General features: G+C 73.7%; 88 protein-coding genes, 2 tRNA genes, 3 pseudogenes and 1 riboswitch (2 of these 94 running past the window's edge). Of the genes and pseudogenes, 52 read left to right on the top strand and 41 right to left on the bottom strand.

Annotation, left to right across the window (positions count from 1 at the left end):
- Together ACZ7LB_RS13815 and moeZ are read left to right on the top strand one after the other, a co-directional pair.
- Positions 1-279, top strand: partial view of a spherulation-specific family 4 protein gene (locus tag ACZ7LB_RS13815; protein ID WP_471467915.1) — the 3' portion only. It extends 417 nt beyond the left edge of the window; 279 of the gene's 696 nt are visible here — the last part of the coding sequence; its start codon lies off the left edge, out of view; the stop codon is at positions 277-279.
- Positions 280-342: 63 nt separating this feature from the next.
- Entirely contained in the window at positions 343-1,521 is a 1,179-nt protein-coding gene (gene moeZ, locus ACZ7LB_RS13810; RefSeq protein WP_471467914.1) for an adenylyltransferase/sulfurtransferase MoeZ, read from the top strand.
- Positions 1,522-1,631: 110 nt separating this feature from the next.
- Here moeZ and ACZ7LB_RS13805 read toward each other — a convergent pair whose 3' ends face one another.
- From ACZ7LB_RS13805 to ACZ7LB_RS13795, 3 genes are all read right to left on the bottom strand, one after another.
- The gene (locus ACZ7LB_RS13805) at positions 1,632-3,164 is read right to left on the bottom strand and encodes an alpha/beta hydrolase (RefSeq protein WP_471467912.1); all 1,533 of its coding nucleotides are present in this window, start codon (positions 3,162-3,164) and stop codon (positions 1,632-1,634) included.
- 130 nt (positions 3,165-3,294) lie between these two features.
- On the bottom strand, positions 3,295-4,842 hold the full coding sequence (locus ACZ7LB_RS13800; protein ID WP_471467910.1) for an alpha/beta hydrolase: 1,548 nt from the start codon (positions 4,840-4,842) through the stop codon (positions 3,295-3,297).
- A gap of 279 nt (positions 4,843-5,121) precedes the next feature.
- Positions 5,122-7,938 (bottom strand): lysylphosphatidylglycerol synthase domain-containing protein, encoded by a 2,817-nt coding sequence (locus ACZ7LB_RS13795; RefSeq protein WP_471467908.1) that lies wholly within the window; start codon positions 7,936-7,938, stop codon positions 5,122-5,124.
- Between the two features lie 185 nt (positions 7,939-8,123).
- Here ACZ7LB_RS13795 and ACZ7LB_RS13790 point away from each other — a divergent pair, with 185 nt between their 5' ends.
- The 5 genes from ACZ7LB_RS13790 to nudC all read left to right on the top strand — a co-directional run bounded on the left by ACZ7LB_RS13790 (position 8,124) and on the right by nudC (position 19,155).
- Positions 8,124-8,537 carry an MGMT family protein gene (locus ACZ7LB_RS13790; protein ID WP_471467906.1) on the top strand — a complete coding sequence of 138 codons (414 nt, stop codon included), beginning with the start codon at positions 8,124-8,126 and terminating at the stop codon, positions 8,535-8,537.
- A gap of 429 nt (positions 8,538-8,966) precedes the next feature.
- On the top strand, positions 8,967-12,782 hold the full coding sequence (locus ACZ7LB_RS13785; RefSeq protein ID WP_471467905.1) for an ATP-dependent helicase: 3,816 nt from the start codon (positions 8,967-8,969) through the stop codon (positions 12,780-12,782).
- Between the two features lie 299 nt (positions 12,783-13,081).
- Positions 13,082-16,633 (top strand): UvrD-helicase domain-containing protein, encoded by a 3,552-nt coding sequence (locus tag ACZ7LB_RS13780; protein WP_471467904.1) that lies wholly within the window; start codon positions 13,082-13,084, stop codon positions 16,631-16,633.
- Between the two features lie 10 nt (positions 16,634-16,643).
- Positions 16,644-18,056 (top strand): dipeptidase, encoded by a 1,413-nt coding sequence (locus tag ACZ7LB_RS13775; RefSeq protein WP_471467902.1) that lies wholly within the window; start codon positions 16,644-16,646, stop codon positions 18,054-18,056.
- A gap of 154 nt (positions 18,057-18,210) precedes the next feature.
- Positions 18,211-19,155: an NAD(+) diphosphatase gene (gene nudC / locus ACZ7LB_RS13770; RefSeq protein WP_471467900.1), complete on the top strand. Its 945-nt coding sequence runs from the start codon at positions 18,211-18,213 to the stop codon at positions 19,153-19,155.
- A gap of 294 nt (positions 19,156-19,449) precedes the next feature.
- Here the strand turns inward: nudC and ACZ7LB_RS13765 are convergent, their stop codons facing one another.
- Complete coding sequence (locus tag ACZ7LB_RS13765) at positions 19,450-19,707, bottom strand: mycoredoxin (RefSeq protein WP_471467899.1); 258 nt, start codon at positions 19,705-19,707, stop codon at positions 19,450-19,452.
- Between the two features lie 186 nt (positions 19,708-19,893).
- Between ACZ7LB_RS13765 and ACZ7LB_RS13760 the strand changes: the two genes are divergently transcribed.
- From ACZ7LB_RS13760 to ACZ7LB_RS13745, 4 genes are all read left to right on the top strand, one after another.
- Positions 19,894-22,095, top strand: coding sequence for an ATP-dependent DNA helicase UvrD2 (locus ACZ7LB_RS13760; RefSeq protein WP_471467897.1), 2,202 nt, complete (start codon positions 19,894-19,896; stop codon positions 22,093-22,095).
- A gap of 166 nt (positions 22,096-22,261) precedes the next feature.
- Entirely contained in the window at positions 22,262-22,582 is a 321-nt protein-coding gene (locus ACZ7LB_RS13755) for a hypothetical protein (RefSeq protein ID WP_471467895.1), read from the top strand.
- Between the two features lie 174 nt (positions 22,583-22,756).
- Positions 22,757-23,134: a WhiB family transcriptional regulator gene (locus ACZ7LB_RS13750; RefSeq protein WP_161227262.1), complete on the top strand. Its 378-nt coding sequence runs from the start codon at positions 22,757-22,759 to the stop codon at positions 23,132-23,134.
- On the top strand, positions 23,131-23,454 hold the full coding sequence (locus ACZ7LB_RS13745; protein ID WP_161227263.1) for a hypothetical protein: 324 nt from the start codon (positions 23,131-23,133) through the stop codon (positions 23,452-23,454). Before ACZ7LB_RS13750 ends, ACZ7LB_RS13745 begins: the two co-directional genes overlap by 4 nt.
- A gap of 1,001 nt (positions 23,455-24,455) precedes the next feature.
- On the opposite strand, the pseudogene ACZ7LB_RS13740 reads toward ACZ7LB_RS13745, so the two are convergent.
- Both ACZ7LB_RS13740 and ACZ7LB_RS13735 read right to left on the bottom strand, forming a co-directional pair.
- Positions 24,456-25,805: pseudogene (locus tag ACZ7LB_RS13740) on the bottom strand (ABC1 kinase family protein); the annotation flags it as partial.
- A complete protein-coding gene (locus ACZ7LB_RS13735) occupies positions 25,798-27,012 on the bottom strand; it encodes a TOMM precursor leader peptide-binding protein (protein WP_471467892.1) in 1,215 nt (404 codons plus the stop codon). The gene ACZ7LB_RS13735 and the pseudogene ACZ7LB_RS13740, both read right to left, overlap by 8 nt.
- A 475-nt stretch (positions 27,013-27,487) precedes the next feature.
- Between ACZ7LB_RS13735 and ACZ7LB_RS13730 the strand changes: the two genes are divergently transcribed.
- From ACZ7LB_RS13730 to ACZ7LB_RS13715, 4 genes are all read left to right on the top strand, one after another.
- A complete protein-coding gene (locus ACZ7LB_RS13730) occupies positions 27,488-28,084 on the top strand; it encodes a M48 metallopeptidase family protein (RefSeq protein WP_471467890.1) in 597 nt (198 codons plus the stop codon).
- A 263-nt stretch (positions 28,085-28,347) separates the two neighbouring features.
- Positions 28,348-30,051 carry a TerD family protein gene (locus ACZ7LB_RS13725; RefSeq protein WP_471467888.1) on the top strand — a complete coding sequence of 568 codons (1,704 nt, stop codon included), beginning with the start codon at positions 28,348-28,350 and terminating at the stop codon, positions 30,049-30,051.
- Positions 30,052-30,064: 13 nt separating this feature from the next.
- Positions 30,065-30,745 carry an AIM24 family protein gene (locus ACZ7LB_RS13720; RefSeq protein ID WP_471467886.1) on the top strand — a complete coding sequence of 227 codons (681 nt, stop codon included), beginning with the start codon at positions 30,065-30,067 and terminating at the stop codon, positions 30,743-30,745.
- Positions 30,746-30,761: 16 nt separating this feature from the next.
- On the top strand, positions 30,762-31,517 hold the full coding sequence (locus ACZ7LB_RS13715) for an AIM24 family protein (RefSeq protein ID WP_471467885.1): 756 nt from the start codon (positions 30,762-30,764) through the stop codon (positions 31,515-31,517).
- Positions 31,518-31,589: 72 nt separating this feature from the next.
- Here ACZ7LB_RS13715 and ACZ7LB_RS13710 read toward each other — a convergent pair whose 3' ends face one another.
- Entirely contained in the window at positions 31,590-32,105 is a 516-nt protein-coding gene (locus tag ACZ7LB_RS13710) for an NUDIX hydrolase (protein WP_471467884.1), read from the bottom strand.
- Complete coding sequence (locus ACZ7LB_RS13705) at positions 32,102-33,610, bottom strand: zinc-dependent metalloprotease (RefSeq protein ID WP_471467882.1); 1,509 nt, start codon at positions 33,608-33,610, stop codon at positions 32,102-32,104. Before ACZ7LB_RS13705 ends, ACZ7LB_RS13710 begins: the two co-directional genes overlap by 4 nt.
- Positions 33,611-33,803: 193 nt before the next feature.
- Between ACZ7LB_RS13705 and ACZ7LB_RS13700 the strand changes: the two genes are divergently transcribed.
- The 4 genes from ACZ7LB_RS13700 to ACZ7LB_RS13685 all read left to right on the top strand — a co-directional run bounded on the left by ACZ7LB_RS13700 (position 33,804) and on the right by ACZ7LB_RS13685 (position 37,268).
- Positions 33,804-34,916 (top strand): SDR family oxidoreductase, encoded by a 1,113-nt coding sequence (locus tag ACZ7LB_RS13700; RefSeq protein ID WP_471467880.1) that lies wholly within the window; start codon positions 33,804-33,806, stop codon positions 34,914-34,916.
- 379 nt (positions 34,917-35,295) lie between these two features.
- Positions 35,296-35,757, top strand: a complete 462-nt coding sequence (locus ACZ7LB_RS13695; RefSeq protein ID WP_471467879.1) for a molybdenum cofactor biosynthesis protein MoaE — start codon at positions 35,296-35,298, stop codon at positions 35,755-35,757.
- A gap of 180 nt (positions 35,758-35,937) precedes the next feature.
- Positions 35,938-36,102, top strand: a complete 165-nt coding sequence (locus tag ACZ7LB_RS13690; RefSeq protein WP_471467877.1) for a hypothetical protein — start codon at positions 35,938-35,940, stop codon at positions 36,100-36,102.
- 71 nt (positions 36,103-36,173) lie between these two features.
- Positions 36,174-37,268, top strand: coding sequence for a YlbL family protein (locus ACZ7LB_RS13685; protein ID WP_471467875.1), 1,095 nt, complete (start codon positions 36,174-36,176; stop codon positions 37,266-37,268).
- 223 nt (positions 37,269-37,491) lie between these two features.
- Here the strand turns inward: ACZ7LB_RS13685 and ACZ7LB_RS13680 are convergent, their stop codons facing one another.
- Entirely contained in the window at positions 37,492-38,034 is a 543-nt protein-coding gene (locus ACZ7LB_RS13680; RefSeq protein WP_471467873.1) for a PPA1309 family protein, read from the bottom strand.
- A 164-nt stretch (positions 38,035-38,198) separates the two neighbouring features.
- On the opposite strand from ACZ7LB_RS13680, the gene ACZ7LB_RS13675 reads away from it, so the two are divergent.
- The 4 genes from ACZ7LB_RS13675 to ACZ7LB_RS13660 all read left to right on the top strand — a co-directional run bounded on the left by ACZ7LB_RS13675 (position 38,199) and on the right by ACZ7LB_RS13660 (position 43,725).
- Complete coding sequence (locus ACZ7LB_RS13675; protein ID WP_471468024.1) at positions 38,199-41,183, top strand: UPF0182 family membrane protein; 2,985 nt, start codon at positions 38,199-38,201, stop codon at positions 41,181-41,183.
- Positions 41,184-41,243: 60 nt separating this feature from the next.
- Positions 41,244-41,317 (top strand) — tRNA-Met (locus ACZ7LB_RS13670).
- A gap of 239 nt (positions 41,318-41,556) precedes the next feature.
- Positions 41,557-43,413: a tetratricopeptide repeat protein gene (locus tag ACZ7LB_RS13665; RefSeq protein ID WP_471467872.1), complete on the top strand. Its 1,857-nt coding sequence runs from the start codon at positions 41,557-41,559 to the stop codon at positions 43,411-43,413.
- Positions 43,414-43,648: 235 nt separating this feature from the next.
- Positions 43,649-43,725 (top strand) — tRNA-Met (locus ACZ7LB_RS13660).
- Positions 43,726-44,045: 320 nt separating this feature from the next.
- Here ACZ7LB_RS13660 and ACZ7LB_RS13655 read toward each other — a convergent pair.
- Positions 44,046-44,462 (bottom strand): Fur family transcriptional regulator, encoded by a 417-nt coding sequence (locus ACZ7LB_RS13655; protein WP_161227514.1) that lies wholly within the window; start codon positions 44,460-44,462, stop codon positions 44,046-44,048.
- A 145-nt stretch (positions 44,463-44,607) separates the two neighbouring features.
- Here ACZ7LB_RS13655 and ACZ7LB_RS13650 point away from each other — a divergent pair, with 145 nt between their 5' ends.
- Positions 44,608-46,059: a catalase gene (locus tag ACZ7LB_RS13650; protein ID WP_471467871.1), complete on the top strand. Its 1,452-nt coding sequence runs from the start codon at positions 44,608-44,610 to the stop codon at positions 46,057-46,059.
- Positions 46,060-46,242: 183 nt separating this feature from the next.
- Here the strand turns inward: ACZ7LB_RS13650 and hisN are convergent, their stop codons facing one another.
- Entirely contained in the window at positions 46,243-47,043 is an 801-nt protein-coding gene (gene hisN / locus ACZ7LB_RS13645) for a histidinol-phosphatase (RefSeq protein WP_471467869.1), read from the bottom strand.
- 273 nt (positions 47,044-47,316) lie between these two features.
- On the opposite strand from hisN, the gene ACZ7LB_RS13640 reads away from it, so the two are divergent.
- Positions 47,317-48,003 carry a TetR/AcrR family transcriptional regulator gene (locus ACZ7LB_RS13640; protein WP_471467868.1) on the top strand — a complete coding sequence of 229 codons (687 nt, stop codon included), beginning with the start codon at positions 47,317-47,319 and terminating at the stop codon, positions 48,001-48,003.
- 179 nt (positions 48,004-48,182) lie between these two features.
- On the opposite strand, the gene ACZ7LB_RS13635 is transcribed toward ACZ7LB_RS13640, so the two are convergent.
- The 4 genes from ACZ7LB_RS13635 to ACZ7LB_RS13620 all read right to left on the bottom strand — a co-directional run bounded on the left by ACZ7LB_RS13635 (position 48,183) and on the right by ACZ7LB_RS13620 (position 51,961).
- On the bottom strand, positions 48,183-48,506 hold the full coding sequence (locus ACZ7LB_RS13635; RefSeq protein ID WP_471468022.1) for a DMT family transporter: 324 nt from the start codon (positions 48,504-48,506) through the stop codon (positions 48,183-48,185).
- 108 nt (positions 48,507-48,614) lie between these two features.
- Positions 48,615-49,625, bottom strand: a complete 1,011-nt coding sequence (gene rsgA, locus ACZ7LB_RS13630; protein ID WP_471467866.1) for a ribosome small subunit-dependent GTPase A — start codon at positions 49,623-49,625, stop codon at positions 48,615-48,617.
- Positions 49,626-49,637: 12 nt separating this feature from the next.
- Positions 49,638-50,954 carry a 3-phosphoshikimate 1-carboxyvinyltransferase gene (gene aroA, locus ACZ7LB_RS13625; protein WP_471467864.1) on the bottom strand — a complete coding sequence of 439 codons (1,317 nt, stop codon included), beginning with the start codon at positions 50,952-50,954 and terminating at the stop codon, positions 49,638-49,640.
- A 284-nt stretch (positions 50,955-51,238) separates the two neighbouring features.
- The gene (locus tag ACZ7LB_RS13620; RefSeq protein ID WP_471468020.1) at positions 51,239-51,961 is read right to left on the bottom strand and encodes a M50 family metallopeptidase; all 723 of its coding nucleotides are present in this window, start codon (positions 51,959-51,961) and stop codon (positions 51,239-51,241) included.
- Between the two features lie 50 nt (positions 51,962-52,011).
- Here ACZ7LB_RS13620 and ACZ7LB_RS13615 point away from each other — a divergent pair, with 50 nt between their 5' ends.
- The 10 genes and pseudogenes from ACZ7LB_RS13615 to ACZ7LB_RS13570 all read left to right on the top strand — a co-directional run bounded on the left by ACZ7LB_RS13615 (position 52,012) and on the right by ACZ7LB_RS13570 (position 62,646).
- A complete protein-coding gene (locus tag ACZ7LB_RS13615; RefSeq protein ID WP_471467862.1) occupies positions 52,012-52,827 on the top strand; it encodes an SOS response-associated peptidase in 816 nt (271 codons plus the stop codon).
- Between the two features lie 91 nt (positions 52,828-52,918).
- Positions 52,919-53,563: an alpha/beta hydrolase family protein gene (locus tag ACZ7LB_RS13610; protein WP_471467860.1), complete on the top strand. Its 645-nt coding sequence runs from the start codon at positions 52,919-52,921 to the stop codon at positions 53,561-53,563.
- A gap of 244 nt (positions 53,564-53,807) precedes the next feature.
- Positions 53,808-54,491 carry an RNA polymerase sigma factor SigR gene (sigR, locus tag ACZ7LB_RS13605; protein WP_471468018.1) on the top strand — a complete coding sequence of 228 codons (684 nt, stop codon included), beginning with the start codon at positions 53,808-53,810 and terminating at the stop codon, positions 54,489-54,491.
- Positions 54,488-54,799 carry a mycothiol system anti-sigma-R factor gene (gene rsrA, locus ACZ7LB_RS13600; RefSeq protein WP_161227524.1) on the top strand — a complete coding sequence of 104 codons (312 nt, stop codon included), beginning with the start codon at positions 54,488-54,490 and terminating at the stop codon, positions 54,797-54,799. Before sigR ends, rsrA begins: the two co-directional genes overlap by 4 nt.
- Positions 54,800-55,068: 269 nt before the next feature.
- Positions 55,069-56,355 (top strand): annotated as a pseudogene (locus ACZ7LB_RS13595) (HD-GYP domain-containing protein); the annotation flags it as partial.
- A gap of 503 nt (positions 56,356-56,858) precedes the next feature.
- Positions 56,859-58,145, top strand: a complete 1,287-nt coding sequence (locus ACZ7LB_RS13590) for an HD-GYP domain-containing protein (RefSeq protein ID WP_471467858.1) — start codon at positions 56,859-56,861, stop codon at positions 58,143-58,145.
- 104 nt (positions 58,146-58,249) lie between these two features.
- A complete protein-coding gene (locus ACZ7LB_RS13585; RefSeq protein ID WP_471467857.1) occupies positions 58,250-59,230 on the top strand; it encodes a tetratricopeptide repeat protein in 981 nt (326 codons plus the stop codon).
- A 60-nt stretch (positions 59,231-59,290) separates the two neighbouring features.
- Positions 59,291-59,941 (top strand): peptide deformylase, encoded by a 651-nt coding sequence (gene def / locus ACZ7LB_RS13580; protein WP_471467855.1) that lies wholly within the window; start codon positions 59,291-59,293, stop codon positions 59,939-59,941.
- Positions 59,942-60,205: 264 nt separating this feature from the next.
- A complete protein-coding gene (cyc1, locus tag ACZ7LB_RS13575; protein WP_471467853.1) occupies positions 60,206-61,285 on the top strand; it encodes an epi-isozizaene synthase in 1,080 nt (359 codons plus the stop codon).
- Complete coding sequence (locus tag ACZ7LB_RS13570; protein ID WP_471467852.1) at positions 61,282-62,646, top strand: bifunctional albaflavenone monooxygenase/terpene synthase; 1,365 nt, start codon at positions 61,282-61,284, stop codon at positions 62,644-62,646. The genes cyc1 and ACZ7LB_RS13570 overlap by 4 nt, the downstream gene beginning before the upstream one ends.
- Positions 62,647-62,763: 117 nt before the next feature.
- On the opposite strand, the gene ACZ7LB_RS13565 is transcribed toward ACZ7LB_RS13570, so the two are convergent.
- The 5 genes from ACZ7LB_RS13565 to ACZ7LB_RS13545 form a co-directional block, all read right to left on the bottom strand.
- Complete coding sequence (locus ACZ7LB_RS13565) at positions 62,764-63,720, bottom strand: ribonucleotide-diphosphate reductase subunit beta (protein WP_471468016.1); 957 nt, start codon at positions 63,718-63,720, stop codon at positions 62,764-62,766.
- 113 nt (positions 63,721-63,833) lie between these two features.
- Positions 63,834-66,269, bottom strand: coding sequence for a ribonucleoside-diphosphate reductase subunit alpha (locus tag ACZ7LB_RS13560; RefSeq protein WP_471467850.1), 2,436 nt, complete (start codon positions 66,267-66,269; stop codon positions 63,834-63,836).
- 123 nt (positions 66,270-66,392) lie between these two features.
- A riboswitch (cobalamin riboswitch) is annotated at positions 66,393-66,552 on the bottom strand.
- A gap of 817 nt (positions 66,553-67,369) precedes the next feature.
- A complete protein-coding gene (gene mctP, locus ACZ7LB_RS13555) occupies positions 67,370-68,980 on the bottom strand; it encodes a monocarboxylate uptake permease MctP (RefSeq protein WP_471467848.1) in 1,611 nt (536 codons plus the stop codon).
- Positions 68,977-69,234 (bottom strand): DUF3311 domain-containing protein, encoded by a 258-nt coding sequence (locus tag ACZ7LB_RS13550; RefSeq protein ID WP_471467846.1) that lies wholly within the window; start codon positions 69,232-69,234, stop codon positions 68,977-68,979. The genes mctP and ACZ7LB_RS13550 overlap by 4 nt, the downstream gene beginning before the upstream one ends.
- Before the next feature lie 296 nt (positions 69,235-69,530).
- Positions 69,531-70,295, bottom strand: coding sequence for a GntR family transcriptional regulator (locus tag ACZ7LB_RS13545; protein ID WP_161227533.1), 765 nt, complete (start codon positions 70,293-70,295; stop codon positions 69,531-69,533).
- A 451-nt stretch (positions 70,296-70,746) separates the two neighbouring features.
- On the opposite strand from ACZ7LB_RS13545, the gene ACZ7LB_RS13540 reads away from it, so the two are divergent.
- The 4 genes from ACZ7LB_RS13540 (at position 70,747) to ACZ7LB_RS13525 (ending at position 75,429) form a co-directional block, all read left to right on the top strand.
- Positions 70,747-72,033 (top strand): extracellular solute-binding protein, encoded by a 1,287-nt coding sequence (locus tag ACZ7LB_RS13540; protein WP_471467844.1) that lies wholly within the window; start codon positions 70,747-70,749, stop codon positions 72,031-72,033.
- Between the two features lie 87 nt (positions 72,034-72,120).
- Positions 72,121-73,107: a carbohydrate ABC transporter permease gene (locus ACZ7LB_RS13535; RefSeq protein ID WP_471467843.1), complete on the top strand. Its 987-nt coding sequence runs from the start codon at positions 72,121-72,123 to the stop codon at positions 73,105-73,107.
- Positions 73,104-73,934 carry a carbohydrate ABC transporter permease gene (locus tag ACZ7LB_RS13530; RefSeq protein WP_471467841.1) on the top strand — a complete coding sequence of 277 codons (831 nt, stop codon included), beginning with the start codon at positions 73,104-73,106 and terminating at the stop codon, positions 73,932-73,934. Before ACZ7LB_RS13535 ends, ACZ7LB_RS13530 begins: the two co-directional genes overlap by 4 nt.
- Before the next feature lie 7 nt (positions 73,935-73,941).
- Entirely contained in the window at positions 73,942-75,429 is a 1,488-nt protein-coding gene (locus tag ACZ7LB_RS13525; RefSeq protein ID WP_471467839.1) for a glycoside hydrolase family 3 protein, read from the top strand.
- Between the two features lie 149 nt (positions 75,430-75,578).
- Here the strand turns inward: ACZ7LB_RS13525 and nagB are convergent, their stop codons facing one another.
- Both nagB and ACZ7LB_RS13515 read right to left on the bottom strand, forming a co-directional pair.
- Entirely contained in the window at positions 75,579-76,364 is a 786-nt protein-coding gene (gene nagB, locus ACZ7LB_RS13520) for a glucosamine-6-phosphate deaminase (protein ID WP_471467837.1), read from the bottom strand.
- Positions 76,365-76,493: 129 nt separating this feature from the next.
- Positions 76,494-77,243: an SDR family oxidoreductase gene (locus tag ACZ7LB_RS13515; protein WP_471467836.1), complete on the bottom strand. Its 750-nt coding sequence runs from the start codon at positions 77,241-77,243 to the stop codon at positions 76,494-76,496.
- Positions 77,244-77,337: 94 nt separating this feature from the next.
- Here ACZ7LB_RS13515 and ACZ7LB_RS13510 point away from each other — a divergent pair, with 94 nt between their 5' ends.
- Together ACZ7LB_RS13510 and ACZ7LB_RS13505 are read left to right on the top strand one after the other, a co-directional pair.
- Positions 77,338-77,994, top strand: a complete 657-nt coding sequence (locus tag ACZ7LB_RS13510) for a TetR/AcrR family transcriptional regulator (protein WP_471467834.1) — start codon at positions 77,338-77,340, stop codon at positions 77,992-77,994.
- An 863-nt stretch (positions 77,995-78,857) separates the two neighbouring features.
- On the top strand, positions 78,858-80,336 hold the full coding sequence (locus tag ACZ7LB_RS13505) for a sensor histidine kinase (protein ID WP_471468015.1): 1,479 nt from the start codon (positions 78,858-78,860) through the stop codon (positions 80,334-80,336).
- Positions 80,337-80,628: 292 nt separating this feature from the next.
- Here ACZ7LB_RS13505 and ACZ7LB_RS13500 read toward each other — a convergent pair whose 3' ends face one another.
- Both ACZ7LB_RS13500 and ACZ7LB_RS13495 read right to left on the bottom strand, forming a co-directional pair.
- Positions 80,629-80,886, bottom strand: coding sequence for a WhiB family transcriptional regulator (locus ACZ7LB_RS13500; protein ID WP_003973730.1), 258 nt, complete (start codon positions 80,884-80,886; stop codon positions 80,629-80,631).
- 320 nt (positions 80,887-81,206) lie between these two features.
- Complete coding sequence (locus tag ACZ7LB_RS13495; RefSeq protein ID WP_471467833.1) at positions 81,207-82,175, bottom strand: diacylglycerol/lipid kinase family protein; 969 nt, start codon at positions 82,173-82,175, stop codon at positions 81,207-81,209.
- 606 nt (positions 82,176-82,781) lie between these two features.
- Between ACZ7LB_RS13495 and ACZ7LB_RS13490 the strand changes: the two genes are divergently transcribed.
- On the top strand, positions 82,782-83,231 hold the full coding sequence (locus ACZ7LB_RS13490; protein ID WP_161227922.1) for a hypothetical protein: 450 nt from the start codon (positions 82,782-82,784) through the stop codon (positions 83,229-83,231).
- A 123-nt stretch (positions 83,232-83,354) separates the two neighbouring features.
- Here ACZ7LB_RS13490 and ACZ7LB_RS13485 read toward each other — a convergent pair whose 3' ends face one another.
- The 3 genes from ACZ7LB_RS13485 to ACZ7LB_RS13475 form a co-directional block, all read right to left on the bottom strand.
- Positions 83,355-84,482 (bottom strand): RNA polymerase sigma factor SigF, encoded by a 1,128-nt coding sequence (locus ACZ7LB_RS13485; protein WP_471467832.1) that lies wholly within the window; start codon positions 84,480-84,482, stop codon positions 83,355-83,357.
- Positions 84,479-84,892 carry an ATP-binding protein gene (locus tag ACZ7LB_RS13480; RefSeq protein WP_019326945.1) on the bottom strand — a complete coding sequence of 138 codons (414 nt, stop codon included), beginning with the start codon at positions 84,890-84,892 and terminating at the stop codon, positions 84,479-84,481. The genes ACZ7LB_RS13485 and ACZ7LB_RS13480 overlap by 4 nt, the downstream gene beginning before the upstream one ends.
- Before the next feature lie 257 nt (positions 84,893-85,149).
- Positions 85,150-85,410 (bottom strand): UBP-type zinc finger domain-containing protein, encoded by a 261-nt coding sequence (locus tag ACZ7LB_RS13475; protein ID WP_161227923.1) that lies wholly within the window; start codon positions 85,408-85,410, stop codon positions 85,150-85,152.
- Positions 85,411-85,471: 61 nt separating this feature from the next.
- On the opposite strand from ACZ7LB_RS13475, the gene ACZ7LB_RS13470 reads away from it, so the two are divergent.
- Positions 85,472-87,067 carry a Na+/H+ antiporter gene (locus ACZ7LB_RS13470; protein WP_471467829.1) on the top strand — a complete coding sequence of 532 codons (1,596 nt, stop codon included), beginning with the start codon at positions 85,472-85,474 and terminating at the stop codon, positions 87,065-87,067.
- Positions 87,068-87,231: 164 nt separating this feature from the next.
- On the opposite strand, the gene ACZ7LB_RS13465 is transcribed toward ACZ7LB_RS13470, so the two are convergent.
- The gene (locus ACZ7LB_RS13465) at positions 87,232-88,158 is read right to left on the bottom strand and encodes a 1-aminocyclopropane-1-carboxylate deaminase/D-cysteine desulfhydrase (protein WP_471467827.1); all 927 of its coding nucleotides are present in this window, start codon (positions 88,156-88,158) and stop codon (positions 87,232-87,234) included.
- Between the two features lie 37 nt (positions 88,159-88,195).
- Positions 88,196-88,786, bottom strand: coding sequence for an N-acetylmuramoyl-L-alanine amidase (locus ACZ7LB_RS13460; RefSeq protein ID WP_161227925.1), 591 nt, complete (start codon positions 88,784-88,786; stop codon positions 88,196-88,198).
- Between the two features lie 340 nt (positions 88,787-89,126).
- Between ACZ7LB_RS13460 and ACZ7LB_RS13455 the strand changes: the two genes are divergently transcribed.
- The 4 genes from ACZ7LB_RS13455 (at position 89,127) to ACZ7LB_RS13440 (ending at position 93,375) form a co-directional block, all read left to right on the top strand.
- Positions 89,127-90,533, top strand: a complete 1,407-nt coding sequence (locus ACZ7LB_RS13455; RefSeq protein ID WP_471467825.1) for a family 2B encapsulin nanocompartment shell protein — start codon at positions 89,127-89,129, stop codon at positions 90,531-90,533.
- A 93-nt stretch (positions 90,534-90,626) separates the two neighbouring features.
- Positions 90,627-91,805 carry a family 2 encapsulin nanocompartment cargo protein polyprenyl transferase gene (locus ACZ7LB_RS13450; RefSeq protein WP_471467824.1) on the top strand — a complete coding sequence of 393 codons (1,179 nt, stop codon included), beginning with the start codon at positions 90,627-90,629 and terminating at the stop codon, positions 91,803-91,805.
- A gap of 265 nt (positions 91,806-92,070) precedes the next feature.
- Positions 92,071-92,667, top strand: a complete 597-nt coding sequence (locus tag ACZ7LB_RS13445) for a GNAT family N-acetyltransferase (RefSeq protein ID WP_471467822.1) — start codon at positions 92,071-92,073, stop codon at positions 92,665-92,667.
- A 510-nt stretch (positions 92,668-93,177) separates the two neighbouring features.
- Positions 93,178-93,375, top strand: a complete 198-nt coding sequence (locus tag ACZ7LB_RS13440) for a hypothetical protein (protein WP_471467820.1) — start codon at positions 93,178-93,180, stop codon at positions 93,373-93,375.
- A gap of 561 nt (positions 93,376-93,936) precedes the next feature.
- Here the strand turns inward: ACZ7LB_RS13440 and sodN are convergent.
- The gene (sodN, locus tag ACZ7LB_RS13435) at positions 93,937-94,332 is read right to left on the bottom strand and encodes a superoxide dismutase, Ni (protein ID WP_471467818.1); all 396 of its coding nucleotides are present in this window, start codon (positions 94,330-94,332) and stop codon (positions 93,937-93,939) included.
- A 144-nt stretch (positions 94,333-94,476) separates the two neighbouring features.
- Between sodN and sodX the strand changes: the two genes are divergently transcribed.
- The gene (gene sodX / locus ACZ7LB_RS13430; protein ID WP_471467817.1) at positions 94,477-94,911 is read left to right on the top strand and encodes a nickel-type superoxide dismutase maturation protease; all 435 of its coding nucleotides are present in this window, start codon (positions 94,477-94,479) and stop codon (positions 94,909-94,911) included.
- Here sodX and ACZ7LB_RS13425 read toward each other — a convergent pair.
- Positions 94,815-95,444, bottom strand: a complete 630-nt coding sequence (locus ACZ7LB_RS13425; protein WP_471467815.1) for a CGNR zinc finger domain-containing protein — start codon at positions 95,442-95,444, stop codon at positions 94,815-94,817. The two genes, sodX and ACZ7LB_RS13425, sit on opposite strands and share 97 nt — an antisense overlap.
- A gap of 100 nt (positions 95,445-95,544) precedes the next feature.
- Here ACZ7LB_RS13425 and ACZ7LB_RS13420 point away from each other — a divergent pair, with 100 nt between their 5' ends.
- Positions 95,545-96,393 (top strand): class I SAM-dependent methyltransferase, encoded by an 849-nt coding sequence (locus ACZ7LB_RS13420; protein WP_471467813.1) that lies wholly within the window; start codon positions 95,545-95,547, stop codon positions 96,391-96,393.
- A gap of 150 nt (positions 96,394-96,543) precedes the next feature.
- On the opposite strand, the gene ACZ7LB_RS13415 is transcribed toward ACZ7LB_RS13420, so the two are convergent.
- The 3 genes from ACZ7LB_RS13415 to ACZ7LB_RS13405 are packed head-to-tail and all read right to left on the bottom strand — an operon-like array spanning position 96,544 to position 99,253.
- Positions 96,544-97,317 carry an amino acid ABC transporter ATP-binding protein gene (locus ACZ7LB_RS13415; protein WP_471467812.1) on the bottom strand — a complete coding sequence of 258 codons (774 nt, stop codon included), beginning with the start codon at positions 97,315-97,317 and terminating at the stop codon, positions 96,544-96,546.
- Positions 97,314-98,252 (bottom strand): amino acid ABC transporter permease, encoded by a 939-nt coding sequence (locus ACZ7LB_RS13410; RefSeq protein ID WP_471467810.1) that lies wholly within the window; start codon positions 98,250-98,252, stop codon positions 97,314-97,316. Before ACZ7LB_RS13410 ends, ACZ7LB_RS13415 begins: the two co-directional genes overlap by 4 nt.
- Before the next feature lie 35 nt (positions 98,253-98,287).
- Positions 98,288-99,253, bottom strand: a complete 966-nt coding sequence (locus ACZ7LB_RS13405) for an ABC transporter substrate-binding protein (protein WP_471467808.1) — start codon at positions 99,251-99,253, stop codon at positions 98,288-98,290.
- 616 nt (positions 99,254-99,869) lie between these two features.
- Between ACZ7LB_RS13405 and ACZ7LB_RS13400 the strand changes: the two genes are divergently transcribed.
- Positions 99,870-101,087 (top strand): NAD(P)-dependent malic enzyme, encoded by a 1,218-nt coding sequence (locus ACZ7LB_RS13400; protein WP_471467806.1) that lies wholly within the window; start codon positions 99,870-99,872, stop codon positions 101,085-101,087.
- A gap of 292 nt (positions 101,088-101,379) precedes the next feature.
- Positions 101,380-102,345, top strand: coding sequence for a zinc-binding dehydrogenase (locus ACZ7LB_RS13395; protein ID WP_471467805.1), 966 nt, complete (start codon positions 101,380-101,382; stop codon positions 102,343-102,345).
- Between the two features lie 943 nt (positions 102,346-103,288).
- On the opposite strand, the gene ACZ7LB_RS13390 is transcribed toward ACZ7LB_RS13395, so the two are convergent.
- From ACZ7LB_RS13390 to ACZ7LB_RS13360, 7 genes and pseudogenes are all read right to left on the bottom strand, one after another.
- Positions 103,289-104,323: a PadR family transcriptional regulator gene (locus tag ACZ7LB_RS13390; RefSeq protein WP_471467804.1), complete on the bottom strand. Its 1,035-nt coding sequence runs from the start codon at positions 104,321-104,323 to the stop codon at positions 103,289-103,291.
- 1 nt (position 104,324) lies between these two features.
- Positions 104,325-105,262: pseudogene (locus ACZ7LB_RS13385) on the bottom strand (DUF4097 family beta strand repeat-containing protein).
- Positions 105,263-105,692: 430 nt separating this feature from the next.
- Positions 105,693-105,875 carry a DUF6104 family protein gene (locus tag ACZ7LB_RS13380; protein ID WP_019075209.1) on the bottom strand — a complete coding sequence of 61 codons (183 nt, stop codon included), beginning with the start codon at positions 105,873-105,875 and terminating at the stop codon, positions 105,693-105,695.
- A gap of 531 nt (positions 105,876-106,406) precedes the next feature.
- Complete coding sequence (locus tag ACZ7LB_RS13375) at positions 106,407-110,201, bottom strand: multifunctional oxoglutarate decarboxylase/oxoglutarate dehydrogenase thiamine pyrophosphate-binding subunit/dihydrolipoyllysine-residue succinyltransferase subunit (protein WP_471467802.1); 3,795 nt, start codon at positions 110,199-110,201, stop codon at positions 106,407-106,409.
- Between the two features lie 283 nt (positions 110,202-110,484).
- On the bottom strand, positions 110,485-111,594 hold the full coding sequence (locus ACZ7LB_RS13370) for a sensor histidine kinase (protein WP_471467800.1): 1,110 nt from the start codon (positions 111,592-111,594) through the stop codon (positions 110,485-110,487).
- Positions 111,591-112,331 carry a response regulator transcription factor gene (locus tag ACZ7LB_RS13365; protein WP_471467799.1) on the bottom strand — a complete coding sequence of 247 codons (741 nt, stop codon included), beginning with the start codon at positions 112,329-112,331 and terminating at the stop codon, positions 111,591-111,593. The genes ACZ7LB_RS13370 and ACZ7LB_RS13365 overlap by 4 nt, the downstream gene beginning before the upstream one ends.
- 113 nt (positions 112,332-112,444) lie before the next feature.
- Positions 112,445-113,137, bottom strand: a complete 693-nt coding sequence (locus tag ACZ7LB_RS13360) for a spermidine synthase family protein (protein WP_471467797.1) — start codon at positions 113,135-113,137, stop codon at positions 112,445-112,447.
- A gap of 262 nt (positions 113,138-113,399) precedes the next feature.
- On the opposite strand from ACZ7LB_RS13360, the gene lon reads away from it, so the two are divergent.
- Positions 113,400-115,343 carry the 5' portion of an endopeptidase La gene (gene lon / locus ACZ7LB_RS13355; protein ID WP_471467795.1) on the top strand. It continues 480 nt past the right edge of the window, so 1,944 of the gene's 2,424 nt are visible here — the first part of the coding sequence; the start codon lies at positions 113,400-113,402; its stop codon lies off the right edge, out of view.

Raw genomic sequence — 115,343 nt, 5'->3', positions numbered from 1 at the left:
GTCACCTTCTCCGGCGCCTGGAGCGACCACCGCTGGTCCCGGGCGGCCGAGTGGACCGCCGCCCATCCGCCGGACCGCTTCTGCCACTTCGTGCACGGCGTACCGCGCGGTCATCTGGAGGAGGCGCTGCGCATAGCCCGCTGGCAGGGGGCCGCCACCGTCTACTTCACCGACCGCGCCGGCCGTGCCGACGGGGCCGCCCGCGGCACCCCCTGGGAGGCCCTGCCCGGGTACTGGGACGGAATTGTCTCGGAAGCCGGGACGGGTGTCTCGGAATGAAAAAGGCCGTGGCAGTGTTACGAGCGGAAGAACCGTAATCACTGACCGACAAACGGAGTCCCCGTGTCGCTGCCACCCCTGGTCGAGCCCGCCCCCGAGCTCACCGTAGACGAGGTCCGCCGGTACTCCCGCCACCTGATCATCCCCGATGTAGGGATGGACGGGCAGAAGCGGCTGAAGAACGCCAAGGTGCTCGCCGTGGGCGCGGGCGGCCTCGGCTCCCCGGCCCTGATGTACCTGGCGGCCGCCGGTGTCGGCACCCTCGGCATCGTGGAGTTCGACGAGGTCGACGAGTCGAACCTGCAACGCCAGGTCATCCACAGCCAGGCCGACATCGGCCGCTCCAAGGCCGAGTCCGCCCGGGACACCATCAAGGGCATCAACCCGTACGTCGACGTGATCCTTCACCAGGAACGGCTTGAAGCCGACAACGTGATGGACATCTTCAGCCAGTACGACCTCATCGTCGACGGCACGGACAACTTCGCGACGCGCTACCTGGTCAACGACGCCTGTGTGCTGCTGAACAAGCCGTACATCTGGGGGTCCATCTACCGCTTCGACGGTCAGGCCTCGGTCTTCTGGTCCGAGCACGGCCCGTGCTACCGCTGCCTCTACCCGGAGCCCCCGCCCCCCGGCATGGTCCCGTCCTGCGCCGAGGGCGGCGTCCTCGGCGTGCTGTGCGCCTCGGTCGGCTCCATCCAGACCAACGAGGCCATCAAGCTCCTCGCGGGCATCGGCGAGCCGCTGGTCGGCCGCCTGATGATCTACGACGCCCTGGAGATGCAGTACCGCCAGGTCAAGGTCCGCAAGGACCCCGACTGCGCGGTCTGCGGCGAGAACCCGACCGTCACCGAACTCATCGACTACGAGGCCTTCTGCGGCGTCGTGTCCGAGGAGGCCCAGGCGGCGGCGGCCGACTCCACGATCACTCCCAAGCAGCTCAAGGAGTGGATCGACGACGGCGAGAACATCGAGCTCATCGACGTCCGCGAGCCGAACGAGTTCGAGATCGTCTCCATCCCGGGCGCCCGCCTGATCCCGAAGAACGAGTTCCTCATGGGCTCCGCCCTCGGCAGCCTTCCGCAGGACAAGAAGATCGTCTTGAACTGCAAGACGGGTGTCCGCAGTGCGGAAGTCCTGGCGGTGCTCAAGTCGGCCGGATTCGCGGACGCCGTGCACCTCGGCGGCGGCGTGGTCGGCTGGGTCAACCAGATCGAGCCGGAGAAGCCCATCTACTGACCGGGCACCGGTCCTCCGGAGCACCGGGCCGCCCGCGGCCCGTGCCCCGGACGTGCTCCCCGTACGGCGGGGGCCTCGCGCACCACGGGTGCCCGGGGCCCCCGCCGTCGTCATGAGCAGACCCGGCCGTCCTCCGGCACCCTGCCCTCCAGCAGATAGGCGTCGACGGCCGAGTCCACGCAGTCGCTCCCGCTGCCGTAGGCGCCGTGGCCCTCGCCCTCCCAGGTGAGCAGCACGCCCACCCCCTTGCCCAGGCCGTCCGCCATCCTGCGGGCCCCCTCGTAGGGCGTCGCCGGGTCGCCGGTGTTGCCCACGACCAGGACCGGGGCGGCGCCCGGCGCGCTCACCTCCGGGGTGTCGCGCTGCCCCCGCACCGGCCACTCGCGGCACCACCCGGCCGTGTCCCAGGCCATGAACGCCCCGAACACGGGGGAGATCTCCTCGAACTCCGGCAGCAGCGCCCTCGCCTCCTCCACCGTCGGCCGCCGCCTGTCGTCCAGGCACGATATGACCCGCTGGGAGTGGCCCATCGTGCCGTACCGGCCCGACTCGTCCCGCTCGTTGTACATGTCGGCGAGCCGCAGCAGCTCCGAGCCGTCCCCCGCCTCCGCTGCGTCCAGCGCACTGGTCAGCACCGGCCAGCCGTCCTCGCTGTACAGCGGCAGCGAGATCCCGGTGATCGCCAGGGTCTGGGTCAGCTCGCGCCCGGACGAGGCGGGCAGCGGCTCGGCGTCGAGCCGCGCCAGCAGCTCGGCGATCCTCCCGGTCCCCTCGACGGGGTCCTCGCCGGTGGACTCCAGATAGCTGTCCAGCGCGCGCTGGAAGCCCCGGGCCTGGTTCTCGGCGTGGCCCACGAGGTCCGCCGTCGGGTCCACCACCGCGTCCAGGACCAGGCGGCCCACCCGCCGGGGGAACAGGTGGGCGTAGACACCGCCCAGCTCGGTGCCGTAGGAGAAGCCGAGGTACCGCGTCTCCCGGTCGCCGAGCACATGGCGCATCAGATCCATGTCACGGGCGGTGTCGGTGGTGGAGACGTGCGACATGAGCGGGCCGGCGGCCTTGGCGCAGCCCCTGCCGAAGTCGGCCGCGTCCTTGAGGAAGGCCGCTTCCTCGGCCGGGGTGTCGGGCGTCGAGTCCACCGCCCCGGCGGCGTCCAGCGCCTCGTCGTCGCGGCAGCGGATGCCGCTGCTGGCGGCCACCCCGCGCGGGTCCCAGCTGACCAGGTCGTACCGCCGGTGGAGGCGGGAGAGGACGTCCTCGTAGGACGGCAGCGTGGACACCCCGGAATCGCCGGGGCCGCCGAAGTTGAGGAACAGGGAACCGATCCGCTCGCCCCCGCGGGCCTTGCTGCGGATCATCGAGAGGCCGATCGTCCCCCCGTCCGGCTTCGACCAGTCCAGCGGCGCCCTGAGCGTGGCGCACTGCCACGCGCGGCCCGGCGCCGGACCGCCGGCGGTGGCCCCGCACCGCTTCCAGGTGAGCACCTGGGAGGCCAGGGAGCCGGGCACGCCGGGCGGTGCCGACACCGAGGGCGGCGCACTGCTCCGCTCCTCGCCGGCGCCCCCGCCGAGCAGGCCGCCGCAGCCCGTGGCCAGCAGTGCCGCGGCCGCGGCCAGGGCCGTCCACCGTACGAGACGCGTCATCGCGCATTTCCCCCTCACAGGCCCTCCGCGCCCTGCGGCGGACGGCGATCACGCCATGTTAGGCGGATCGCCCGAAGCCCGCCGGGGCCTGTGGACAACGTTCTGACCTGCCGCTTCCGCTGGTCCGGCGTCAGGCGCAGACGGTTCCGGAGGCGGGCGGCCGCCCGTCCAGCAGATAGGCGTGCACGGCCTTGCGCACACAGGCGTTCCCGCTGTCGTAGGCGCCGTGGCCCTCGCCGTCGAAGGTCAGCCGGACCCCGACGCCCCGTCCCAGCGCCTCCGCCATCCGCGCCGCGCCCTCGTACGGTGTGGCCGGGTCGCCGGTGTTGCCGATGACCAGGACCGGGGCGGCCCCGGCGGCGCCGACGTCGGGGTGGTCGGCGGCGCCCTCCACCGCCCAGTCGGTGCAGCCCACCAGGCCCCAGGCCAGGAACTCCCCGAACACCGGGGAGGCGGCGCGGAAGGCGGGCAGCTTCCGCTCCACGTACGCGGCGTCGTAGCGGGGCCTGTCGTCGGCGCAGTTGATGGCGGTGTTGGCCGCGGTGATGTTGCTGTACCCGCCGTTCTCCTCACGGCCGTTCAGGGCGTCGGAGAGCACCATCAGCACCCGGCCGTCACCCTCGTACGCCTGCTCCAGGCCCTCGGTGAGGAACTCCCAGAAGTCCTTCGAGTACAGCGCCTGGGCGATGCCCCCGGTGGCCGCGGTCTGCGTGAGGTCGCGCGGGGGGATGCCGGGGATCGGGGCGCGGTCGAGGTCCTTCAACAGCCGCGAGATGCGGTCCTCGACGTCCTTCGCGCTGTCCCCGACGGGACAGTCCTGCGCCCGGGACACGCAGTCCGCGGCGAAGTCGCCGAGCGCCCGCTGGAAGCCCCCGGCCTGTCCGAGGGAGGTCTGCTCGGGCGTCTCCGTCGGGTCGACCACCGCGTCGAGGACCGCCCGTCCGACCCGCTCCGGGAACAGGTGGGCGTAGACGCCGCCCAGTTCGGTGCCGTAGGAGATGCCGAAGTAGTGCAGCCGGTCGTCGCCGAGGACCTGCCGCATCAGATCCAGGTCGCGGGCGGCCTCGGTGGTGCGGACGTGGGGCAGCATCCGTTCGGAGCGCTTCTCGCAGGCGGCGTTGAACCGCCGGGTGCCGGCCAGGAGCGCCGCGCGTTCGGCGGCGTCGTCGGGGGTCGCGTCCTGCTGGAAGTGGGCGTCGAGCTGCTTGTCGTCGAGGCACTCCACCGGGACGCTGCGGCCGACGCCGCGCGGGTCGAAGCTGACCAGGTCGTAGCGGGTGCGCAGGGTCTCGTAGTCCTTGCCGAAGGCGGGCAGGGTGGAGACGCCCGAGCCGCCGGGGCCGCCGAAGTTGAAGACCAGGGAACCGATCCGCCGGTCCGCGCCGCCGCTGGAGCGGACCCGGATCAGCGCGAGCCCGATCGTCTCCCCGCCCGGGTCGTTCCAGTCCAGGGGCGTCCTCATGGTGGCGCACTGCCAGGCGCCGCCGTCCGGCAGCGGGGAGGGCGGGGCGCCGCCGCCCTCGGCCTCGGAGGGCGCCGGGCACCCCCGCCAGTCCAGCCGCTGGTCCGCCAGGCCGCCCCCCTGCCCCTCGGCGTCGCCGCACCCCGTCAGCAGGGCGGAGAGCAGCAGGGCGGTGCCGGTGAGGGCGGCGGCGCGCGGGGCGAGCGGAGAGGGCATGGGCCCATCGTGCTCGCGCGCGCGGGGGAGCGCCCGGGACGGGGGCCGTACGGGGGACCGGGCGGGGCGGGAGCGGGCCGGGGGAGCGCCCCGGAACGGCCGCGCCGCGCCGGGGAGGCGGGCGCGCGCCGTCGTACGGTTCCCGGCGCGCGGGACGGGCCGCGCGTACCGGGGCGCGCGGGACCGCTCAGGCACCGCCCGCCCGCGCGGGAGCGCTCCGGCACCCCTGGCGCGCGCGGGGCCTCCGTGAAGACCCCGGCGGCTCCGGCGGTCCGGTCGCTACAGCGCTTCCTTGCGGGACAGGTGGTTGAAGGCGAGCCATCCCGGCAGCACCGGCAGCCACAGCGTGAGCAGCCGGAACAGCAGCACCGCCGGGGCGGCGACCTCCTTGGGCAGGCCCACCGCGATCAGACCGACCGTCAGGGTGGCCTCCACCGCCCCCACGCCGCCCGGGGTGGGGGCGGCGGAGCCCAGCGCGTTCCCCGCGAGGAAGACGACGGCCACGCTGGCCAGGCTGATCGACGAGGTCTCGTCCCCGAAGGCGCGGATCGAGGCGTCCAGGCACATCACGAAGCAGCCGGTGAGCAGCAGCATGCCGCCGATGCCGGTGACCAGCTTCTGCGGCCGCTGGAGCACGTCGAGCATGCGCGGCACGACCCCGGCGAACAGCGACCGCACCCGAGTGACGACGAACTTCCGCAGGAACGGCACGGAGGTGACCACCAGGACCAGCACCGCCACCGTCAGCAGACCCGCGATGACCGTCCGGGAGGGGGACAGGGACGGCGTCTTCTCCGTGCCGGTCAGATACCCGAACGACATCAGCATCAGGATGTGGCAGCCCAGCCCGAACAGCTGCGAGGCGCCGACGCTGGCCACCGCGAGCCCCGGCCGCACCCCCGCGCGCTGGAGGAAGCGCGTGTTCAGGGCGACGCCGCCGACCGCCGGGGGCGCGACGATCTTCACGAACGATCCGGCGACCTGTGCCGCCACCGTCCTCGGGAACGGCACCCGCTCGGGCACGAACCCCAGCAGGGACATCGCCGCCGCCACGTAGCTGGCCGCCGAGAACAGCACGGCGGCGGCCACCCAGCCCCACTGCGCGTTCGCGATCAGCGGACCGAGCTCGATGTGGGTGAGCTGCGTCAGCAGGAAGTAGGCGCCGATCGCGCCGGCGATGAAGCTGATCAGCGTGCGCGGCCGGACCCGCTCCAGCCGGGCCGGCTCCACCGGAGCCTGCGGCCTGATGCGCAGCACCGCGTGCCGGATCAGGGTGAGCAGGTCCTCCTCGCGGGCCTCCTCCACGGCCTCGTCGACGGCCCGCTTCTCGGCCCGCTGCTCGGCGCGCACGGCCTTCTTGCCGGCCTTCTTGTCGTGCCGCTCGTGCTTGCGGTCGCGCCGGTCCGGGGCGGGGCCCTCCGGCGCGGGCTCCTCGACGGCGGGCGTCGCCCCCGCCTCCGCGGCCTCCGTGCGGGCCTGCTTGGCCAGCCGCGACGACTCCAGGACGGCCTCCCGCTCCCGCTCCGCCCGCTCGCGGGCCAGTCTGCGCAGGGTGGCCCGGGTGGAGCGGCTGAGCGCGATCGGCTGGAGCATCGGCAGGCAGTCCGCGACCGCGTCCGGGCCGAGCACCGCCACCGCCGACGCCACCGCCCGCTCGGCGCCCACCCGCAGCCCCAGGGTCACCAGGAGCTGGGAGATGTCCATGCGCAGCAGCAGATCGCCCGCCGCGATCTCGCCGATGCGCAGATCGGTGAGGATCACCGTGCCGGAACGATCCACCAGGATCGCGTCCCCCACCAGCCTGCGGTGCGCGATCCGCCGGGACTGGAGCGACCGCACCTGCTCCCAGGTGTCGCGCAGCAGCGCGTCGGTGATCTCGTCGTCCGCCAGCGAGTCCAGGGTGCGCCCGCCGGTGTGCTCGTAGACGAGCATCACGGCGTCCGGGCCCAGTTCCGAGGTCGCGATCAGCTTGGGCGCGTTGGCGCCGGCCGCGATGGCCGCGTAGGCGAGCAGCGCCTCCTGCTCCAGGGCCTGGCGCAGGGACGGGAAGCTGCGCCGGGTGGCGAAGCCGCGCAGGGTGAGGTTGCGCCAGGCGCGGTAGAAGAAGCCCTGTGCCTGCTGCTCCCGGTCCACCACGGTGACGTCCAGCGGTGGACCGTCCTCCAGGGTGACGAAGTACCGCCGCCCCCGGTCCCCGCTCTCGGCGCTGTCCGCCGGGGCCTCCTCGCGCGCGGCGGTCACCGGGTGGAAGCCGACCGTCCGCAGGCCCGCCATCAGGGTCCGGCCGGTGGGGCGGACGTTGGGGGAGCCGACCGCGTACAGGGTGCCGTAGGCCACGGTCCACCCGATGAGGACCGTCAGGATGATCGAGAACGGGGTGGTGTACCCGGTGACGAGCATCGAGAAGGCGTCCAGGAGCAGCACGATCCACAGCACCGCCCGCCAGCGGGGCCTGCGGGACATGCCGACCGCCGTCATGTAGGCGATGACCGGCGCCAGGTAGCCGTGCACGGGGTCGGTGAGCGCGTGCCCGCCCCCGGGAGAGGGCTGGGTGAGCGCCTCCTGGATGGACTCCGGGGCGCCGTTGGCCACCCACAGGTCGGTGGCGAGCGTCACGCCGTGCGCCAGGACGGCCGCGAGCACCCCGTCGGCGATCCGCAGGCCGTCCCGTTTGACCAGCCGCTCGATCGCGAAGGCGACCGGGACCAGCAGGATCGCGATGCTGGAGGCCAGCCCCGCGATCTTGATGAGCAGGTCGGGGGCCTGTCCGGTGCCCTTGTTGATGTCCTGTTCGAGACCGGAGGTGGTGCCGTGGGCGAAGGCGGCCACCGCGAGCAGCACGCCGACGGCGAGCACGCCCACCAGGAGCCGCATCAGGTCGGAGGGCCGGTGCACGCGCGCGGGGAGCAGCGGTTCGTCGCCCTCCACCTCGTCGATGTGCGCCACGTCGGCCGGGTCGGCGGCCCGCACCGATCCGCTCCCGCGCGGGCGCCCGCCGGTGCCGTCGCCGTCGCCGTCCGTCCCGGGGGCGCCGGGGCGCGCCGGGGCGTCAGAGGTGCCCTCGGCGTCCTCGGGGTGCACACCCTGCTGCTTCATCGCCTCTTCTTGCTCTCGTGTCCCAGGTCGGTCGTCAACCGCACGATGGTGGCATGCCGCGCCGCCACCGGGGGGCATCAGGGTGCCCGTGCGGGCGGCACAGTCTGCCGGAAGCGCCGCCCCCGGGCGAGCGCCCCGCCCCGGCCACCCGCGCGCGGGCCGCGCTGTCGGTGGGGTGCGGCAGGATGGGGCGGGTGAGCGAGCACAGCCTTCCGAGTGAGCGCGGTCTTCCGGAGGACGCCCGGCCGGAGTACGCCGACGCGCTGCCCGAGTACGCCGAGCGGGTCCTCGACGTGGCCGATCTGATTCCGCCGGGCCGCGTCATGACCTACGGCGACGTGGCCGAGTGGCTCGGGGAGGGCGGGCCCCGGCAGGTCGGGCGCGTGATGTCCCTCTACGGGGGCGGGGTCCCCTGGTGGCGGGTGGTCCGCGCGGACGGCTGCCTGCTCGCCGGCCACGAGCCGGAGGCCCTCGCCCACTACCGCGAGGAGGGCACGGCCCTGAGGGAGGCGGGCCGGTCCACCACGGGCCATGTGCCCCGGCTCGATCTGGGGCGGGCCCGGTGGGACGGCGGGGAGCGCGCGAGGGATCACACCTGACAGCTTCCGGCGGACCGCGCGCCGGAGGGCGGCGGATGGTCCGTACGGGGGAACCGGGACGGACCGGGCACGTCCCCGGGATGGCGTACGTTCGTGGGGCGGGGGACGTCCGTGGCCCGCGCGGACCGGACGGCCCCGCAGCCCGGGAGGCGGCCGGCCGGCCGCCGGTCCTCCCCCGGCCGGGTCGTCCCGTACGGCCGGGGCGGTCCACCCGGTCCGGGCGTGCCGCACGGCCCCGGCGTTCCGCGCTTCCGGGGCGCCGACGACGACCGGGGCGGCCGGGAGTCCGGGGGGAAGGAGGGGCAGGCCCGCCCTCCGGCCGTCCGGACGGCGTAGCGTCGGCCGGGCGCGTCCTCCTCGTCCCGGGGCCGCCGCCGTCACCGAGGGACGCAAGGCCCACCCGCACACCCACCAGGACCGGCGAACCACGTGAGCTCCTCTTCCTCCACCAGGCGCCTGCCGCCCCCCCAGGGGCGGCGGGGGGACCGTGGCGCTTACCGACTGGTCCGTACCCCACCCGCGCGGAGGCATCCCCCCCGCCTGGACGCCGCGCAGCGCGCCGTGGTTGACCACCGCACCGGGCCCCTGCTGGTCCTGGCCGGTCCCGGCACCGGCAAGACCACCACGCTCGTCGAGTCCGTGGCCGACCGGATCGCCCGGGGCGGCGACCCGGAACGCATCCTGGTGCTCACCTTCAGCCGCAAGGCGGCCGTCGAACTGCGCGACCGCATGGCGCTGCGCATGGGCGCCGCGCGCGCCCCCCGGGCCACCACCTTCCACTCCTTCGGCTACGCCCTGGTCCGCGCCCACCAGGACAGCGAGCTGTTCGTCGAACCGCTGCGCCTGCTGTCCGGCCCCGAGCAGGACGTCACGGTGCGCGAGCTGCTCGCCGGACAGGCCGACCTGGAGCGGCTCGGCCTCGCCCATGTGCGCTGGCCCGACGAACTGCGCGCCTGCCTGACCACCCGGGGCTTCGCCGACGAGGTCCGCGCCGTGCTCGCGCGCAGCCGGGAACTGGGGCTCGGACCGGACGCCCTGGAGGACTTCGCCCGGGGCATCGGGCGCCCCGACTGGCGCGCGGCGGCGGTCTTCCTCGCGGAGTACCTGGACGTGCTCGACCTCCAGGGCGTGCTCGACTACGCGGAACTGGTCCACCGGGCGGTGCTCCTCGCCCGCCGTCCGGAGGTCGCCGCGGAGCTGTCGGCGCGCTACGACGCCGTCTACGTCGACGAGTACCAGGACACCGACCCCGCCCAGGTGCGGCTGCTGCACGTCCTGGCCGGGGGCGGCCGCACCCTCGTCGCCCTCGGCGACCCCGACCAGTCGATCTACGCCTTCCGGGGCGCCGACGTGAACGGCATCCTCGGCTTCCCGCACGCCTTCCCGCGCGCGGACGGCCGCCCCGCGCCGGTCGAGGTGCTGCGCACCTCCCGCAGGTCCGGTGCCGCGCTGCTGGCCGCCACCCGGCTGCTCACCCGGCGGATGCCGCTCACCCGGCTCCCCGCCGACAAGGCGCGCGCCCACCGGGACCTCCTCCCCGACCGGGAGGGGGGCCGCGTCGAGGTGCACACCTACCCGACCTCCGGCACCGAGCTGGACAACATCGCGGACATCCTGCGCCGGGCCCACCTGGAGGACGGGGTCCCCTGGGGCGAGATGGCCGTCCTGGTGCGCGCCGGGTCCCGGGGCATCCCGGCGGTCCGCCGCGCCCTCACCTCGGCGGGCGTCCCCCTGGACATCGACGGCGACGACATCCCGCTGCGCCACGAACCGGCGGTGGCCCCCCTGCTGACCGCCCTGCGCGCGGTGGCCTCGGCGGAGGCGGCCGACGCCCCGGGGGCCCGGCCGCGCGCCCGCGCGGGGGGAGGCGGGCCCGGAGAGGCCGGGGGCACGGGCGCGGACGGCGCGCGCGCCGGCGGCGACGGCGTGACGGGCACGGACGGCGCGGGCGCGGACACCGCGGGGGACGCGGGCGGTGCTTCCGGGGACGGGACGGGGACCCGCGCCGCGACCGGCGACGCGGGGACAGCGGCCGACATGGCCACTGCCTCGGCCACTGCCACTGCCACTGCCACCGCCACGGACCCGGCCGCCGCCGGGGCGAGCGCGGACGCCGATGCGGACTCGGCGGCCGACGCCGCCGGAACGGCCGTCGGCGCGAGTGCGGCAGCGGACACGGACAGGGCCGTCACCCCCGGCGGAACGGCCGCCTCCGACATGACCGCCGCCACGGACACCGCCGACGCAGACCCAGCCACGGACACCGCCGACGCAGGCCCGGCCACGGACACGGCCGATGCAGGCCCGGGCACGGACACCGCCGACCCGGACACCGTCACCGCGCCAGGCACCCCACGGCCCTGCTGGCTCGACACCGAGACCGCGCTCACCCTGCTGACCTCCCCCCTCGCCGGTATGGACGCCGCCGACCTGCGCCGTCTCGGGCGCGCCCTGCGCGACGAGGAGCGGGCCGCGGGCAATCCGCTGCCCGCCCCCTCCGACGACCTGCTCGCCCGCGCCCTCGCCGAGCCGGAACGGCTCACCGTGCACGACCCGGCGTACGCGCGCGGCGCCCAGCGGCTCGGCGCGCTGCTGCGCCGGGCCCGCGAGCGCCTGGCCGCCGGCGGCAGCGCCGAGGAGGCCCTCTGGGACCTCTGGGAGGGCACCCCCTGGCCCGCCCGCCTCGAACGGTCCGCCCGGCGCGGCGGCCCCGCCGGGCGCAACGCCGACCGCGACCTCGACGCCGTGTGCGCCCTCTTCGCGACCGCCGCGCGCGCGGAGGAGCGCACCGGGGGCCGGGGCGCCCTCAACTTCCTGGAGGACGTCGACGCGGCGGACATCGCCGCCGACACCCTCACCCGGCGCGCCCTGCGCCCCGACGCCGTACGGCTGATGACCGCCCACCGCTCCAAGGGCCTGGAATGGCGGCTGGTGGTCGTGGCGGGCGTCCAGGAGGGCCTGTGGCCTGACCTGCGCCGCCGGGGCTCCCTCCTGGAGGCCGACCGCATCGGACGCGACGGCCTCGCCGAACCCCTCACCCCCGGCGCCCTGCTCGCCGAGGAGCGCCGCCTCTTCTACGTGGCCGCCACCCGCGCGCGCGAGCGCCTGGTCGTGACCGCGGTGAAGGCACCGGCCGACGACGGCGACCAGCCCTCCCGGTTCCTGACCGAACTCGGCGTGGAACCCTCCGACGTCACCGCCCGTCCCCGCCGCCCCCTCGCCGTCGCGGCGCTCGTCGCGGAGCTGCGCGCCACCACCGTCGACCCGCGCGTCTCGGACGTCCTGCGGGAGGCCGCCGCCCGGCGGCTGGCCCGGCTCGCCGCCCTCGCCGACGAGGACGGCCGCCCCCTGGTGCCGTCCGCCCACCCCCACCGCTGGTGGGGCATGTGGGACCCGACCGAGAGCACGGTGCCGCTGCGCGACCGGGACCAGCCCGTGACGCTCTCCGGCAGCGCCCTGGACCAGCTCGCCAACACCTGCGCGCTGCGCTGGTTCCTGGGCCGCGAGGTGAAGGCCGACGCCCCCGCGACCGCCGCCCAGGGCTTCGGCAACGTCGTGCACGTCCTCGCCGACGAGGTCGCCTCCGGGCGCACCGCCGCCGATCTCGACGTCCTCATGGAGCGCCTGGACTCGGTGTGGAACGCGCTCGCCTTCGACGCGCCGTGGAAGTCGGAGCAGGAGAGGGCCGACGCGCGCGCCGCCCTCGAACGCTTCCTCCAGTGGCACGTCATGGACCGCGCCGGGCGCACCCCCGTGGTCAGCGAGCACGACTTCGACGTGACCCTGGAGGCCGGTGAGCACCGGGTGCGCATCCGCGGCCAGATGGACCGGGTCGAGGCCGACGGCGACGGGCGCGCCTACGTCGTCGACTTCAAGACGGGCAGGCAGGCGCCCACCGCCGCCGAGGTGGCCCGCCACCCCCAGCTCGCCGTGTACCAGCTCGCCGTCCGTGAGGGCGCCGTCGACGGGGCCTTCGGCGGCGCGCGGCCCGCGCCCGGGGGCGCGGAACTCGTCCAGCTCCGCCAGGGCGCGGCCAGGCGGGACGGCGGCGAGACCCTGCCGAAGGTGCAGGCACAGGACTTCCTGGAGGGCCCGGAGGGGGAGTGGGTCGGCGACCTGCTGGCCGTGGCCGCGGGCAAGGTGCTCGACGAGCGGTTCACCCCCGCCACGGGCCAGCACTGCACGCACTGCGCCTTCCGGGCCTCGTGCAGCGCCCGGCCCGAGGGACGGCACATCGTGGAGTGAGCACGGCCCCGGAGGCGCCGCCGGGGCCCGGAGGGAGCCGCCCGGGGCCGGAGAGCGCCTGCCGGGTCCGTGACCCCGAGCCGGGCCCCTGGCCTCGGCCTCCGCCCCACGCCCCCGCACAGGGGTCCACCACCCCGCGTCCGGGTCCCCAGCCCCTCGCGTCCGCGTCCCCCCCTCGCGACGGGGCCCCGGCCTTCGAGCCCCCGCACCGCGGAAACCCGCCCCCGCCCACCCGGGCTTCGTCCCGTCCCGCGGGGAACGCGGCGCCCGTTGTCGGCGGGCGCCGTTAGCCTCTTGGGGTGCCCGCTCGCATCACCGACCCCGAGCAGCTCAAAGAGCTCCTCGGCATCCCGTTCACGCCGGAGCAGACGGCCTGCATCGTCGCGCCGCCCGCCCCGCAGGTCATCGTGGCCGGAGCCGGGTCGGGCAAGACCACGGTCATGGCGGCGCGCGTGGTCTGGCTGGTCGGCACCGGCCGGGTCGCCCCGGAGCAGGTGCTCGGCCTGACCTTCACCAACAAGGCCGCCGGAGAGCTGGCGGAGCGCGTCCGCAAGGCCCTGGTCAGGGCCGGGGTCACCGACCCGGACGCGATCGACCCGGACAACCCGCCCGGCGAGCCGGTGATCTCCACGTACCACTCCTTCGCGGGCCGCCTCCTGGCCGACCACGGTCTGCGCCTCGGCCTGGAGCCCAGCTCCCGCCTCCTCGCCGACGCCACCCGCTACCAGCTCGCCGCGCGCGTGCTGCGCGAGGCCCCCGGCCCGTACCCGTCCCTCACCCGCTCCTTCCCCGACCTGGTCGGGGACCTCCTCGCCCTCGACGCCGAGCTCTCCGAGCACCTGGTGACGCCCGAGGAACTGGGCCGCTGGGACGCCGGCCTGCTGGACGTCCTGGCGGGCGCCCGGCTCACCAACGCCGAGCTGCGCAAGGTCCCGGAGGCCGCCGCCGCCCGCCGGGAGCTCGCCGGGCTCGTCGGCCGCTACCGGGCCGCCAAGCGCGACCGCGACCTGCTCGACTTCGGCGACCAGATCGCCCTGTCGGCCCGGCTCGCCGGGCTGCCCGAGGTGGGCCGCGTCCTGCGCGACGAGTTCCGCGTGGTCCTCCTCGACGAGTACCAGGACACCTCCGTCGCCCAGCGCGTCCTCCTGGCGGGCCTGTTCGGCGGCGGCACCGGGCACCCCGTGACCGCCGTCGGGGACCCCTGCCAGGCCATCTACGGCTGGCGCGGCGCCTCCGTCGCCAACCTCGACGACTTCCCCGAGCACTTCCCGCACGCCGACGGCACCCCCGCCGCCCGCCAGGCGCTCAGCGAGAACCGCCGCAGCGGAGGCCGCCTGCTGGACCTCGCCAACGGCCTCGCCGCCCCCCTGCGCGCCATGCACGCGGGCGTGGAGGCGCTGCGCCCCGCCCCCGGCGCCGAGCGCGACGGCACCGTCCGCTGCGCCCTGCTCCCCACCCACGCCGAGGAGACCGCCTGGCTCGCGGACTCCGTCGCCCACCTCGTGCGCACCGGCACCGCCCCCGGCGAGATCGCCGTCCTGTGCCGCACGGCCGCCGACTTCGGGGAGATCCAGGGCGCGCTGGTCGCCCGGGACGTCCCCGTCGAGGTGGTGGGCCTCTCCGGGCTCCTGCACCTGCCCGAGGTGGCCGACCTGGTCGCCGTCTGCGAGGTCCTCCAGGACCCCGGCGCCAACGCCTCCCTGGTCCGCCTGCTCACCGGCCCGCGCTGGCGCATCGGCCCGCGCGACCTGGCCCTCCTGGGCCGCCGCGCGCGGCTCCTGGTGGGCCGGGCGGGCGCGGACGGCGGCGACGACCCCGACCGGCGGCTCGCGGCGGCCGTCGAGGGCGTCGACCCCGCCGAGGTGGTCTCGCTCGCGGACGCCCTCGACACCTTCCTGGAGAGCCCTCCCGGCGGCACCGGGGACGACGACCGGCTGCCCTTCTCGGCGGACGCCCGGGTCAGGTTCGCCCGCCTCGCCGCGGAACTGCGCGACCTGCGCCGCTCCCTGTCCGACCCGTTGATGGACGTCCTGCACCGGGTCCTGGCCGTCACCGGCCTGGAGGTCGAGCTGTCTGCCTCCCCGCACGCCCTGGCGGCCCGCCGCCGCGAGACCCTGTCGAACTTCCTGGACGTCGCCGCCTCCTTCGCGGCGGGCGACGGCGAGGCCACCCTGCTCGCCTTCCTCGGCTTCCTGCGCACTGCCGCCCAGTACGAGAAGGGCCTCGACAACGCGCTGCCCGGGGGCGAGAACACCGTCAAGGTGCTCACCGCGCACCGCTCCAAGGGGCTGGAGTGGGACGTCGTCGCCGTCCCCGGCCTGGTCACGGGCACCTTCCCCAGCGGCCAGGGGCGCGAGAAGTGGACCGCCCAGGGCCGGGTCCTGCCGCACGGGCTGCGCGGCGACGCCGACACGCTCCCGGACGTCGCCTCCTGGGACGCCAAGGGCCTCAAGGACTTCCACGGGGCCATGAAGGACCACCAGCACACCGAGGAACTCCGCCTCGGCTACGTCACCTTCACCCGGCCCCGCTCCCTGCTGCTCGGCTCCGGTCACTGGTGGGGGCCCAGCCAGAAGCGCCGGCGCGGCCCCTCGGACTTCCTCACCGCCCTCCACGACCACTGCGCCGCCGGACACGGCGAGATCGAGGTCTGGGCCGGCGAACCCGCCCCCGACGAGGAGAACCCGGCCCTGCGGGCGGGCGCCGCCGACCTGGCCTGGCCGCTGCCCCTGGACGGCGAGGCGCTGGCCCGCCGCCGCGCCGCCGCCGCGACGGTACTGGCCCACCTGGACTCCCTCCCGTCGGCGGGCGCCGCCCAGGACCCGCCCGCGCCCGCCGCCCCGCCTACCGCCCCGCCCGCCGGGGCCGCCCCCGGCCGGGCCCCCGCGCCGGACGACGAGCCCTTCGCCGACGAGGAGACCCTCCCCCCGGACGAGGACCCCCACGACACCGCCGACGGCCCGGCCGACACCGCCGACTGGGACTCCTGGACGGCGGACCGTCCCGCCGCCCCCGCGCGGCGGCCCGCCCCCACGGTCCCGCACCAGGCCCCGCCCCCCGGACCGGCCGGACCCGCGGGGACCCGGGAGACCGCCCGCCCCACCCCCGAGGAGGCCCGCGCCATCGCCTCCTGGGACCGCGACCTCGACGCCCTCACCGGCGAGCTGCTGCGCGCCCGCCGGGGCGTGACCGAGGTTCCCCTGCCGGCCGCGCTGACCGCCTCCCAGGTGCTGCGCCTGGCCGCCGACCCGGACGGCTTCGCGCAGGAGCTGGCCCGCCCCATGCCCCGCCCGCCCCAGCCCGCCGCCCGCCGCGGCACCCGCTTCCACGCCTGGATCGAGGCCCGTTTCGAAGCCCTGGCCCTGCCCATGCTGGAACCCGACGAGCTGCCCGGCGGCGACGCCGAGATCGCCGACGAGCGCGACCTGGAGTTCCTCAAGGACGCCTTCGAGCGCACCGCGTACGCGCGCCGCACCCCGTACCGGGTGGAGGCGCCGTTCCAGCTCTCCCTGGCCGGGCGCGTGGTGCGCGGACGCATCGACGCCGTCTACCGGCTGGAGGAGGGGGACACGGCCCGGTACGAGATCGTCGACTGGAAGACGCACCGCGTCCACGAGGCCGACCCCCTCCAGCTCGCCGTGTACCGCCTCGCCTGGGCGGAGCAGCGGAACGTGCCCCTGGAGTCCGTTACGGCCGCCTTCGTCTACGTACGCACCGGCGAGGTCGTGCGCCCCGAGGGGCTGCCGGACCGGGCCGGGCTGGAGCGGCTGCTGCTCACCGGGGACGCTGGTGACGCATCGCACGGCCCCGACGACGCCTCGCACGGCCGGGGGGTCCGCGCGGGCCGATAGGCTCGTGGGCATGAGCAAGCCCGTTGACAGTGCCGTCAGCGCCGTCCGTACGTACATCGACCGGCATCGCGCAGTCTTCCTGGACGACCTCGCCGCCTGGTTGCGCATCCCCTCCGTGTCGGCCCAGCCCGACCACGCCGAGGACGTACGCCGCAGCGCCGACTGGCTCGCCGCCAAGCTCCGCGAGACCGGCTTCCCGGTCGTCGAGGTCTGGCCCACCCCCGGCGCCCCTGCCGTCTTCGCCGAGTGGCCCGCACAGGACCCCGAGGCCCCGGTCGTCCTCGTCTACGGCCACCACGACGTGCAGCCCGCCGCCGTCGGGGACGGCTGGGACAGCGACCCCTTCGAGCCCGTCGTCCGCGGGAACCGCCTCTACGCGCGCGGGGCCGCCGACGACAAGGGCCAGGTGTTCATGCACACCCTCGGCGTCCGCGCGCACCTCGCCGCGACCGGCCGCACCGCTCCCGCGGTCACTCTCAAGCTCCTGATCGAGGGCGAGGAGGAATCCGGCTCCCCGCACTTCCGCGCCCTGGTGGAGGAGCGCGCCGGACGGCTCGCCGCCGACGCGGTGATCGTCTCCGACACGGGGATGTGGGCCGAGGACACCCCGACGGTGTGCACCGGCATGCGCGGCCTCGCGGAGTGCGAGGTCCGGCTGTACGGCCCCGACCAGGACATCCACTCCGGCTCCTTCGGCGGCGCGGTCCCCAATCCCGCCACCGCCCTCGCCCGTCTCGTCGCCGCCCTCCACGACGAGGACGCCCGGGTCGCCGTCCCCGGCTTCTACGACGGCGTCGTCGAGCTCACCGACGAGGAGCGCCGCCTCTTCGCCGAACTGCCCTTCGACGAGGACCGGTGGCTGCGCACCGCCAGGTCCCACGCCGCCCACGGCGAGGCCGGGCACACCACCCTGGAGCGCGTCTGGGCCCGCCCCACCGCCGAGGTCAACGGCATCGGCGGCGGCTACCAGGGCGCCGGCGGCAAGACCGTCATCCCCTCCTCCGCCATGGCCAAGCTCACCTTCCGGCTGGTCGCCGGCCAGGACCCGGCCCACATCGAGAAGGCGGTCCGCGCCTGGGCCGCCGACCGGGTGCCCGCCGGCATCCGCTGCGAGATCGTCTTCGGCTCCGCCACCCGCCCGTGCCTGACGCCGCTGGACCACCCGGCGCTGCGCTCCGTGACCCGCGCCATGGGCCGGGCCTTCGAGCAGCCGGTGCGCTTCACCCGCGAGGGCGGCTCCGGACCGGCCGCCGACCTCCAGGAGGTCCTGGACGTCCCGGTGCTCTTCCTCGGCATCTCCGTGCCCTCCGACGGCTGGCACGCCCCCAACGAGAAGGTCGAACTCGATCTGCTGGCCAAGGGCGTCGAAACCTCGGCGTACCTGTGGGAGGACCTGGCGGAGCACTGGCGGAACGCCCCCTGACCACCCGCGCGGTTCCGGGGGCCGGCGTCGCGCGGGGCACACTGGAGGGGTTGTCCCGCACCGCCGAGCCCTCCCGGACCCGGTCCCGCCCGACCGCACGACCCGCCGAACCGCCGCCTCACACCACCGTTGCCCGGGGGAGTTGGAAGCACCCGTGACCACCTGGACCGATCCCACCGCCGACCGTCCCATCTCGCTCACCGTCCCGAGCGGAATCGACCGCGCCGCCCACCACCGGCTCGACGAGGCATGGCTCGCGGCGGCCTGGAGCCACCCCACCACGCGCTGCTTCGTGGTCTCCGGCGGGCAGGTCCTCATCGACGACGCCCCCGACGGGCGCACCGAACTCGTCATGACCCCCTCCTTCGAGGCCCCGCTCACCGAGGCCCACCGGTACTTCCTGGGCACCGACGGCGACGGGGTCAGCTACTTCGCCCTCCAGAAGGACTCCCTGCCCGGCCGCATGGACCAGTCCGCGCGCCCGGCGGGGCTGCGCGAGGCGGGGCTGCTCCTGCCGCCCCGCGACGCGGGTCTGATGGCCCACGCGGTCGCCCTGGAGAACTGGCAGCGGCTGCACCGGTTCTGCTCGCGCTGCGGGGAGCGCACCGTCATCGCCGCGTCCGGTCACGTCCGCCGCTGCCCCGCCTGCGGCGCCGAGCACTACCCGCGCACCGACCCCGCCGTGATCATGGCCGTCACCGACGCCGAGGACCGCATCCTGCTCGGCCGTCAGGTCCACTGGCCCGAGGGGCGCTTCTCCACGCTCGCCGGGTTCGTGGAGCCCGGGGAGTCCGTCGAGCAGTCGGTGCGCCGAGAGGTCCACGAGGAGGCGGGCGTCGCCGTCGGCGAGGTGGAGTACGTGGCCAGCCAGCCCTGGCCCTTCCCGTCCAGCCTGATGCTGGGCTTCATGGCCCGCGCCACCTCCACCGACATCCAGGTCGACGGCGACGAGATCCACGAGGCCCGCTGGTTCTCCCGGGAGGAACTGGGCGCCGCCTTCGCCTCCGGCGAGGTGCTCCCGCCCTACGGCATCTCGATCGCGGCCCGGCTCATCGAGCGGTGGTACGGCCGGCCGCTGCCCACCCGCGGGATGGTCTGAGTCCGGTCCGGGGCACCGAGCGGACGCCTCCCGTCCCTGGGGAGGGGCGCGGCCGGGCGGGACCGGCCCCGGCCGCCGGGCACACGGGTGAGGGGCGGCCCCTCCCCGTGGAAAGGGCCGCCCCTCACGCCTTGCCCGCACCGGAACGCTCCGCGGCCGATCGCTGTGCCGTCGCGTGCCGGGCCCTCGTGAGGCCTGCGCTGCCTGACGGCCGGGGAGGGCGCCTACCGGTCGGCGGCCGCGCCCGGACACGAGAGCGCCCCCGCCGTAGCGGGGGCGCTCTGTGGGGGCGGCTCAGCCGGCCAGGGCCTGCTTCACCTGGGCAAGGCTCGGGTTCGTCATGACGACGTTCTCCCCACCGCCGGGGGGAACCACCAGGACCGTCGGAACCGTCTGGTTCCCGCCGTTCGCCTTCTCCACGAACGCGGCGGACTCGGGGTCCTGCTCGATGTTGACCTCGGTGTACGCGATGCCTTCGCGGTCCATCTGGCTCTTCAGCCGACGGCAGTAGCCGCACCACGTGGTGCTGTACATCGTCACAGTACCCGGCATGTCTCTCGCGCTCCTTCGGCTTCTGGCGCCTCGGTGATGAGGCCGCAGGAGGAGAACGTCCGGGAACCCGCGGGCATTCCCACCGGGCCGCGCCCTCCATCGGAACCATCATGGTCATACGACGATCGGTGCCCGCCTGTGGACAGCCCGCCGCATCCGTCCCCCGCGACCTGGCAGCATGGCCGTGTGACAGCAGCAACGCACTCCACCCTCTTCCCGCGGGTACCGGAATCGGCCGACGCGGTGCTCGACGGGCTCGACCCCGAGCAGCGCGAGGTGGCGACCTCCCTGCGCGGCCCGGTGTGCGTGCTGGCCGGAGCCGGTACCGGCAAGACCCGGGCGATCACCCACCGGATCGCCTACGGGGTCCGCGCCGGGGTCCTCCAGCCGTCCAGCGTCCTCGCCGTCACCTTCACCAACCGGGCCGCCGGGGAGATGCGCGGCCGGCTCCGCCAGCTCGGCGCCGTGGGCGTCCAGGCCCGCACCTTCCACTCGGCGGCGCTGCGCCAGCTCCAGTACTTCTGGCCGAAAGCGGTCGGCGGCGCGATGCCCCGGCTCGCCGACCGCAAGATCCAGCTCGTCGCGGACGCCGCCGCCGCCTGCCGCATCCGCCTCGACCGGGGCGAGCTGCGGGACGCCGCCGCCGAGATCGAATGGTCCAAGGTCACCCAGACCGTCCCCGCCGACTACGCCTCCGCCGCCGCCGGGGCGGGCCGCGACACCCCCCGCGACCCGGCGGAGATCGCCCAGCTCTACGCCGCCTACGAGGACCTCAAGCGCGGGCGCGGCGTCATCGACTTCGAGGACGTCCTGCTGCTGACCGTCGCCGTCCTCCAGGACCGGGAGGACGTGGCCGAGCAGGTCCGCGCCCAGTACCAGCACTTCGTGGTCGACGAGTACCAGGACGTCAGCCCGCTCCAGCAGCGCCTGCTGGAGCTGTGGCTCGGCGACCGCGAGGACCTCTGCGTGGTCGGCGACGCCAGCCAGACGATCTACTCGTTCACCGGAGCGACCCCGGACCATCTGCTCGACTTCCGCGTCCGCCACCCCGGCGCCACCGTCGTCAAGCTGATCCGCGACTACCGCTCCACCCCCCAGGTCGTCCACCTCGCCAACGGACTGCTCGCCCAGGCCCGGGGCCGGGCCGCCGACCACCGGCTGGAACTGGTCTCCCAGCGCGCCGCCGGCCCCGAGCCCGCCTACGCCGAGTATCCCGACGAGCCGGCCGAGGCCGAGGGCGCCGCCCGTCGCATCCGCGAACTCGTCGACTCCGGCGTCCCGGCCGCCCAGATTGCCGTCCTGTTCCGCACCAACTCCCAGTCCGAGACCTACGAACAGGCCCTCGCCGACGTCGGTGTCCCCTACCAGCTGCGCGGTGCCGAGCGCTTCTTCGACCGCCCCGAGGTGCGCCGGGCCGGCACCGCCCTGCGGGCCGCCGCCCGCTTCGGCGGCAACGACTCCCTCCTCGACGACGCCGTCGACCTGCCCTCCCAGGTGCGCGCCGTGCTCTCCGGCGAGGGCTGGACCCCGCTGCCCCCAGCCGGGTCGGGCGCCGTCCGGGAGAGCTGGGAGTCGCTGGCCGCCCTGGTCCACCTCGCCGAGGACTTCGCCGCCGCCCGTCCCGGCGCGACCCTCGCCGACCTGGTCGCGGAGCTGGACGAACGGGCGGGCGCCCAGCACGCCCCGACGGTCCAGGGCGTCACCCTCGCCTCCCTGCACTCGGCCAAGGGCCTGGAATGGGACGTCGTCTTCCTGGTGGGCGTCGCCGAGGGGATGATGCCCATCACCTACGCAAAGACCGACGAGCAGATCGAGGAGGAGCGCCGCCTCCTCTACGTCGGCGTCACCCGCGCCCGGGAGCACCTCCATGTCTCCTGGGCGCTCTCCCGCTCGCCCGGCAGCCGTCCCAACCGCCGCCCCAGCCGCTTCCTGCACGGGCTGCGCCCCGGCTCCGCCACCGCGGCGGCCCGCCCGGCCGCGGGCGGCGCCGGAGGGGTGGAGCGCGGCCGGTGGAGCGGCGCCGCGACCGCGGAGGCGCCCCGGCGGGTGCCGCGCACCCCGGCCCGCTGCCGGGTCTGCGGACGCAGCCTCACCGACGCCGGTGAGATGAAGCTGATGCGCTGCGAGGACTGCCCCTCCGACATGGACGAGGGGGTCTACGAGCGGCTGCGCGAGTGGCGCGCCGTCCAGGCGGAGCGCAGCGGACAGCCCGCGTTCTGTGTGTTCACCGACAAGACACTGATGGCGATCGCCGAGTCCGTCCCCGAGGACGACCGTGAACTCGTGCGCATCCCCGGCGTCGGCGCGCGCAAGCTCACCCGTTACGGAACGGATGTGCTGGCCATCTGCGCAGGCCAGGACATTGCCGGGGGACAGGGGAACGACTGATGGGAACTCGTCGGAAAAATAGTTTGCGCATGCGCGGGGAATCCCCATAGGTTCTTGGTCACGGGAGCAGTGGCCTTCCCCGAGGCCCTGAATCCGTGTTGTACTTACACATATCCATGGACCGGTTCACCCCGGTCCCTCGAGACGCCGAGAGGAGGCGAGTCAAGTGATCAGCATCATCAAGAGCTCCAACGCCAAAATGACCGACCGCTCGACCGTCTCCCTGTGCATGCTCGGCGCTTCGTACCAGGGCACCGGTGTGTCCGGCATTCGTGTCGCGCACCTGGCGTCCTCCTCCTTCGCTCCTGCGGGCCTTCCCGTCCGTGAGCGCGATGAGCGACCGACCGGGGCACTGGAAGCGGCAGTAGTGGCACAGGCCAAGGCCTATGCCTTTACGGCTACCGGTGCCGGATTCCGGAAGCAGACGACGCAGCACCACCTGATGTGGGCCTTCCGTGGGCCAGAACCCTGGAGTGATCCAGCCTGATCGATGATCAGGCCGGCGCCTCAGGGCCGCGGAACCCCATCCGGGAACCGCGGCCCTTCTGTTTTTCCCGAACAGGAACGACAGCACGCAGGCGCCTCGGGACGAGCACAGAGCACCCGGTACCAACGCCGCAACCGGCCAACCGGCCGGACGACCAGACGAGGAAGACCAACCGTGCAACTCGAAGCGCACGCCCCGTCCGTACCGCCATCCGGCACGATCCCCCAGCCCGTCCCCACGGAGGACCCCGCCTTGACCCCGCCCGTCTCGCCCACCCCGCTCACCGCGCTCGACGACGCCATCGAGAACCTCGGCGTCCCCGTCCCCTGCCGTTCCTACGACCCGGAGGTCTTCTTCGCGGAGTCGCCGGCGGACGTGGAGTACGCCAAGTCCCTGTGCCGCACCTGTCCGCTGGTCGAGGCCTGCCTCGCCGGTGCCAAGGAGCGGCGCGAGCCCTGGGGCGTCTGGGGCGGAGAGCTGTTCGTGCAGGGTGTCGTCGTCGCCCGGAAGCGGCCCCGCGGCCGTCCCCGCAAGAACCCGGTCACGGCATGAACACCGCAGGAACCATCAACCGTCCCCTCACGCACGACCCCCAGAAGCAGGCCCCGATGAAGCCGTCCCCCCACGAGAACACGGGCGTCGAGCCCGAAGACCGCACCACGAAGGGCGCGAAGGACTCGCGTCAGAACAGGACCCGAGAAATGCAACTCATCCCAGAAGCCCTGGCGCGTGCGCATATGCACGACCGCCTGCGCGAGGCTGAGCGGGAGCGCCGCGCGGTGCGCCTGGCCACCGCTCGCCGCATGCAGCGCCGGGCGGAGCGCGCCTCGATGCGCGCCCGCCGCGCGCTCGCCATGGCGGTCATGCAGTAGGCGGACCAGCAGCGCGAACCACCGATGAGGTGGCCTCCCGGCCCGGGAGGCGTGGCTCCGGTCGCGGGGGCCGGTCCGTTCCGACGGACCGGCCCCCGCGCCGCGTTCCGGCCGTCCGTCGGCGCGAGCCGGGGTGCCCGGTACGGGAGCCGGCTGCCCGGGGCGGGCCGGGATGACCGGTCCGGTCCGGTCCGTCGGCTCCCGCCTCGCGTTCGGCGCGCGGGGGGAGGGAGCAGCGCCGCGCGCCGCCTCGCGTCGGGCACCCTCGCGTCGGGCGCAGCCTCGCGCCGCGCACTGCCCGCGCCGCGCACTGCCCGCGCCGCGCACTGCCCGCGCCGCGCACTGCCCGCGCCGCGCACTGCCCGCGCCGCGCACTGCCTTGTGTCGGGCACTGCCCGCGCTGCGCGCCGCCCCGTTCTGCCTCGCCCAGGACGGGGGACGCCATCCTGCCCGCACCGCACCGCGTACCGCTCCGGTGCACCCTGACGTCTGACGTCTGACGCCTGGTGCCGCTCCGCCCGGCACCTGTCCACGGCCGCCGCCATGTTCCCGCCCTGGCGCCCGCCCGGATGCCCTCCTGGTCGTAGGCCCTGATACCCGCCCGGACGTAAGTGGGTGTCCGCTCCGGGACGGGCTCAGCGTTCGGCCGCCGCCACCTCGCCGCCCTGCTCCGGGGCGTCCGTCGCGGGCGCCGGGATGCTCGGGACGGCGTGCACGGAGTCCGGAGCGTCCGGGGCGTCCGGAGTGCCCGTGGCACCCGTGGTGTCGGGCGCGGGGACGGCGATCGGGGCGGGGGCCGCCGGTTCCGCGGTGGGGGCGTCGGCCTCGACCACGAGGACCCGGCTCACCCCGGCCGTCGGCCGCGGCTGCGCCTCCCGCTCCGCACCGTGTGCCGTCTCGCGCTCCAGCCCGTCCCGCGCCCCGTCCGCCAGGGCTTCCCCCGCCGGGTCCCCCGCCTCTTCGAGCCGCTCCTCCGCCTCGCCGGCCAGGCTCTCCGCCCCGTCGTCCGGGGCGGAGTCGTCCGGGGCGAAGCCGACGAGCCACTCCTCCAGCTCGTCGCGCAGCCGCACCGTGGCCCCGAGCTGGCAGAGCACACCTATCGTGCTCAGCGTCACCCGGTGGATCAGGAGGTAGGCGGGCGGCAGATTGAGCTGCTTGGCCAGTTGGTACGCGGGGGAGCGGGGGTCGGCGATCCGGGCCGCCTGGCCGCGCATCCAGCTCCGGGTGAAGGTGAACTCGTCGACCCGGGCCGGTTCGATGATCGGCAGCAGGTAGTCGAGGACGGCGTCGGGGTCCAGCTCTATCGACTCCTTGACGAAGCCCTCCGCGCAGAGCATCTCGTAGACGGCCTCCGCCTCACCGTCCAGCGTCATGCGCAGAGCCGCCCCGATGGGCTCGGGCAGCCCGCCCGGCAGCCGGTCGACCGTGCCGAAGTCGAGGACACCGAGCCGCCAGTCGTCCTCGCCCTCCGGGCCGCCCGGCAGCAGCCGGAAGTTGCCCGGGTGGGGGTCGGCGTGGAGCAGGCCGGTGCGGGCCGGACCGGAGAACAGGAAGTGCGCCAGCAACTGGCCCGCCCGGTCCCGCTGCTCCTCGGTGCCCTCCGCGATGACCTCCGAGAGCGGGACGCCGTCGATCCACTCGGTGACCAGCACCTGCTCGCACTGGCGGACCACGCCGGGCACCACGATGTCCGGGTCGTCGGCGAACTCCTCGGCGTGCGCGCGCTGGGCCGCGGCCTCCAGGCCGTAGTCCAGTTCCTCCGCCACCCGGTCCTTCATCTCCGTGATCAGCGGCTTGATGTCCATACCGGGGATCAGCGGGCCGAGCAGGCGGGCGAAGCGGCTGAGCTGGTTCAGATCGGACAGCAGGGCGTCGCCCGCCCCCGGGTACTGGACCTTGACGGCCACTTCGCGGCCGTCGTGCCAGACGGCCCGGTGGACCTGGCCGATGGAGGCAGCCGCGGCGGGCCGGTCCTCGAACTCCAGGAACAGCTCGCGCCAGTCCTCCCCGAGCCGTCGGCCGAGCACCTCGTGCACGGTGCGCGTCGGCATCGGCGGCGCGGCCTCCTGGAGCTTGGTCAGAGCCGCCCGGTAGGGGCCCGCGACCTCCTCGGGAAGGGCCGACTCGAAGACGGACAGGGCCTGGCCGAACTTCATCGCGCCGCCCTTGAGCTCGCCGAGCACCTTGAACAACTGCTCGGCGGTCCGCTGCTGCAACTGCTGCCCGACCAGTTCCGCGGACTCGCCCACGATCCGCTTGCCGAGACCCCAGGTGGCCCGGCCGGCGAAGCCGAGCGGGAGCGCGGCGAGCTTGGCGGTCCGGGTGACCGCCTTCCGGGGAAGATCAGACATGCGCCCTCCAAGTCCCAGCGGGCCGTGCCGCCGCCGCCTCACGGCAGGATGGTCCCGACGGCCGCTTCTCCGCCATTGTCGCGCGCCGGTCCCCGTCCGCGGAGATGTGTTCGCGCTGACCTTCACGGGCCGCGCCGCAGGGGCAGTCCGGATGGGGCCGCACCGGCCGCTCGTGCCAGCGCAGGCCGGGCAGGGAGACCGTCCAGCGCGCACCGGCGGCGGAGGGGGTCCGTCCGTCGAGGAAGGACAGGGCGTGTCCGGCGGCCAGCCCGGCGATTGCCGTGGCCAGGGTGAGATCGCAGGCCGGCACCCGGTGCCGGCCGGGGAGCCGCCACTGGGCGACCAGCCGGGGCCAGACCGGGTCCCGGTCGGCGCGGTCCCGGGCCAGGCAGCCCGCGCAACCCGTCTCCCCGGGCAGGACCAGGGGGCCGACCACCCCGGTGCCCTCCACGACCCCGGCGTACAGGTGCGGGGTGCCCGACGCCATCAGGGGCTCGGCGGCGTCCGGGTCCGGGGCGTGCACGGCGACGTCGTCGCGCGGGGCGAGGACCACCAGGGAGAGGCCAGGCCCGTCGTCCCCGGGCGGGGGCGCCGGGCCCCGGCGGGGCGGACGGCCGGGAGCCGCCCGCCGGACGATCCGGCGGGCGGTCTCGTCACGCCTGCCGCCGACGGACTCGGCGGGCAGGCCGCCCGGGGCGACGTCCCCCGGCTCGACGCAGCCGCCGTCCAGCACCTCGACCCCGCCGACACCGGCCCCGGCCAGCACGGAGGCCAGCACCGCGCCGACCCGCCCGGCACCGCGCACCCGCACCCGCAGGGTCCCCCGGGCGGCCAGGCGCTCCATCGCCTCCCCCGGTCCGGAGGTCGTCAGGGACAGGGTGGCCAGATCGGGACGGAGCCGGTCGAGGACCTCCCGCTTCTCCCGCAGCGCGTCGGCGGCCGGTCCGCCGCCCCGGGTGTCGTCGACGAGTCCGGCGTGGGCGAGCCGCCGCAGGAGCCGGTCGACGTGCCCGTCCGGCAGGCCCATGCGGTGGGCCTCCTCGCGCAGCAGGGCCGGGCCGCGGGTGCCGTTGAGCAGGTCCAGGAAGGTGCCCGTCGCCAGGTCCACCGGACCGAGCGTCAGCGCGTGCGCCGGTGTCATCCCGAACTGCACGGTGTTGAGATCGCGCCAGCCGCGCCTGAGCGCGGGCTTCACCACGGCATGCATGACAGGTCCCCTCGTTCCTCTCTCCTCCGACGCGACGGCCCCGACGGCCCCAGCGGTCCGGCCGCCCCGGTGACCCCGGCATCCCCGGTGGCCCAGTGCCCGGCGGCCCCGGCGGCGCCGACGGTTCCGGGGCGGCTGACCACCCCGGCGCACCGGCGGTGCCACGACCGGTCCGGCCCGGTCGGCCGCCCCGGGCCCCGCGCCAACGGTGCCTCCGTCGTCCTCCCGCCCGGTCCGCGGCCCGCACCGCGCCGACCCGCTTCACCCCCTCGGCGCGCCCCGGTCGGATGGCCGGGGCGCACCTCCGACGGCCACGGCCAGCATGCCCGGCCGCCGCGCAGCACGTCGAAAGTTGTCCACAGGCTGGGGGTAATGGTCGTACGAAATGACCACTGTCGGTGTGCGGGCCGTGACGGAGCGCCGTAGCACTGTCCGGAACCGGGACTTCCTCTTGTCCTCCGGGTAACGTCGAAGCGTGTCCGCCGACCCACTGCACCGTGCCGGAGCCCCCCGGCGAGCGCCGTCGAGCCCGCCGCCGGGCGGTACCGGGGCGAGCGCCATCGAGGTCCGCAGGAGCACCCGGCGCCGCCGGACGGTCTCCGCGTACCGCGAGGGCGACCGCACCGTCGTGCTCATCCCCGCCCGGATGTCCGAGGCCGAGGAGCGCCGCTGGGTGGGCGTGATGCTCGACAAGCTGGCCGCCCAGGAGAGCAGGCGGGTCCTGGGCGACGACGAGCTGGCCGCGCGGGCGGGGCGGCTGTCGGCCCAGTACTTCGAGGGCCGGGCCCGGCCCTCCTCGGTCCGCTGGGTCACCAACCAGAACACGCGCTGGGGCTCCTGCACCCCCTCCGAGGGCAGCATCCGGCTGTCGCACCGGCTCCAGGGCATGCCCGAGTACGTCGTCGACTACGTCCTCCTGCACGAGCTGGCGCACCTCCTCGTCCCCGGGCACGGGCCCCGCTTCTGGCGGCTGCTGGAGGCGTATCCGCGCACCGAGCGGGCCCGCGGCTATCTGGAGGGCGTCGTCGCCGCGGACCGGCTGCCGCACGTGCCCGGCGCCCGCGACGAGTAGCCCGCCCTCACAGGGCCGCCCCGGTGAACCCGCCCTCCCGGAGCCCGCCCTCTCCGGCGCCGGACCCGCGAGCCGGAGCCCGGGGCGGGGTCCGGTGCGGGGTCCGCGGCTCCTGCCGGGGCGGGGGAGGACACGGGCCGCACGCGCTCGGCGACGGTCCGGCGCCGGTTTGTACCGGGTCGGTACCGACATCGTCCGCCGTCCGGATCAGCCGTTAGCCTGGCGCGACGCACTCGCACTCGGATGGGGGACGGTCGTAACGCATGGCCAGGGAATTCCAGCGCGGCCACAAGGCCAGGATCAGTGACCTGACGGCGGGCACGGATCTGTACGTAGGCGTGCAGATCTCCGGCCCCGGTCTGAGCCTCGACATCAGTTGCTTCGGCCTCGACGCCGACGAGCGGCTCTCCGACGACCGGTACTTCATCTTCTACAACCAGCCGAAGTCCCCCGAGGAGTCCATCCAGCTCCTGGGCGCACAGGCGGGCGACACCGAGTCCTTCCGGATCACGCTGGACCGGGTGCCGCAGAGCATCCGGAAGCTCTCCTTCACCGCGACGATCGACGGCGCCGGGCAGATGTCGCAGATCGGGCCGGGATACCTGCGGATCGTCGCGGGCGGCGAGGAGGTCGCCCGCTACCCGTTCGGCGGCGCCGAGTTCTCCACCGAGCGGGCCGTCATGCTGGGCGACTTCTACATGAAGGACGTCTGGCGGTTCGCGGCGGTCGGCCAGGGCTTCGACGGGGGCCTGGAGGCGCTGCTCAGGAACTTCGGCGGCGAGGTCGCCGAGGAGGAGCCCGCGCAGCCGGAGCCCCAGCAGCCGCCGTCCGCCGCCGTCCCCGGCTTCGCGCCGCCCGCGCAGTCCGCCGCGCCGCCGCCGGCCTTCGTGGCCCCGGCTCCCGCGCCCGCCCCGGCCCCGGTTCCCGCCCCGGCACCCCCGCCCGCCCCGGCGCCGGCCCCCGTGCCCCAGGGCTACACCCCCGCCCCCGTACCGCCCCGGGCACCCCGCTCCGACGTGCACGCCGCGCCGACGATCATCGCGCCCCTGCACACCCCGCCCGGCGGTTCCCCGGTGCCGCCCCCGGCCCCGCCGCCCGGCTACGGGCAGCCCCCCGCACCCCCCGGCTACGGCCAGGTGCCCGGCCAGGCCGCCCCGCCGCCCCCGGGTTACGGCCACCCCCAGGCACCTCCGGCACCGCACGCCCCGGGCCCGCCCCCCGGCTACGGGCAGCCCCCCGCGCCCCCGCCCTACGGCCAGGCCCCCTACGGCGCCCCCCAGGGCATGCCGCCGGGCGCCCCCCAGGCCCCCGGTGTGACCGCCGCGCTCCAGCAGTACCGGGAGACGGGCACCGGCCAGCGCTGGAGCCTCCAGAACAACAAGCTCGTCCGCGTCGACCTCGGCGCCGAGAGCCGGCCCGTGCTGGCCCGGCAGGGCAGCATGGTGCTCTACCAGGGCAAGGTCGACTTCAGCTACAAGGGGGCCGGGTTCGCCGGCCGCGTCGTCGGCAACGCCACCGGCCAGGAGATGCAGCTCATGCGCTGCACCGGCAAGGGCCAGGTGTTCCTCGCCGAGAACTCCGCGCTGCTGCACCCCATCGAGCTCCAGGGCGACGCGGTGTGCGTCTCCGCCGAGAACGTCCTCGCCTTCGACGAGAGCCTCCAGTACGAGGTCCGCCGGATCGAGGGCCACGGCATCCCCGGCGGAGCCCTGTTCACCATGCAGTTCCAGGGCACCGGCACCATCGTCGTCATGACCCGCGGCGTGCCCGTGGTGCTGCCGGTCACGCCCACCACGTTCGCCGACTGCAACGCCGTCGTCGCCTGGTCGGCCGCCGCCCAGGTGATCGTCTCCAGCCAGGTGCGGATGCGCCGCAACGCCTACGCGGGCGACACCGGCGAGAGCGTGAACCTCCAGTTCCGGGCCGCGCCCGGCAACTTCGTCGTCGTCCAGCCGTACGAGATCTGAGGGAGAGCCCGGAATGACCCAGCCGCTCGCGGGCTACGCTCCCGCACCCGTCACCGCCCGCATGGAGAACCACGGCAACCACATGGCGAAGATCGCCATGCAGACCGGGAACGACCTGTTCGCCCGGGTGGGCTCCATGGTCGCCTACGAGGGCTTCGTCCAGTACGAGCCCAACCCGTCCGCCGTCCGCCAGATCGCCCGGGACTGGATGACCGGCGAGGGCGCGCCCCTGATGAAGTGCACCGGCGACGGACTGCTCTACCTCGCCGACTACGGCGCGAACGTCGTCGTGATCAACCTCAACGGTGACGGGATCTCCGTCAACGCCACCAACCTGCTCGCCTTCGACGCCCACCTGTCGTGGGGCGTGGAGCGGGTCAAGGGGCTGGCGAAGTTCGCCGGGCAGGGCCTGTGGAACACCAGGATCTCCGGGCAGGGCTGGGTCGCCCTGACCTCCCGGGGCAAGCCGATCGTCGTCGAGTGCGGCGGCGGCGAGGACGAGACGTACGTGGACCCGGACGCGCTCGTCGCCTGGTCCCCGAACCTCAAGGTGAAGGGCAAGCGCAGCTTCAAGGCGCAGTCCCTGATCGGCCGGGGCAGCGGCGAGGCCTTCCAGATGGCCTTCTCCGGCCACGGCATCGTCGTCGTCCAGCCCAGCGAGGACAGCACCGACCGCCTCCGCGTCCGGGGCTGAGGGGAGTCAGAACACCATGCAGAGTCCGCTTTTCGCCCACAACGACCAGCAGAGCCGGGAGCGCTGGAGCCTCCAGAACAAGAACATGCTCCGCGTGCTCCTGGAGGGCCACGACGACATCCTCGCCCGCAAGGGCACCATGGTCGCTTACCAGGGGCTCGTCGAGTTCGACGCCGAGTTCCAGGGCGACGGCCAGGCGCGCGCCCGCGCCCACACCGGCGAGGGCCTGGACCTGATGCGCTGCCACGGGCAGGGCACGGTCTACCTGGCCAACCTCGCCCAGTACGTCCATGTGATGGAGGTCGAGCCGGAGGGCCTGACCGTCGACAGCGCCTATGTGCTGGCCATGGACTCCTCCCTGCACTACGAGGTCATCGCCGTCGACAGCCAGTACGGCATTTCCGGGTCGGGCAAGTACCAGCTCAACATCACCGGCCACGGCAGCGTCGCCCTGATGACCTCCGGCGCGCCGCTGCTGATGCGGGTGACGCCCGACAAGTACGTCAACTGCGACGCCGACGCGATCGTCGCCTGGTCCACCGGTCTGCGCGTGCAGATGCAGGCGCAGACCCACTCCTCGGGGGTGTGGCGCCGCCGGGGCAGCACGGGTGAGGGCTGGGAGCTGAGCTTCATGGGCAACGGCTTCGCCCTCGTCCAGCCCAGTGAGCTGCTGCCGCCGCAGAACGCCCGGATCGGGTCCGGGCCGGCCGCCCAGTTCGGGATGGGCCAGCAGGGTGCCCGGGGGCAGAACCCGGGCAACGCCTGGAGCTGACCCGCAGGGTGCCGGAGGGCCGGAGGAGACCGATGTAAGGGGCGACCGCCTTAACAGTCGCCCCTTACCGGCTCACAGTCGTGCCCGCGTCGCCTCCAGCAGGCGCACCACCGACGCGTCGGCCACCGCCGCGACCTCGTCGTACGGGAACCAGCGCAGGTCGAGCGACTCCTCGCTGATCGCCTCCAGGGCCCCGGCGGGCGCCAGCGCCGCGTACTGGACGTCCAGGTGCCAGGCGCACGGGGTGTGATGGCGGTCCAGCCGCGCCGGACCGCCGGGCAGCAGCGTCAGCCCGGCGATGCCCGACTCCTCCGCGGCCTCGCGCAGGGCGGCGCGCTCCAGGGTGTCGTCCGACGGCTCGCAGTGCCCGCCCATCTGGAGCCAGCGGCGCAGCTTCCGGTGCAGGGTCAGCAGCACCCGGCCGCGCGAGGGGTCGACGACCAGGGCGCTGGCCGTGAGGTGGCCGTCACCGCAGGACTTCCACATGCCGTCGGGATGCGCCGCCAGGTGGTCCAGATAGAGCGTGCGCAGCTCCTTCTGGCCCGGGTACCCCTCAAGGACCAGGGTCGCGTCCTCGCGCAGGCTCACTCGGCGTCCTCGCCCCTTCCACCGGACGCGCCGCCGTTCCCGCCCTTCCCGTCGCCCTTGTCCCCGCCGTCCGCCGGGCCGCCCTTCGCGGGACCTTCCGGGCCGGTCCCGTCCCGCTCCTCCCTGTCCGGGCCGGTCTGCCCGGCGGCCTCGCCGAGGATCCGGTCCAGCTCGGAGAAGTCGAGCTGCTCGCGGTGGACGAAGCCGTCAGGGTCGTCCAGGTCGCCGGCCGTCGGCAGCATGTCGGGGTGGGCCCAGAGGCCGTCGCGGCCGTCGACGCCGCGCGCGTCGGTCAGCGACGCCCACAGCCGGGACGCGTCGCGCAGCCTGCGCGGGCGCAGCTCCAGACCGATCAGCGTGGCGAAGGTCTGCTCGGCGGGACCGCCCGAGGCGCGCCGCCGGCGCAGCGTCTCGCGCAGCGCGTCGGCCGAGCCCAGCCGCGGCTTGGCGGCGGCGTGGACCACCGCGTCCACCCAGCCCTCGACCAGCGCGAGCGCCGTCTCCAGCCGGGCCAGCGCCGCCTTCTGCGCAGGCGTGTCCTCCGGCTGGAACATGCCCTGCTGGAGCGCCTCCTGCAACTGCTCGGGGTTCTGCGGGTCGAACTGGCCGACCACGTCCTCCAGCTTGTCGGTGTCGACCTTGATGCCGCGCGCGTAGCCGTCGACGGCACCGAACAGGTGCGAGCGTAGCCACGGCACATGGGCGAAGAGGCGCTGGTGGGCGGCCTCGCGCAGGGCCAGGTACAGCCGCACCTCCTCCTGGGGCACGCCCAGGTCCTTGCCGAAGCGCTCGATGTTCACCGGCAGCAGCGCGGCCCGCCCGGACGGACCGAGCGGCAGCCCCACGTCGGACGAGCCGACGACCTCGCCCGCGAGCACGCCCACGGCCTGGCCGATCTGGGTGCCGAACATGGCGCCGCCCATGGAGCGCATCATGCCGATCAGCGGGCCGGCCATGGCCTGCATCTCCTCGGGCAGCACATCGCCCATGGCGGCGCCGACCCGCTCCGCGACCGGGTCCACCAGCTCCTTCCAGGCGGGCAGTGTCTCCTCGACCCACTCCGCGCGGCTCCAGGCCACGGCCGAGCCGGCTCCGGAGGGCAGGGCGGTGGCGTCGTCCAGCCACAGGTCGGCCAGGCGGACGGCCTCCTCGACGGCCCGGCGCTCGGCGGGTCCGACACTGGTGTCCTTGGTGCCGTCCGGCGCGCCCTGGGCGACCGTCTGGCGGGCGATCTGCTTGGCCATGTCCCAGTTCACCGGGCCGCCCTCGTAGGAGAGCATCTGGCCGAGCTGCTGGAACGCGGCGCCCAGGTCGGTGGGGTTCATGGAGCCGAACATGGCGGCGAACGGGTTGTCCGCGCCGGGGCCGCCGGCCCCGGGCTGCCCGAAGCCGAACGGGTTGGCCGGTCCCTGACCACCGCCGCCCTGCTGGTCCTTCTTCTTGCCCTCGTCGCCGTCGTCCGGCTCCTCCGGCGGAAGGCCGAATCCGAATGGGGTGTCACTCACGGGGTTCCTCGGCTGGTAGGGCCGCCGGTCTTGGGCCGGCGGCACGGCTGCCCGACATCACCACCCAGCGTAGACACCCGGAGCGGTTCGGGCCTCGGTGCTTCGCCGACTGACGGCCTGCGGCAGGATGGATGCCACCTGGTACGTACGCGTCGCTCGCGCCCGTACTGAAGACAACCGCTGGAGACGCCCGGTGAGTTCCCCAGATCCGCAGGTTCGCGCAGCGCGAAACCGGTCAACCAGTTCCGCCGCGCGCGGACCCGTCGTGGCGGTCACCGGTGCCGCTTCGGGCGTCGGCGCGCTGCTCACCGCGCGGCTCGCGGCGTCCGACGAGGTCGGGCGGGTCGTGGCCATCGACGAACGGCGCGGCGACTGCGCGGACGCCCGGTGGCACGTCCTGGACGTGCGGGACCCGGCCATCGCCGAGAAGCTGCGCGGCGCGGACGTGGTGGTGCACCTGGCGCTCGACCTCGACCTGGAGACCGACGCGTCCGCCCGGACGGCCTACAACGTCCGGGGGACCCAGACGGTCCTGACGGCCGCCGCCGCGGCCGGGGTGCACCGCGTGGTGCTCTGCACCTCCTCGATGGTCTACGGCGCCCTGCCGGACAACGATCTGCCCCTGTCGGAGGACGCCGAGCTGCGCGCCACGGCCGAGGCGACCGGCGTCGGCGACCTCCTGGAGATCGAGCGCCTGGGCCGCCGGGCCCCGCGCGCCCACCCGGGCCTCCAGGTGACCGTCGTGCGCCCCGCGGTGCTGGTCGGCGGCATGGACACCGCCCTGACCCGGTACTTCGAGTCGCCGCGCCTCCTGGTGGTGGCCGGATCGCGGCCCGCCTGGCAGTTCTGCCACGTCGAGGACCTCTGCAGCGCCCTGGAGTACGCCGTCCTGGAGAAGGCCGACGGGGAGCTGGCCGTCGGCTGCGACGGCTGGCTGGAGCAGGAGGAGGTCGAGGAGCTGAGCGGGATCCGCCGCATGGAGCTGCCGTCGGCCGTGGCGCTGGGCGCGGCGGCCCGGCTGCACCGCATCGGCCTGACGCCCTCCCCGGCCGGTGACCTGGCGTACACGATGTACCCCTGGGTGGTGAGCGGCAGCCGGCTGCACGACGCCGGGTGGCGGCCGAAGTACACCAACGAGGAGGTGCTGGCCGAGCTGCTGGAGGAGGTCGCCGGGCGGCACACGGTCGCCGGGCGGCGGCTGGGGCGCAAGGACGCGACGGCGGCCGGCGCCGCGGGCGCCACGGTGGCGCTGCTGGGCGCGGCGGCGGTGGTCCGCAGGGCGCGCAAGGCCCGGCGGCGGCTCTAGGTTCCGGCGGGGCCCGGCGAACCGCCTTTGGGGGCACAGGACACCGCCCGGGGCCCGGGAGAGCGCCGGACCGGTCCTCCCGCGCACGCGGGCGGCCGGGCCCGTCATCCACGCATCGGGGTCCGTCCCCGGGCCCTCCCGCGCGCACGCGGGCGGCCGCCGCGGCACCGGCGGCGCGGGCCCGGCCGGGAAGCCCCCTCCCGCGCGCGGGACACGACGCGACCGGGACCCGGGACGGCCCGCCTCCCGCGCGGCCCGCCTCCCGCGCGGTGCGCGTGACCCCATCGCCCCCCGGGCCGGGAGGGCCGCCGGGCGCCCCTCCCGCGCGTGCGTGATCGCGCCGTTCTCCGCCGCCGGTGCCGTGCGGCACGATGGGGGCATGGCATCCATGAACGACCACCCCGGTGAGCGGGCCGCGGCGGACCCCGTGAAGCTGATCGGCATCCGGGAGACACCGCTCTCGGTGGACGAGGTCTTCCGTGCCGTCGGGGACGACGCCGCCGGGGGGACGGTCCTCTTCGTAGGGACCGTGCGCGACCACGACGGGGGCAGCTCCGTCGACCGGCTCGGCTACTCGTGCCACCCCTCCGCCGAGGCCGAGCTGCGGAGGGTCGCGGAGAAGGTCGCGGCCAACCACCCCGTGCGCGCGCTGGCCGCCGTCCACCGGGTGGGCGACCTGGAGATCGGGGACCTGGCGGTCGTCGTCGCCGTGTCGTGCCCGCACCGGGCGGAGGCGTTCGCGGCCTGCCGCGGTCTGATCGACGACCTCAAGCACGAGGTGCCGATCTGGAAGCACCAGACCTTCTCCGACGGCACCGAGGAGTGGGTCGGGGCCTGCTGACCCCGGGCGGCACCCGCCGCACCGCGGCCCCGGGAGCCGCGCCCCGCCACGCCTCCCGTCACCCTTCGGGTACCGGCCGCCCGGGTTGCGTAACCGGGCCCCCGGCGTGAGCGTTGTCACTGCGGATGGTTAATCTGCTGATCAGTCAGTCGCGGACGCTCGTGGGGTTGGGAGGTCGGCATGGGTGCACTCGCCTGGTTGCTGATTCCGCTGGTGGCCGCGGTCGGCGCGGGGGTGTGGAGCAGTTGGGCCAACCGGACCCGCCGGGCGCGCAGCGACGGACCCGAGCTGGACGGCTACGCCCGCTTCCGCGAGGCCATGGAGCGGCCCCGCACGGAGGCCTGAGCGGGGCCCGCCCGGGAGGCGGGGCGCCGACCTGACAGGGCGCCGACAGCCGCGTCCCGTACTGTCGTTCCATGCCACGCCGCACCGCGACGATGCTCGCCTCCACGCTGATGCTGATCGCGCTCCTGTGCGCCGGGGTCTTCATCCCCGTCCCGTACGCGCGGATGTCGCCGGGGCCGACGGTGAACACCCTCGGGGACCACGACGGTGAGCCGGTGCTCCAGATCTCCGGGCACGAGACCTACGACACGAGCGGTCACCTGAACATGACCACCGTCCGGGTCACCAGCGCCGACTACAGGATGAACCTCGTCGAGGCGGTCTACGGCTGGCTGGCGCACGACGACCGGGTGGTGCCGCACGACAGCATCTACCCGGACGGCAAGACCGAGGAGCAGGCGACCCAGGAGAACGCCGAGGAGTTCACGCAGTCCCAGGAGAGCGCCAAGGTCGCCGCGCTGAAGAAGCTGGGGATCCCGGTGAAGACCTGGGTGGTCGTCTCCACGGTGGTCAAGGGAGCCCCGGCCGAGGGCCGGCTGCACGCGGGCGACGTGATCCGCGCGGTGGACGGCAAGCCGGTCACCAAGCCCGGCGACGTGGTGAAACTGGTCACCGCGCACCGTCCCGGCGAGAAGGTCGCCTTCACCGTCGTGCCCGCCAAGGAGCAGGCCGCCGCCGAGAAGGAGAAGCGGGCCCCCGCGGTGACGGACGAGGTCACGCTCACCACGGCGGCCTCGGACGACGGCGGCGCGAAGCGCGCCGTCGTCGGCATCTCCGCCGGGACGGACCACACCTTCCCGTTCGACATCGACATCAAGCTCGCGGACGTCGGCGGCCCCAGCGCCGGCCTGATGTTCGCGCTCGGCATCTACGACAAGCTCACCCCGGGCAGCCTCACCGGGGGCGCGTTCGTCGCCGGGACCGGGACCATCGACGACGCGGGCGTCGTCGGGCCGATCGGCGGGATCGGGATGAAGACCATCGGCGCCCGCGACAAGGGCGCCAGGTACTTCCTGACGCCCGCGGACAACTGCGCGGCGGCCGCCAAGGACATCCCGTCCGGGCTCACCCTGGTGAAGGTGGGCACCATCGACGACGCCCTCGGCGCGCTTGAGGACATCCGCGCGGGGAAGACCGGCGCCCTGCCGAAGTGCACGGCCGGATAGCGGCCCCGCCACCGCCGGACCCCGCCCCGCGCCGTCGTCGGACGGCTCCCGGCCGACGTCCGGCCGCGGCCGTGCGGGACGGGGGCGTCCGGACGCGGCCGTGGCGGCCCCGGCCGGACGCCCCCGGGAACCGGGCACGCGCGGCCGGGGCCCGGCCGGAGCCAGGGCCTCTCGTCCGGATCAGGCCGGGCTCGCGGGGCCGGCCTGATCCGAACGGAAGACCCTAGTCCGCGAAGGTCGCCGAGAGCGCCCGGGCCAGCCCCGGCACCAGGTCCGAGCCCGTGAGGACCTCCGTCGCGGTGTCCTTCTCCCGCAGTCGCAGGGCGGACTCGCGGGCCCCGTCGCGCAGCACCGCGACCGTCATCCGCACCTCCTGCCGGTCCGGGTGCTCCGCCACCCAGCGGGCCAGCCGCCCCTCGTCCAGCCCGTCCGGCACCTGGGCCTCGGCCGACGGCGGCAGCATCAGGCGCTCCACGGCCAGCGCGCAGCCGGCCACCGAGTCGGGCCAGGCGATGGTGCCCAGGAACTCGTCGAGCGGCTGGTCCGTTGGAATCTCGTCCTGTTCGATCGGGGTGAGGCCGGAGCTCTCCGGTTCGGCGGCCAGGCCGAGCCGGTCCGCGAGCGAGGGCTGGTCGGCCCGCAGCCGTGCGGTGTCGACGAGGGCGAAGAGGCGTGCGGGCTGGTCCCAGCCCAGACCGGAGACGTACTCGTCGATCTCGAGGACGGCCCGGGTGAGGGGGTTCGCTGCCATGGGGGTGTTGGACATGGTCACAATCCTGCCTCGTTCCCCACCCGGATCGGGAACCGAGTAAGCGATGAGTAAGTTGCATAGGTGTGCGCCCGCGACGACGGGGGCGCACGGGGGGCCCGCGAACCCGAGGGCCTGACGTATCAACAGCGAACTTCGAGGTGCGCACCTTGGCTTTCCAGATGCCGGACCGCGGCGGAGGCCCCACGGGGCCGCGGATCAGAGTGGGCCGTCCGTCCCGGCGTGTCCGGACCCTGCTGATGACACTCGGTGTCCTCGCCGTGCTCGGCATGGCGTTCACCATGTTCGCGGGCTTCTGGACGGACTGGTTGTGGTATCGGTCGGTCCACTACTCGTCGGTCTTCACGACGACCCTGTTGACCAAGATCGGGCTGTTCCTCGTCTTCGGCCTCCTGATGGCGGTCGCCGTCGGGCTCAACATCTGGCTGGCGCACCGGCTGCGCCCGCCGCTGAGCGCGATGTCGATGGAGCAGCAGAACCTGGACCGCTACCGGATGGGCATCGCCCCGTTCAAGAAGTGGCTGCTCCTCGGTGTCACCGCCCTCGTCGGCCTCATCGCGGGCGCCTCGGCGGCCGGCCAGTGGCGCACCTGGCTGATGTGGGTCAACGGCGTCCCCTTCGGGCAGAAGGACCCCCAGTTCAAGCTGGATGTCTCCTTCTACGCCTTCGACCTGCCCTGGTACCGGTTCCTGCTGGGCTTCGGCTTCGCGACGGTGATCATCTCCCTGATCGCGGCGGCGCTCACCCACTACCTGTACGGCGGTCTGCGGATCACCAGCCCGGGCGCGCGCGCCACGGCCGCGGCCACCGGGCACCTGTCGGTGCTCATCGGCGTCTTCGTCGCCCTCAAGGCCGTCGCCTACTGGCTCGACCGGTACGGGCTGGCGGTGAAGTCCAGTGACTTCAAGGCCACCGACAACTGGACGGGTCTCAGGTACGTCGACGCCAACGCGTACCTGCCGGCCAAGACGATCCTGTTCTGCATCGCGGTCATCTGCGCCCTGCTGTTCTTCGCCACCCTGTGGCGGCGCACCTGGCAGCTCCCCGTCATCGGCCTCGGCCTGATGGTGCTCTCCGCGATCCTCATCGGCGGCCTCTACCCGGCCCTGGTCCAGAAGTTCCAGGTCCAGCCGAACGAGCAGGCCAAGGAGGCGCCGTACGTCGAGAAGAACCTCAAGGCGACGCGCGACGCGTACGGCATCGCGGGCACCCAGGTCTCGGAGTACCCGGGCCGGAGCCAGACCGACGACAAGACCGAGCTCCGGGACGACGTGGACGCCACCGCGTCCATCCGGATCATGGACCCGAACATCATCTCGCCGACGTTCCAGCAGCTCCAGCAGATGCGGAACTACTACGCGTTCCCGACCAACCTGGACGTCGACCGCTACAGCAAGGACGGCAAGGACCAGGACACGGTCATCGGCCTGCGCGAGCTGAACCTGGCGGGCATCCCGAAGAAGAACTGGATCAACAACCACTTCCGCTACACGCACGGTTTCGGCGTGGTCGCGGCCAAGGGGACCCAGGTCGACTCCGAGGGGCGCCCGGTCTTCACCGAGTCCGACCTGCCCTCCGAGGGCGACCTCGGCAAGTACGAGCAGCGGATCTACTACGGCGAGAAGACCACCACGTACTCGATCGTCGGCGGTCCCCAGAAGGAGATCGACTACTCCGACGACTCCGGGGAGAAGACCTTCTCCTACAAGGGCGACGGCGGCGTCGACCTGTCCAGCCCGCTCAACCGGGCCGCGTACGCGCTGGCGTTCAGCGAGCCGCAGATCCTCTACTCGGGCGCCATCGGCGAGGGTTCGAAGATCCTCTACAACCGCACGCCGAAGGACCGCGTCGAGGCGGTCGCGCCCTGGCTGACCATCGACGGCGACGCCTACCCCGCGGTGGTGGACGGCCGCATCCAGTGGATCGTGGACGCCTACACCACGACCAACGGCTACCCGTACGCCTCCCGCACGACGCTCGGTGACACCACCGCCGACTCGCTGACCGCGAGCAACGACTCGCGCACGGTGGTGGCGCAGCAGAACCGGGTGAACTACATCCGCAACTCGGTGAAGGCCACCGTCGACGCCTACTCGGGCGACGTGAAGCTCTACCAGTGGGACACCCAGGACCCCGTCCTGAAGACCTGGATGAAGGCGTTCCCGGGGACGGTGAAGGCCAAGAGCGAGATCTCGACCGCGCTCATGGACCACCTGCGCTACCCCCAGGACCTCTTCAAGGTCCAGCGCGAACTGCTCACCCGCTACCACGTGAAGGACGCCACCACGTTCCTCAGCGGCAGCGAGGTCTGGCAGGTGCCGGACGACCCGACCAACAAGTCGGGCAACGCGGTGCCGCCGTACTACCTGAGCATGAAGATGCCGGACCAGCAGAAGCAGGCCTTCTCGCTGACGACGACGTTCAACCCCATCGGGCGCGACAACCTCAGCGCCTTCATGGCGGTCGACGCCGAGGCCGGCACGGAGGGCTACGGGAAGATCAGAATCCTGAAGCTGCCCACCAGCACGACCGTCGACGGACCCAAGCAGGTGCAGAGCCAGTTCAACTCCGAACAGGACATCGCCGAGTCGATCCGGCTGCTCAGGGGCGGTGACTCGGAGGTCGAGTACGGGAACCTGCTGACGGTGCCGCTGGACGGCGGGCTGATGTACGTCGAGCCGGTCTATGTGCGCGGTGGCGGGCTGAAGTACCCGCTGCTGCGGAAGGTCCTGGTGAGCTACGGGGGCAACACTGCCTTCGAGGACACCCTGGACGCGGCCCTGAACAAGGTCTTCGGGGCCGAGGGTTCGCCCACCAGGCCGCCCTCCGACCCGGACAAGGGCAAGACACCGCCGCCGACCACCAACCCGACCGTCCGGGACGCGCTGGACGACGCGAGGGACGCCTTCGACGCCGGCCAGAAGGCCCTGGAGCAGAAGGACCTCGGCAAGTACGCCGAGGCCCAGGAGGAGTTGGCCAAGGCCCTCCAGCGGGCGGAGGACGCCCAGGCGAAGGCCGACCGGGACGCCGGTGCGAAGGCCGGTCAGAAGGCGCAGGACGGCAAGGGCAAGCCGGACGGCGGGGGCGCGAGCGGCGACAAGGCCGACGCGAAGCCCACGCCCGGTGAGAGCGCCGCGAGCGGCTGACCACCCGTCCGAGCCGGTCGGACGGCCACCCCGCGCCGTGGTACGGTGAACACACAACGGCGCGGGGTGGAGCAGCTCGGTAGCTCGCTGGGCTCATAACCCAGAGGTCGCAGGTTCAAATCCTGTCCCCGCTACTACGGTGCGGACGCCATGCGCGAACCGCCGACGAAGGCCCGGATTCCCCAGGAATCCGGGCCTTCGTGCTGTGCGGACGCGAAACGCGGGACCCCGACGGCCGCGCCGCCGACGGGAGTTGGGACGACCTGTGTTTGACTTGTCTCCCTGTGGGCATGTCGACAAAACGCTGTAGTGACCTCCCCGGCTGCGGTATACCGGGTGTGATCAGGCCGCGGGTGGTGCGACGATGGACGTTATGGGGGACATGGCAAATCTGTTCGGGACAGGGCGTTTTGCGCAGTCGTCCGGCCAGCAGGAGCCCGGGGACGAGGCTCAGGAGGCGGCGGACGAGGCTGCCGAGGAGCTGCGCCGCCGCATCGCCGCCGAGGCCGGCGACGCCGAGGCGATGAGCGTGCTCGGCGCCATGCTGCTGCGCCGCGGCGATCTCGACGGAGCCGAACCCCACCTCCGCGCCGCCACCGCCGCGGGCGACCGCGCCGCCGCCAACAACCTGGGCGTCCTGCTGCACCAGCGCGGCTACGCCGACGAGGCCGCCGGCTGGTGGCGGATCGCCGCCGTCGCCGGTTCCGCCCCCGCCGCCCACGCGCTGGGCCGGCACTTCCGCGAGCGGGGCGACGAGCCGGCCGCCGAGTACTGGCTGCGCCAGGCCGCCGAACAGGGCCACGTCCTCGGCGCCTACGCCCTCGCGGACCTGCTGGAGCACCGCGCCGACGGCGAGGGCGCCGAGCGCTGGCTGCGCGCCGCCGCCGAACGCGGCCACCGCGAGGCCGCCTACCGGCTCGCCCGGCGGCTGGACCGCCGCACGGGCGACCCGGACGACGACGGCCCCGGCGCCCCGGCGCCCGCGCGGCCCGTCCGCCGGGCGGGCACCCGGGCGGACGGGCGCCCCGGCGAGGCCGAGCAGTGGTACCGGCAGGCCGCCGCCCGCGGCCACCGGCGGGCCGCCCTGCACCTGGGCACCCTTCTGGAGCAGCGCGGCGAGCTGAAGGAGGCCGGGCGCTGGTACCTGACGTCGGCCAAGGACGGCGAGGCCCGCGCCGCCTGCGCGCTGGGCTTCCTGCTGCGCGACGCCGGGGACCGGGAGAGCGCCGCGGTGTGGTGGCTGCGCGCCGCCCAGGACGGCGACGGCAACGCGGCCAACGCCCTCGGCGCGCTGCACGCCGAGCGGGGCGAGACCCAGACCGCCGAGCGCTGGTACCGGGCCGCGATGGACGCCGGGGACGACAACGGGGCGTACAACCTCGGGCTGCTCTGCGCCGAGCAGGGCCGCACCGGCCAGGCCGAGCAGTGGTACCGGCGCGCCGCCTACGCCGGGCACCGCGAGGCCGCCAACGCGCTGGCCATCCTGCTGCTGACCTCCGGCGACGAGTCGGGGGCCGAGCCGTGGTTCTCCCGCGCCGCCGAGGCCGGCAGCGTGGACGCGGCCTTCAACCTCGGCATCCTGTACGCCGGGCGGCGCGAGGAGCGGGCCGCCCTGCGCTGGTACGAGCGGGCGGCGGGCGCCGGGCACACCGAGGCGGCGCTCCAGGTCGGCATGGCGCGGCTGCGGGACGGCGACGAGCGGGACGCGGAGCGGTTCCTGCGGTGCGCGGCGGGCGGCGGCAGCCCGGAGGCGGCGTACCGGCTGGCGGCGGTGCTGGACGCGCGCCGTCCGCCCGCGCCCGCGCACGAGCTGGGCGAGCCGGTGTGCCGGAAGACGGAGTGCGAGGAGTGGTACGAGCGGGCGGCCTCCCAGGGGCACCGACGCGCCCAGGTGCGGGTCGGAATGCTCGCCGCCGCCCGGGGCGAGGTCGTGGAGGCGGCGCGCTGGTACCGGGAGGCGGCCGAGGCGGGCTCCCGCAACGGGGCCTTCAACCTGGGGCTGCTGCTGGCCCGGGAGGGCAGCGAGCCCGAGGCGGTCGTGTGGTGGCGCCGCGCGGCCGACGCCGGGCACGGGCGGGCGGCCCTGCGGCTGGCGCTGCTCTGCGCGCGCCGCGGCGACCTGGACGAGGGGCAGCGCTGGGCCGACCGGGCGGTGTCGCTGGGCCCCGCCGAGGTGGGGGAGCGCGCGGCGCGGCTGCGGGACGCCCTCCGCCAGGAGCTGTCCGCGTAGGCGGACGCCGGGGCGGTCCGGGTGCGGGGGTGCCGGGACGCCGTCGGGGTGCCGGGGGTGCCGTGGCGTCGGGGGTGCCCGGAGCGGCGTCGCGCCGGTGTCGCGGGAGGGGCCCTCCGGAGCCGCGAGAGGGTGCGTGGCCGGGTGTCCGGTGGGCGGCGGCGGGGCGGCCGGGAGGCGGCGCCGGAGTGATTTGCCTCCGCCCGCGCCCTTGACGTAGTGTTCAGTTCATCGCCGCGGGGTGGAGCAGCTCGGTAGCTCGCTGGGCTCATAACCCAGAGGTCGCAGGTTCAAATCCTGTCCCCGCTACCAGATGACCGAGGGCCGGAATCCGAAAGGGTTCCGGCCCTCGGTGCTTTCCGGTTTCCCAGGGCTTCCCGTCGGCCCGCGGTGTTCTCCGTCGTTCCCGGGTGCCGTCGCTGTGCCGCCCGTCGTCCTTCGTGTCCCGCGGCGTCCTTCGTACGCCGTAATGTCCTTCGTGCGCCGTAGCGTCGGCACGCGTGCGCCGCAGAGTAAGGGTCCGTGATCCGCGCCGGGCCGTCACCCGGCCCCTGGGGGCGGGTGCGTGCTCGGGCACGACGGAGCCCCGGCACCCCAGTGCCGGGGCTCCGTCGGGTAGGGGGCGCGGCGGGTCAGGCCGCCGCGCAGTTCGGGCAGGTGCCGCGGTAGGTCACCTCGACGCCCGAGACCGTGAAGCCGAAGCGCTCCGAGTCGGGGAGGTCCGCCAGCGGATTGCCCGTCGGGTGCACGTCGCGGATCGCCCCGCAGCCGGCGCAGACCAGATGGTGGTGCGGCCGGTGCGCGTTCGGGTCGTACCGCTTCGCGCGCTTGTCCGTCGCGACCTCCAGCACCTCGCCGAGCGAGACCAGCTCGCCCAGCGTGTTGTACACGGTGGCGCGGGAGATCTCGGGCAGCTTCGCCACCGCTCTGGAGTGCACCTCGTCGGCCGTCAGATGGACGTGCTCGCCGTCGAGGACCTCGGCCACGACACGCCGTTGCGCGGTCATGCGCCAGCCGCGTCCGCGCAGCCGTTCCAGAAGGTCACTCATGCGGACCAGCCTAACAGCAAGGGGACCAGGTCCCGAACAGGTGTGAACTTGGAGCGCCACTTGACTTAGACAATGTCCATTGTAGGATCGGACTCGGCTTTGGCCAAGGGACAGGATGTACGGGAATTTCCGCAGGAGGCGCGCAGTGACCCAGGGACCGCTCACCACCGAGGCCGGTGCTCCGGTGGCGGACAACCAGAACAGCGAGACCGCGGGTGCGGGCGGGCCGGTCCTCGTCCAGGACCAGCTCCTCCTTGAGAAGCTCGCCCACTTCAACCGGGAGCGCATCCCGGAGCGGGTCGTGCACGCCCGGGGCGCCGGCGCCTACGGCACCTTCACCGTCACCGCCGATGTCACCGCGTACACCGGGGCCGCGTTCCTCTCCGAGGTCGGCAAGGAGACGGAGACCTTCCTCCGCTTCTCCACCGTGGCCGGCAACCTGGGTGCCGCCGACGCCGTCCGCGACCCCCGGGGCTTCGCGCTGAAGTTCTACACCGAGCAGGGCAACTACGACCTCGTCGGCAACAACACCCCGGTGTTCTTCATCAAGGACGCCATCAAGTTCCCCGACTTCATCCACACCCAGAAGCGCGACCCGTACACCGGCTCGACCGAGGCGGACAACGTCTGGGACTTCTGGGGTCTGTCCCCGGAGTCGACGCACCAGGTGACCTGGCTGTTCGGCGACCGCGGCATCCCGGCGTCGTACCGGCACATGGACGGCTTCGGCTCGCACACCTACCAGTGGAGCAACGCGGCGGGCGAGACCTTCTGGGTCAAGTACCACTTCAAGACGGACCAGGGCATCAAGTGCCTCACACAGGCCGAGGCCGACCGGCTCGCCGGCCAGGACCCCGACTCCCACCAGCGCGACCTGCGCGAGTCCATCGAGCGGGGCGACTTCCCGAGCTGGACCGTGGGCGTGCAGATCATGCCCGCCGCGGACGCGGCGACGTACCGCTTCAACCCGTTCGACCTCACCAAGGTCTGGCCGCACGCGGACTACCCGGTCGTCGAGTTCGGCAGGCTCGAACTCAACCGCAACCCGGAGAACGTCTTCGCGGAGGTCGAGCAGTCGATCTTCTCCCCGGCGCACTTCGTGCCCGGCATCGGTCCCTCGCCGGACAAGATGCTCCAGGGCCGTCTGTTCGCCTACGGCGACGCGCACCGCTACCGGGTCGGGATCAACGCCGACCACCTCCCGGTCAACCGCCCGCACGCCACCGAGGCGCGCACCCACTCCCGTGACGGCTTCCTCTACGACGGCCGCCACAAGGGCGCGAAGAACTACGAGCCGAACAGCTTCGGCGGCCCGGTCCAGACGGACCGGCCGCTCTGGCGGCCGGTCGCGGTCTCCGGGGTCACCGGCGACCACGTGGCCCCGTCGCACGCCGAGGACGACGACTTCGTCCAGGCGGGCGACCTCTACCGGCTGATGACGGACGAGGAGAAGGAGCGCCTGGTCGGCAACCTGGCCGGGGCCCTCTCGCAGGTCTCGCGCGAGGACATCGTCGAGCGCGCGGTCGGCAACTTCCGTCGGGCCGACGCCGACTTCGGCAAGCGGCTGGAGGTCGCGGTCCAGGCCCTCCGCGGCTGACTCCCAGCACTGACACTGGGCCGCTTGCCGTAGCGACGGGCCGGACTCCTGGGGACGGGGGTCCGGCCCGTTTCGTTCCCGTCCCGCCGTCCCGCCGTCCCGCCGTCACCCGGTCAAGGGTCGCGGGTCGCGCGTCCCGCCGTCGTGGCCGGGCCCGGTGGACGGCCGGGCGGTGGCCCCGTTTCAGTACCGCTGGTTCAGATAGCCGAGCAGCTCGTCGTGGAGCAGGCCGTTGGAGGCCGCCGCGTTGCCGCTGTGCGGGCCGGGGCGCCCGTCGAGGCCGGTGAAGGAGCCGCCCGCCTCGGTGACGATGATCGCGTTGGCGGCCATGTCCCAGAGCGACAGCTCGGGTTCGGCGCAGAGGTCGACCGAGCCCTCGGCGACCATCATGTACGGCCAGAAGTCGCCGTACGCCCGGGTGCGCCACACCTCGCGGGTCAGGTCCAGGAAGCCGTCCAGCCTGCCCTGCTCCTCCCAGCCGGTCAGGGACGAGTAGGCGAAGGACGCGTCGGAGAGCGACGGGACCCGGGAGACGTGGATGCGGGAGGCCGAGGTGAGGCTGCGGCCGGTGAAGGCGCCGTGGTCCAGTGCGGCCCACCAGCGGCGGCCCAGGGCGGGCGCGGAGACCAGGCCGACGACGGGCCGGTAGCCGCCCTCCGCGGCCTCCATCAGGGAGATCAGGGTGGCCCACACGGGGACGCCGCGCACGTAGTTCTTGGTGCCGTCGATGGGGTCGATCACCCAGCGGCGGGGACCGGTGCCGACGACGCCGTACTCCTCGCCGAGCACGGCGTCGCGGGGGCGGGCGCGGGCGAGATGGCCGCGGATGAGCTCCTCGGCGGCCTTGTCCGCCTCGCTCACCGGGGTCATGTCCGGCTTGGTCTCGACCTTGAGGTCGAGGGCCTTGAAGCGGTCCATCGTCGCGGCGTCGGCGGCGTCCGCGAGGACGTGGGCGAGGCGGAGGTCGTCGAGGTAGTCGGCCATGCGGCCACGGTATCCGCCGTGGTGGGGGCAGGGCCAACAGGACCGGGCGGCGGCGGGGTTCGGGCGGCGCCGTCGCGTCCGCCCCGGCGTGTCGGACACCCCCGCGTCCGGCGCGCCCGGGGTGGATGGCGCGAAACGGCCGTCCGTCCGCTCCCGGCTTGGGAGCGGGGGGAGTTGGGGCGGTTATGAGCCGTTCCGTGGCCGGACCGGGACGGGTTGACACGGGGCATTTGTCCCTCGAATGTGGACGGAAGGTGTCGGGTTCAGGGAGGCATGGTGACCGCAGCCCGGGAGGGCCTGCTCGATGCCGCGCGCGCGGCGCTGGCGCGCCGGCCGTGGTCCGCGGTGCGGATGGTCGACGTGGCGGCGGCGGCCGGGGTGTCCCGGCAGACGCTCTACAACGAGTTCGGGGACAAGGACGGGCTGGCCCGCGCCCTCGTGCGCAGGGAGGCCGACGGCTATCTCGCCGGGGTGGAACGGGCGCTGGCCGGACCCGGCGGCCCGGGGGACCGGCTCACCGCGGCCGCCGAGTGGACGGCCGCCGCCGCCCGCGGCAACGCCCTGGTGCGGGCCCTGCTCACCGGCTGCTGGGAGGAGGGGCTGCCCGCCCCGGCCCGCGCGCCGGGGGCCGGTCGGGCGTCCGCGCCCCGGCCCGCCCCGGCCGCCGCACCGGACCCCGCCCCGGCCGCCGCACCCGGCCCCGGTCCGGCGCCGTCCCCCTCCACCGCGCCGGACCGGCGCCGGGGCGGCGGGCCGCTGCCCTCGCCCGGCGATCTCGTGGTCCTGGTCCGCGACCGTGCCGTCGCCGCGCTCCAGGCGCCCGGCACGCCCCGCGCGGAGGCCGCCGCGCTGGCCCGCTCCTGCGAACTCGCCGTGCGCCTCGCCCTGTCCTGCGTCGCGGCGCCGCCCGTGGAGGGGGACGTGACGGAACTGGTCCGCCCCGTGCTGCCGCCGTTCTGACGGGACGGCGCGGAGGAGCGGGGGAACCGTCAGGCGGGCGCGAGGGGCGCGAGGGGCGCGCGCGGCGGGTGGCGGACGGCGGGTGAAACGGGCGCCACGGGAGACGGGGCGCGGGGGCCGCGCGGCTTCGGAGCGGGGCGGTTTCGGGCGCGGCCGTCAGGCCCGGCGGGGCGGGGGCGTCACTGCGCCGAGCCGGACAGCTGCAGCCCGACGACCCCGACGATGACCAGGCTGATCGACACGATCTTCAGCGTCGAGACGAGGTCGCCGAGGAAGACCATGCCGTAGATGGCGGTGCCCGCCGCGCCGATGCCCGTCCACACCGCGTACGCCGGGCCCACGTCCAGCTTCTTCAGGGACAGCGTCAACAGACCGAAGCTGCCCAGCGCGAAGGCGCAGAACGCGACGGTCGGCCAGAGCCGGGTGAAGCCGTGCGACAGCTTCAGGCAGACCGCGAATCCCGTTTCGAGCACCCCTGCCACGATGACCAGCAGCCACGCCATGTGTCGTCCTCCCGTGGTGTCACGCACCGTGACCGCTTTGCGCAGGCTTGGTTCAGGCTTGGTGCGATTATGCACTTACCGATCCCCGGGGGCGGCAAACACGCGAGTTCAGTCGCCCTCGGTCCGCTCCCGCGTCGCCAGCAGCCGTCGCAGGGAGTAGAGGCGGGCCGGATCGGCGTGCCCCTCGGCCACCCACGCGTCCAGCGCGCAGTCCGGCTCGTCGTGGCTGCACGCGCGCGGACAGCCCTCCGTGCCCGGTTCGAGGTCGGGGAAGGCGTGGATCACCCGGGACGGATCGATGTGGGCGAGCCCGAACGACCGTACGCCCGGGGTGTCGACGACCCAGCCGTCCGCCTTCGCGAGCGGCAGGGCCAGCGCCGAGGTCGTGGTGTGCCGGCCGCGGCCGGTGACCGCGTTGACGTGCCCGGTGACGCGGCGCCGCTCCTCGGGGACCAGCGCGTTGACGAGGGTGGTCTTGCCGACGCCGGAGTGGCCGACGAACGCGGTGACCCGGCCGCCCAGGTGCTCCCGCACCCGGTCGGCCGCGTCGCCGCTCTCCAGCTCCTCGCGGTGGGTGACGACGTAGGGGATGTCCAGCGCGCCGTACAGGCCGAGGAGTTCGTCCGGCGGCGCGAGGTCCGACTTGGTCAGCACCAGCAGCGGCGTCAGTCCGCCGTCGTACGCCGCGACCAGGCAGCGGTCGATCAGCCGCGGGCGCGGCTCCGGGTCCGCCAGGGCGGTGACGATGGCGAGCTGGTCGGCGTTGGCGACGACGACCCGCTCGTACGGGTCGTCGTCGTCCGCCGTGCGCCGCAGCACCGAGTCGCGCTCCTCGATGCGGACGATCCGCGCGAGGGTGTCCTTGCGGCCGGACAGGTCGCCGACCAGCGCGACCCGGTCGCCGACCACCGCCGCCTTGCGGCCCAGTTCGCGGGCCTTCATCGCCATGACCACCCGGTCCTCGACGAGGCAGGTCAGCCGTCCCCGGTCGACGGTGAGCACCATGCCCCCGGCCGCGTCCTCGTGCTTGGGCCGGATGTGGGTGCGTGGCCGGTTGCCCCGGCGGTTGGGGCGGCTGCGGATGTCGTCCTCGTCGGTGTGCTTGCCGTAGCGGCGCATGGCGAACCGTCCCTACGCCCCGAGCATCCCCGTCCAGAGATCGGGGAAGTCGGGCATGGTCTTGCCGGTCGTCTCCACGTTCTCGATCTCCACGCCCTCGACCGCGAGGCCGAGCACCGCGCCGGCGGTGGCCATCCGGTGGTCCTCGTAGGTGTGGAACACCCCGCCGCTCAGCGGGCGCGGACGGATGTGCAGGCCGTCGGCGGTCTCGGTGACGTCGCCGCCCAGTCCGTTGATCTCCTTGGTGAGCGCGGCCAGCCGGTCCGTCTCGTGCAGGCGCAGGTGCGCCACCCCGCGCAGCGTCGACGGGGAGTCCGCGAGGGCGGCCACGGCGGCGATGCCCGGAGTGAGTTCGCCGACCTCGCCGAGGTCGACGTCGATGCCGTGCACGGCACCCGAGCCGGTGAAGACCAGTCCGTAGTCGGTCAGTTCGCAGGAACCGCCCATCTCGGTGAAGATCTGGCGCAGCCGGTCACCCGGCTGGGTGGTGTGGGCGGGCCAGTCGGGAACGACGACCCGGCCGCCGGTCACCAGCGCCGCCGCCAGGAACGGCTGGGCGTTGGACAGGTCCGGCTCGATCACGAGGTCCCGGCCGAGCAGCGCGCCCGGGGTGACCCGCCAGACGTCGGGCTCGCCGCCGGACTCCGGGGTGTCGACCTGGGCGCCGACCGAGCGGAGCATGTCGACGGTCATCCGGATGTGCGGCATCGACGGCAGCGCGGTCCCGGTGTGCCGGACCTCGACGCCCTGGTTGAAGCGCGGGGCGGAGAGCAGCAGGGCGCTGACGAACTGGGAGGAGGAGGAGGCGTCGATCTCCACCGGGCCGCCCGCCAGGGCCCCGGCGCCGTGCACGGTCAGCGGCAGCGCGCCGCGCCCGTCGTCGTCGATGCGGGCGCCGAGCACACGCAGCGCGTCGATCACCCCGTGCAGCGGACGCTCGTACGAGCGGGGGTCACCGTCGAAGCGGACGTCGCCGTCGACGAGGGCGGCGACGGGCGGCACGAAGCGCATCACCGTGCCCGCGTTGCCGACGTCGACGGTGGCGGGGCCGCGCAGCGCGTTCGGGATGACCCGCCAGAACTCACCGGTGCCGTCCGGGCCGATCCCCTCCTCGATCTCCACGCCCAGCGCGCGCAGGGCGCCCGCCATCAGCAGGGTGTCGCGGGAGCGCAGCGGGCGGCGGAGCCAGCCGGGTTCGGAGGCCAGGGCGGCCAGGACGAGGGCGCGGTTGGTGACCGACTTCGAACCCGGCACATGGACGGTCGCGTCAACAGCTGCGCTCGCGTGCGGTGCGGGCCAGAGGGCGGTGGGCGCGGAGTTCAGGGTCATGGCTGCCACTTTAGTGGCTGAAGGCGATCGGAAATCCTGAGCAGATGCACCGGAACCCGACCGAATGCGCACCGCCGCCGCCCGGGGAGGTCCGGGAACGGAGCGGGATCGCCCGGTTCGCGCCCCCGCGGGGCCCCGCGACGACCCCCGACGGCCCGGTGCGGCGCCCCGCCGCCCCCTGCGCGCCCCTCCGTTCGCCGCCCGCCGCAACCCCCGGCCCCGATCCGCCCGGTCGGGTGGCCCGGGTCCGGCCGGGGGAGGGGGAGCCGCCATCGCCCGGCCCCTCACACCCCCAGCAGCCAGCGCCCCCCGCCGACCAGCGAGGACAGCGACACCACGTGGAAGAGGAAGAGCCAGACGCCCGCCGGCGCGTGGGTCAGCCGGGCGAGCTGGTCCGCGTCCGAGTCACCGGCGCCGCCGCGCGCCCGCTTGGACTGGAGCTCGAAGGCCGGGCGCACCCCGCCGAGCAGCAGGAACCACACCACCGCGTACGCGAACGCCGCCTGCACCTGCGGCCCGGTCAGCCAGGACACCAGCAGGAAGGTGCCGCCGGACAGCACCACCGTCAGGACCCCGTAGGCGTTGCGGACCATCACCAGCAGGGCGGCCAGCAGCGCCGTCGCCAGCCACAGCAGCAGCGTGATGCGCCCGCCGGCCAGCAGCGCCGCGCCGCCCAGCCCCAGCAGCGGCGGCGCGGGGTAGCCCGCGAGCGCGGTCAGGACCATGCCCGGCCCGTGCGGCCTGCCCCGGCTCACCGTGAGTCCGCTGGTGTCCGAGTGCAGGGTGATCCCCGTCAGGGTGCGGCCGGTCAGCAGCGCCACCAGTCCGTGCCCGCCCTCGTGGGCGATGGTGATCGCGTTGCGCGCCAGGCGCCAGGGCGCGGGCGGCACGACCGCGGCGAGCGCGGCGGCCAGTGTCGCGACCACCACCCAGAGGGCGGGCGCGGGCTGGGTGCCGGATACCTCGTCCCACAGGGAGGGGAGCGAGGCCGATGCGAGGTGGTGCATGTTCTGCGGAGGCTCCTCGTCGGTGCGCGGGGTCTGGCAGTGTGGCACGTATGTGCGGACGGTACGCGGCCAGTCGTCGCCCCGAGGATCTCGCGGGGACCTTCGGGATCGAGAAGTGGGAGCCCGGGGAGGCCCTGGAGCCCGACTACAACGTCGCCCCCACCAAGGAGGTGTACGCGGTCCTGGACCGCCCCCTCAAGGACAGCGGCGATCCCCGGCCGGTGCGCCAGCTCCGCAGGCTGCGGTGGGGCCTGGTCCCCTCCTGGTCCCGGTCGCCCGAGGGCGCCGCCCGGATGATCAACGCGCGGGCGGAGACCGTCCACGAGAAGCCGTCCTTCCGCCGTGCCCTCACCGCCCGGCGCTGCATCCTGCCCGCCGACGGCTACTACGAGTGGGTCACCGGCGGGCAGGAGCGCGAGCTGGAGGTCGAGGGGCGCCGCAAGCGGCCCCGCAAGCAGCCCTACTTCGTCACCCCGGCCGACGGATCGGTGTTCGCCATGGCCGGGCTGTACGAGTTCTGGCGGGACCGCACGCTCCCCGACGACCACCCGGGGGCCTGGTGGGTGACCTGCTCGGTGATCACGACCGAGGCGGAGACCACCCCGCTCGCCTCCGCCCCGGAGGGCGGGCCGCGCGCCCTGGCCGACATCCACCCCCGGATGCCGCTGATGCTGACGCCCGACCACTGGGACGCCTGGCTCGACCCGGCCCGCACCGACCCGCACGACCTCGCCCCGCTGCTCGCGCCGCCGCCCGCCGGACTGCTGCGCGCCTTCCCCGTCCCCACCGCGGTCAGCAACGTCCGCAACAACGGGCCGGAGCTGCTGAAGGAGCTGGAGGCCCCCGAAGAGGGCACACTCTTCTGACGTGACGACCGACACCCCGGACCCCCGGGCATCCGCCCCCGGCGCCCCCGGACCCGGCGCGCCGGGCTCACCGGCCCCCGCCGCTCCCGCCGTGACCACCGAGACCGTCGGCACCGACGCCGGGCCCGCCCGCGTCACCTGGCACCCGGCGGCGCGCCCCCGCCTCGTCCTCGCCCTGGGCCACGGCGCCGGGGGCGGCATCGAGGCCCGGGACCTGCGCGCGCTGGCCGCGGAGCTGCCGGGGCACGGCGTCAGCGTCGCCCTGGTCGAACAGCCCTGGCGGGTGGCGGGGAAGAGGCTCGCGCCCGCGCCCCGGACCCTGGACACCGGCTGGCACGGCGTCTGGCCCGCGCTGGCCGCGCCCGGACTGCCGGTCGTCTCCGGCGGGCGCAGCGCCGGGGCCCGCGTCGCCTGCCGCACCGCCGCCGGTCTCGGGGCCGCGGCCGTGCTCGCGCTCGCCTTCCCCCTGCACCCGCCGGGCCGGCCCGAGCGGTCCCGCGCGGACGAGCTGCTCGGCACCGGTGTGCCCACCCTGGTGGTCCAGGGCGGCAACGACCCGTTCGGGAGGCCGGAGGAGTTCCCCGGCGGAGCGCACCGTCTGGTCGGCGTGGACCACGCCGACCACGGCTTCGCCGTCCCGAAGCGCGCCCCCGTCACCCAGGAGGAGACCCTGGCGGCGATCACCGGGGCCGTCGTCCGGTGGACCGCGTCACTCGCCCGGCGCTCCCGGGAATGAGGAGCGGACGGCCGCTGTTGTGGCGGACGTACGCTGCTGAATCCTCAGCGCCGCCGCCGTAGGAGAGGAAGTCCGCCCCATGGGTTCGACCTTCTGCCCAGCCCGCAGCCCACGCCAGGACCTGGACTGGACCGTGCTGCACGCGGCGAAGAACGCCCCTGTTCGGGCGGCGGGCGGACAGGATCGTCGTCTATCCTCCGATTCGAGTGGGACCGCTCTCGGTCCCGCGACATCACTGGAGGAGGTGGGTCCGGTCACCGGTACCGACGCAGGCACCGATCATGGCCAGCCCGAGCGGCCCGAGGGCCGGGACGGGGACGCGGAGACGACCGCCGAGCGCAGCGCGCGCTTCGAGCGGGACGCCCTCGAGTTCCTCGACCAGATGTACTCGGCGGCGCTGCGCATGACGCGCAACCCCGCCGACGCCGAGGACCTGGTGCAGGAGACGTACGCCAAGGCGTACGCGTCCTTCCACCAGTTCCGCGAGGGCACCAATCTCAAGGCGTGGCTGTACCGGATTCTCACCAACACGTTCATCAACTCGTACCGCAAGAAGCAGCGCGAACCCCAGCGCAGCGCGGCCGAGGAGATCGAGGACTGGCAGCTCGCGCGGGCCGAGTCGCACATGTCGACGGGGCTGCGCTCCGCGGAGTCGCAGGCGCTCGACCACCTGCCCGACTCGGACGTGAAGGAGGCGCTCCAGGCGATCCCCGAGGAGTTCCGCATCGCCGTCTATCTGGCCGATGTCGAGGGCTTCGCGTACAAGGAGATCGCGGACATCATGGGGACACCCATCGGCACGGTGATGTCCCGGCTGCACCGTGGACGCCGTCAGCTCCGCGGCATGCTGGAGGACTACGCGCGTGACCGCGGGCTGGTCCCCGCCGGCGCCGGAAAGTCGAACGAAGCGAAAGGCTCGGGGTCATGAGCTGTGGAGAGCCGCACGAGACGGACTGCGGCGAGATCCTCGATCATCTCTATGAGTTCCTCGACCACGAGATGCCGGACTCGGACTGCGTGAAGTTCGAGCACCACTTCGAGGAATGCTCGCCCTGTCTGGAGAAGTACGGGCTGGAGCAGGCCGTGAAGAAACTGGTCAAGCGCTGCTGCGGCCAGGACGACGTGCCGGGCGACCTGCGGGCCAAGGTGATGGGCCGCATCGAGCTGATCCGCTCCGGCGGAACGGTGCCCGACCACGACGTCACGGCCGCGCCGCCGGCTCCCCAGGAGTCCTGAGCCCCGCCGGGCGCCCGCTCGCGGCGGAGCCCCCCGCGCACCGCCGGGCCTCCGCCCGTCGTGGAGCGCCCGCGCAGCGGCGAGGCCCGGGCCCGTCCCGCGCCGCCCCGGGCGCCGCCCCCCTTCCGGGACCGGGCCCGTGAGACCCCCTCGCGTCACGGCGACACGCGCCCTCACTCATCCGTGCTAATCCGCCGCTTATCTGCCCGCGCCTCCCTCCCGCCGCCCTAGGCTCCGGAAGCCTGACAGGCATGTCCGGGGAGGTGCTCATGGACGCGGTACCCGCGCGGGCACGTGTGTACGTCGCCGGTGCGGTCGGGGCCGCCCTGTACTGCCTGCGCCCCCTGCCCGGGCAGGCCACCCCCTGGTGGGCGGTGCTGCTGCTCGCCGTGCTGTACGCCGGGGGCGAGCAGTTCGCCCGCAGCCGCAACGTCGGCACCTGCTACCCCGTCCTGCTCACCGGCGCCTTCCTGCTGCCGCCGCCCGCCGCCGCCGTGGTGGCGCTCTCCGGGTCGCTGCTGTCGCCCGTGTCCCGGCCGCCGGCCACCCTGCGGCGGCTGTGGCGGTCGGCGCAGCTCACCCTCGCGGTGTGGGCCGCTTCCCGGACGCACTGGGGGCTCGGCGGCCGGGAGGCCGTGGTGGCCCCCGACTTCCCCTTCGTGCTGGTGCCGGCGGGCGCCGGGGCGCTGGTCTTCTGCCTGGTCCTGACGGTGCTGGACGGCGGCATCCTGGTGCTGGCCGACCGGGTGCCGGCGGCGCGGGCCTGGCGGGGCCTGTTCTCCCGCTCGCTCGCCCCGATCGTGGTGCACGGGCTCGCCGGGCTGATGATGGCCGTCCTCTGGCGCAGCCCCTACGGTCCGGTCGCCGCGCTGCTGGTGCTGCCGCCGATGTGGCTGGCCTGGTGGGCCTTCGCCCAGTACCACCGGGAGCGGGCCGCGCACCGGGCGACCATCCGGGCCCTGGTCCAGGCCGTCGACATCAAGGACGGCTACACCCGCGGGCACAGCGAGCGGGTCGGCCGGGCCTCCATGATGATCGCCCGTGAGCTGGGCATGGACGACGAGCGCGTCGAACTGCTCCGCTTCGCCGGGATCCTGCACGACGTGGGCAAGCTCGGCGTACCCACCCGGCTGCTGCGCAAGGACGGCCCGCTCACCCCCGAGGAGCGGCGGGTGATCGAGCTGCACCCCGAGTACGGGCACGAGATGGTGCGCGGCATCCGCTTCCTCGGCGAGGCCCGCGCGGCCGTCCTCCACCACCACGAGCGGCTGGACGGCAGCGGCTACCCGTACGGGCTGGTGGGCACCCAGATCCCCGAGTCGGCCCGGGTGGTGGCCGTCGCCGACGCCTTCGACGCGATGACCTCCACCCGCTCCTACAGCAGGGCCCGGCCCGTCGCGGTCGCCGTGCGCGAACTCCAGCGGTGCGCCGGGGCGCAGTTCGACCCCCGGATGGTCGGGGCGCTGGTCGACGCCCTCACCGCGCACGGCTGGCAGCCCGCGGTCACGGCCGACGAGGGCGCGGCCCCGGTCCCCGGCCCCGCCGGTCGGCGCGGCCCCGGCCCCGCCCCGGATCCCTGTCCCACCCCGGAGCCCCGGCCTTGTCCCGGCCCGGACCCCCGCTCCGGTTCGGACCCCCGCCCCGCCACGGACCCCGGCCGCGATCCCGCCCCGCGCGCGGACGCCGATCGTGCTGCGCGCTCCGCGCCGGCACCGCGCTCCGCGCCGGCACCGCGCTCCGCGCCGGCACCGCGCCCCGCGCCGGCCCCGCACCCCGCGCCGGCCCCGCACCCCGGGGCCGCCGGGTCCGCCCCGTGCCCCGGGTCCGCCCCGCACCCCGCGCTCCCGCCCGCCGCCCCGGCCGACCGTCCCCCGTGCCCCGCCGCCCCCGGCCACGCCCCGTACCCCGCCGGTGGGGCCGCCCCGCGGCTCGCTCCCGGAAGCGCCCCGGCCGCCCCCGGCCGCCCGCCCGGCGCGCGGGAGGGGCCGCGGGGCGGTGAGCGGGAGGGCGCGCGGGACGGCGCCGCCCGCGGCGGGGTCGGCGAAGGGGTGCCGTAGCCATGGCCCGCCACGCGGTGGCGGCGCCGGACGCGCTGCCCCTGATGTACGCCGCCGCCGGTGCGCTCGCCGCCGGATGCCTCGTCGCGGTGCTCCGGTCGGGCCCCGAGCAGCGGACGGTGGCCCTCGCCTTCGGCGCCCTCGTCGCCCTCGGCGAGCTGACCCGGCGGCCCACCCCCGGGGTGCGCGAGGCCGCCCCGCTGGGCGCCGCCGGGGCCCTCGCCTACGCCCTGCTCGGGGACGTCGCCGGGCGGCCCGCCCAGCACGGCGCGGCCCAGGCCGTCACCGTGGTCCTCGCCGCCTCCCTGCTCGGCAGCGTCCCCCGGATCGCCCTGGGCCGGGGCCCGCGGCCCGACCAGCTCGCCCGGCGCGTGCTCACCGTCGGCCTCGCCGCCGTCTGCTTCCGGCCCCTGGCCGAGCGGGGCCTCCTGGAGGACGCGGGCGGTCCCGCCCACGCCGTGGCGCTGGTCGCGCTGCTCGCCCTGACCGCGCTCTGCGACGCGGTGCTCGCCGCCCTCGCCCGGCGGGCACGCACCGGCTGGCCCCTCGCGCCGCTGCTGCGCCAGGAGCTGCGCGCCATGTCCGGGGTGGCCGCCGCGGTCTGCGCCACCGGCGCCGCGATGGCCCTCGCGGTGGCCGTCGCCGGGCTGTGGGCGCTGCCCGTCCTCTCCGTGCCGCTGCTGCTGGCCCAGCTCGCCCACCGGCGCTACGCCGCCGTCCGCGCCACCTACCGGCAGACCATCGCCTCCCTGGCCCGGGCCACCGAGATCGCCGGCTGCACCCCCGCCGGGCACGCCCGCCGGGTCGCCGAGCTGAGCGTCGCCGTCGGCCGGGACCTCGGCCTGTCCGGACCCGGACTGACGGTGCTGGAGTACGCCGCCCTGATGCACGACATCGGCCAGCTCAGCCTCGTCGACCCGGTCCCCGGGGGCGCCACCGCCGGGCTGCCCGCCGCCGAGCAGCGCCGGATCGCCCTGCTCGGCGGGGCCGTGGTCCGCCAGACCGGGGTCGACCCGGCCGTCGCCGTGGTCGTGGAGCGCCAGGCCGATCCCTGGCCGGAGCAGCCGGCCGCCGCCCGGATCGTGCGGACCGTCAACGCCTACGACGAGCGGGCCCGGCGCTCCGGCCGTCCCCGGGACCCGGCCGCGCTGGAAGGGCTGCGTCCGGCCGCCGGGGGCGACTACGCTCCCGACGTCGTGGAGGCCCTGGCGCGGGTGCTCTCCCGGAGCGCCCCGGCGGAGCGGCGCGGGGTGGCGGAAAGGCGCCTTATCCCGCCCGCAGCGGGGTAACCCATGGGTAATGAGCGCCGGTCCAGCCGCACGTGGTTGGATGCGAAGGAGAGGGTGTCCGGGGGCACAGCCAGCCCACTGAACGGAACTGGCAGGCGGGAATCGTGAGGATCTTCGGCAAGGGACGGCACCGGCCCTCCGCCTCCTGGCGGCAGGCCACCGACCGGGCGTTCACGCTGATCGGCGACGGCCGCTACGAGGACGCGGGAGCCCTGCTGACGCGCGCCGCCGACCTGGAGCCCTGGCTGTCGGAGTCCTGGTTCAACCTCGCCCTGCTGCACAAGTTCCGGCACGACTGGGAGCAGGCCCGGGCGGCCGGGCTGCGCGCGGTGGCCCTGCTCGACCGCGACACCGGCGCCCCCGACTGGTGGAACGTGGGCATCGCCGCGACCGCCCTCCAGGACTGGCCGCTGGCCCGGCGCGCCTGGCAGGCGTACGGGCTGCGCACGCCCGGCAGCGCCACCGACGCGGGCGAGCCGCTCGGCATGGAGCTGGGCAGCGCCGCCGTGCGGCTGTCCCCGGAGGGGGAGGCCGAGGTGGTGTGGGGGCGGCGGCTTGACCCCGCCCGCATCGAGGTGCTGTCCATCCCCCTGCCGTCCTCCGGCCGCCGCTGGGGCGAGGTCGTCCTGCACGACGGGGTGCCGCACGGCGAGCGGACCACCGGCGCCGGGCACGCCTACCCCGTCTTCGACGAGATCGAGCTGTGGGCGCCCTCGCCCGTGCCCACCTGGGTGGTGCTGCTGGAGGCGGCCACCGAGGCCGACCGGGACGCCCTGGAGCGGCTCGCCGCCGACGCCGGGTTCGCCGCCGAGGACTGGTCGTCCTCCGTCCGGCTGCTGTGCCGGACGTGCTCGGAGTCCCGGATGCCGTCCGACGAGGGGGACGGCGAGCACCTCGACCCGCACGACCACAGCGAGCCCGGGCACCCCGGCCCCCTCGGCCACCGCACCGACGGACAGCAGTGGGTGCCGGAGCGCGAGTGCGGGGTGGCCGCCCCGGCCGCCCTGGTGCGGGGCCTGCTGGACGGGTGGGTCGCGGACAGCCCGGACTCACGGGACTGGCGAGACCTGGAAGAGGTCTGCTGAGCCCTCCCCGTAGGCTTTGACGAGCATCATTCGTTCCAGGAAGGCAGGCATACGTCGGTCATGGCCCAGCAGGACACCGAACAGCAGCACCCGGGCGTGCTCCCCGTCGACCCGGACGGGTATGTCATCGACACGGAGGACTGCGACGAGCGCGAGGCCGAGTGGCGTGGCCGCGGCACCTCCCGGCCCATCACGGTCGTCGGGAACCCGGTGCTGCACAAGGAGTGCCGGGACGTCACCGACTTCGGCGACGAGTTGCGGACCCTCGTCGCCGACATGTTCGCCAGCCAGCACACGGCCGAGGGCGTGGGCCTGGCCGCGAACCAGATCGGCGTCGACGCGAAGGTCTTCGTCTACGACTGCCCCGACGACGAGGGCGTCCGCCACGTCGGCGTGATCTGCAACCCCCGGCTGGTCGACCTGGCCGCCGACCGGCGCAGCCTGGACGACAGCAACGAGGGCTGCCTGTCCGTGCCGACCGCCTACGCCTCCCTCGCCCGCCCCGACTACGCCGAGGTGACCGGGCAGGACGAGCGGGGCAACCCGGTCAGGGTGCGCGGCACCGGCTACTTCGCCCGCTGCCTCCAGCACGAGACGGACCACCTGTACGGGTACCTGTACATCGACCGGCTCTCCAAGCGCGAACGCAAGGACGCCCTGCGGCAGATGGCCGAGAACGAGCCCCGCTACCCCGTGGTCCCCAACGACTGACCCGGCCCCGCCGGCCCCGGCTCCCGTCCGGGGGCGGCCCCGGCCCCTGTGCGCGCGGCGCCCGCCCGGAAGCTCCGGCGGGCGCCGTTCCGCTGCCGGAACGCGCCACACCAGGAGGATTCCGGCACCGGGGAGCAGCGAACACGGCAAATCCATTCCCAGAGGGGCCGGTTGTGGTGCTGAATGGAAGTGCGGGGATACGCGCGGGCGTACGCCCCGCTCAGTGCGAGGAGCGCGCCACCTGCTGCTGAGAGGGGTTTGTACGTGCATGTTTTCTCACACGGCACCGCAACGACGACGATCGAGGTACCGCCTTCACTCCGCCTTCCTCTGATAGAGACCGAATTTCCCCGGCAACTGCACCCTTATTGGCCCAGACTCCAGGAGAACACCCGTGCCTGGCTGGAGGAAAAGCGGCTGATGCCGCCGGGTCTGGTCCATGAATATGCCGACGGCCTGTGCTACACGGACCTCATGGCGGGCTACTACCTGGGCGCCCCCGACGCGGTGATGCAGGCGATTGCCGACTTCAGTGCGTGGTTCTTCGTCTGGGACGACCGGCACGACCGCGACGTCGTCCACGGGCGGGCCGGGGACTGGCGGCGGCTGCGCGACGCCCTGCACGCCGCGCTCGACGCGCCCGCCGGGCACCTGCGGCACGAGGACGCGCTGGTCGCCGGGTTCGCGGACGGCGTGCTGCGGCTGCACGCCTTTCTCCCGGCGAGCTGGAACGCCCGCTTCGCCCGCCACTTCCACGCGGTCATCGGCGCGTACGACCGGGAATTCCACAACCGCACCCGCGGCGTGGTGCCCACCGTCGAGGAATACCTCCAACTGCGCCGGCTCACTTTCGCGCACTGGATCTGGACCGATCTGCTGGAGCCGAGCGCCGGACGGGAACTCCCGGAACCGGTGCGCAAACACCCCGCCTACCGCCGCGCCGCCCTCCTCAGCCAGGAGTTCGCCGCCTGGTACAACGACCTCTGCTCGCTCCCCAAGGAACTGGCGGGCGACGAGGTCCACAATCTCGGGATCAGTCTCGTCACCCATCACGGACTGACCCTGGAAGAGGCCGTCGGAGAAGTCGGGCGCCGCGTCGAGGAATGCGTCACCGAATTCCTCCGCGCGGAACGGGACGCGGTGCTCCTCGCCGACGCCCTCGCCGACGGCACCGCGCGCGGAAGGGAATTGAGCGCCGCCGTGCGGGCCTGCGTCGGCAATATGCGGAACTGGTTCAGTTCCGTCTACTGGTTCCACCACGAGTCGGGCCGCTACCGGGTGGACACCTGGGACGACCGCTCCACGCCCCCGTACGTCGACAACGAAGCGGCAGGTGAGAAATGACCGTGGATTCGGTCAGCCCCAGGACCGACCCCGGGCCGCGGGTGCCCCCCGTCGCCGGCGGCCGTGTGCCGCTCCTCGGCCACGGCTGGCGGCTCGCCCGCGACCCGCTGGCCTTCATGGCCCAGCTCCGCGACCACGGCGACGTCGTCCGGCTCCGGCTCGGCCCCAAGACCGTCTACGCGGTGACCACCCCGGCCCTCACCGGCGCCCTCGCCCTGAGCCCCGACTACCACATCGCCGGACCGCTGTGGGAGTCGCTGGAGGGCCTGGTCGGCAAGGAGGGCGTGGCCACCTCCAACGGCGCCCTCCACCGCCGCCAGCGGCGCACCATCCAGCCCGCCTTCCGGCTCGACGCCATCCCCGCCTACGGGCCGATCATGGAGGAGGAGGCGCACGCGCTCACCGAGCGCTGGCGGCCCGGCACCACAGTCGACGCCACCTCCGAGTCCTTCCGGGTGGCCGTCCGGGTCGCCGCCCGCTGCCTGCTGCGCGGCCAGTACATGGACGAGCGGGCCGAGCGGCTGTGCGGGGCGCTCGCCACCGTCTTCCGGGGCATGTACCGGCGCATGGTGGTGCCGCTCGGGCCGCTCTACCGGCTGCCGCTGCCCTCCAACCGGGCCTTCAACAGCGCGCTGGCCGACCTCCACCGGGTGGTCGACGAGATCATCGCGGAGCGCCGCGCCTCCGGGCACCGGCCGGACGACCTGCTGACCGCCCTGCTGGAGGCCGAGGACGAGAACGGCGACCCCATCGGGGAGCAGGAGATCCACGACCAGGTCGTCGCGATCCTCACCCCCGGCAGCGAGACCATCGCCTCCACGGTCATGTGGTTGCTCCAGGCACTCTCCGCGCACCCGGAGCACGCCGACCGGATCCGCGAGGAGGTCCTCGGCGTCACCGGCGGACGCCCGGTGGCCTTCGACGACGTGCGCAGCCTGCCGCACACCGGCAACGTCATCGTGGAGGCCATGCGCCTGCGCCCGGCCGTCTGGGTGCTGACCCGGCGCGCGGTGGCCGACACCGAACTCGGCGGCTACCGGATCCCGGCCGGGACGGACATCATCTACAGCCCGTACGCCATCCAGCGCGATCCCCGCTCGTACGCCCGCCATCTGGAGTTCGACCCGGACCGCTGGCTCCCGGAGCGGGTGACGGAGCTGCCGAAGTACGCCATGCGGCCCTTCAGCGTGGGCAACCGCAAGTGCCCGAGCGACCACTTCTCCATGGCGCAGCTCACGCTGATCACGGCGGCACTGGCCACCCGGTACCGCTTCGAGCAGGTGGCCGGCTCCCGGGACGCGGTCCATGTGGGCATCACGCTGCGCCCCCACAAGCTGCTGGTCAGACCCGTGGAGCGGTGACGCGGGCCGGGAGGGGCCGGGAGGGGCCGGGAGGGAGGTGCCGGGAGGGGGCCGAGGGGAGGAGGGGCCGGGGCGGCCCGGTCCCTCCCCCCCCCTCGGCCCGGAACGGCCCGGACCTCAGAAGTCCTCGTCCAGGTCGACGGTGCCCTCCACCGCCACCTGGTACGCCGAGGCGCGCCGCTCGAAGAAGTTGGTCAGCTCCTGGACCCCCTGCAACTCCATGAAGGAGAAGGGGTTCTCCGACCCGTACACCGGGGCGAAGCCCAGCCGGGTGAGGCGCTGGTCGGCCACGCACTCCAGGTACTGGCGCATGGAGTCGGTGTTCATGCCGGGCAGACCCTCGCCGCACAGGTCGCGCGCGAACTGCAGCTCGGCCTCCACGGCCTCCCGCAGCATGTCGGTCACCTGCTCCTGGAGCCGGTCGTCGAACAGGTCCGGCTCCTCCTTGCGCACGGTGTCCACCACGTCGAACGCGAACGACATGTGCATCGTCTCGTCCCGGAACACCCAGTTGGTGCCGGTCGCCAGCCCGTGCAGCAGACCGCGGCTGCGGAACCAGTAGACGTAGGCGAAGGCGCCGTAGAAGAACAGGCCCTCGATGCAGGCCGCGAAGCAGATCAGGTTCAGCAGGAAGCGGCGGCGGTCGGCCCGCGACTCCAGCCGGTCGACGGTCTCCACGGAGTCCATCCACCGGAAGCAGAACTCGGCCTTCTCACGGATGGAGGGGATGTTCTCCACGGCCGCGAAGGCCGCCGCCCGGTCCTCCGGGTCGGGGAGGTAGGTGTCCAGCAGGGTCAGGTAGAACTGGACGTGGACGGCCTCCTCGAACAGCTGCCGGCTCAGGTACAGCCGCGCCTCGGGGGAGTTGATGTGCTTGTAGAGGGTCAGCACCAGGTTGTTGGCCACGATCGAGTCGCCCGTCGCGAAGAAGGCGATCAGACGGCCGATGAGGTGCTGCTCCTCGGGGGTCAGCCGGGCCAGGTCGGCGACGTCGGAGTGGAGGTCGACCTCCTCGACGTGCCAGGTGTTCTTGATGGCGTCCCGGTAGCGCTCGTAGAAGTCCGGGTAGCGCATGGGGCGCAGGGTCAGTTCGAAGCCCGGGTCGAGCAGGTTCTTGGTCGTGGCGGGAGCGGCGCGCCGCTCCCCGGAGCCGTCGGCGGAGGCGGTCTCGGTGTGCTGGGTGGTCATTACTGGCAGGCCTCGCAGGACTCGGGGTTTTCCAGGGAGCAGGCCACCGCGTCCGGGTCGGCGCTCTGCTGGGCGGGTACGGCGGCACGCGCCCCGGCGGCGCGGGCGATCCGCGTCGCGGGACGGGAGCGCAGGTAGTAGGTGGTCTTCAGGCCCCGCTTCCAGGCGTACGCGTACATCGAGGAGAGCTTTCCGATGGTCGGCGTCTCCAGGAACAGGTTGAGCGACTGGGCCTGGTCCAGGTACGGGGTGCGGGCGGCGGCCATGTCGATCAGGCCGCGCTGCGGGATCTCCCAGGCGGTGCGGTAGAGGTCGCGCACCTCCTCGGGGATCCAGGCGAAGTCCCGCACCGAGCCGTTGGCCTCGCGCAGCGCCTCGCGGGTGCGGGCGTCCCAGACGCCGAGCCGCTTGAGGTCCTCCACCAGATAGGAGTTGACCTGGAGGAACTCGCCGGACAGGGTCTCGCGCTTGAACAGGTTGGACACCTGCGGCTCGATGCACTCGTAGACGCCCGCGATGGAGGCGATGGTGGCCGTCGGCGCGATGGCCAGGAGCAGCGCGTTGCGCAGACCGGTGGTGGCGAGGCGCTCGCGCAGGGCCGCCCAGCGCTCCGGCCACTCCGGGCGCACGCCGTAGTGGTCGGGGTGCAGCACGCCCCGGGCGGTGCGGGTGCTCTCCCAGGCCGGCAGCGGGCCCGAGCGTTCGGCGAGGTCCGCGGAGGTCTCGTAGGCGGCGAGCATGATCCGCTCGGCGATCCGGGTGGACAGGGCCTTCGCGGCGGGGGAGTCGAAGGGCAGGCGCAGCCGGAAGAAGACGTCCTGGAGGCCCATCACACCGAGGCCGACCGGGCGCCAGCGGGCATTGGAGCGGCCCGCCTGCTCGGTCGGGTAGAAGTTGATGTCGACGACCCGGTCCAGGAAGGTCACCGCCGTGCGCACGGTGGCGTCCAGCCGTTCCCAGTCCATGTCCCCGGCCGCCGTGTCGACGAATGCCCCGAGGTTGACGGAGCCCAGGTTGCAGACGGCCGTCTCCCCGTCGTCGGTGACCTCGATGATCTCCGTGCAGAGGTTGGAGGAGTGGACGACGTGGCCCGGCTCGGCGGTCTGGTTGGCGGTGCGGTTGGCGGCGTCCTTGAAGGTCATCCAGCCGTTGCCGGTCTGCGCCAGGGTGCGCATCATCCGCCCGTACAGCTCCCGCGCGGGCAGCGTCCTGCGGGCCAGCCCGGCCGCCTCGGCCGCGCGGTAGGCGGTGTCGAACTCCTCGCCCCACAGATCGGTGAGCCCGGGCACGTCGGCGGGGGAGAACAACGACCAGTCGCCGTCCGCGTCCACCCGGCGCATGAACTCGTCGGGGATCCAGTGCGCGAGGTTCAGGTTGTGGGTGCGGCGGGCGTCCTCGCCGGTGTTGTCCCGCAGCTCCAGGAACTCCTCGATGTCCGCGTGCCAGGTCTCCAGGTAGACCGCCGCGGCCCCCTTGCGCCGGCCGCCCTGGTTCACGGCGGCGACCGAGGCGTCCAGGGTCTTCAGGAACGGGACGATGCCGTTGGAGTGCCCGTTGGTGCCGCGGATCAGCGAACCCCGGGAGCGGATGCGGGAGTAGGCGATGCCGATGCCGCCGGCGTGCTTGGACAGGCGGGCGACCTGGTGGAGCCGGTCGTAGAGGGAGTCCAGCTCGTCCCTGGGGGAGTCGAGGAGGTAGCAGGACGACATCTGGGCGTGCCGGGTGCCCGAGTTGAACAGGGTGGGGGAGGAGGGCAGGTAGTCGAGGCGGCTCATCAGCCCGTAGAGCGCGTCCACCTCGTCCAGGACCCGGGTGCCGGTCGCCGCGTCCGGCGCCGTGTCGTCCGCGAGGCCGGCGGCGACGCGCAGCAGGAAGTGCTGGGGCGTCTCGACGACCTTGCGGGTGACCGGGTGGCGCAGCAGGTAGCGGCTGTGCAGGGTGCGCAGGCCGAAGTAGCCGAAGCGGTCGTCGGCGTCCGGGTCGATCAGCGCGTCCAGGTGCTCCGCGTGCCGACGGACGAACGCGGCGGTCCGGTCGCCGATCAGGCCCTCGCGGTGCCCGGTGGCGACGGACTCGGTGAACCGGGTGACGCCCTGGGAGGCGGCCTCGGCGCGGATGCCGATGGTCAGCAGCCGGGCGGCCAGCCGGGAGTAGACGGGGTCCTCCGAGATCAGCCCCGCCGCGGTCTCGGTGGCCAGCTCGCGCAGCTCGGCCTCGTCGGCGTGGGCGGACCGGCCGCGCAGCGCGGCGGCGGCGACCCGGCCGGGGTCGGCGTCGGGGAGGTCGGCGGTCAGCCCGGTCAGGGTGCGCAGCAGCGCGGTACCGGGACCGTCGGTTCCCGCGGACGCGGGGGCGGCCGCCACCGGGGCGGTCGTCACCGTGGCTGGAGCCGTCACCCGGATCGCTGAGGCCGGATCGGCTGGCGCGGTGGTCACGTGGAGCACTCCCTCGCTCGGCACGGGGCCATGCGGGGGGCAGGGGCAGCTCACGAGCGCACGGGGCGGTCGAGTCCACCGACCCACTCCGCGAGGCCCGGACGTCATGGCACCCGGCCGGGACGGCAGGGCGCACTGCCGGCAGGTCCTCGGACTGACAAGCGTGCGGAAACGCGCGAGTACACCGTTGCGGGACAGTTCCGGATTCGCACCGGATTCCCCTGCGACGACAGCGAGCATGAGCATACATCTTGTGCCGGGGAGCGGAAGCACCCCCAGATGTAGTGTCGTGCTCGGCGGGAGAGGCGGGCCGGGACGGGCCCTCGGGGGCCTCGCGGGGCATCTCGCGGGGCGCCGTGACGGCCCGGCGGGGGCCTCGTGGCGGCCCCGCGACGGCGGGGCCGGAGCCCGCTCGGCGGTCCGGCGCGGTGCTTCGGCGGAGGTGCGGTGCCGCTCAGGAGGGCCGGGTTCCCCCGGTGCCGTGACCCTGCCGCGCAAGGGGCGGAGTCCCCCCGCACGGTACCGCGCCCGCCGGGGCGCGGGACGGTGACCCCGGACACGGGGGCCGGGTCCGGGGCGGGGCCGGAGGGTCGGCGGGGTGGTGCCGGGACCCCGAGGGCGCCGGAGCGCGGTGGCGAGGGGTGACGGGGGCAGGGGGCCCGGCGGTGCCGCGGGTGACTCGGTGCCGTGGTGGCGCCCGTGATGTCGGACACGTTCGCCGGCCCCGTGACCCCGGACACATCCGCCGAGCCCCTGCGGACGCGTCCGCCGCGCCGGACGGTGAGGTGCCTCCTCGGTGTGCGGCGCCGGTCGCGGAGGACGCGGTGCGCGACGGCTTCCGCGGCCGTGCGTCCGACGCCGTCCACGCCCGACGCATCCGGTACGGGCGCCCCCTCCCGCCCCGCCGTGTCCGAAGGGCGCGGCGACGGACCGCCGGCTCGCTCCGACGCCCCGTCAATGCCGTTGCGCCGCGACACCGCGACACCGCTGGGCGCCGCGGCCCGCGGCCCACAGGTGCGGGGGGTGCCGGGTGCGGGGGTGCGGGGGTGCGGGACGGGGCGCGAGCGATGGCCCGCGCCCCGTCCCTCGCCCCGTCCCTCTCAGCGCGCGCTGTCCGCCGTGGCCGGCGGCGTCTCCACCGCGACGCCCGGGTCGCCCGCGTCCGCCGTGTAGTCGCCCGGCCGGGTCTCGTCGACGCCGTCGGGTGCCTTCACGGCCCGCAGGACGACGGTGAGGACCACCGTCACCGCGACGTTGAGCACGAAGGCCGTGAGACCGAGGTAGCCGATCTCCCCGATGCCCGGGATCTCCTTGGCCGAGCCGCCGAAGTGCTTCTGGGTCGGCGAGGCCACCCCGTACGCGGCGACCGTGCCGTAGGCCATGCCGACCGCCCAGCCGCCGAGCAGCGCCCAGCGGTGGAACCAGCGGGTGAACAGGCCGCCCACCAGCGCCGGGAAGGTCTGCAGGATCCAGATGCCGCCGAGGAGCTGGAAGTTGATCGCGACGGTCTTGTCCATGCCGAGGACGAAGACCAGCGCGCCCACCTTGACCAGCAGCGACACCAGCTTGGAGACGCGGGTCTCCTCCCGGGGCGTGGCGTCCGGCCTGATGAAGTCCTTGTAGATGTTGCGGGTGAACAGGTTCGCCGCCGCGATGGACATGATCGCCGCCGGGACCAGCGCGCCGATGCCGATGGCGGCGAAGGCCACGCCCGCGAACCAGTCGGGGAACATCGTCTCGAAGAGCTGGGGGATGGCGAGCTGCCCGTTCTTCACCTTGATCCCGGCCGCGACGGCCATGAAGCCGAGCAGCCCCAGCAGGCCCAGCATCAGCGAGTAGAGCGGCAGGATCGTGGTGTTGCGCCGGATCACCTCGCGGCTGCGGGAGGAGAGCGTCGCGGTGATCGAGTGCGGGTACATGAACAGCGCGAGCGCCGAGCCCAGCGCCAGCGTGGCGTACGTCCACTGGCTCGTGCCGCCCGGCACCAGCCCGCCCGAGCCCGCCGCGGTGAACTTGTCGTTCGCGGCGGAGAAGATCTCGTCGAACCCGCCGAGCCTGATCGGGATGTAGATGATCGCCACCGCGATGACGAGGTAGATCAGCGTGTCCTTGACGAAGGCGATCAGCGCGGGCGCGCGCAGCCCCGACGAGTAGGTGTAGGCCGCCAGCACGCCGAAGGCGAGCAGCAGCGGCAGGTCCTTGACGAACCAGTGGGTGTTCTCGCCGCCGCCGACGCCCATCACGTCCAGGACGGCCTGGATGCCGACGAGCTGGAGCGCGATGTACGGCATGGTGGCGAGGATGCCGGTGACGGCGACCGCCAGCGACAGCCCCTTCGAGCCGAACCGGCCGCGCACGAAGTCGGAGGTGGTGACGTAGCCGTGCCGGTGGGAGACGGACCACAGCCGCGGCAGGAAGGTGAAGATCAGCGGGTACACCAGGATCGTGTACGGCACCGCGAAGAAGCCGGAGGCGCCCGCCGCGTAGATCGCCGCCGGGACGGCGACGAAGGTGTAGGCGGTGTACAGGTCGCCGCCCAGCAGGAACCAGGTGACCCAGGTGCCGAACGAACGGCCGCCCAGGCCCCATTCGTCGAGGCTGTGCTCGTTGTCGGCCCGGCGCCAGCGGGCGGCCAGGAAGCCGAGGACGGTGACGAGCGCGAAGAAGAGGATGAAGACGGCGAGCGCGACGCCGTTGACCCCGTCGTTCACCGGGCACCGCCTTCCCGGCGGGCGCGCTGGTCACGCTGCCAGAGCCGGTACGCGGTCATCGTGAGGGCGGTGGAGACGAGCACCCAGGCCATCTGGTACCAGTAGAAGAACGGGATGCCCCATAACGCGGGGTCCGTCCGGGCGTAGGAGCCGACCCACAGCATGGCGACGAACGGTGCGAGGAGGCAGAGGCCGATGACGACGCGGACGGGCGTCACCACCGGGCCTCCGGCGGGTCTTGCGGGTGCTGGCATGCGGCGGTTCCGTTCCCTCGGTGAACACCTCGGTGCAGTGCGCACGAAAATGTAGGGGACGGCGTCCGGGCAGCGGAAGACCCCGGCCGGGGATCTCCGTCCGGCCGGGTGACTGTTCCGCTGTTCCGCGTTCTTTGTTCGCTGTTGTGCCCGCCGTGCCGGGCGGACGGATCGTCAACTCCCGTACACGGCACGTGCGTTCGACGTACCGTGCGTGGAGCGCGCCGTGCCCGCCGGGTCCGGCGCGGGTGCTCCCGCGCGCCTGCCGGCGGGTTCCGCTTCCGGCAGGGCGGGGCTCAGTCCTGGGGGCGCTTGAGGCGGGCCACGAACTTGTACCGGTCGCCGCGGTAGACCGAGCGCACCCACTCCACGGGCTGCTCGGTGCGGTCCAGCGAGTGCCGGGACAGCATCAGCATCGGCAGGCCGACGTCGGTGCCGAGCAGTCCGGCCTCGCGCGGGGTGGCCAGCGAGGTCTCGATGGTCTCCTCGGCCTCCGCGAGATGGACGTCGTACACCTCGGCGAGCGCGGTGTAGAGGGAGGTGTACTTCACCAGGGAGCGGCGCAGCGCGGGGAAGCGCTTCGCCGACAGATGGGTGGTCTCGATGGCCATGGGCTCGCCGTTGGCCATGCGCAGCCGCTCGATGCGCAGCACCCGCCCGCCCGCGGTGATGTCCAGCAGCCCCGCCAGCCGGTCGTCGGCGGTGATGTAGCCGATGTCCAGGAGTTGCGAGGTGGGCTCGAGGCCCTGGGCCCGCATGTCCTCGGTGTACGAGGTGAGCTGGAGCGCCTGGGAGACCTTGGGCTTGGCGACGAAGGTGCCCTTGCCCTGGATGCGCTCCAGCCGGCCCTCGACCACGAGTTCCTGGAGGGCCTGGCGGACGGTGGTGCGGGAGGTGTCGAACTCGGCCGCCAGGGTGCGCTCGGGCGGCACCGGCGTGCCCGGCGTCTGGGTCCGGGTCATGTCGAGGAGGTGCTTCTTCAGGCGGTAGTACTTGGGCACGCGCGCGGTACGGACTGTCGCCCCACCCTCGTTCTCCGCACTGCTGACGTCGGTGCTCATGCTCTGCCTTCCCGGCTCCGGGTGCCGAAGCGGCCGACATCCCCTATCGGCCACGGCTCACATCGTGGCACGGCTCCGCGCCGACACTTCTGGCACGCTCCGTGATCCCTTCTGTATACCTGCGGGACCCCCGTTGGTCTAGTCCACACCGCCGGGGATGCCGCTGGTACGTCGCTGTGGGACCGTACTGGCACGTCGCTCGGGGGTCAGTGGTACACCCGGCCCCGGTCGGTCCGATCTGCCGCTTGCGGAATGAAAGGTCCCTGCATATCTCGGTCGCATCACGGACGCCCGGTGCATGGTTGAAGACCCTTGACAGCCCTATTGGTCTGGGCCAAGCTCCCCCTACTGGTCTACACCATTGGTCCAGGTCCCGGCCCCGTGAGCGGTACGCGTGTCGAGCCACCGCAGGGAGGCAGGGGGGTTTTGTGGCATCCCTGAGGAGGGTGGCGTGAAGCGCAAGCTGATAGCCGCGATCGGTATCGCGGGCATGATGGTTTCGGTCGCGGCGTGCGGGGGCGGCAGCGACAAGGATGATGATGGCGGCAAGAAGGCCGGAGCGGAAGGCTACGCCGGCCAGACGCTCACCGTCTGGGTGATGGACGGTTCCTCCCCCGACGACTGGCAGGCCGACCTCGGCAAGGAGTTCGAGGCCAAGACCAAGGCCAAGGTCAAGTTCGAGGTCCAGCAGTGGAACGGCATCCAGCAGAAGCTGACCACGGCCCTCTCCGAGGAGAACCCGCCCGACGTCTTCGAGATCGGTAACACCCAGACCCCCGCGTACGCCAAGACCGGCGGCCTCGCGGACCTGGGCGACCTGAAGACCGAGATCGGTGGCGACTGGACCGCGTCCCTGAACGAGTCGTCGATCTTCGACGGCAAGCAGTACGCCGCCCCGTGGTACTTCGCCAACCGCGTGGTCCTCTACAACAAGAAGGTCTGGGCGGACGCGGGCATCAAGACCACGCCCAAGACGCGCGACGAGTTCTACGACAACCTGAAGACGATCGGCGAGAAGACCGACGCCGAGCCGATCTACCTGCCCGGCCAGAACTGGTACCACTTCGTCGGCCTCGCCATCGGTGAGGGCGCCGAGCTGGTCAAGAAGGACGGCGACAAGTACGTCTCCAACCTGGACGACCCGAAGGTCGCCGCGGCCGCCGAGACGTACAAGAAGTTCCAGGCCCTGTCCAAGGCCCCCAAGGACAAGGACGAGGCCACCCCGCAGCAGGGTGAGGTCTTCGCCAAGGGCAACGTCGGTGCCTTCATCGGCATGGGCTGGGAAGCCGGCATCGCGACCAAGGCCAACCCGAAGATCGAGTCGGACATCGGCTACTTCACCATCCCGGGCGCCACGGCCGACAAGCCCGAGGGTGTCTTCCTCGGCGGCTCGAACCTCGGTGTCGCCGCGGGCAGCAAGAAGCAGGCGCTCGCCAAGGAGTTCCTGAAGATCGCGCTGTCCGACAAGTTCGAGGGTGGGCTGGCCAAGGCCAACGGCGTCATCCCGAACAAGGAGTCGCTGGTGAGCAACCTCGCGGGCAACGCCCCCGCCGAGGCCGCCGCTCCGGCCGCCGCCGTCGGTGGCACCACCCCGCTGATCCCCGAGTGGGCCGCGGTGGAGAACGCCCCGAACCCGATCAAGACCTACCTGACGGCCGTGCTGAAGGGTAAGACCCCGGCCGAGGCCGCGAAGCAGGTCGAGGGCGAGTTCAACAAGCGCCTGGCGCAGAAGCAGTAACACCGGGTGAGCCGGGGTGGGGGCTGACACGCGACGGCCCCCGCCCCGGCATTGTTTGGACAGGTCGAGAAGAGAGAGACCGCGAGCATGACCGTGCAGACCGAACGGCCGCCCTCCGGCCCGTCGGCCGCCCCCAAGGCGGGCGGCGGAGACGCCGGCCGGCCGAAACCGAGGGCAACGTCGCGCATCGGCGCGCTCGCCCCGTACATGTTGCTGCTGCCCGCCTGCGCGATCACCGCGCTGCTGCTCGGCTGGCCGCTGCTGAAGGACGTCATCCTGTCCTTCCAGAACCTGAACATGGCACAGCTCATCCAGCACGTCACCGAGTGGAACGGCGTCGACAACTACAAGGAGGTCCTCACCGGCGAGGACTTCTGGCGCGTCACCTTCCGCTCGATCCTGTTCACGGCGGCCAACGTCGTCCTGATCATGTTCCTGGGCTCCCTCGTCGGCCTGCTGCTCGCCCGTCTGGGCAAGTGGATGCGGTTCACCCTGCTCCTCGGTCTGGTGCTCGCCTGGGCGATGCCGATCGTGGCCTCCACCACGGTCTACAACTGGCTGTTCGCCGAGCGCTTCGGTGTCGTGAACTGGGTCCTGGACAAGCTGGGCTGGCACTCGATGGCCCACTACAGCTGGACCAGCAGCCAGATGTCGACCTTCTTCGTCATCACCCTGCTGATCGTCTGGGGCTCCATCCCGTTCGTCGCGATCAACCTCTACGCGGCGACCACGACCATCCCCAAGGAGCTGTACGAGGCCGCGTCCCTCGACGGTGCCAACTCCTGGCGCAGCTTCACGACGGTCACCATGCCCTTCCTGCGGCCGTTCCTCTACGCCACGACGTTCCTCGAGGTCATCTGGGTCTTCAAGGCCTTCGTCCAGGTCTACCTGATCAACAACGGCGGACCCGACCGGTTGACCGAGATCCTGCCCGTCTACGCATACGTCGAGGGTGTGGGCAACCAGCACTACGGCATGGGCGCGGCGATCGCCGTCCTGACCATCGCCATCCTGCTGGGTCTGACCGCCTACTACCTCAGGATCGTGCTCAAGCAAGGGGAGGACGAGCTGTGAAGCGCTCGCTCGTCGGCCGTCTGTGGCCCAACATCACGGCCGTCATCCTGTTCATCGGTTTCGTCTTCCCCGTGTACTGGATGTTCGCCACGTCGTTCAAACCGATCGGCGACATCATCTCGGAGGACCCGGTCTGGTTCCCGACCGACGTCACCTTCGAGCACTTCAAGACCGCGACGAAGGTCGACCACTTCTGGACCTACGTCACCAACTCGCTCATCGTCACGATCCTCGCGGTCACCTTCTCCCTGGTCATCGCGCTGATCGGCTCCTTCGCCCTGGCGCGGATGCGGTTCAAGGGACGGCGCGGCTTCATCATCGTCTTCATGCTGGCCCAGATGGCTCCCTGGGAAGTCATGGTCATCGCGATCTACATGATCGTCCGTGACGCCGACATGCTGAACAGCCTGGTGCCGCTGACCGCCTTCTACACGATGATGATCCTCCCCTTCACCATCCTGACGCTGCGCGGCTTCGTCGCCGCCGTGCCGAAGGAGCTGGAGGAGTCCGCGATGGTCGACGGCTGCACCCGCGTCGAGGCCTTCCGCCGGGTCATCCTGCCGCTGCTCGCCCCCGGCCTGATGTCCACGTCGATGTTCGGCTTCATCACCGCCTGGAACGAGTTCGCGCTCATCCTCGTCCTGAACAAGAACGCCGAGGCGCAGACCCTCCCGCTGTGGCTGTCCAGCTTCCAGACCCAGTTCGGCAACGACTGGGGCGCCACCATGGCCGCCTCCTCGCTCTTCGCCATCCCGGTTCTGATCCTCTTCGTCTTCCTCCAGCGCAAGGCCGTCAGCGGCCTGACCGCCGGCGCAGTGAAGGGATAGCGCCCCGATGACGACAATCGCCAGCGGCACCGACACCCTCACCCGCGACGCGCTGACCGTCCTGCAGCCCGGCTTCACCGGCACCACCGCGCCCGACTGGCTGCTGCGCCGCGTCGGCGAGGGTCTCGCCTCCGTCGCCCTGTTCGGGCGGAACATCGAGTCGCCCGAGCAGGTCGCCGCGCTCACCGCCCAGCTCCGTGCCGAGCGCGGGGACATCCTCGTCGCCATCGACGAGGAGGGCGGTGACGTGACCCGGCTGGAGGTGCGCACCGGCTCCTCCTTCCCGGGCAACCTCGCCCTCGGCGCCGTGGACGACGTGGGCCTCACCCGGCAGGTGGCCGCCGAACTCGGCCGCCGGCTCGCGGAGTGCGGGGTCAACTTCAACTGGGCCCCCTCCGCGGACGTCAACTCCAACCCGGACAACCCGGTCATCGGGGTGCGCTCCTTCGGCGCGGACACCGACCTGACCGCCCGGCACACCGCCGCCTACATCACCGGCCTCCAGTCGGCCGGTGTGGCGGCCTGCACCAAGCACTTCCCCGGGCACGGCGACACGGCGGTGGACTCGCACCACGCCCTGCCCCGCATCGACGTGGACGCCGCGGTGCTGGCCGAGCGGGACCTCACCCCGTTCCGCGCGGCCATCGCCGCGGACAGCCGCGCGGTGATGAGCGCCCACATCCTCGTCCCCGCGCTCGACGCGGAGCACCCGGCAACGTTGTCCCGCCGTGTGCTGACCGACCTCCTGCGCGGTGAACTGGGCTACAACGGCCTGATCGTCACCGACGGCATGGAGATGCGGGCCATCGCCGACGTCTACGGCGTCGAGCGCGGCAGCGTCCTGGCCATCGCGGCCGGCGCCGACGCGATCTGCGTCGGCGGCGGACTGGCCGACGAGGAGACCGTCAACCGCCTGTGCGCCGCCCTGGTCGAGGCCGTCCGCTCCGGCGAACTGCCCGAGGAGCGGCTGGCCGACGCCGCCGAGCGGGTCCGCTCGCTGGCCCGCTGGACGGCCGAGGCCGCCCGGACCGCCGACACCGACGGCGCCGACGCGGAGGTCGGCCTGCGCGCCGCCCGCCGCGCCCTGCGCGTCACCGGCGCCGGGGACTTCACGCCGCTCACCGAGGCGCCGTACGTCGCGGCCTTCACCCCCGTCGCGAACATCGCCGTCGGGGACGAGACCCCGTGGGGCGTCGCCGCCGAGCTGGCCGCGCTGCTGCCCGGCACCGAGACCGGCAGCTTCACCGGGGACGACGCCGGGAGCGAGGCCCTGGCCGCGGCCGGCGACCGCCGTGTCGTGGCCGTCGTCCGCGACGAGCACCGCCACCCGTGGATGGCGTCCGCCCTGGACACCCTCCTGGCGGCCCGCCCCGACACGGTCGTGGTCGAGATGGGCGTGCCCCGGGCGGAGCCCCGCGGCGCCCTGCACGTGGCCACCCACGGTGCGGCCCGGGTCTGCGGCCGCGCCGCCGCGGAGATCGTCGCGGGCGTCTGAACGTCCCGGTCCGGGGCGGGGACCTGACCCCCCGCCCCGGACCGGGCGCACCATCCGACCCGGGAGCCCCGCCCGACCCGGTGAGCACGACAAAGGAGCCGGTACCCCCCCGTGGGGTACCGGCTCCTTCCGCGTTCGCGGAACCCGGATCAGATCCCCTGCCAGTCGGGCTTCTGGGCGTAGGTGTGACGGAAGTAGTCGGCGAGCTTCAGCTTGGAGGCGGCGGCCTCGTCGACGACGACCGTGGCGTGCGGGTGGAGCTGGAGCGCCGAGGCCGGGCAGATGGCCGCCACGGGGCCCTCGACGCTGGCGGCGACTGCGTCGGCCTTGCCCTCGCCGGTGGCGAGCAGCACCACGTGACGGGCCTCCAGGATGGTGCCGATGCCCTGGGTGATCACGTGGTGCGGCACCTGCTCGATGTCGCCGTCGAAGAAGCGCGCGTTGTCCACGCGGGTCTGCTCCGTCAGCGTCTTGATGCGGGTCCGCGAGACCAGCGAGGAACAGGGCTCGTTGAAGCCGATGTGCCCGTCGGTGCCGATCCCCAGGAGCTGGAAGTCCACCCCGCCGGCCTCGGTCAGCGCCTTGTCGTACGCGACGCAGGCGGCGAGCACGTCGTCGGCGGTGCCGTCCGGGCCCATGAAGGCGTCGGTGCCGATCCCCAGCGGTTCGAGCACCTCGCGGCGCAGCACCGAGCGGTAGGACTCCGGGTGCTCCGCGGGCAGGCCCACGTACTCGTCGAGCTGGGCGATCCGCGCCCGCGCGGTGTCCACGGCACCCGAGCGCACCTTGCCCGCCAGCGCCTCGTACACGGGCAGCGGCGTGGAACCGGTGGCCACACCGAGCAGGGCCTCGGGCTTGCCCCGGAGGAGCTGTGCCATGGCCTCGGCTATGAGCTCGCCGCCCGCCTTGGCGTCGGGAACGATGACAACTTCCACGCTGGCCTGCCGTTTCGAGGTAGGGGGACCCGCGCGGGGTCCGGGACTGGCTATGTGGGGGTGTGGTTTAGACCAATCTAACAGAGGCGGGCCCTTCCGGCGCGTCGAACCCAAGGGGCGGACAGGGGGTCAGGTGAGCGAGCCGCCCGTGGCGTCGATCCAGCTTCCGGTTATCCAACGGCCCTGGTCGGAGGCGAGGAACGCGACCACGTCGGCCACCTCCGCGGGGCTCCCCACGCCGCCCAGCGCGGAGAGGGACTCGGCCGCGGCGCGGCCGGCCGCGCTCGACAGCATCGGGGCGGTGTTGTCCGTGTCGATGACTCCGGGGGCCACCGAGTTGACCGTGATGCCGCGCGGGCCCAGCACCTTGGACAGGTCGCGGGAGAGCACGTCCAGCGCGCCCTTCGTCATCGCGTACGCCACGTTCTCCGGCATCACGGCGCTGCGGGCCAGCCCGGAGGAGATGTTGACGACCCGGCCGCCGTCCCGCAGCCGGTCCAGGGCGTGGTGGAGGAGAAAGAAGGGGGAGCGCACGTTCACCGCGAAGAGCGCGTCGTACTCCGCCCCGCCCATCTGCCCGATCGGGCGGGAACTGCCGATCCCGGCGTTGTTCACCAGGATGTCGACCCCGTCCGCGTGCCGGTCGAACTCCTTCCACAGGGTCTCGGCGGCGTCGGGCTCGCTCAGATCCGCCCGGATCGCGAAGGCGGAGCCGCCCGCCGACTCGATGGCGGCGACCGTCTCCGCCGCCGCCTCCGCGTTGCTGCCGTAGTGCACCGCGATCCGGGCGCCGTCGCGGCCCAGCCGCTCCGCGATGCCCCGTCCGATGCCCCGGCCCGCCCCCGTCACGAGAGCCGTCCTGCCCGCAAGCGCGCTCATCGAGCCGCCCCCTCATACTTGTCTAGCGGTCGCTACAGAAAGAACCGTACAACGGGGTGCCGACTTTTTCTAGTGCTCGCTATAAAATGTGGGCATGGTGAGCGCAGAGCAGAGCGGAGCGGCGGCCGGCCCGGCCCGGCCCGACGGCGGCCGGACCCGCGGCCGGCCCCGGTCCTTCGACCGGGCGACTGCCCTGGAGAAGGCCCTGATGGCCTTCTGGGAGCAGGGGTACGAGGCCACCTCGGTCTCCGACCTCACCCGCGTCATGGGCATCGGGGCCCCCAGCCTGTACGCGGCCTTCGGCGACAAGCGGTCGCTCTTCGAGGAGGTCGTCCGGGTGTACGCGGAGCGCAACGACGGCTTCGACCGGGCCCTGGCCGAGGAGCCCACCGCCCGCGCGGCCGTGGAGCGGATGCTGCGCGAGGCCGCCGCCGCGTACACGGCCCCCGGGCACCCCCGGGGCTGCCTGGTCATCCACGCCGCGGCCAACTGCTCGACCCCGGGGATAGCGGAGTCCCTGCGCGAGCGCCGCAACGCCAACATCACCGCCGTCGAGGTCCGCGTCCGCGCCGCCGTGGCGGCCGGGGAGCTGCCCGGGGACACCGACGCCGCCGCGCTCGCCCGGCACACCGGCGCGGTGGTCCAGGGCATGTCGCAGCAGGCCCGCGACGGGGCGAGCCGTTCCGAGCTGGAGGCGATGGTGGGCGTCGCGCTGGCGGCGTGGCCGCGGGAGGCGGGCCACCAGGACTAGATCCCTGCGTCGCCTTCCCGCCGGCCCCATGGCGCCGGACGCGCGCTCCCGCCGCACCGGGCCCGTTCCCGGGGCCCGGGCGCGGATCGTACGCGGGCCGGGGTCCGAGCGCTGGCCGGGGTCCGAGCGCCGGGAGTACGAGCCCGCCGGGTCCTGCGGGTCCCCCGGGCGGACAAGGGGACGCGGTGCCAGGACCCGGGTCGCCCTCCCGGACGTGTTCGGCAGGGTGCGTGGTGTGGCGGGCGCCCACTGCCGCCCCTTCGTTCGCGCCGTGTCTCCTCGTTCCCGCCGTGTCCACGCGTTCCCGTCGCGCCGCCGTCCCTCGCCGCCCCGCCGTCCGCCTCCTGCCGCCGTCCCGCGCCCCGCCGCAGCCCCGCGCGGGCGCCCCGAACCGCCCCCTCCTCCACCGCTTGGCCGCCGCGCGTCCGCTCCCGCCGGTCCCCGTGCGGGCGAACCCGAACACGCCTTTCCCGGGCGCGACATGTTCCGCGATGCACCCGGGCCGGGGCGGCCGGGAACCCGTGCCGTCCGCCGCATGGACACGGCGAATGGTCTAGTCCACAATGGCTCCTGAGACCGGGCGTGCGCACGCGCACGCCGACGATAGGGCTTCCGCCTTCCCCGCACAGGAGGGCGGACCGAGGAGCCGGGCTCTCTGCCCTGACTGCCGGGTTCCTCACCCACGGCCGACCGGGACCGCACACCCCACGGCCGTTGTTTGCTCCGGGCTGCGGTGCCGGGAGGGCTGAGGGTCCCTCCCAGGCGCCGCGGCCCGTGGGTTTTCCCGGGGCCGCCGGACACCGCGGGGGCGGCTGGTTTCGATCGCCTCCCCGACCGCCGGGTACGCTCGCCCCGTGCCCTCCATGAACGAACTCGTGCGCCAGCACACCGCCCTGGACGACTCCGACCTCGAGTGGCTCCACCTGCTGGTCTCGGAGTGGCAGCTCCTCTCCGACCTCTCCTTCGCCGACCTGGTCCTCTGGGTCCCCACCCGGGACGGCACGCGGTACGTGTCCGTGGCGCAAATGCGGCCCAACACCGGCCCCACCTCGTACCAGGACGACATGGTCGGCCATCTGGTGCCGCGGGGCCGCCGCCCCATGCTGGACATCGCCCTGGACGAGGGGCGGATCGTGCGCGAGGGCGACCCGGAGTGGCGCGAGGAGGTCCCGGTCCGCGTCGAGTCGATCCCGGTGCGCCGCCAGGAGCGGGTGCTCGGCGTCATCGCCCGCAACACCAACCTGCTGACCGTGCGCACCCCGAGCCGCCTGGAGCTCACCTATCTGCAGAGCGCCTCCGACCTCGCGCAGATGATCGCGGCCGGCGCCTTCCCGTTCGAGAACCAGCAGGTCGACATGGACGCCTCGCCCCGCGTCGGGGACGGTCTGATCCGCCTGGACGCGGACGGGATCGTCCACTACGCGTCACCGAACGCGCTGTCGGCCTATCACCGGATGGGGTTGGCCGCCGACCTCGTCGGACACCACCTCGGACAGACGACCGCCGAACTCGCCCCGTCCCGCGGTCCGGTCGACGAGGCGCTCGCCAAGGTGGCCAGCGGCTGGGCGCCGCGCGAGTTCGAGGTCGAGGCGCGGGGCGGGGTGATCCAGTTCCGCGCCATCCCGCTCAAGCCCAAGGGCACCCGCATCGGGTCCCTGGTCCTGCTCCGCGACGTCACGGAACTACGGCGCCGGGAACGCGAACTGATCACCAAGGACGCCACCATCCGGGAGATCCACCACCGGGTGAAGAACAACCTTCAGACGGTGGCCGCGCTGCTGCGGCTCCAGGCCCGCCGGATCGAGTCCGAGCGGGGGCGCGAGGCGCTGGAGGAGGCGGTGCGCCGGGTCGGCTCCATCGCGATCGTCCACGAGACGCTGTCCCAGAACCTGGACGAGCGGGTGGAGTTCGACGAGATCGCGGACCGGGTGCTGGCCATGGTGGCGGAGATCGCGCCGGGCAAGGTCATCGGCCGGCGCACCGGCCGCTTCGGCATCCTGGACGCCGAGGTCGCCACCCCGCTGTCCATGGTGCTGACCGAGGTGCTGCAGAACGCGCTGGAGCACGGTTTCCGGCAGGGCGAGACGGGCACGGTGGAGGTCTCGGCCGTGCGCGGCGGGACGACGAAGCAGGCCCGCCTCCTGGTCACCGTCCAGGACGACGGGGTGGGCCTGCCCGAGGACTTCGACCCGCACCGCTCCGGCAATCTCGGGCTGCAGATCGTCCGCACCCTGGTGGAGGGCGAACTGGGCGGCTCCTTCGACATGGTGCCCGCTCCGGGGCGGGGCACCCGGGTGATCCTCGACATTCCCGTGGCGACGAGGAAGGAACGGCCCAAGTGACGCGAGCGCGGCGCGGAAAGGTCCGCCGCGTCAACAGGAGGTGTCCATCGGGTCAATCGGGTGCGGGGGAGGGTGGCCCCGTCAACCTGATGCGGTGAAAGACAACGCCAAAGAGCCGTCGGCGGAACGCCTTTCCGGAAACGGCCGGGAACAGCGAAAAGCCCCGGACCGTGAAGTCCGGGGCCAATGCTCGTGCTTGCGCATCGGGGTACTGCGCGCTGCGGCTCGGGGGCGGGAGTTGCGTACACGCTGTACGCGCCGCCAAGCTCAGGCTGTCAGCAGGGGTGGCTGGTCAGGCGGATGCCTGACGAGCCCGGTTGCGGGCGGCACGGCGCTTCATCGCGCGGCGCTCGTCCTCGCTGAGACCACCCCAGACGCCGGAGTCCTGGCCGGACTCGAGCGCCCACTGCAGACACTGCTCCATTACCGGGCAGCGACGGCAGACGGCCTTGGCTTCCTCGATCTGCAGCAGCGCGGGACCGGTGTTGCCGATGGGGAAGAAGAGCTCGGGGTCTTCCTCGCGGCAAACGGCGCGGTGACGCCAGTCCATGGCTGCTACCTCTCCTTGGTATTACGTGCAAGTGCTTGTGAATGTGAACGCTTTCACGAATCCCTCAACAAGGGAAGGGCCTACCGCCAGGTTCCCTGGCGCGCGGTCCTGTGATTTGAGGAGGGGTTCCGGTGATCAGTGGAGGCCGGTGTTGCGGGCCGTCCCGATCGCCATGTAGAGATTCGCAAACCTCGGCGGCGGATACAACCCCTTCCGGAAAGTTTTTTTTGATTCTTCGGTGTCGACTAGGTCACAGCCGTACTTCCATGGGGTGGACCCTGGCCTAAACGTTCGAGTGAAAGGACTTTGGGCCCTTCTGCTCACACAATCACACGCAGTGCACGGCGTACGCCTGTGAACGTCACGCTGGTGCGCAGCCCCAGATGGTCACCGTCCATCTGGAGGGGCAGTGGCGCCTTCGAATGCAAGGTGAAGGCACTCAGGTCGTGCAGGGAGACCGCGTGTCTGCCCCGGGGGCCCCGCTCGGGGGACGAAGTGAGCAACTGGGTGCCATACCGGGCAACCGCGGCGGTCGACAGACGGCTCAGGCCGAGCACGTCGAGACCGGTATCGAACGAGGCCTTAGGCGACGCGTAGATCGGGCGATTGCCGAGAAACGTCCAGGGGCACGTGTTCGAGACTATGGAGAGCACCAGACCGGTGACCGGGTCCTCGCCCTCCCGCTCCAGGGTGATCGTCCCGCTGCGGCGGTGCGGCTCGCCGATGAGCTGACGCACCACCTGGCGCACGTACAGGGCGTGCGTCGACTTCGCGCCCTGCTCACGGTGCTGCTCGACCCGCCCGACCACCCCCGCGTCGAAGCCGAGCCCGGCGTTGAAGGTGAACCAGCGGGACGGCACCGACTCGTCGTCCGTGCCGGGGGTTCCCGAGGCCAGTCCGAGGCCGACGGTCCGCTCGCGGCCCTCGCGCAGCGCGTCCAGCAGGGCACCGGTCGCCTCCACCGCGTGGTTGGGCAGGCCCAGGGCGCGCGCGAAGACGTTGGTGGAGCCGCCGGGGACCACCGCGAGGCGGGGCAGGCGGTCGGGGTCGGGCCCGGCGTGCAGCAGCCCGTTGACGACCTCGTTCACCGTGCCGTCACCGCCGAGGGCCACCACCAGCTCGATGTCCGCGCTCTGCGCCGCCTGGCGGCCGAGATCGCGTGCGTGGCCGCGGTACTCGGTGGTGACCGCCTCCAGCTTCATCTCGCTCGCGAGCGCGTGGATCAGGACGTCGCGCGTACGCGCGCTCGTGGTGGTTGCCGCCGGGTTGACCACGAGAAGTGCACGCATGGGGTGCAGGGTACCTACTGCGGGGTACTCGTCCCAGACCGAGGTGGGTCTCCGGCGGGAGAAACGGCGGAAGTGCGGGCGTAAGGGGCGGGGGAGAACGGGACGGACGCCCGGGGCGGGAACCGGTTGACCCGGGACGGTGCGGAGCCGGGTCCGGCGCGGTGGACGACGGGCCCGTCACGGCACCCGGGCGGTCGGCACCGGCACCGGCGCCGGCGGTGCGCGCGGCCGGGACGCCTGCGACGGGACATGCCCGGCCGGGATGTGTGTCCCCGAACACGTGCCGCCTCGGGAGGGGCCGACGCGCGGGGCGGGACGGCGCGCGCGGCGGGAGGCCGCCACCCGCCCCGGGCGGGGAGGGCACCCGCGTGGCCGCGATGCCGGCGAACGCCCCTCCGCCGGGACGGCACACATCCCCGTCACCGCCGCGGTCGCCGGGAACCGGTGCGCCAGGAGCACCGCCCGGCGCGGATGCCGCGGGCGCGGGTGCGGAAGCCGCGTCGCTCGGGAAGCCGCGTGCGCGCGAGGAGGTACGGCGTGCCCGGCGGGCGATCCGTGCCGGGGCCTCGCCCGGGGAGCGGGGCGCCCGGGGGCTACCCTTCCAGGGTGAGCAGCGAGCAGACCCCCGCCCCCGAAGCCCCCGCCGACGCGCCGGAGCCCCGTCCGGGCCGGCTGACCGCCGTGGCGGCGCTCGCCGCGCTGGAGGGGCTGGTGCTCGTCGTGGGCGGCGTGTGGGTGCTGGTGGAGGGCCTGACCGGGCACCCCGACGACCGGACCACGGCCCTCACCGGCGGCGTCACCCTGATGGTCCTCGGACTGCTGCCCCTGATCGCCGCGCGCGGGCTGCTCGCCTGCCGGGGCTGGAGCCGGGGCCCCGCCGTCATCACGCAGATCCTGGCCCTGCCCGTCGCCGTCAACCTGATCGGCTCCGACGGGGTGGCCGTCCCCGCGGGCGTCGCGCTCGGCGCGGTGGCCGTCACGGCGCTGCTCATGCTGGTCAACCCGGCCACGACGCTGGCCCTCGGGATCAAGGGGCCCGGCGGGAACAGGAAGTGACCGCTTCCTGAGCCCGGCCGTCCGCGCCCCCGCCCTCGGGCGGTGGACCGCGGCGGCGGTCACCGCCCGGGAGGCGTCACCGGGCCGCGTCTCGGACGGCACCTCCCGGCCCTGCGGCGGCGGCTACTCCTCGACGAGGAGCTTCTCCCGCAACTGCGCCAGGGTGCGCGCCAGCAGCCGCGACACGTGCATCTGGGAGATGCCGACCTCCTGCGCGATCTGCGACTGGGTCATGTTGCCGAAGAAGCGGAGCAGCAGGATGCGCTTCTCCCGGGGCGGCAGGTCCTCCAGCAGCGGCTTGAGGGACTCCCGGTACTCGACCCCCTCCAGTGCCTCGTCCTCGGCGCCGAGGGTGTCCGCGACGGCCGGGGACTCGTCGTCGGTGTCAGGGACGTCCAGGGACAGCGTGGAGTACGCGTTGGCGGACTCCAGGCCCTCCAGGACCTCCTCCTCGGAGATCGCCAGCCGCTCCGCCAGCTCGTGGACCGTGGGGGAGCGGCCGTGCAGCTGGGACAGCTCCGCCGTGGCCGTGGTGAGGGCCAGCCGGAGCTCCTGGAGCCGGCGCGGGACGCGCACCGCCCAGCCCTTGTCCCGGAAGTGCCGCTTGATCTCGCCGACCACCGTCGGGGTCGCGTACGTGGAGAACTCCACCCCGCGCTCCGGGTCGAAGCGGTCGACGGACTTGATCAGCCCGATGGTGGCGACCTGCGTCAGGTCGTCCAGCGGCTCGCCCCGGTTGCGGAAGCGGCGGGCGAGGTGCTCGACGAGCGGCAGGTGCATGCGGACGAGCCGGTTGCGCAGCTCCGCGTACTCGGGGCCGTCCTTCTCCAGCGTGCGCAGCTCCATGAACAGGGCGCGCGCCCCGCTGCGGTCCTGAGGGTCGTGCCGCGCGCCCTGCGCGCCGCGCACGGCCGGCGCCGCGTCCTCGGAGTCCCGCTCGTGCTCGCTCATCGTCCCGTCCGTCGCCCTTTCCCGAGCCGACGCCCCGCCCCGGCCGGGCCCGACGGGGGTGCTCCCCGCCGGTCCGTCCGGAGGCGCGTTCCGCACGGCACCGTCGCCGGGCCGCTGCCCCGCGCCGGGGACGCCGGCTCCGGGCGCGGCCTCGTCCTCCGGATGCGGGCGGGCCTGCTCGGGGATTCCGTCGATGCCGTCCGCCACGCGCCGGGCCTCGCTGGGCACACCCGTGCCCTCGGCCGACAGCTCCCGTGTCCCGCGCTCCTCGTCCCGCACCGGCCCGTCCCCGTTCCTCACGCCGGCCCGGGTCCGGCGCCGCGCTGTTTGTAGAGGCTGATCGAAACGGTGTTGTCCTCGTCCACGGCGGAGGAGACCTTGCCCGCGAGGGCCGACAGCACGGTCCACGCGAAGGTGTCCCGCGAGGGCGCGTGACCGTCCGTGGTCGGTGCCGAGACGGTGACCTCCAGCGAGTCGTCGACGAGGCGGAAGACGCAACTGAGCACCGAGCCGGGCACGGCCTGCTGCAGCAGGATCGCGCAGGCCTCGTCGACCGCGATGCGCAGGTCCTCGATCTCGTCGAGGGTGAAGTCCAAACGGGCCGCGAGGCCGGCCGTCGCCGTACGCAGCACCGACAGGTAGGCACCCGCGGCCGGCAGCCGGACTTCCACGAAGTCCTGGGTCGCGGGCTCGCCTGCGATCTGGGACACCCTCACCTCCAAGGTGGTACATGCGCTACCGGGCCGGGACGACCCCGGGGTAGCGCGACACGTGGTTCAGCGGTGACGTTATCGCGCTCCGATGTCTCCCGTCCCCGGGACCCCGGCCCCTGCTGTCACTCATAGTAAACACGTGAACACGCACAGTGGCTAGGGGTTCGGCGGGTCCAAATCGGAAGAGCGCGCGCCGGGTTGACGTACCCATGGCTCAGACGGTCGAACCGTCTCCGGCACAGGTCACGGGCCGGTCACACCAGAACATGATCGACAAAACACCAGCGCCAGTCCTCCCCGGGTTCGAAGGTCCGTATCACGGGATGGCCGGTCTCCTCGTGGTGCGCCGTCGCGTGCCGCCGCGGCGAGGAGTCGCAGCAGCCGACGTGACCGCAGGTGAGACACAGCCGCAGTTGAACCGGGTCCGTGCCCTCGGCCAGGCATTCGGGACAGGTGCCGCCAAGCGGCTGCGGTTCCGGGTGCGGCAGCGCGTCGACGTGCGTGCACTGTTTCATGATGCCCAGGTTACGACGGGTGCGCGGGTGAGCGCGCGAACGCGGAGGACGGGCGAGGCCGATGGACGTGATGCCGCTCTTGCTGCTGGTGGCGGGGAGCGCCGCGGTCGCCGCCGCCGGCCGCCGCACCCCGGTCCCGGCACCCCTGCTGCTGGTCGCGGCCGGGCTGGCGGTCAGCTACCTCCCCGGGGTCCCCGACTACACCCTCGACCCGCACGTCGTCCTGCCGCTGCTGCTGCCGCCCCTGCTGTACACGGCGGGCACCGACAGTTCCTACCTCGACCTGCGGGCCCACGTGCGGCCCGTGGCGCTGCTGTCCGTGGGGTACGTGCTCTTCGCGACCTTCGTCGTCGGCTGCGCCGCCTACCTGATCGTGCCGGGGCTGCCGCTGACCGCCGCCCTGGTGCTGGGCGCGGTCGTGGCACCGCCCGACGCGGTCGCGGCCACGGCGGTCGCCCGCCGGGTGGGCCTGCCGTCCCGGATCACCACGATCCTCCAGGGCGAGTCCCTGGTGAACGACGCCACCGCGATCACCGCCTTCAAGGTCGCCCTCGCGGCGGCGGTCGGCGAGGGCGCCACCTGGGCGGGCGGCATCGGCGAGTTCCTGCTCGCGGCGGTCGGCGGCGTGGGCGTCGGACTGGTGCTGATGGTGCCGCTGCACTGGCTGCGCACCCATCTGCGGGAGGCCCTGCTGCAGAACACGCTCTCCCTGCTCATCCCGTTCGTCGCGTACGCCGCCGCCGAGCAGGTGCACGCCTCCGGGGTCCTCGCGGTCGTCGTCGTCGCCCTGTACCTGGGCCACCGCGCCTGGGAGGTCGACTTCGCCACCCGCCTCCAGGAGGACGCGGTGTGGACGATGGTCGCCTTCGTCCTGGAGTCGGCGGTCTTCGCCCTCATCGGGCTGCAACTGCCCGTCGTCCTCAGGGGCCTCGGTACCTACGCCGTCGCCGACGCCGCCTGGTACGCCGTCGCCGTGTTCCTGGTCGTCGCCGCCGCCCGCTTCGTCTGGGTGTACCCGGCGACCTTCCTGCCGCGCCTGCTCTCCGCCCGCGTGCGCGCGCGGGAGGACGATCCCGGCTGGAAGGCGCCCTTCGTGATCGGCTGGGCCGGGATGCGCGGCGTCGTCTCCCTGGCCATCGCCTTCTCCGTCCCGCTCACCGTCCACGGCGGCGGGCCCTTCCCCGAACGGAACCTGATCCTGTTCCTGACCTTCACCACGGTCATCGGCACCCTGGTGGTCCAGGGGGTGAGCCTGCCGCCGCTGATCCGGCTCCTGGGGTTCCCCGCCCACGACACCCGGGCCGAGACCCTCGCGGAGGCCAACGCCCAGGCCCAGGCCTCCCGGGCCGCCGAGGAACGCCTGGACGACCTGCTCACCGACGAGCGCAACGCCCTGCCCGGCCCGCTCGCGGACCGCCTGCGCATGGTCATGGAGCGCCGCCGCAACGCCGTCTGGGAACGGCTCGGCCAGGTCAACCCCGTGACCGGGGAGAGCGTCGACGACACCTACCGGCGGCTGTCGCGGGAGATGATCGGCGCCGAGCGCGCGGTGTTCGTCCGGCTCCGGGACGGCCGGTACATCGACGACGAGATGCTGCGCACCCTGCTGCGCAGGCTGGACCTGGAGGAGGCGGCGGCCTACCGGGAGGCGGCGTAGCCCGCGCGCGGCGGCGGGACCGGGGCCGGGGCGCCTCCGTCCGCCCTCCCGCGCGGGCGCTCGGACGGGTGACTCCGGCCCGGCCGTTCCCCCCGTGTCCGTCCTCCCGCGCGCGAGCGCCGCACCGTCCGCCCTCCCGCGCGGGTGCCCGGACGGCGATCCGGTCAGGCGAAGGGCCGCCCGGTGATGACGGCCGCCAGCGTCGTCCCGCGCGCGAAGGCGTGCTCCCGGGTCAGGGCCAGCAGGCCGTACAGCATCTTGGCGACGTAGACGCGCTCCACGGGCAGCCCGTGGCGGTCCTCGAAGTCGTCGGCGAAGGCCTCCAGCCCGGGGGTGGAGCGGGCGTACCCGCCGCAGTGGAAGCGGTCGTCCAGGCTCCAGGCGCCCCGGGGGCCGCCGAACGCCTCCTCCTGGAGGCGCCGTATCTCCCCGGCGAGGAAACCGCCCCCCTTGAGGACGGGTATCCCGAGCGCCCGGCTCCCCGCGGGCAGTCCGGCGGCCAGGCCCGCGAGGGTGCCGCCGGTGCCGCAGGCCAGCGCCACCACGTCCGCCCGTCCGGCCAGCTCCCCGCCGAGATCCCGGCAGCCCCGGACGGCCGCCGCGTTGCTGCCGCCCTCCGGGACGACGAACGCGCCCTCCGCGCCCGCGGCCCGCAGCAGGGCCGCCAGGATCTCCGGGTCGGACTTGCGGCGGTACGTCGCGCGGTCGGTGAAGCACAGCCGCATGCCGTCGGCGGCGCACCGGGCGAGGGAGGCGTTGAGCGGCCGGTGCGCCAGCTCCTCGCCGCGCACCACGCCGACCGTGGGCAGGCCGAGCAGCCGTCCGGCGGCGGCCGTGGCCCGCAGGTGGTTGGAGTACGCCCCGCCGAAGGTGACGACCGCGCGCCCGCCGGCCCGGGCGAGGTTGGGCGCGAGCTTGCGCCACTTGTTGCCGACCAGCTCCGGGTGGATGAGGTCGTCCCGTTTCAGCAGCAGCCGCACCCCGTGCCGTTCGAACCGCGCGTCGGCGGCCGGCACCAGCGGCGAGGGCAGCCGGGGGCCCGGCAGGGAGGGCCGTCCGCCGCTCCGGCCGGTGCTGTCGGTGCTGGTCACACGGCCATTGTGCCGTGCGACGGGCGGCCCTGCCGGGTCACTTCAGCCGGTCCCGGACGCGTTCGCGCATCGACGCCATGGTGAACCCCCTGGGATCCGACTTCCCGGGCTGCCACTCCAGGTGGCCGATGACGGACCGCTCCGTCCAGCCGTGGTGGCGGCAGACCGCCGCGGCGGCCCGCTCGACGGCCTCCAGCTGCGCGCGGGGCCAGGGGTCCTCCCCGTCGCCCAGGTTCTCGCACTCGAAGCCGTAGAAGTACCGGTTGCCGTCGGTGTTCGCCTCGTTGTCGCCGGGCAGGCGCTTCTCCGCGACGACCGCGCGCAGCACGTCGTCGTCACCGGACCCGGCGTGGTTGACGCGGCCGTAGCCCACCAGGTGGACCCGGCCGTCCTTGGTGATGACGCCGTGGCACAGCGGCCCCGGCAGGTCCTCGTGGCCCGTGCGGCAGATCTCCACGGTGCGCGCGCCGCCGCTGGTCACCGTGTGGTGGACCATCACGCCGTGGACGGGCCCCCAGGGGCCCTTGTGGTCGCGGTTGTGGTGCCGCCAGTCGCCGACCTCGACGACGGTGAGGCCCTCGGCCCTCAGCGCCCCGAGGAAGCTGTCCGCGGACATGGGTGAGGCCATGGCCGGCTCCTCCGTTCCGTGCGACGGCCGCCGGACGCGACCGCCGGGTACCGGGCTTGTACCGAAACGGAGCGATCCCTACTGCTTGTTCGGGCCGCCTTCCCCATTGTTCGTATCGCGTGCGAACGATTTCGGACGGAATGGCGAATGAGCAACGGTGGAAAGGCCGTTGGAGGCCCCCGCACCGGCACTTCGAACGAATGATCATCCCTGCCCCGCGCACCGATGATCCATTCTCGCTCTTTCGTGTAATAGCACTGGCGGGCTCCGTCGTGAAGGCTGACCCGTGCACATTGATGCCGGGCGCAGCCGTCCGGCATGACCGGGAGGGCAATTCCATATGTCGGTAGGCGAAGAGGTCCGCACCGAGCAGACGAGGCCGCAGCAGAGCCTCGGCACGGCGGCAGCGCGGAACCTGGCCACCACGACCAAGTCCGTGCCGCAGATGCAGGAGATCAGCTCGCGCTGGCTGCTGCGCACCCTTCCCTGGGTGGACGTCCAGGGCGGCACGTACCGGGTGAACCGGCGCCTGACGTACGCCGTCGGCGACGGCCGGGTGACGTTTGTGAAGACCGGCGACCGCGTCGAGGTCATCCCCGCGGAGCTGGGCGAACTGCCCGCCCTGCGGTCCTACGAGGACGAGGGGGCGCTCGCCGAGCTGGCCCGCCGCTGCCAGCAGCGCGAGTTCGGCCCCGGCGAGGTGATCGCCTCCTTCGGCACCGAGGCCGACGCCGTCTACCTGCTGGCGCACGGCAAGGTGGAGAAGGTCGGCACCGGCCCCTACGGCGACGACGCCGTGCTCGGGGTCCTGGCCGACGGCGCCTACTTCGGCGACGGGGCCCTGCTCGACCCGGGGGCCATCTGGGAGTACACCGCCCGCGCCGTCACCGCCTGCACGGTGCTGGTCCTGCCCCGCCAGGACCTGGAGCAGGTCGCGGAGCGCACGGAGTCCCTGCGCGACCACCTCCAGCAGCTCCGTTCCCTCCCCGAGCAGCGCACCAACAAGCAGGGCGAGAAGGCCATCGACCTCTCCGCCGGCCACACCGGTGAGCCCGATATCCCGCACACCTTTGTCGATTACGAAGCCCGCCCCCGCGAATACGAGCTGAGCGTCGCCCAGACCGTGCTGCGCATCCACTCGCGCGTGGCCGACCTCTACAACCAGCCGATGAACCAGACGGAGCAGCAGATCCGCCTGACCGTCGAGGCGCTGAAGGAGCGCCAGGAGCACGAGCTGGTCAACAACCGCGAGTTCGGCCTGCTGCACAACTGCGAGTACGACCAGCGCATCCAGCCGCACGCCGGGGTGCCCGGCCCGGACGACCTGGACGAGCTGCTCAGCCGCCGGCGCGGCACCAAGCTGCTCCTCGCCCACCCGCGCGCCATCGCCGCCTTCGGCCGCGAGCTGAACAAGCGCGGACTCGTCCCCGAGACGATCGACATCGCCGGCAACCGCATCCCGACCTGGCGCGGTGTCCCGATCTACCCGTGCAACAAGATCCCGGTCACCGAGGCGCGGACCACCTCGATCATCGCGATGCGTACCGGTGAGCAGGACCAGGGCGTCATCGGCCTGCGCGCCACCGGCATCCCCGACGAGATCGAGTCGAGCCTCTCGGTGCGCTTCATGGGCATCAACGAGCAGGCCATCATCAAGTACCTGGTCACGGCCTACTACTCGGCCGCCGTCCTCGTGCCCGACGCCCTCGGCGTCCTGGAGAACGTCGAGATCGGCCGCTGGCAGTGACGTCCGTTCCCCCCGCGCCGTGTTCCCGCCCTCCGGGGCGGGTACACCCCGGGGGTACGGGCAAGCACGCGGGCGGACGGGAGAGATGAGTCCATGACGGACGCTGGGTACGGCGCCACCGAACTGTCCCTTCCCACGGGAACGCTGGAACGGCACGAGCCCCTCGGGATACGCGGGGGCACGGAGCCGGGGGCGGTGCCCGAGGGGCAGGACGGTCCGGCTCCGGGCGGTCCCGGTACGGGGGCGTCCGACGAGGCGGCGGAGCTGCTGCGGCGGTCCCGGGCCTCGGTCGACCCGGAACTGCGGGAGGCCGTGGCGTCGTTGCCCGCCACCATGCGTCGCATCGGGCTCTACCACTTCGGCTGGCAGCACGCCGACGGCAGCCCCGCCGACGGCAACGCGGGCAAGGCGATCCGCCCCGCCCTCGTCCTCGCCTCGGCCGCCGCGCTCGGGGGGCCCGCGGCCCGTGCCGCGGCCGTCCGGGCCGCGGCGGCGGTGGAGCTGGTCCACAACTTCACCCTGCTGCACGACGACGTGATGGACCGGGACGCCACCCGCCGCCACCGGCCCACCGCGTGGACGGTGTTCGGCGACGCCGACGCCATCCTCGCCGGGGACGCCCTCCAGGCGCTCGCCCTGCGGCTGCTCGCCGCGGACGCGCACCCCGCGTCCGCGGAGGCGGCCACCCGGCTCGCCGACTGCGTCATGGAGCTGTGCGAGGGGCAGCACGTGGACACGGCCATGGAGCGGCGCTGCCCGACCGAGGTCACCCTCGACGAGACGCTCGCCATGGCCGAGGCCAAGACCGGCGCGCTGCTCGGGTGCGCCTGCGCGCTCGGCGCGCTGTACGCGGGCGCCTCCGCCGAGGACGTGGCGGCGCTGGACGCCTTCGGCCGCGAGGCAGGGCTGGCCTTCCAGCTCATCGACGACGTCATCGGCATATGGGGCGACCCGCGCCGCACCGGCAAGCCGGCCGGGGCGGACCTGGCGGCCCGCAAGAAGTCGCTGCCGGTGGTGGCGGCGCTCACCTCCGGCACCCCGGCCGCCGCGGAGCTCGCCGAGCTGTACGCGGCGCCCTACGCGGAGGGCACGGAGGACCTGGAGGAGACCACCAGGATCGTGGAGCGGGCGGGCGGCCGGGACTGGGCCCAGGCCCAGGCGGCGGACCGGATGGCCCGTGCCATGCAGGCGCTGTCGCGCGCCGTGCCCGATCCGGAGGCCGCGGGCGGTCTGCTGGCGCTGGCCGAGTTCGTGACCCGGCGCAGGGCCTGACGGCCGCCGCCCGGGCAGGACCCGGGGCCCGTGCAGGGCCGTACGGCGTCGGACCGGCGTACGGCCGCACCGCCCAGGGCCCCGGCAGCGGGCCCCGCACTGCCCCACGGTGTGCGGGGCCCGTCCCCTGTCCCCGGCCCTGCGGAGCCGTGCGCTCCCGGGCGCGGCCAACGGGACGCCGCACCGGCCGGTGCGCCGCCCGAGCCACCCGTTAGGCTTCAACGGCCGTGCAGACAGGCGAGGTTGAACCGAAGGGCGGGCGGACATGGGCGTGGCGATCCGGACGGCGGGACCCGGCGACCGGGAGCTGGTCGTCCGGCTGCTCGACGAGGCGTTCCAGGACGATCCGGTCAGCGGCTGGGTCTTCCCCGGCGCGGAGTACCGCCGCCGCACCCACCACCGGCTGATGGCCGCCTTCGCCGACGTGGTCCTCGCCGAGGGCCGCGTCGACCTGACCGAGGACGGCGCCGCCTGCGCGATGTGGCTCTCGGTGCCCGCCGGGGAGGACGACGGCGCGGACGACGACACCCCCGTCCGGATGCGCCTGGCCGTCGATCCCGGGAACGACCGGATCGAGCGGATCGCGCGGCTGACGGCGGGCATCCATCCGGCCGGGCGGGCGCACGAGTACCTCTGGATGATCGGTGTGGCCCCCGGGCGACAGGGCGAGGGCCTGGGCACCGCGCTCCTCGGCACCGTCCTCGACCGCTGCGACCGCGAGGGCCGGCCCGCCTATCTGGAGGCGAGCAGCGACCGCAGCCGGGTGCTCTACGAGCGCCTCGGCTTCGCGACCGTTGGACAGCCCCTGGAACTGCCGGAGGGCCCCCTGATGTGGCCGATGTGGCGCGAGCCGCGCGGCTGACACGCGGTTTGCCGGAGGGCCGGGGCTGTCTGGGGTGCTCGGAGGGCTGGGCTTTGGGATCGGGAACGCCGGGGCCCGGGGTGTCCGGGGAGTCCGGGGCGGTTGAGCGGACCGGACCTGCGGGAGCCGAGCGCGCGCCCCGGTCCGAGGCCGGGCACCGCTGCCCTGCGCCGGGCCCCGGGCCTCCGGCAGGGCCACGTCGCAGGCCCGCTGCCCGGGCCAGGTCCGGACATCTGCCCGGGTCGGGTCCCGGATGTCTGCCCGGCCGGGTCTCGGACGACCGTCCAGGCCGCGTTCCGGACCTGTCCTCGGACCGGACGTCGGACGCCGGGCGCGGCCCGAGCCCGGTTCCGGAGATCCGGCCGCGCCGGCTCCGGTGACCGACCCCGGCGTGGCCCGCGCGGCTTCCCTTCCCGCGGGTGCCGGGTGCCGGGTGCCGGGTGCCGGGTGCCGGGCGCTGCGGCGGGCTTCCGCCCGGCGGCCGGAAGCGGAGCGCTCTACCCTGGAAACATGGACAGCGACGCACCCGTCTGTCCCGTCTGCGGACAGCCGGTCGGAACGGTCGTCCGGCGGCACAAGACCCTGGGCGCCTGGGTCCCGTCCTGGACGGCGGGCCCCTGCCGCAATCCGCGCTGCGAGGCCAACCCGGACGGAAGCGCGGCCCGACGCCCTCCGGAGCCGACACGGAAGGCGACGCGCGGCGGCTAGACGGGGGTGGGGGAGGGCTCTTCTCGGACCTCCCGGACCTCCCGGACCTCCCGGGCCGCCTGTGTGAGCCGTCGGAGGCGGCGGCAGAAGCGTGAAGCAGGCGCGGTGCGCCCAGGATCTCCGGGGCCTCCGGCGCGCAGCCGGGCCCCTCTTTCCCCGGCAGCCGGCAGGAGCACTCCCGGCCCGGCCACGACACGGCCGGTCGCACGACGGCCCACATCGGTGGACGGAAGGGGACGTGACGCACACGGTTGCCCCACCGGGTGCGTGCCGCCGGACGAGCCGGGAGCGGACACCGTTCGACCGGTCCGTCAACGCACAGCCCTCACCGCCTGGCGGTCCAACACGGCGTCAGATCCGCAGAGCGCCGAGCGGCAGCCCACCGACGTGACGGGCGGACGCGCGGTGTGCCCGGCTCCGGAGGGAAAGGCCCGCGTACGGATGGGCCGGTCCTACGCGCGCCCGGCGTGCCCTCCTGCCCGAAGACGACCGCACCCGGCCCCGTGGGCGCCGGAAGCGGCGGCCTGGGGCCGGGTGCGGAATCAGCCGCGTGGGCCGGGATCAAGCCTTCTTCGTCTCCCAGAAGATCTTGTCGATCTGGGCGATCAGGTCCAGGGCCTTCTGGCCCGTCGCCGGGTCGGTCGACGCCTTCGCGGCCGACAGGGCCTTGAGGGCGTCGTTGACGAGCTGGTGCAGCTCGGGGTACTTCTCGAAGTGCGGCGGCTTGAAGTAGTCGCTCCACAGGACGGAGACGTGGTGCTTGGCCAGCTCGGCGCGCTGCTCCTTGATGACCGTGGCGCGCGCCTGGTAGTGCGGGTCGTCGTTGCCGGCCATCTTCTCCTGGACGGCCTTGACCGACTCCGCCTCGATGCGGGCCTGGGCCGGGTCGTACACGCCGCAGGGCAGGTCGCAGTGGGCGCTGACCGTGACCTTGGGGGCAAACAGGCGGGAAAGCATGCAGCGTTCCTTCCTCGTGATCGTCTTCTCAGGGGGGACATTACTCCCTGGGAGACCTGATTTCGCGGGTGCCCCCGTGGGCTTAGGACAAAAGTCCGTGGTGAGACTGAGACTGGCGGAGGAAGAACGGGGAGGTGCCGGGTGATGCCGGAGCTGTCGCGGGAGAGCGGACGGCCCAGGGGGCTGCTGCCGTTGGGGCCGGCCGAGGTGACCGGGCCCTCGATGGTGCCCACGCTGCACCACGGGGACCGGCTGCTGGTGCACTGGGGTGCCAGGGTGGGGCCCGGTGACGTGATCGTGCTGCGGCACCCCTTCCAGCAGGACCTCCTCGTCGTCAAACGGGCCGTGGAACGGCGCGGTTCCGGCTGGTGGGTGCTCGGGGACAACGCCTTCGCGGGCGGCGACAGCACCGACTACGGAGTCGTCCCCGAGGAACTGGTGCTGGGCCGGGTGCGCTTCCGGTACCGGCCGCGGCGAAGGGGTCAGCGGTCGCCGCTGGCCGCCGCCCGCTGGGTGCTCTCCTCGTTCCGGCCGGTGCTGAGCGACCGGTCCGCCTCCCGCCGCTTGCGGGCGCGGTAGGCGGCCACATTGGCCCGGGTGGCGCAGCGGTCGGAGCAGTAGCGGCGGGAGCGGTTGGTCGAGGTGTCCAGGTAGGCGTTGCGGCAGGGCGCCGCCTCGCACAGGCCGAGCCGGTCCACGCCGTGCTCGGTCAGGTGGAAGGCGAGGCCCATCGCGGCGATGGCGGCGTAGCCCGCGGTCGCGTTGGACGGGTGGTCCGCCAGGTGCATGTGCCACAGCGGGCTGCCGTCGTCGTCGCGGTGGTCGTGGCCGGAGATCTGCGGGCTCACCGGGAACTCCAGCAGCAGGGAGTTCAGCAGGTCCACGGCGAGGGTCTCGTCGCCGCCGTCGGCCGCCTCGAAGACCGCGCGCAGGCGCCCCCGGACCGCGCGGAAGCGGGTCACGTCCGCGTCCGTGGCGCGGCGGGCCGCCGACTGGTTCACGCCGAAGAGATCGCGGACGGCCTCGACGGACGTCAGGCCGTCCCGTCCCCGGACCGGTTCCTCCGTGTTGACGAGACGCACGGCGTAATCCGAGTAATAGGCCAGTTCCACTTGTAGTCCTTACGAAGGGGCTCTAGGGTCGTGCCTGCGATCAGGTAATGGCTGGTCGTGGCTACAGGGTATTACGTATGCGGGTGCGACGGAGGGTTTCATGACGGACACGGACACCGGGCGCGGCACGGTCGCGGGCACCGACACCGCCACGGGCGCCGGCGGCACCACCGGCACCGGCGGGGGCGCTCCCGCGCGCGCCACCGCCGACTGGGCGGCGGGCTGGCAGGAGAGCTGGGACCGGCAGCAGGAGTGGTACATGCCCGACCGCGAGGAGCGCTTCCGGATCATGCTCGACATGGTCGAGGCGCTGACCGGCCCCGCGCCGCGCGTCCTCGACCTCGCCTGCGGCACCGGGACCATCACCGCCCGTCTGCTCGCCCGCCTCCCCGAGGCCACCAGCACCGGCGTCGACCTCGACCCCGCGCTGCTCGCCATCGCCGGGGGCACCTTCGGGGGCGACGACCGGGTCTCCCTCGTCACCGCCGATCTCAAGGACCCCGACTGGACGGCGAAGCTGCCGTACGACTCCTACGACGCCGTGCTCACCGCCACGGCGCTGCACTGGCTCCACGCCGATCCCCTCGCGGACCTCTACGGCCGGATCGCCGGACTCGTCCGCGACGGCGGTGTCTTCATGAACGCGGACCACATGATCGACGACACCACGCCCCGGATCAACGCGGCCGAGCGCGCGCAGCGGCACGCCCGGATGGAGCGCGCCAAGCGGGCGGGCGCCGTCGACTGGAACGCGTGGTGGGAGCTGGCCGCCCAGGACCCGGTCCTCGCCGGTCCGACCGCCCGCCGCTTCGAGATCTACGGCGAGCACGCCGACGGCGACACCCCGCCGGCCGCCTGGCACGCCCGGGTGCTGCGGGAGAAGGGCTTCGGCGAGGCCCGGCCGGTGTGGTGCTCCCCCTCGGACACCCTCCTGCTGGCGCTCAAGTAGCCCACCGGCCCGTCGGGCCGCCCGGCCCGGTGGCCCCTGCGGGCCCGTACGCCGCGCCCCTGCCGTAACACGCGTCGGGGGCGGTACGGAAAACCCGTACCGCCCCCGACGCGGCGCCGTGGAGGATCTGCCGCCGACCCGGCGCGCCGGTCAGAGGACCTTCGACAGGAACGCCCGCGTCCGCTCGTGCTGCGGATCGGTGAGCACGTCGCGCGGGCTGCCGGACTCGACCACCACCCCGCCGTCCATGAAGACCAGGCTGTCGCCGACCTCGCGGGCGAAGCCCATCTCATGGGTGACGACGACCATGGTCATGCCGGTGCGGGCCAGGTCCCGCATGACGTCGAGCACGTCGCCGACCAGCTCGGGGTCGAGCGCGGAGGTGGGCTCGTCGAACAGCATCAGCTTCGGGTCCATGGCGAGGGCGCGGGCGATGGCGACCCGCTGCTGCTGGCCGCCGGAGAGCTGCGAGGGGTAGTTGCGGGCCTTGTCGGCCAGCCCGACCCGGTCCAGCAGCTCCATGGCGCGCTGCTGGGCCTCGGCCCGGCGGACGCCCTTCACCTGGACGGGCGCCTCCATGACGTTCTCGACGGCCGTCATGTGCGGGAACAGGTTGAAGCGCTGGAAGACCATGCCGATGTCCCGGCGCTTGAGGGCGACCTCGCTGTCCTTCAGCTCGTGGAGCCGGTCGCCCTTCTGGCGGTAGCCGACCAGCTCACCGTCGACGTAGAGGCGCCCGGCGTTGATCTTCTCCAGGTGGTTGATGCAGCGCAGGAAGGTGGACTTGCCCGAGCCGGAGGGGCCGATCAGGCAGAACACCTCGCCCGACCGCACCTCCAGGTCGATGCCCTTGAGGACGTCGACGGCGCCGAAGGACTTGTGGACGCCCTCGGCCTTCACCATGGCGGGGGAGGACTCCGTCATGCCGCGGCCTCCTTGGTACGGCGGGTGGGCAGGACCGCGGCGCGCAGGCGCTGCCAGGGCGTCGGCGGCAGGGAGCGGCTGGAACCGCGGGCGTAGTGGCGCTCGACGTAGTACTGCCCGATGCTCAGCACCGAGGTCATGATCAGGTACCAGGCCGCGGCCAGGAAGTACATCTCGACCGTGGAGCCGGCGTTCTGGCCGATGTCCTGGGCCTGTTTGAACAGGTCGTAGAACTGCACCGCCGAGACGAGCGAGGTCGTCTTCAGCATGTTGATGACCTCGTTGCCGGTGGGCGGCACGATGACGCGCATCGCCTGCGGGATGACGATGCGGCGCAGCGTCTTCGCGTGGCTCATGCCCAGGGCGTGCGACGCCTCCGTCTGCCCCTCGTCGACCGAGAGCAGCCCGGCCCGGCAGATCTCGGCCATGTACGCGGCCTCGTTGAGCCCCAGCCCGAGCAGCGCCGTGAGCAGCGGCGTCATGAAGGACGACCAGTAGTCCTTGTAGACGGGCCCCAGGTTGATGTACTCGAAGACCAGGCCGAGGTTGAACCAGACGAAGAGCTGCACCAGGACCGGGGTGCCGCGGAAGAACCAGATGTAGAACCACGCCACCGACGAGGTCACCGGGTTCTTCGACAGCCGCATCACGGCGAGCACGACACCGCCCACGATGCCGATCGCCATCGAGAGCACGGTCAGGAGCAGGGTGTTCCAGACGCCGTCGATGATGCGGTCGTCGAAGAAGTAGTCGGGGATCGCGCCCCAGTTGATCCTGCCCCGGGCGAACGCGTAGACGACCGCGCCCAGCAGGGCCAGCGCGACGACGGCGGACACGTACCGCCCCGGGTGCCGGACCGGAACGGCCTTGACGGCCGTCGGTCCGGTGGGGGGCGTCGCGTCCGGACCGGCCGCCTTGTTGACGTCAACAGTCACGGAGGGAGCCTTTCAGCCGCGGCGATCGGGGCGCCTCAGGAACCGCCGTTGATCGTGGACTTGGTGATGGCGCCGTCGGCGACGCCCCACTTCTCGATGATCTTCTGGTACTCGCCGTTGTCGATGACCGCCTGGACGGCCGCCTGGAGCGCGTCCCGCAGCTCGTCGTTGCCCTTGGCGACGGCGATGCCGTAGGGGCCGGCCTCGACCTGGTCGCCGACGATCTCGAAGTACTCGCCGCCGCCGGAGTTCTTCACCGAGTACGCGGCGATCGGGAAGTCGGCGGAGACGATGTCGGCGCCCTTGGAGCGCATCCGGGTCTCGGCCTCGGGGTTGGTCGCGAAGTCCTCGATCTTCAGCGTCTTCTTCCCCGCCTTCCCGCACTTCTTCGCCTGGTCCTTGGCGAGGTCGTGGGAGAAGGTGTTGCGCTGCACGGCCATGGTCTTGCCGCACAGGTCGTCCCAGGTGGTGATCGACTGGTCGTCGCCCTTGTTGGTGTACAGGGAGACGCCCGCCGTGAAGTAGTCGACGAAGTCGACGCCGGCGCCGACCTTCTTGCCGGTGTCGCCGTCGATGCCCTCCTGGCGGTCCTTGGTGTCGGTCATGGCGGACATGGCGATGTCGTAGCGCTTGGCGGCGAGGCCGCCGATCAGCGTGTCGAACGTGCCGTTCTGGAACTCGAACCGCACGCCGAGCTGCTTGCCCAGGGCGTCCGCGAGGTCGGGGTCGATGCCGACCGTCTTGCCGGAGCCGTCCTTGAACTCGACCGGCGCGTACGCGATGTCCGAACCGACCTTGATCACGCCCTTGTCGCGGATCGCCTGCGGCAGCTTGTCCGCCAGCGGGGCACCCGACGCCTTGGTGCCGCTGTCGCCGGAGTCCTTGGACTTCGTCTGGTCACCACAGCCGGTGACCAGCAGGGCGCCTGCGACCGCGAGCGTGCCGACCACCGCCAGCCGGGAGTGCGCGGCGCTCGTACGACGGGTGAAGCGTGCGGTCATGGGGTTCCTCCGGCGGATCATGGGAGTTGCCGATGGGACGGGGCGCCGGCCGGGGACCGGCAGGCGCCGGAGGCCCGCGGAGCACATCTCTTCGAGTGCCGCTGCCTCGTGTGATTACGGCATCTTGCCATTCGGACTCCGCCGTTCAGGGGCCGTGCGATGTCAAAATCGGATAACGGGTCGCGGACCGAACCGGAGCAGGTCGGTGCATCACGACCGAACCTTTCCGGGAATCCTGGCTTCCGGCCGGAAGATCTCCGGTACCCGCCGGTAATCGAGCAGGGTTGCCGGGCCCCGGCCCCCGCCGGGCGGACGCTCCCGCGGGCGGTCGGGAGACGCCGCCGGGCCGACCGGAACCCGGTGATGAGTCGTGTCACCGTCGTACCGCCTTCGGGGTCCGACATGTGAGCTTGCGCTTATCGGACTCGTCGGGGGAGGCATCCGTCGGGTAAGAAGGTTCATTACACCCCTCATCAGGGGCTCAGGGCGCGTGTGCGGCGCGCCCGTCGCGCGGGGACTCATGTGCGACCAGCGGTCCTGTTCCTGCGCGGTGCCCGCCCGCTCCTCACCTGGAGTGGACAACCCTCAACCATGAACACTTAAGGGGTAACACAAAGTGGCAGCGGAGATCGTCAATCCTCGCAGCGACACCGGTACGGAGACGGGCGGCGAGCCGCTCGACTCCTTCGACCCGGCGTTCGCGCTCCACCGCGGCGGCAAGATGGCCGTGCAGGCCACCGTGCCGGTCCGGGACGCGGACGACCTGTCCCTCGCCTACACGCCCGGCGTCGCGAAGGTGTGCACCGCGATTGCCGAGCAGCCCGACCTCGTGCACGACTACACCTGGAAGTCGTCGGTCGTGGCGGTCGTGACCGACGGCACGGCCGTCCTGGGGCTCGGCGACATCGGCCCCGAGGCCTCCCTCCCGGTGATGGAGGGCAAGGCCATCCTCTTCAAGCAGTTCGGCGGCGTGGACGCGGTCCCGATCGCCCTGGACTGCACGGACACCGACGAGATCGTCGAGACCGTCGTCCGGCTCGCCCCCTCCTTCGGCGGCGTGAACCTGGAGGACATCTCGGCGCCGCGGTGCTTCGAGATCGAGCGCAGGCTCCAGGAGCGCCTCGACATCCCGATCTTCCACGACGACCAGCACGGCACGGCCGTCGTCACGCTGGCCGCCCTGCGCAACGCCGCGCGGCTGAGCGGGCGGACGCTGGGCGAGCTGCGGGCCGTGATCTCGGGCGCGGGCGCGGCCGGGGTGGCCATCGCCCGGATGCTCATCGGGGCCGGCATCGGCGACGTGGCGGTCGCCGACCGCAAGGGCGTCGTCTCGTCCGACCGCGAGGACCTGACCCCGGTCAAGCGCGAGCTGGCCTCCTTCACCAACCGGCGGAACCTCTCCGGCTCGCTGGAGTCGGCGCTCGCGGGCGCCGACGTCTTCATCGGCGTCTCCGGCGGCACGGTCCCGGAGCCCGCGGTGGCCTCGATGGCCGAGGGCGCGTTCGTGTTCGCCATGGCCAACCCGAACCCCGAGGTGCACCCGGAGATCGCCCGCAAGTACGCGGCGGTCGTCGCCACCGGGCGCTCGGACTTCCCGAACCAGATCAACAACGTGCTGGCCTTCCCCGGCATCTTCGCGGGGGCGCTCCAGGTGCGCGCCTCCCGGATCACCGAGGGCATGAAGCTCGCGGCGGCCGAGGCGCTGGCCTCCGTCGTGGGCGACGACCTCGCAGCGGACTACGTCATCCCGTCCCCGTTCGACGAGCGGGTCGCGCCGGCCGTGACCGCGGCGGTCGCCGCCGCCGCCCGCGCGGAGGGCGTCGCGCGCCGCTGACGGCGCCGCCGCACGAGCGCCGACGGCCCCGCCCCTCCGAGGGGCGGGGCCGTCCGCCGTTCCGGGCCGGCCCGTCTCGTGGGACCGCGAAGGCAGCGCGGGGCAGGTGTCCGAAATCCGTGAACACTTCGGGGCGGAGTGTTCACGGATTTCGGACACCTGCCCCCGTGCCGATCCTCTCCCCGCAGCCGGGCGCCCATCGGCAGCACCTGCCGCGGGGCCGTGGCAAGAGGGGGCGTGTCACAGGGAGGCGCGGTTTCGGATGGCGGGCGCGGAACCTATCGTCGGGGGCATGTTCGCCGTCTACGCCGCCCGAATCGACCGCGACCACCCGCTCTCCGGCCTGGAGACCGGGGAGCGCCCGGCTCCCGGGGACCGCCCCGGCTGGAGCGTCGTCGATGTCCGGGCCGCCTCCCTCAACCACCACGACCTCTGGTCCCTGCGCGGCGTCGGCCTCCCGGAGGAGCGGCTGCCGATGATCCTCGGCTGCGACGCGGCCGGGGTCGACGCCGACGGCAACGAGGTCGTCCTCCACTCGGTGATCGGCCAGAGCGGCCACGGCGTGGGCCCCCGGGAACCCCGCTCCATCCTCACCGAGCGCTACCAGGGAACCTTCGCCGAGCAGGTGGCCGTGCCCACCTGGAACGTCCTGCCCAAGCCCCGGGAGCTCTCCTTCGCCGAGGCCGCCTGCCTGCCGACCGCCTGGCTGACCGCGTACCGGATGCTGTTCACCAACGCCGGGGTCCGCCCCGGGGACTCGGTGCTGGTGCAGGGCGCGGGCGGCGGCGTGGCCACGGCCGCGATCGTGCTGGGCCGGGCCGCGGGGCTGCGGGTCTTCGCCACCAGCCGGGACGAGGCGAAGCGGCGGCGGGCCCTGGAGCTGGGCGCCGTGGAGGCCGTCGAGCCGGGGGCACGGCTGCCGCAGCGGGTGGACGCCGTCATCGAGACCGTGGGCGCGGCCACCTGGTCCCACTCGGTGAAGTCGCTGCGCCCCGGAGGCACCCTCGTCATCTCCGGGGCCACCAGCGGCGACCGGCCCTCCCACGCCGAGCTGACCCGGATCTTCTTCCTGGAGCTGAAGGTCGTCGGCTCCACCATGGGCACCAAGGACGAGCTGGAGGACCTGCTGTCCTTCTGCGCCACGACCGGTGTGCGCCCGGTCATCGACGAGGTGCTCCCCCTGGACCGCGCCTGGGAGGGTTTCGCACGGATGGAGTCCGGAGGCCACTTCGGCAAGATCGTGCTCACCACCGCCTGACGCGCCGTCATCCTGCTTCCCGGTGGCACGTGTTGTGCGGGACCCGTCCCGTTCTGGGGGCGGCGCTGTGCGGCGGCACACCTCTCCGACGGCACACACCGACCGTGGGCGAGACACGGTCATGGGATCTGTGGGCCGGCCCTTCGATGCCGACCCGGCCCCACCGGTCGCGCTCGCGGCCACCCCGACGGCACACCGTCCGGCCGACGGACGGATCACCGCTCCGCCCTGCCCCGCCGACTCTGCTCCCCGCCTCGACCCTGCCTCCCGGCCCTCCTCCCCGGGTCCGGACCGACGGTGGCACCGCCCCGGCGACAGTCCTCGCTCCGGCAGGCCCTCGCTCCGACAGTCCTCGCTCCGGCAGGCCCTCGGGCCACGGGTACCCGGCTGTGGGCAGCGAGGGCCACGACGGCCGTCGGCTCGCGGCCCGGCGGCAGCCCTCGGTCCGACGGGCACCCGGGCCGCGCCCGGTGCTCCGGGCGGCGGCCGGGGCGCCGGCGGACGGTCTGGCTTCGGGCGGGGTCCCCGGTAGCCGGTCGTCGGCCGGGAGCCCGGAACAGTCGGGATTCGGCCGGGCGCCAAGGAGGTGCTGGAGAGGTCCCTGCGCGGCACCGTGGCGCGACCGGCAGATCGGCGACGAACACCTTCTCCCGGCCCTGGCCATCGGGCCCGGGATCCCCGCCGAGGTGCCGACCCGACCACGGGGTGACCCACGGCGTCCTCAGCCGAGTGCTGATCGCACCCGAGTGCTCGTCGGGTCGGAGGCAGACGGTGCGCCTGAGGGACGCCCACCCGGATGCCCCTGCCTGGGCACCCCCGCACTGTGTCCCCGCCCGGGCACCCCCGCACTGCGTCCCTCCCTGGGCACCCCTGCACTATGTCCCTGTCAGGGCACCCCTGCCCGGGCAGGGACGCCCTCCGGGGAACCCCCACCCGCCGGGCGTCAGGGCCTGGGCACGTGCAGCAGGGCCGCGATACGGGCCGCCGTCGCGGACAGCTCCTGACGGGCCTCGCGGAGCTGCTCGGGCGTGACCCCGTGGTCGCGGGCCGCGTCCCGGATGTCGTCCCGGAAGCGGTCCAGCAGCCGGTCCAGATCGCGGGCCGGATCGCCGCTGGACGCGGCGGCGTCCTCCTCGGCCCAGACGGGGGCGTACTCCGCGGGGAAGTCCTCCTTGGGCCAGTCGTACCTCGGCCCGTCGGTGCGGGCCGCCTGCTTCTGCTCCCCGCCGCCGGTGCCGAAGCCCCACTCCTTGCTGAACTCGCCCATCTCCTTGGCCAGTTCGCCCAGGCCCTCCTTCAGCCCCGTCGGCCAGTCGCCACGGGAGAAGTGGTCCTGCACCTGCTCCTGGACCCGCTGGGCGATGCGCTGCATCTCCTCCTGGGCCCGGCCGCGCGCCCACTCCTGCGCCTCCTTGGCCTGGCGGCGGGCGCGCTGGGCCTCCTCGCGGGCCCGGCGGCTCTCGTCCTTGGCGCGGCGGGCCTGCTCCTTCCACTCCTGCTTGACGCGCCGCATCTCCTCCTTGGCCGCGCGCCACGCCTCCTTGTCACCGGTCTGGGCGGCTCCGTCGGTCTCCCCGCCGGCCTCCCCCCGGCGGGCCGCGCCGGCCGCCGCGCGCATCTCGCGGCGCAGATCACCCGCGGCGCCCCGCACGTCGGCCCGGATCTCGGCCGCCAGCTCGGCCACCGAGTCGCGGATCTCCAGCTCCAGATCGGCCAGTTCGCCGCTGCGGCCGGCCAGCTCGGCGCGGCCCGCGTCGGTGATGGCGTAGACCTTGCGGCCGCCCTCGGTGGTGTGGGTGACCAGGCCCTCCGCCTCCAGCTTGGCCAGCCGGGGGTACACGGTGCCGGCCGAGGGGGCGTAGAGGCCCTGGAAGCGCTCCTCCAGGAGCCGGATCACCTCGTAGCCGTGGCGGGGGGCCTCGTCGAGCAGCTTCAGGAGGTAGAGGCGCAGGCGGCCGTGGGCGAAGACGGGGGGCATGTCAGAGCACCTTCTTTTCGTTCGTGCCGTCGTCCGGCGTGCCGGACGCACCGCCGCCGTCCGGGCCGGTGGGGCCGGTGGCGGACGTGTCCCCCGGGCCGCCTCCCGGGCGGTGCCCAGGCTCCGCCGGAGTGCCCGGGGTGTCCTCCTCGTCCCGGCGGAGGAGGGCGATCGAACCGGTGACCGTCGTGGCCTTCAGCCGCCCGAGCCCCGTGCCGAGTCGGCCGGTGATCCGCTTGGCGCCCCACTGACCGCTCACCCGCAGGTCCTCGAAGGTGCTGGAGACCGAGCCGCTGGCGCTGTTGGCCTCCACCCGGGCGTCCCCCGCGTGGGGGAGCCGGATGGCGATCTCGCCCGAGACGCTGTTGAGCCCGATGTCGGCGGGCCCGCCGGAGCCGGCGATGTCGACGATCATGGAGCCGCTCATCGAGTCGGCCCGCACCGAGGACGAGCCCGCCTCCACCACGGTGAGGTCGCCGGAGACGGAGGAGAAGCGCAGGTCGCCGGTGAGGGCCTGGGCCTCCACGCTGCCCGTGACCGTCTCCGCGCGCACCGGGCCCGAGAGGCCCACCAGGGTGCTGTCCCCGCTGACGCCCCGGACCTCCGTCCGCCCGCCGATCCCGGAGACCACGGCCGCCGCCCCGACCACGCCGACCTCCACCCGGGTGTGCGCGGGCACGGCCAGCGAGACCACGGCGGAGCGGCGCCGGCCGCTCCCGTCGAGCCACTTCAGGAAGCCCTTCCAGGGCTCACGGTCAGGGTGTCGCCCTGCTGGGTAACGACCAGCGGCGGCCCCTCCAGCTCGGAGACCTCCAGGCGGGCGGAATCCTCCTCGACGCCCATGACGTTGACCGTTCCGTCGACGACGCGTACGCGGAGCCGGGCCACGGGCTCGTCGAAGGTGAGTGTCCCGGGCTCGGCGACGGACCATTCGGGCATGGCGCAGACCTCCTCGACCGAACGCGCCATATCGCGTTCTCATATTCACGATATATCGCGGGTCGTGAAAGTCAAGACACCTGTTCCGGTGATGTACGGGGCGCACCGCGGGCCGCGGCGGGGTGGAGCGGGCCGCGGCGGGGTGGAGCGGGCACGGCCGGGGGGAGGGGACGCGCGGGAGGCGCGGGGCGGACGGAGGCGGTCTTCGGCCTCTTCGCCGTGCCGTGGCGGCGGGGCCGTGGAGGGCGGGCCGCCCGGGGAGACGGGAACCGCGCCGCCCGGCGCCTGCCCGGTGCCGGGCCGTACCGCCGGGTCCCTGCCCGGTGCCGAGCCGCGCGGCCCGGCCGGCCCGGAGTACCGTCGCCCGGCTCGGCGTCGGGCCCCGCCCGCCCCGTCGCCCGGGGAGGCGGCCCCGGAGGCCGGACGGGTCCTACTCGTCGTCGTCCTCGTCGTCCAGCCGGGCGAGCCAGGTCGCCAGCCGTTCCACGGGCACCTCGAAGTCGGGGTTCAGGTCCACGAACGTCCGCAACTGCTCGGCCAGCCACTCGAAGGTGACCTCCTCCTCGCCACGCCGCTTCTCCAGTTCCTCGATGCCTCGATCGGTGAAGTACATGCCCTCAGAATATGGGGCCCGCGACCCTCCCGGGACCGCCGTGGCGAACCCCGCGGAGGGGACGCGACACCCGGAACGCGATACACACACGCGATACATGCCGGACCGTCCGCCCGGCACCCCCGTACGGGTGAACGGCACACGGCACACGGCACACGGCCCGGGCCCGCCCCGGGACCGGTGGCCGTCCCCTCCCGGGGAACGGACCGGCACCGCCGCCCCCGGCCCGCACCGGCACCAGGCCGCGCCCATGCCGCACCGGCACCAGGCCGCGCCCATGCCGCACCGGCACCAGGCCGCGCCCATGCCGCACCGGCACCAGGCCGCGCCCATGCCGCGCCGCGCCCGCGCCGCGCCCGTGCCGCGCCGCGCGGCCCGCGCCGCCGACCCGTCCGCCGCGCGGGGACCCCTCGCAACGCGAAGACCCGGCCCCCGTCGCAACGGGAACCGGGTCTGCGCGGCTGTCGCACCGGGCCCGTCACGGCCGGTCCGCCGCGGTGGCGGGCGGAGCGGGACGGGCCCTTCGCGGGATCAGGCCTCGAACACCTCGCGCGCGAGCTGCTCCTGCTCCGCCTGGTGCCGCTTGGCGGAACCGACGGCGGGGGACGAGCTGCGCGGACGCGAGATGCGGCGCAGGCGCTCGCCGTGCGGGACGTCCGCGCCGACCGCCAGGTCGAGGTGGTCGATCAGGTTGAGCGCGATGAACGGCCAGGCACCCTGGTTCGCCGGCTCCTCCTGGGCCCACAGGTACTTCTCGGCGTTCGGGTACTTGGCGATCTCCGCCTGCAGCTCCGCGCCCGGCAGCGGGTACAGGCGCTCGATGCGGATAATGGCCGTGTCCGTCACGCCGCGCTTCTTCCGCTCCGCGTCGAGGTCGTAGTAGACCTTGCCGGCGCAGAAGACGACCTTCCGCACCGCGGCCGGGTCGACCGAGGCGTCCCCGATGACCGGGCGGAACTGGCCCGTGGTGAACTCCTCCGCCTTCGACGCGGCGGCCTTGAGGCGCAGCATCGACTTCGGGGTGAAGACCACCAGCGGCTTGTGGTGCGGGTTGTGCACCTGCCACCGCAGGAGGTGGAAGTAGTTCGCCGGGGAGGTCGGCATGGCGACCGTCATGTTGTTCTGCGCGCAGAGCTGGAGGAAGCGCTCGACGCGGGCCGAGGAGTGGTCCGGGCCCTGGCCCTCGTAGCCGTGCGGCAGCAGCAGCACGACGCCGCTGGTCTGGTTCCACTTCTGCTCGGCCGCCGAGATGTACTCGTCCACGACCGTCTGCGCGCCGTTGACGAAGTCGCCGAACTGCGCCTCCCACATGACGAGCGCGTCGGGGCGGGCCAGCGAGTAGCCGTACTCGAAGCCCATCGCCGCGTACTCGGAGAGCAGGGAGTTGTAGACGTTGAGGCGGGCCTGGTCCTCGGACAGGTACAGCAGCGGCGTGTAGTCCTCGCCGGTGTTGCGGTCGATGATGACCGCGTGCCGCTGGCCGAAGGTGCCGCGCTGGGAGTCCTGGCCGGCGAGCCGGACCGGGGTGCCCTCCAGCAGCAGGGAGCCGATGGCGAGGGTCTCGCCCATGCCCCAGTCGATGGTGCCGTCCTCGACCATGGCCGCCCGGCGCTGGAGCTGCGGCAGCAGCCGCGGGTGCACGGTGACGTGGTCGGGGATGTTGACCTGGGACGCGGCGATCCGCTTGACGACCTCGCTGGACACCGCGGTGGAGACGGCGACCGGGAACTCGGCCTGCGGGTCGGAGGCGGGCACGGAGGACGGCTGCGCGGTGGCCTCGCGGACCTCCGTGAAGACCTTCTCCAGCTGGCCCTGGTAGTCCTGGAGCGCCTGCTCGGCCTCTTCCAGGGTGATGTCGCCGCGACCGATCAGGGATTCGGTGTAGAGCTTGCGCACCGAGCGCTTCTTGTCGATCAGGTCGTACATCAGCGGCTGGGTGAAGGCCGGGTTGTCGGACTCGTTGTGACCGCGGCGGCGGTAGCAGATGAGGTCGATCACCACGTCCTTGTTGAACGCCTGGCGGAACTCGAAGGCCAGCCGCGCGACGCGGACCACGGCCTCCGGGTCGTCGCCGTTCACGTGGAAGATCGGGGCCTCGATCATGCGGGCCACGTCCGTCGCGTACATGGAGGAGCGCGAGGACTCGGGGGCCGCGGTGAAGCCGACCTGGTTGTTGATGACGATGTGGACCGTGCCGCCGGTGCGGTAGCCGCGCAGCTGCGACATGTTCAGGGTCTCGGCCACCACGCCCTGGCCCGCGAAGGCCGCGTCGCCGTGGATCGCCACCGGCAGGACGGTGAAGTCCGTGCCGCCCTTGTTGATGATGTCCTGCTTGGCGCGGGAGACGCCCTCCAGGACCGGGTCCACCGCCTCCAGGTGGGAGGGGTTGGCGACCAGGGAGACCTTGATCTGCTCGCCGTCCAGGCCGGTGAAGGTCCCGTCGGCGCCCAGGTGGTACTTGACGTCGCCGGAGCCGTGCATCGACTTCGGGTCGAGGTTGCCCTCGAACTCGCGGAAGATCTGCGCGTAGGACTTGCCGACGATGTTCGCCAGCACGTTCAGCCGGCCGCGGTGGGCCATGCCCACGACGACCTCGTCCAGGCGGGACTCGGCGGCCGAGTCCAGCACCGCGTCGAGCAGCGGGATGACGGACTCGCCGCCCTCCAGGGAGAACCGCTTCTGGCCGACGTACTTGGTCTGCAGGAAGGTCTCGAAGGCCTCCGCCGCGTTCAGCCGGCGCAGGATGCGGAGCTGCTCCTCGCGCTCCGGCTTGGAGTGCGGGCGCTCCACCCGGTCCTGGATCCACTTGCGCTGCTTGGGGTCCTGGATGTGCATGAACTCGATGCCGGTGGTGCGGCAGTACGAGTCGCGCAGCACGCCGAGGATGTCGCGCAGCTTCATCAGCGCCTTGCCGGCGAAGCCGCCGACCGCGAAGTCCCGCTCCAGGTCCCACAGGGTGAGGCCGTGCTCGTTGACGTCCAGGTCGGGGTGCTTGCGCTGCTGGTACTCCAGCGGGTCGGTGTCGGCCATGACGTGGCCGCGGACCCGGTAGGAGTGGATCAGCTCGAAGACGCGGGCGGCCTTGGTGACGTCGTCGTCGTGCGAGGCGTCGATGTCCTTGAGCCAGCGGACCGGCTCGTAGGGGATGCGCAGGGCCTCGAAGATCTCGTCGTAGAAGTCGTTCTCGCCGAGCAGCAGGTTGGCGACCTGGCGCAGGAACTCGCCGGAGGCGGCGCCCTGGATGACCCGGTGGTCGTAGGTCGACGTGAGCGTCATGACCTTGGAGATGCCGAGCTTGTTCAGGGTGTCCTGGCTGGTGCCCTGGAACTCCGCCGGGTAGTCCATGGCGCCGACGCCCATGATGACCGACTGGCCGGGCATCAGGCGGGGCACCGAGTGGACGGTGCCGAGGCCGCCGGGGTTGGTCAGGGAGACCGTGACGCCGGTGAAGTCGTCCATCGTCAGCTTGCCGTCGCGGGCGCGGCGGACGATGTCCTCGTAGGCCTGCCAGAACTCGAAGAAGTTCAGGGTCTCGGCCTTCTTGATCGCCGCGACGACGAGCTGGCGGTCGCCGTTGGGCTTGACCAGGTCGATGGCGAGGCCGAGGTTGACGTGCGGCGGCTTGACGAGGACGGGCTTGCCGTCCTTCTCGCCGAAGGAGTTGTTCATCGCCGGCATGGCCTTGATGGCCTGCACCATCGCGTAGCCGATCAGGTGCGTGAAGGAGATCTTCCCGCCCCGGGCCCGCTTGAGGTGGTTGTTGATGACGATGCGGTTGTCGAACAGCAGCTTCACCGGGACGGCGCGCACGGACGTGGCCGTGGGCAGCTCCAGGGACGCGTTCATGTTCTTGACGACCGCGGCGGCCGGGCCGCGCAGCGCCACCAGCTCGGGGCCCTCGGGGGCGCCCGCGGCGGGCTCGGCCTTCGGCGCGGCGGCCGGGGCGGCCTTCGCCGGAGCGGCGGCCTTCGCCGGAGCGGCGGCCTTGGCCGGGGCGGCGGCGGGCTTCGCGGGCGCCGCGGCCTTGGCCGGGGCGGGCTGCGGAGGGGCGGCCGGGGCGGGTGCCTGGGCCTGCGGCGCGGGTGCGGCCGGCGGCGCGGAGGCGTCCGCCGGGGCGGCGCCCGACGCGGCCTGGGCGGCGGCCGCGCCCGGCTTGTAGTCGGCGAAGAAGTCCCACCAGGCCCGGTCCACGGAGTTCGGGTCCTGGAGGTACTGCTGATAGATCTCGTCGACGAGCCACTCGTTGGCACCGAACGCGGCTGCGGGGTTCTTGCCCGCTTGGTCGGTGTCGGTGGAGATGCTCGAGTTACTGGACTGTGGCGACACGGCGAGAACCGCCCTCTTCCGCTTCTTCACAAGATGGTGGACAGCGGGAATCAAGGCTACGCCTCCCGGGGCCGGAAGGTCAGACCGGACGGTTCAACGTCGCGTAAGTCACACGACGGAGCGCGTTTCATCGCGGGAAATGGCGGGAAACAAGCGGGGTTCCGTGTCTGACGGGAATGCGGGAGCGGGACCCGGCGCGGCGTCGTCGCGGCTTCGCACCTGATCACACGTGTCCGCCAGCGGGGATGATCGTGGATCTTGGTCCTCCGCTTCGAACCCTACGTCAACTCATCAGGGAATTGTCCCCCGGAAGAGTGATGAGAATGCGGCATCCCCGCTCGGATTCGGCCACGCCGATCCGGCCGCCGTGCAGCTCCACCGCCCAGCGCGCGATGGCCAGGCCCAGACCGGTGCCCCCGTCGCTGCCCGGACCGTGCGGCCGGGAGACCGCGCCCCGGTTGAACCGCTCGAAGACCCGGTGCCACTCGGAGCGCGGGATGCCGGGCCCCTCGTCCAGGACCTCCAGGGCCAGCGAGTGCGGCCGGTCCCCGCGCCGGGCCCGCACCGTCACCCGTCCGTGCGGGGGGCTGTGCTTGACCGCGTTGTCGATGAGGTTGGCGACCACCTGGTGGATGCGCTCCGGGTCGGCGAGCGCGGTCAGGTCGCTGGGGAAGACGTCCAGGGCCAGGTACACGTCGGTGCGGGTGTGGCTGCCGGAGCCGGAGCCTATGGCCGCGCGGGCCGAGGCGACCATGTTGGCCTCCTTCAGCACCCCCGACAGGTACGGCCACACCTCGAACCGGCGCTTGCGCAGCGGGACCACGCCGTTGTCCAGGCGGGACAGGTCGAGCAGGGTCTCCACCAGCCGGCCCAGCCGCTCCGTCTGCCGCAGGGCGGTGCGCATCGTCTCCTGGTCCGGCTCGGTGACCCCGTCCACGATGTTCTCCAGCACCGCCCGCAGCCCGGCGATGGGGGTGCGCAGCTCGTGCGAGACGTTCGCCACCAGTTCCTTGCGCTGGCGGTCCTGGGCCTCCAGGTCGTCCGCCATGCGGTTGATGGTGACGGCGAGGTCGCCCAGCTCGTCGCGGCGGTTCTCGCGCACCCGGCGGGTGTAGTCGCCGTGCGAGATGGAGCGGGCCACGGCGTTCATCTCGTCCAGCGGCGCGGTCAGCGAGTGCGCCACGAACTGGGTGATCAGCAGGGTGGCGATCATCGAGAAGACGGTGATGAACCGCAGCTCGGTCTTGGTGTGCACGGCGATCACCGACAGACCGGTGGTGATCAGGACCGAGGTGACGACCAGCGCGCCCAGCTTGGTCTTGATCGAGAACGGCCGGACACCGCCCCACGGTTCCCCGGGGCTCCTCCGTGCGGCCTGCCGCTCCCGGCTCATGGCGCCGGTGTCTCCAGCGCGTAGCCCACGCCGTGCACCGTGCGGATGCGCTCGGCGCCGATCTTGCGGCGCAGCGCCTTGATGTGGCTGTCGACGGTCCGGGTGCCGGAGGCGTCCGCCCAGTCCCACACCTCGGCCAGCAGCTGCTCGCGGGAGAGCACCGCGCGCGGGGTGTTGGCGAGGCAGACCAGCAGGTCGAACTCGGTGGGCGTGAGGTGGACGTCCTCGCCCCGCACCCGCACCCGGCGCTGGGCGTGGTCGATCTCCAGCTCGCCCAGGCGCAGGATGCCGCTCCGGGGGGTGGTCGCGGCCAGCGCCGCCCGCTCCACCCGGCGCAGCAGGACGTGCACCCGCGCGGCCAGTTCCCGCATCGAGAACGGCTTGGTCATGTAGTCGTCGGCGCCGACGCCGAGCCCGACCAGCATGTCCGTCTCGTCGTCGCGCGCCGTCAGCATCAGCACCGGCACCGGGCGCTGCGCCTGGACCCGGCGGCAGACCTCCAGGCCGTCGAAGCCGGGCAGCATGATGTCGAGGATCAGCAGGTCGGGCTGCCACGCCTCGGCCGTGTCGACGGCGGACGGTCCGTCACCCGCCGTTTGCACCAGGAACCCCTCGGCGCGCAGGCGGTTCGCGATGGCGTCCATGATCGTCTGATCGTCCTCGACCACCAGCACCCGGCGCTGTGCGCCCTGCGTGGCGCCCGCCGTGCCGCTGTGGGAGGTCTGTGTCTGGTCCATCGCCCGCCCCTGAGGTGTGCTTTCCGGAATCCGTGGGGTGATCCCATGACTGCGCCCGACGCCCGGAAGATCCGCGTCAGGGCAGCAGCGTACGGGGGATCGCCGCGGCTTTGCTATCCAGGCCCGACGCCGAGATGGACCACGTCGGGAACGCCCCGGGCAACCGGGATCTCTTCGGTACGCACCCGTTGGAACCCGGCATTGCGCAACGTCTCTTCAAAAATCGGAGAAGGTCGCGCGGACCAGACGGCGATCACTCCGCCGGGCCTCAACACCCTTGCGCAGCCCGCGAGTCCGGCCGGGGTGTAGAGCCCGTCGTTGCTCTCGGTGACGGTCCAGTCGGGGCCGTTGTCGATGTCGAGGCAGAGCGCGTCGTACGTGTCCGGCGTCTCGTTGACGTGGGTCACGAGATCGGCCCGGACGATCTCGGTGCGCGGGTCCGCCAGGGCCTCGGCGGACAGTTCGGACAACGGCCCGTCAAGGTGCCAGTCGATGACGGCCGGTTCGCGTTCGACGACGGCGACGCGGCCCCAGCGCGGGTCGGCGGCGGCGTGTGCGAGCGAGAAGCCGACGCCGAGCCCGCCGATCAGCAGATGCGGCGCCGGCCGTCCGTCGAGCGCCTCGGCCGCCGCGTCGACGAGCCGCCGCTCGGAGCGGCCGTCGGAGGTGTCCATGAGGAAGCAGCCGTTGGCGATGATCTGCAGCAGGTCGCCGTGGCGGCGCAGGACGACCTCGCCGTAGGGGCCCTCGCGGCGATCGAGGACCTGGGGGCGGCCGGGGGGATCGGGGGCGGTGATGGCGGGCATCGGTCCATCCTGGCAGGCCCGCCCGCGCGGCGGGGACGGTGGCCGGAAGTGGGGGCGCGAACCGGGGGCCGGGCGCCGCCGGGGGCGCGGTGGCGCTGCCCGGGGGCGGGTCCGGGGCCTCCCGTGCCGGCCGCCTGGGCGGCGCCCGGCCCGTTCCCCGCCCGCCGATCGCTCACAGCGAACGCGGCGCCGGGGCGGGAACAATGGGCCGCCCTCATGCATTGAGTCGACGTAACTCAACTTGACTGTCAAAGGGGAGATCATGGCTGCTGAGTCCGACGCCTTCACACCGCTCGCCCTGCCGGTGCTGCCGCTCGACGACGAGGTCGTGCTGCCCGGGATGGTCGTCCCCCTGGACCTGAACGACGCCGAGGTGCGGGCCGCGGTGGAGGCCGCCCAGGCCGCCGCGGGCGGCGGGTCCGGCAAGCCCCGGCTCCTCCTCGTCCCCCGCGTCGACGGCGCCTACGCCGCGACCGGCGTCCTCGGCACCGTCGAGCAGGTCGGCAGGCTGGCGGACGGCGACCCCGGCGCCCTGATCCGCGGCCGGGGCCGGGTGCGCATCGGCGCCGGCACCACCGGTCCCGGCGCCGCGCTCTGGGTCGAGGGCACCCGGGCCGACGAGTCCCTGCCCGAGCCGCTGCCCGGCCAGGTCGCCGAGCTGGTCACCGAGTACAAGGCCCTCGTCACCGCCTGGCTGCGCAAGCGGGGCGCCTGGCAGGTCGTCGACCGGGTCCAGGCCATCGAGGACGTCTCGGCGCTCGCGGACAACTCCGGCTACTCGCCCTTCCTCACCACCGAGCAGAAGCTCGCCCTGCTGGAGACCGCCGACCCGGTCGCCCGGCTGCGGCTCGCCACCCAGCAGCTCCGCGACCACCTCGCCGAGCAGGACGTCGCCGAGACCATCGCCAAGGACGTCCAGGAGGGCGTGGACAAGCAGCAGCGCGAGTTCCTGCTGCGCCGCCAGCTCGACGCGGTGCGCAAGGAACTGCGGGACCTCAACGGCGACGGGGAGGGCGAGGAGTCCGACGACCACCGGGCCCGCGTGGAGGCCGCCGACCTGCCGGCGCACGTCCGCGAGGCCGCCCTCAAGGAGGTCGCCAAGCTGGAGCGGTCCTCCGACCAGACGCCCGAGGGCTCCTGGATCCGCACCTGGCTGGACACCGTCCTGGAACTGCCCTGGAACGAGCGTACCGAGGACGCCTACGACATCCGCGGCGCCCGTGCCGTCCTGGACGCCGAGCACGCGGGCCTGGAGGACGTGAAGGAGCGGATCACCGAGTACCTGGCGGTGCGCAAGCGCCGCGGCGACCGGGGCCTGGGCGTCGTCGGCGGGCGCCGCGGCGGTGCCGTGCTCGCCCTGGTGGGCCCGCCCGGCGTCGGCAAGACCAGCCTCGGCGAGTCCGTCGCCCACGCCATGGGCCGGGCCTTCGTCCGGGTGGCCCTGGGCGGCGTCCGCGACGAGGCCGAGATCCGCGGCCACCGCCGCACCTACGTGGGCGCGCTGCCCGGCCGGATCGTGCGGGCCGTCAAGGAGGCGGGGTCCATGAACCCGGTCGTCCTGCTCGACGAGATCGACAAGGTCGGCTCCGACTTCCGGGGCGACCCGGCCGCCGCCCTGCTGGAGGTCCTGGACCCGGCGCAGAACCACACCTTCCGCGACCACTACCTGGAGGTCGAACTCGACCTGTCCGACGTGGTGTTCCTGGCCACCGCCAACGTCCTGGAGGCCATCCCGGAGGCCCTGCTGGACCGGATGGAGCTGGTCCGGCTCGACGGCTACACCGAGGACGAGAAGGTCGTCATCGCCCGTGACCACCTGCTCCCGCGCCAGCTGGAGCGGGCCGGTCTCGGCGCCGACGAGGTCACCGTGGAGGAGGACGCGCTGCGGCGGCTGGCCGGCGAGTACACCCGCGAGGCGGGCGTGCGCACCCTGGAGCGGCACCTCGCCCGGCTGCTGCGCAAGGTGGCCGCCCAGCACGAGCTGGGCGAGGCGGAGCTGCCGCGCACGGTCACCGGCGCCGGGCTGCGGGAGCTGATCGGACGGCCGCACCACGTGCCCGAGTCCGCGCAGGACCCGGCGGAGCGGCGCACCTCGGTGCCGGGCGTGGCCACCGGCCTCGCGGTCACCGGGGCGGGCGGCGACGTGCTGTACGTCGAGGCGTCGCTGGCCGACCCGGAGACGGGCGCGGCGGGGCTGACGCTGACC

Source organism: Streptomyces sp. NPDC107521 (assembly GCF_055598485.1).
Note: the sequence above shows the minus strand (reverse complement) of the source record. Positions and strands in the feature narration are given on the sequence as shown.

Excerpts from the sequence above, each read along its gene's own strand:
- rsgA (WP_471467866.1), bottom strand. The coding sequence starts at position 49,625 with ATGCGCCGCTACGGCAAGCACACCGACGAGGACGACATCCGCAGCCGC.
- ACZ7LB_RS13445 (WP_471467822.1), top strand. The coding sequence starts at position 92,071 with ATGGGCGTGGCGATCCGGACGGCGGGACCCGGCGACCGGGAGCTGGTC.
- ACZ7LB_RS13395 (WP_471467805.1), top strand. The coding sequence starts at position 101,380 with ATGTTCGCCGTCTACGCCGCCCGAATCGACCGCGACCACCCGCTCTCC.
- ACZ7LB_RS13420 (WP_471467813.1), top strand. The coding sequence starts at position 95,545 with ATGACGGACACGGACACCGGGCGCGGCACGGTCGCGGGCACCGACACC.
- ACZ7LB_RS13620 (WP_471468020.1), bottom strand. The coding sequence starts at position 51,961 with ATGCACCACCTCGCATCGGCCTCGCTCCCCTCCCTGTGGGACGAGGTA.
- ACZ7LB_RS13365 (WP_471467799.1), bottom strand. The coding sequence starts at position 112,331 with ATGGACCAGACACAGACCTCCCACAGCGGCACGGCGGGCGCCACGCAG.
- ACZ7LB_RS13500 (WP_003973730.1), bottom strand. The coding sequence starts at position 80,886 with ATGGACTGGCGTCACCGCGCCGTTTGCCGCGAGGAAGACCCCGAGCTC.
- hisN (WP_471467869.1), bottom strand. The coding sequence starts at position 47,043 with ATGGCCGACTACCTCGACGACCTCCGCCTCGCCCACGTCCTCGCGGAC.
- ACZ7LB_RS13680 (WP_471467873.1), bottom strand. The coding sequence starts at position 38,034 with ATGTCCAACACCCCCATGGCAGCGAACCCCCTCACCCGGGCCGTCCTC.
- ACZ7LB_RS13360 (WP_471467797.1), bottom strand. The coding sequence starts at position 113,137 with ATGCCCGCCATCACCGCCCCCGATCCCCCCGGCCGCCCCCAGGTCCTC.
- def (WP_471467855.1), top strand. The coding sequence starts at position 59,291 with ATGGCCCAGCAGGACACCGAACAGCAGCACCCGGGCGTGCTCCCCGTC.
- ACZ7LB_RS13535 (WP_471467843.1), top strand. The coding sequence starts at position 72,121 with ATGACCGTGCAGACCGAACGGCCGCCCTCCGGCCCGTCGGCCGCCCCC.
- ACZ7LB_RS13790 (WP_471467906.1), top strand. The coding sequence starts at position 8,124 with ATGGGGCGGGTGAGCGAGCACAGCCTTCCGAGTGAGCGCGGTCTTCCG.
- ACZ7LB_RS13515 (WP_471467836.1), bottom strand. The coding sequence starts at position 77,243 with ATGAGCGCGCTTGCGGGCAGGACGGCTCTCGTGACGGGGGCGGGCCGG.
- ACZ7LB_RS13470 (WP_471467829.1), top strand. The coding sequence starts at position 85,472 with ATGGACGTGATGCCGCTCTTGCTGCTGGTGGCGGGGAGCGCCGCGGTC.
- ACZ7LB_RS13405 (WP_471467808.1), bottom strand. The coding sequence starts at position 99,253 with ATGACCGCACGCTTCACCCGTCGTACGAGCGCCGCGCACTCCCGGCTG.
- ACZ7LB_RS13390 (WP_471467804.1), bottom strand. The coding sequence starts at position 104,323 with ATGCCCCCCGTCTTCGCCCACGGCCGCCTGCGCCTCTACCTCCTGAAG.
- ACZ7LB_RS13735 (WP_471467892.1), bottom strand. The coding sequence starts at position 27,012 with ATGCATGCCGTGGTGAAGCCCGCGCTCAGGCGCGGCTGGCGCGATCTC.
- ACZ7LB_RS13550 (WP_471467846.1), bottom strand. The coding sequence starts at position 69,234 with ATGCCAGCACCCGCAAGACCCGCCGGAGGCCCGGTGGTGACGCCCGTC.
- ACZ7LB_RS13640 (WP_471467868.1), top strand. The coding sequence starts at position 47,317 with ATGGTGACCGCAGCCCGGGAGGGCCTGCTCGATGCCGCGCGCGCGGCG.
- ACZ7LB_RS13415 (WP_471467812.1), bottom strand. The coding sequence starts at position 97,317 with ATGACGGAGTCCTCCCCCGCCATGGTGAAGGCCGAGGGCGTCCACAAG.
- ACZ7LB_RS13510 (WP_471467834.1), top strand. The coding sequence starts at position 77,338 with ATGGTGAGCGCAGAGCAGAGCGGAGCGGCGGCCGGCCCGGCCCGGCCC.
- ACZ7LB_RS13505 (WP_471468015.1), top strand. The coding sequence starts at position 78,858 with ATGAACGAACTCGTGCGCCAGCACACCGCCCTGGACGACTCCGACCTC.
- ACZ7LB_RS13525 (WP_471467839.1), top strand. The coding sequence starts at position 73,942 with ATGACGACAATCGCCAGCGGCACCGACACCCTCACCCGCGACGCGCTG.
- ACZ7LB_RS13765 (WP_471467899.1), bottom strand. The coding sequence starts at position 19,707 with ATGCCGGGTACTGTGACGATGTACAGCACCACGTGGTGCGGCTACTGC.
- sodN (WP_471467818.1), bottom strand. The coding sequence starts at position 94,332 with ATGCTTTCCCGCCTGTTTGCCCCCAAGGTCACGGTCAGCGCCCACTGC.
- ACZ7LB_RS13745 (WP_161227263.1), top strand. The coding sequence starts at position 23,131 with ATGAACACCGCAGGAACCATCAACCGTCCCCTCACGCACGACCCCCAG.
- ACZ7LB_RS13495 (WP_471467833.1), bottom strand. The coding sequence starts at position 82,175 with ATGCGTGCACTTCTCGTGGTCAACCCGGCGGCAACCACCACGAGCGCG.
- ACZ7LB_RS13690 (WP_471467877.1), top strand. The coding sequence starts at position 35,938 with ATGGGTGCACTCGCCTGGTTGCTGATTCCGCTGGTGGCCGCGGTCGGC.
- ACZ7LB_RS13695 (WP_471467879.1), top strand. The coding sequence starts at position 35,296 with ATGGCATCCATGAACGACCACCCCGGTGAGCGGGCCGCGGCGGACCCC.
- ACZ7LB_RS13370 (WP_471467800.1), bottom strand. The coding sequence starts at position 111,594 with ATGAGCCGGGAGCGGCAGGCCGCACGGAGGAGCCCCGGGGAACCGTGG.
- ACZ7LB_RS13440 (WP_471467820.1), top strand. The coding sequence starts at position 93,178 with ATGGACAGCGACGCACCCGTCTGTCCCGTCTGCGGACAGCCGGTCGGA.
- ACZ7LB_RS13675 (WP_471468024.1), top strand. The coding sequence starts at position 38,199 with ATGCCGGACCGCGGCGGAGGCCCCACGGGGCCGCGGATCAGAGTGGGC.
- ACZ7LB_RS13635 (WP_471468022.1), bottom strand. The coding sequence starts at position 48,506 with ATGGCGTGGCTGCTGGTCATCGTGGCAGGGGTGCTCGAAACGGGATTC.
- ACZ7LB_RS13450 (WP_471467824.1), top strand. The coding sequence starts at position 90,627 with ATGACGGACGCTGGGTACGGCGCCACCGAACTGTCCCTTCCCACGGGA.
- ACZ7LB_RS13685 (WP_471467875.1), top strand. The coding sequence starts at position 36,174 with ATGCCACGCCGCACCGCGACGATGCTCGCCTCCACGCTGATGCTGATC.
- ACZ7LB_RS13720 (WP_471467886.1), top strand. The coding sequence starts at position 30,065 with ATGACCCAGCCGCTCGCGGGCTACGCTCCCGCACCCGTCACCGCCCGC.
- ACZ7LB_RS13615 (WP_471467862.1), top strand. The coding sequence starts at position 52,012 with ATGTGCGGACGGTACGCGGCCAGTCGTCGCCCCGAGGATCTCGCGGGG.
- ACZ7LB_RS13545 (WP_161227533.1), bottom strand. The coding sequence starts at position 70,295 with ATGAGCACCGACGTCAGCAGTGCGGAGAACGAGGGTGGGGCGACAGTC.
- ACZ7LB_RS13795 (WP_471467908.1), bottom strand. The coding sequence starts at position 7,938 with ATGAAGCAGCAGGGTGTGCACCCCGAGGACGCCGAGGGCACCTCTGAC.
- ACZ7LB_RS13655 (WP_161227514.1), bottom strand. The coding sequence starts at position 44,462 with ATGAGTGACCTTCTGGAACGGCTGCGCGGACGCGGCTGGCGCATGACC.
- ACZ7LB_RS13805 (WP_471467912.1), bottom strand. The coding sequence starts at position 3,164 with ATGACGCGTCTCGTACGGTGGACGGCCCTGGCCGCGGCCGCGGCACTG.
- ACZ7LB_RS13665 (WP_471467872.1), top strand. The coding sequence starts at position 41,557 with ATGGGGGACATGGCAAATCTGTTCGGGACAGGGCGTTTTGCGCAGTCG.
- ACZ7LB_RS13800 (WP_471467910.1), bottom strand. The coding sequence starts at position 4,842 with ATGCCCTCTCCGCTCGCCCCGCGCGCCGCCGCCCTCACCGGCACCGCC.
- ACZ7LB_RS13590 (WP_471467858.1), top strand. The coding sequence starts at position 56,859 with ATGGCCCGCCACGCGGTGGCGGCGCCGGACGCGCTGCCCCTGATGTAC.
- ACZ7LB_RS13475 (WP_161227923.1), bottom strand. The coding sequence starts at position 85,410 with ATGAAACAGTGCACGCACGTCGACGCGCTGCCGCACCCGGAACCGCAG.
- ACZ7LB_RS13775 (WP_471467902.1), top strand. The coding sequence starts at position 16,644 with ATGAGCAAGCCCGTTGACAGTGCCGTCAGCGCCGTCCGTACGTACATC.
- ACZ7LB_RS13460 (WP_161227925.1), bottom strand. The coding sequence starts at position 88,786 with ATGGCCTCACCCATGTCCGCGGACAGCTTCCTCGGGGCGCTGAGGGCC.
- ACZ7LB_RS13455 (WP_471467825.1), top strand. The coding sequence starts at position 89,127 with ATGTCGGTAGGCGAAGAGGTCCGCACCGAGCAGACGAGGCCGCAGCAG.
- ACZ7LB_RS13565 (WP_471468016.1), bottom strand. The coding sequence starts at position 63,720 with ATGCGCTACCCGGACTTCTACGAGCGCTACCGGGACGCCATCAAGAAC.
- ACZ7LB_RS13570 (WP_471467852.1), top strand. The coding sequence starts at position 61,282 with ATGACCGTGGATTCGGTCAGCCCCAGGACCGACCCCGGGCCGCGGGTG.
- ACZ7LB_RS13725 (WP_471467888.1), top strand. The coding sequence starts at position 28,348 with ATGGCCAGGGAATTCCAGCGCGGCCACAAGGCCAGGATCAGTGACCTG.
- aroA (WP_471467864.1), bottom strand. The coding sequence starts at position 50,954 with ATGACCCTGAACTCCGCGCCCACCGCCCTCTGGCCCGCACCGCACGCG.
- sodX (WP_471467817.1), top strand. The coding sequence starts at position 94,477 with ATGCCGGAGCTGTCGCGGGAGAGCGGACGGCCCAGGGGGCTGCTGCCG.
- ACZ7LB_RS13715 (WP_471467885.1), top strand. The coding sequence starts at position 30,762 with ATGCAGAGTCCGCTTTTCGCCCACAACGACCAGCAGAGCCGGGAGCGC.
- rsrA (WP_161227524.1), top strand. The coding sequence starts at position 54,488 with ATGAGCTGTGGAGAGCCGCACGAGACGGACTGCGGCGAGATCCTCGAT.
- ACZ7LB_RS13380 (WP_019075209.1), bottom strand. The coding sequence starts at position 105,875 with ATGTACTTCACCGATCGAGGCATCGAGGAACTGGAGAAGCGGCGTGGC.